Consider the following 115,343-nt stretch of genomic DNA (forward strand, 5'->3'; position numbering starts at 1 on the left):
ACCGACCGGTGCCCGGCTTGCTTTCACCTTGCCGGTCGGTTCGCTCAATGCTTGAGGGCGCGGCAGGGGATAGTAACCCTGCCACCCAGGCTGCTGGCCGACGGGTCAGATGCGCGCCGGAACGTCGGCGGCCAGTCTGACCGACAGGGCTGCGCAACGAATGGCGGGAGCCAGCGTACAGCCCGATGCGGCAAACTCTAGCCACTCATCGGCAGCGGCCAGCCGGCCGGTTACGATCAGCGCACAGATCGCTTGCTGATCGCATGACGGATCGCCCGCGAGGCCCGCGACAAGCGGGCGTCCCGCAGCATGTTCAACCAGCACCATCAAGCTGTCGAAACTGGCGGCCATCATCAAAAGGCCAAGCGGAGCGAAAAGGCGATGGAGCGGCGGGGCAGCTGGCAATGCCAGCCGCCGCGCACCGCACCAACGAAGGGTCGCCTGGACAATCAGCTCGACCGAAAGTTCGGATTGGCCGTCTCGTGCGATCCGGCGGGACGTCACTCGGCGGTCCAGCCGCCGTCGATGGACAGGTTGGCGCCAGTGACCTGCGCCGCTGCGTCCGAGCAGAGGAAAAGCGCCATCGCTGCGACATCGTCGGGCTGGACGAAGGCCTTGGTTGGCTGGGCCGCCAGGAGGACATTGTTCACCACTTCGTCGCGCGTCATCGCGCGCGCTTTCATCGTATCGGGTATCTGCTTTTCCACGAGCGGCGTCCACACATAGCCCGGACTGATGCAGTTTGCGGTGATGCCAGATGTCGCGAGTTCGAGCGCGACGGTCTTGGTGAGGCCGGCCAGCCCGTGCTTGGCGGCGACATAGGCGCTCTTGAACGGCGATGCGGTCATCGAATGCGCGGACGCGGTCGAGATGATCCGGCCCCATTTGCGCCGTTTCATGCCGGGTGCGACGGCGCGGATTGCATGAAATGCGGACGACAGGTTGATCGCGATGATCTGATCCCATTTCTCCACCGGGAATTCCTCGATGGGGGAGACGAACTGGACGCCGGCATTGTTGATGAGGATATCCACCCCGTCGAAGCTAGCTTCCGCTTCCGCGATCATCGCCGCAATCTCTTCGGGCCGTGTCATGTCGGCTTCGAGATACAGGACCGTTACGCCATGCTTCGCCGCAAGCGAGGCCCGCTCGGCTTCGATCGCGTCGGCGTCGCCGAGGCCGTTCAATATGATGTTGGCGCCTGCCGCAGCGAGGGTGCGCGCATAGGCCAGCCCTATGCCGCTCGTCGATCCGGTGATTACTGCTGTCTTGCCCTTCAGGGTCATCTCATTCTCCAAATTTCGGGTCGGAAAGTTTTGCGTTCACTCCGCTTCGTCGCGGTGGACGTCGTGGACGACGATACATTCGTCGGTAAGCAACGGCTCGAGCCATTGCCCGTGGTGCAGCGTCTTGCGCGTATCCTCGAATCCCGCGGCGATATGCTCGCGCATCGAGACCTCGGAAAATTCATAGTCCTTGGCCTGACTCTCATAGGTTTTCTGCTGATAGATCAGGTGGATGATATTGACCGATGCGGGCACGCTCGACCGCTGAAGCTGGATTTTTTCCAGCGCCGTCAGCTGATCGGGAGGAATGCGTTTCAGTGCTTCGCGCAGTTGCAGCTTGAGGTCGTGGATATGACGGTAGCTGTCGGTATTTTGCCGGGTGCGGCTGGAGTAGAGGATGTCCTTCTGACGCGTCAGCACATCGTCCATGTCACGCGGCAGCATACCGCGCGCCGAAAAAAGATCGACCTGGAAGACGAGCGACTTCATTTCCTGCTCTTGCGCGAGGAGGTGTTGGAGCGGCGTGTTCGAGACGAGACCGCCGTCCCAATAATCCTCGCCGTCGATCTTCACCGACGGAAGGCCGGGCGGGAGCGCCCCGCTGGCCATCACATGTTCGGGACCAAGGCGCATGTTAGCGCTATCGAAAAAGGTCAGGTTGCCGGTGCGAACCTTGACCGCGCCCAGGCTGATCCGTTTCTCGCCATTGTTCAAGATGTCGAAATCGACGAGCTTCTCGAGCGTCTCGCGCAGGGCATTGCTATCGTAAAAGCTGGTTGCGCCCGGCGCGCCGGGCGGCAGCATCCAGGGGTTGGGCTGGCGCGGCGCGAAAAACCCCGGAGCGCCGCCGGTCAGCGTCAGCATTGCGCTCATCCGGTTGCGGAACTGGCGAAACACGTCCCACTCCGGAAGATGATCGCTCCACAATGTTCTTCCCGAGACGGTCGACCAGAACTGCTCCAGCCGGTCGATCCGGTCCGCGGGCCGGTTGCCGGCGATGATCGCGGCATTGATCGCGCCGATCGAGACGCCGGAGATCCAGTCCGGTTCAGCTCCGGCCTCGCCGAGCGCCTTATATACCCCGACCTGATAGGCGCCCAGCGCCCCGCCGCCCTGGAGGATAAGGGCAACGCGGTCGTATTTTGCGGTTATCTCGTCAATCCGGGGTGTCGCATTGGGATCGAAATAGTTCGCGTCGCGTACCTGTGTCGGACCGGTCACGCCGCGTCTCCAGCCAGATAGTCGTGCACGACTTCACCGAGCCCTAGCGTGAGGTCGGCAATGAAATGCGTTGCGCCAAGGACTTCGAGCACGGGGAGGCGGGCGACGTCGGCGATGACATGGGGGAAGAGTGCCAGCGCCGCCGGACCGCTCCACGCGCCCTTGAGATCAATATCTTCGAGCGAATAGCGAACGAGCTCGCAGATGCGGGGCGTGCAATCGACGTGCGGGATGATCTTGAGCATGAAATTGGGCCGGCGCATGCTTTCGAGGACGGGGCCTGCGTCGAGTATCTCATGCTTGTAGCCGATCGATGCCGAGGCACAGAGCGCCGAGCCATAATGTAGCGTGCCCCGAATGACGTCGGATTCGTGGACGATGGCCGGCGCGGCGAGCTTCTTTGGAAAGCCCCAGATTTCGCGGCCGCCGGCAATCGGGGCTTCGTCGTCGAGATACATCGAGTGGACATAGCCGCCCGCTTCGCCGCGATAGCGAACCGGGATGACCTGGCCGGTCTCGGTGTAATCGCCGAAGCCGGTGGAATCGGGCATCCGGATGAATTCATAGCTCACCACCGGCTCGGCGATTTCGAGCGGTTCGGGCACCACGGCGCGCAGCGCATCGGGGTCGGTGCGATATTTGATGATGATATATTCGCGGTCGTAGAAACGATATGGCGGGCGCGGATAAGCCGGATTGGTGAGCGGCATGGCGAATGCCCGCGCTGCGACGTCTTCGGTCTTCATTGCATGGTTCCTTCGTAGATGGAGTCAATAGGCTGGCGCTTCGAGGCCGAGCGCCGCAGCGACGCTGGGGCATATGCTGGGTCGGCGCGGGAGCAGTTGGCGACGTGGCGCTCTTGCACCGCGCGCGATGCGCCGACGGGCTGCCGCGCGATGTTCGCGAACAGCGATGCGCGCTCGCTCGCGCTCATCTTGCGAAAGATGTTGCCCGTCTGCTCCCCATGATCCTTGTCAATCCGTTGGTCCCAGTGACCGGCGGCACCTTCGATCGGCAGCGGCGGTTCGGCGAATTCGGGCCGGTCTTTCCAGGCGTCACGGCTGTTCGGGAAATAGGTCGGGGCTGCGCCCAGATTGCCGTCGGAGTGCATTGCGCCGTCGCGGTGATAGCTGGTGGACGGACAGCACGGCGCGTTCACCGGGATATGAAGGTGGTTGACCCCGAGGCGGTAACGCTGGGCGTCGCCATAGCAGAAGAGCCGCGTATTGAGATTGTCGGCGACGGGCGTGCCATTGGCGTGATGAAGCGATGTCTTATGTGTCATGCGGCGTTCTCCTTGCCGGGGCTGCCGAACTAGACGCTGGCGGCATCGCCCCGCGACTGTGCCGCGGGGTTAGAGAACTATGCCGTTCGTACAGCGAATGGCGCGATCGGTCGGTCGCGACTGGGCCGCAGCTTAGATTGCGCGGTCGGGAAGGCGGATATTTCCCGTGCCAAGTGTGCGCGCCGCCTCGACCTTCGAATAGGTCGGCCCCGCCCCATGGACGGTCGTGACTCGCGCTAAATCCGCTATCTTGATAGAGTCAACTCCATCGACATCGGCAGTTACGGAGTAGGCCCAGTGCAAGGGATCGCAATATGTCGCTACTCGAAGAATTCATGATCGATCGCCGCGCGCTCATAGGCGCGGGGGCCGCCGCCGCGATTGTCGGCGCTGCCGAATGGCCCACCGCCGGCTTTGCCGCCACTCCCTTTCCCGGATCAGAAGGAGAAAATATGATGAACTTCGTAAAGACGACCGACGGCGTGCAGATATTTTACAAGGACTGGGGGCCGCGCGACGCACAGCCGCTTGTCTTCCATCACGGCTGGCCGCTCACGGCCGACGAGTGGGACAACCAAATGCTGTTCTTCCTTTCGAAGGGCTACCGTGTCATCGCGCACGATCGGCGGGGCCACGGCCATTCGACGCAGACCGACACCGGCAACGATATGGACACCTACGCAACCGACGTCGCCGCGCTGGTCGCGGCGCTCGATCTCAAGGGCGCGGTGCATATCGGCCATTCGACGGGCGGCGGCGAGGCGGCGCGTTATGCGGCGCGCGCGAAGCCCGGGACGCTTTCGAAACTGGTTCTCATCGCATCGGTGCCACCGGTGATGGTCAAGAAGCCAGGCAACACGGGTGGCCTGTCGATCGAGGTCTTTGACGGCTTTCGCACGGCGCTCGCCCAGGATCGCTCACAATTCTATCTCGATATCGCGTCGGGGCCTTTCTACGGCTTCAATCGCGATGGCGCGAAGATCAGCCAGGGGCTGATCCAGAACTGGTGGCGTCAGGGTATGATTGGCAGTGCAAAGGCCCACTACGACTGCATCAAGGCGTTCTCGGAGACCGACTTCACCGAGGATCTGAAGAAGATCCACGTTCCGACGCTGGTTATGCATGGCACCGACGATCAGGTCGTGCCGTTCGAATATGCGGGGCCGCTGTCGGCCAAGCTGCTCTCAAAGGGCGTGCTCAAGGCCTATGAAGGGTATCCGCACGGCATGGCCGCGGTCCATTCCGACATCATCAATCGCGACCTGCTCGAATTCCTTCGCAGTTGATCGCATCGGGTGCGCGGGGTGAGCCCATATGGGCTTCCCCGCACACCAGCGATGGTCTGTACGGCACATCTTTGATGCCCGCTGTGTCGGGCTCGACCCGCGCAGCCGATCCGAAAAAGGCACCCTATAGAAATTGACGGGAGCCTCCCGCTACTTGGCGCCCGCAGCGCTCGGCCTCGCGGACAAGCAGGACTTCCGATGATGCTCGACCTTGACGACGTGGACGGCACAATCCGGCGCCGGACCGAGATATGTGTGATTGGCGCCGGAGCGGCGGGGATCGCGCTGACGCGGCGTCTGCTCGCTGCGGGGCATGAGGTGCTGCTTCTCGAAAGCGGCGGCCGGGATTTCGAGGCGGCGACCGCCGACCTCAACGCCGGCTCCAACATCGGCGAAGACTATTATCCGCTCCACGACGCGCGAATGCGCTTCTTCGGCGGCACGACCGCGATATGGGGCGGGCGCTGCGCCGAACTCGATCCCATTGATTTCGAGCGCCGCGACTGGGTTCCCCATTCCGGCTGGCCGATCGGTCGGGATGATCTGGCGCCCTATTATGCGCAAGCGCGTCCGATGTTCGGCCTTTCGGATCGCCGTTTCGAGGTCGCGGACCTGCGCGCCGCGGGCGTGCCTGTCCCGCAATTCAGGGATCACCTTCTGCACACACCGATCTGGACCTTCGATCCGCGCTTCAACCGCTTTACCCTCGATGCCTGCGCCGACATGCAAGCACATCCCCGGTGCCACATCATTTGCCACGCGAGCGTCGTGGGCATCGCGCAGCGTGCGGGTTCCGTGCAGTGCCTTGAGGCACGGTCGCTGAAGGGTGGGCGGGTGATGGTGATCGCCGACATCGTCGTGCTGGCCGCGGGTGGCATAGAAAATGCGCGGCTTCTCCTCGCCTCGCACATTGGCAACGACAATGATCAGGTCGGCCGCTACTTCATGGAACACCCGCACGCGCGCGGCGGCCGCATCGTGGGCGGCGACAGCTGGAATCTGCTCAAATCCTTCGCACGGCGCCACCGCGTCGCCGGGCAGGATGTCGCGGCACTCGTAACGCCAGCCGCCGCACTCCAGCGGCGCGAGGGTATATTGAACAGCTCGCTGACGATCGTAGCCCGCCAACCGGCGCGCGCTGCACAATTTGTCGGCATGCGCGCTTACGGCAGCCTCAAGCACGATATCGCCCCGACGAGGCGGGGACGCGCGCTCTGGATGGCGACGAAAAAGGCCGCGAACTGGGCGCAGCAGCATATCGATCCGGCACGCCCCTGGTTACTGCACAAGGCGGGATTAGCCGATATCGCGCTCCTGGTTCGCGCTGAGCAGGCCCCGAACCCCGAAAGTCGCATTACGCTTGGGAGCGAGATCGATGCTCTGGGTGTCCGGCGGGTCAATCTCGATTGGCGGTTATCGGATCTCGACAAACGGAGCGTGACGGGATTGGTTCGGGCGCTGGATGAAGAAATAAGCCGGTTGGAAATAGGGCGGGTCGAGGCCGCGGACTGGCTCGCCGAAGATGGGCCGAACTGGCAAACCGATCCGCTGATCTCTTCGCACCCGATCGGCGGTTATCATCATATCGGGACAACTCGGATGTCGTACACTCCGCGCACGGGCGTGGTCGATGCGGATGGACGCGTTCACGGCGTCAGCAATCTCTATATTGTGGGTTCCTCGACCTTTCCAACCGCAGGTTGGGCAAATCCCACGCTGACGATCGTCGCGCTTGCCTTGCGAACGGCCGACCGCATATCGGCCATGCTGGCCAAGCGCCACCGAGGATCGGAAACGTCCCGGGTCACTCTGCCTATCCCGTTCTCGGTAATGAGGCGACCCCCGGCGTGCTTGGATGCGCCGGCTAACGACCCCCGATTCTGATGCCGAGGCTGACACGGCGGGGCGTTTGCGGGACAAAAAGATCTGATTCGGCCGGTTGGGCGAGCGACCCGAGCGCGAAGCGGTTTCCGGCGGCGTCGAAAAGATTGGAAACGCCGAGATGGAGTTTGGCGCTGCCCAATTTCAGCGACGCGTCGAGATCAACATCGGAAAAGCCGCCTTGCTCCCGCCCGAGTTCGGGGCCGATGCCCAGCCGCGACCGGCCGGTGTGGCGCAGCGTCGCCGATAATCGATAGGGATTTTTTGCTGAAGACGGACTATCGTATTGGACGGCCAGCCGGGCGTTCATGTCTGGAATATTGGGCAAGCGCCCCTCGGCGACGATGATGTGGCTCGGTTCCGCGGCGTTGACGATGGCCCGGTTCATCGTCACGGCGCCGTTCAGTGTCAGGCATTCGGACAAGCGCAATTGCGCATTCGTCTCGATCGTCAATGTCCTCGCATCGCCGATATTCGCGGCCGTCAGATAGCCGGCATGGTCGATGATATCGGCCTGCACGTTGCGCCAGCGGCCCGCCGATAAGCTCAAGGCCCCGGTCAGCGTCCGACCTTCGCCGTCGGGACGGCGCACCGCTGCCTCCCACGCGGAATAGTGATCGCCAGACAGCGCGATGAAACCGGCAGATGATGCCGCTGCGGTCGGCGGGCGATAGCTTTCGGCATAGCGAACAAGCAACTGTATGTCGCTGGGCAGCGTCAGCAAGGCCGATGCGCCGGGAAGTATCTTCCATCCCGCGTCGCTCCAGTCGAAAGGGGCCTCTGGGGAATTCGCGCCCGACATGTGCAGACCCCGGCCGCGCCATCGCGCCGCCCGTGCGCCGATCGAGAGGGCGAGGGGACCGATTGCCTCCGACGCTTCTCCGAACAGGATATATTCGCGTATCGAGGCTGCGGTGTTTGTTTCGAACGGTGCCTCGCTCCGGTAAAGCAACGACGAGGAAAAACGGGTCCGACTATCGACCATAGACCCGCCGACGAGCCAGCCGTTGCCCGCTGATCCCGAGCGGCTGACCCGAATTTCGGCCGAACTGACGTCCGACATCTCGCGTCGGGCGAGGGCCAGCGTGTTGGGAAGCGGCTCGCTTGCGTCGAAAATATCGCGCAGGCGCGCGTGCGAATGCGACAAGTTCGCCGCGATATCGACCCCTTCTTGCTCGCCGCGGAGCGTCGTCGATACCAGGCGGAAGCGGTTCGAGTAAGGCTGCGCAATGGCGGCCGCCCGCGCCAAAGGACCGACGCGGCGGTCGACATAGCCCGCATCGCGGCCCTCGATATCCTGCCAGACGCTGAGCATCTCGGCGCGCCAGGCACCGTCAGGCGCGACGGCCAGCGCGGCCCGGCCTCCGGATATGTCGAGCCGGTTGCTGTTGATGACGCCCCGCGCAACATCGTCGATATAGCCGCCTTCGCGCACCCGATAACCGACGAGGCGGACGGCGCCCTCGCTCCACCCGAGCGGGAGATTCACCATCGCGGCGGCTTCCGCCCCCAGCGCCCCGCCCTTGATGGCCGAGGTCGACAGGATAGCGTACAACTGCGTGTGGTCAGGGTCGGGCTGGTTGGGTTCGATCCGCATGATCCCGCCGAGCGAACCCGCGCCATAAAGTGTGCCCTGCGGTCCGAGCAGAATTTCGGTGCGGGCGATGTCATATAGGCGAAGATCGGGGTCGGGCCCCGAATAGTTGAGGCGCGCTTCGCCAAGATATTGCCCGACTATCGCCTGTGTATGTCCGCTGAAGCTGGAATCGCCGACCCCGCGCAGGAACAGCTTGTCGCGGCCGGGCCCCAGATGGGTCGAACTGAGCGATGTTCCGGCGCGTTCGATCGCTTCGGTGCCGCGGAATTCGGCTTGGGCAAGATCATCCGCCTCGATGGTCTGAACAATGCCCTGATATTGTGATCGGCTCGTCTGTCGCTTGCTTGCGGTGACGATGATCTCGGCCCTGGGTTGCATCTTTTGAATTTTGGGCGCGGGGAGGGCGGTCAGGTTCGCGCTTCGTCGCGGTCTTCGGCGGGGCGCGGGAACGAGGCGGAAACTGGAGGAATCGAGCACGACCACGTCGACCTCCAGGCCCCGAACCATCCTGCGCAGCGCCTGATCCGCTGTCATCCTGCCACGGATCTTGCCAATTTTCAGATCGGCCATCGACGGATCGGCCAGCGCGATGCTCGACCGGGTTTGTGCGCCGAGCGCCCGCAGACCGGCTTTTAACGTGCCGGCTTGAATCTCGATCCACGTCATGTCTCGGGCGTGCGCGGGACTCCCCAGCGCGAGGGCGGCGCCCGCAGCGGCGGCGATGCCGTAACCGCGCCTCATTTTCCGGGTGACAGCGTCCACCCATCGCCGTCGCGGCGCACATCGACACCAAGCAGCGGTCCAAATCGCACCATGCTGTGTTCGACGTCGATATCGAGCTGGATCGTCGCACTGATCCGCATATTCGCAGCGCCCGGTGAAACCGAAACAGGGGCTCCCAGTTCGCGCGAAAGATCGGCCGCGACGGTTTGGAGCGGCGCATTATCGTAATCGAGCCTTGGGGTGGCCCAGCGGCCGATCGCTTCCGTCGCGATCGAACCGCGAACCACGCGATTGCCAGTTGCAACAAGCTGCTCGCCCGGACGCAGTTCGGCCCGGATATTCCCGGCCTGAAACGCGACCGCGCCTTCGGCGACGGCGACCTCGGTGCTGTCGCCTTTTCGAGTGACGGTGAAGCGCGTTCCCAGATTCTGGACCATGCCGCCATCGAAAGTGACGCGAAACCGCGTGCGCGGATCGTGGACGACATCGAATAGTGCCCCGCCGGTGACAAGCTCCGCCGAGCGCGGCTTGTCGCTGTCGAGCCGCAACCGCGTCGCTTCGTTCAGGACGATCCGGCTGCCGTCGGCGAGCGATATATGCTTTCGCTGTCCCTCTCGTGTCGCGACTTCATACGTGCCGTCGGGTCGGAGCGTGAGGAAGGCGAGCATGGCAAATGCCGCCGCGGCGCCGGTCGCGAACAAGCCGGTCCGCCGCCATCGTTTCGGCGGGTCGCTGGCGGCATCGGCGCGGGAAATAAACGGCGGCGGGTCAGCCGCCAGGTCGTCGGCAATCGCGGCGTCGAGTGCCATGAGCCGCTGGTAATGGGCCGCGTGCGCGGCGTCGGCTTCGAGCCATATGGTAAACCCATCCCAGTCGTCGAACAGAGGGTCGCGCTGACGGGCGAGCCAGTCGATAGCGGCGTTTTGCGGATCGGGCCCATGTTCAGCCATTGTCTTCTTCCTTCAACGCCGCAATCGCGCGATAGGCGCGCTGAATGTCCTTTTCCACCGCGCTCAGGCTGAGGTGATAGCGTTCTGCAATGATGCGCTGGCTCAGCCCTTCGACGCGAAAGAGAAAGAAGATTTCCTGCACGCGCGTGCCACACGCGGCGAGACGGCTTCGGGCTCGCGCGATTTCCTCCTTTGCGGCCAGGCCAGCCTCCGCGGCGCTCGCCACGCCGACAAGATGTGCCTCTCCCCAGGCTGCTTCGCGCGCTATATTGCGGGCGTCCGTGCGATAGTCGTTGAGCATCAGATTGTTCGCCGCGCGATAAAGATAGCTGAGCGGATCGAAGATCGGCCCGGCCGGATTCGATGCGATCCGAACCCATAGCTCCTGAACAAGGTCTTCGGCACGGGCGCCCGCGCCGCGGGCGCGCAGGAAGCGCAGCAGCCGGTCGCGGTGCGTGAGGTAGACGGCTTCGAGACCAGTGGGAGGCGCGTCGGCGGCTTTGGTTTTCGCCCGCTCGGTCACGACTTGCCCGCGTGCCATCTCAGGCCATTTCGCCAAGCGCGCGAACGGCGAGGACGGGCAGCGAGTCGAAGGTGAGCATCCGGTCCGCCTCCGCGCTGCGCGGTGCCACCGCCGAGGGGCAGAGAATTTCCGGCATTGCGACGATGTCGAAAAGCTCGCTCTGTGGTCCGTGAAAACGCAGCCATTCTATAATGTTACCGCTCGCGAGTTCGACCACCATCACCCCGCACCATGGGGTGCCGCCGCCTATGCTGATCTGCTTGTCGATTGGCAAGCCCGCGAATGTTTCCTCGCGTGGTTTGGAAAGCGTCACGAGCGCGTGCCCGTTGTGGATCGAGAGGCCGCGCAGGAAGCCGGGGCAGAAGGCGACATCCCGGCGCTCGCTGGTATCGAGATTAAAACGGACGATCTGACCGCGTCCGCTTTCGAGGAAGAACAAATTGCGTCCGACCAGCCGCGGCGAGTGCGGCATCGACAGCCCGTCTGCCACGGTCGCCCCGGTCGCAACATCGATGATCAGCCCGCCGTCGCGGCGCTGATCGCGCCAGCCGCCCACGATGTCGCTGCGTCCCGCCGCGGTGACGAAAGCGGGCTCGCCATCGGCGCCGAAGGCCACGCCGTTGAGGTGGCAGCGATCCTCGGGGGTGAGGCGGCTGATGAAATCGGGCTTCCAGAGCGGGCGGAAACTGTGCCGGATGCTGGGGGTGGCGAGACAGGAATAGGCAGTGTTGACGAAGACGATCTGCCCGCCGCGCGTCACCCCCATTTCGTGGATATCGAGATCGCCCGTGATCTGCGCATTGCGGGGCACGAAGACCGCGTCATGGCCGGCATCGTCCTGTTCCCCCGGTGGCAGGATATTCTCGAGCCGCCATATCTCGCGCCGGCCCGCTAGATAGAGCCGCCCCGGCCGCCAAGCGAGCCCCATGGCACGGTCGAAGGCGCAGCGGCTGACCGCCACTGCGCCTTCGGGATGCGAGCCCACCAGGACCAGAAGCCCCGTCTGATAGGATGTGCAGGCGAAGCTGAGCCGGTTGTCGCGCAGCCAACCGGCCAGTCCGCGCGACGCGGATATGTCGTCCGTCAAATCCGCATCTCCGTTCGAATAGGGCGCTCCCGCATCGTCAGAAACCGATCCGGAAACCGACGCGGCCGGTCAGCCCGTCATAGCCGCTGCCGATTTCGCCCTGGCCTTCGGCGAAGGCTTCGAAGCCACCCGCGGCGCGATAGGACAGGCCGACGCGCCCTTCGCCGAAGGTTCCAAGCCGGTCGCCCTCGATGCGCTGGCTTTCGCCGGCGGTGACGGTCAGGCCATAGTCGTCGCCGAAGATCCGCACGGCGTTGCCGCTGGCATAGAGGGTAAGCGCTCCGCCGTTTGCGAAATGGCTCGTGCCGCCGAAGCGTGCGCCGATGCGTGCCTTGACCTGTTTGGATGTTTCGAACTCGAGCCGCTGGGTCGCGGTGCCAAGGCTGTCGACGTCGGTCGCCGACCAGGCCAGGCCGACGGCCGGTTCGACGAACATGCCCGTGCTGCCGAAGCGCATCCCGACCTCGCCGTCGGCGCCCCAGGTCGAGCCGTCGAGATCGTGCGCCGATGCGAACGCCGTGGTGTCCAGTTCGACGTCATGATGGTCATATTTGACGAGCAGGTTGGCGAAGAGCCGCTCACCGACATAGGCGGCATAGATGCCGACGTTGGCGGTCGACAGTTCGATCCGCTCGCCGCCGCCGCGATAGCGCAGCTTCGAGGTCGCATAGCCGCCGGTCAGGCCGACGCGCAGGGCACCCGTTTCGCCGCCGCTTCCGAACAGGTCATAGCCGATCTGGCCGCCCTGCTGTGTCTGACGATAGTCGAGGTCGATCGCATCGTCGCCGTCGGTTATGGTCCAGTCGCGCGTCGCGCGGCCGCCCTGCAGCGACCCCCAAAGGCGCGGAACCGTGCCGAGGTCGCCCATCAACGCATCGCGGCGCGACAGGCCCTGCGCGCGCCATATATCGGCGCTCGTATCCCACATATGGTCTGCGGCCTGGAGCGCGCCGAGCTGGCGAAATGTGCCCGCGCCCGCGCGGCCGACGAGGCTGTAGCTGCCGCTCGCCGCGTCATAGGTCAACGCATAGCGGACAAGGCCGATGTCGCGCGTCGCGTCGGCGAGCACAAAGGCATCGGCGGTCGATTGGCCTTCGACTTCGACGAGCAGGACGCCCTTGGCCGCGGTGATCTTCGCTTCGGTCGGATCGGTGGTCAGCGCGATCGCGGTCGATCCCGATGCCGAACCTTCGATGACGAGACGGTCCGACGCGCGGCCGGCGCCGTCGATGTCGAGGTACACGACCGCATCGCCTTGTCCGACATAGTCGCCGGAAATCGTCAGAACGTCGCCCGTCTTTTCGTTACGCAGGTCGATTGCGCCGCTGTTCTCGAAACGCTCAAGCCCGTTGAGCCGCACATCGCCCCCGGCGCGAAGCGTGCCACTGTTGCGCAGGACATCGGTGCCGCTGCCGAAATCGCTATCCTTGGTGACGACGAAAAGCCCGGCATTGTCGAACAGGTCGTCGCCCCCGGCAAACTGCAGTCCGCCGGTAATCGTACCGCTGTTTTCGAGTGCGATCGCGCCGCGGTCGACGCGAATGGCAAAGCCTTCGCCTGCTTCGATCGTGCCGCGATTGACGATTTTCGCATTGCCGGCGAAGGCGGGAAAATCGACTGGCGGCGCAACGGCGGCAACGCCGATTTGTCCGTCCTGCGTGTCTTTTCCGGGGTTGGGGCAGGGGTTGGGCGACCCGTCGCCGACGTCCGGCAGGACACAGCGCTGGCCGATCGCATCGATCACCAGCCCGTTCTGGCCGCCGACAATGCGCGCGTCTGCCCCGATTTCGATCGAGACATTCTCGCCTCTCGCCATGACCGCGTTGGCATCTTGCGAACGGATTTCGCCGCGCAGATCGAGTGTGACATTCTCGATCATGTCGGTGTCGATTGCCGCGCCCGATACCGCGCTGACATTGCCGGCAAGGATCGTGGCGCTGCCAAGACCGCGCGCGCTGATCCCCATCGAAGCCTCGCCGCTGACGGCGACATTCGCGGCGCGGATGTCGATATTCCCGGTAAAGGGCACGGGTTCGCCGGGAATATGACCGCTATAAAATTCCACGAACTGGGTTCGCGCGTGGATGCCATTTGCGCCGGCGCCTTCGGTCGTCACCTTTTGCGCTTCGATCGAAACCTGGCCGTCCTCACCAACGGCGCGGATACCTGCGGAATGATCGCCGATCGTCGAGATTTCGCCCGTCGCCAGGATGGTTGCGGACCCGTATCGGCCGACAACCCACAGCGCATCGGCGGATTCGCCTTGGGTGCTCACGCGGCCGTTCGTCAGCACGAAATTGTCGCCGCGTGTCGTCGCGCTCAGAATTCCGACCGATCGTTCGCCCTTCGTCTCCAACGAACCGAGGACGCGGACATCGTTGGTCCGGCCCATTGCAAAAATGCCGGTTGACGCATCGCCATTCGTAACGACCTTGCCGGCAATGATCGCCACCTCGCCGCGCGTCGCTTCGGCGCGGATGCCGGTTGCCAGCACGCCGTCGGTGGAAACATCCTGCACGCGCAGACTGGCGCTGCCGTATGTCGACGCTGCCTGGGCGCCGATCGCCTGATCGCCCTTCACATGGACCGATCCTGCATCGACGTCCGCTGCGCCGTCGAAGGACTGGGCGCCGATGCCGCCACCGTTTTCGGCGGTGAGCGTTCCGACACGCGCATAGGCGTTGCCCCAACCCGCCACGGCGAAAATGCCGCCGCTCTGCTCGCCCGTGAACGTTGCGTTCTCGACAGACACATAGGCGGTATCGAGGGCCGTCACCGCGACGCCCGCATTCCCGAAACCGTCGATGTTCAGATCGCCGACATTGACTATGGCGCTGCTCTCGCTGTCGACGAACACGCCGACGTTGTAATTTCCGGACAGATTGACGCGCCCGACCGAGATGGAGGTGACGCCCGCCAACATTTGCTCTTCCCACAAAACGCCGTTCGTCGCGTTGATGCCCCAGATATAGTCACCATTGCCTTCGATCGTGTCGACCACGATCTCGGTATCGCCGCCCGAAACCACTTTGATGCCGTCGGACGCGAAGCCATTGGTCGAGACCGATCCCGCGTGGATTGTGACGGTGCCCGGGCCGCCATGCTCGACGACCATCCCGCTCGAATAATCGCCGACTGTGCGCACCGATCCGACATTGATCGTCGTCGAGTCATTGGGGTTCGCTACCGTGATCCCGGCCGCGATCTCGCCAGGCGTAACCACCTCGGTCGACACGCTTGCCAGGTCGATCAGGATGTCGCCTTCTGCTTCGACGACCACGCCGGTGGCATCACGGGTGCTGATGGACGTGCCAGCGCCGTTGATGGCGACCGAACCTTTGCTTCCATATTCCGAAATGGCGATGATACCCGCGTCGCCCTTTTCAGGGTTCAGCGACAGCCCGTCCTGCAGATTGAGCGTGATGTTGCCGGGGGCGTCATAGCGGATGCCCTCGGGATAGTCGGCGCCGTCTGACGGGCAAAAAACCTCGCCGTCGACCAACGTTCCACAGGCGTCCTGCGCTTGCGCGGCGGCGGTGTTGGCCCAGAGCAGCGTGGCGAGCGCCCCCATGCTGACAGTCGCAAGGTTGCGGCGTGCGCGGCTTGAAATCATCTCTCTTCCCTTTCCATTCGTCAGCGCGAGCTGAGCGTTTTGAAAGGGAGACACCGCCGCTGACACGCACCCGCACAAATGTGACAAACTTTTTTTGTCGCGTTCGACGACACGCGCGCGAGTTGCCGGGAGCTCGCTCAGGGGAGCAGGCCATGCCGTAAAGGTCGCGCAGCGCGACGTCGGCCGACGAACGAAACCCACCGGGATCAAGCGCTGATGATGGGGATCGCCGTTCGCGATCGAATGGCGTCCAGATCGATTCCGTCGGCAATTTCCTGAACGGTCAGCCGGCCATTGTAGCGGTCGAGAAGGAAGCGGCCCAAATCCGACACGATCGCGTCCTCGACCGCTGTTCCGGTGAGGGGCAGGCTGCGAGGGAGACTTCATTGCGCTGACAATCCGCTCCACCACTTGGCGGGGCCGGTCAAACCGGTAAGGCGTCAGTCCTCAATCTTCCAGGACCGTGCAATATCAGTGGCATCAAAGGCAGTCGGCAAGTGCCAGCCTCGTTATTCGATCCGTGAACGGCTGGCGTCGGGAAGCAATATTGTCGCGAGACCGAGAAGTGGCAAATAAGCGCAGAATTTATATACCCACACGATGCCGTAAATGTCGGCGAGCTGGCCAAGGCCCGCGGCGCCGATCCCGCTGATGCCGAACATGAGGCCGAACATCAGTCCCGAAATGAGGCCAACGCGGCCCGGTACGAGTTCCTGTGCATAAACCACCAGCGCCGCGAAGGCCGAGGACATGATCAGGCCGATCGAAATCGAGAACACGGCTGTCCAAAACAAGTTCGCGTGCGGCAGGATCATGGCGAAGGGTGCGACGCCGAGGAATGACGCCCATATAACCGCCTTGCGTCCGATCCGGTCCCCCACCGGACCGCCGGCAAATGTGCCGGCAGCAATCGCCGCGAGGAAGCCGAAGAGGTAGAATTGTGACTGACGCACGCTCAGGTCGAAGCGTTCGATCAGGTAGAAGGTGAAGTAGTTGGTGAAGGCGCCGATATAGATGAACTTCGCGAACATCAGGACGCCGATCGCCGACAGGGCGCCGACGATTTCGCGACGGCTGTAGCGGGATCTCTGGGCAGGTCCCGTGGCGACTGGCAGGGCAGCGGCACAGTTTAGCCGCCAGCGGGTGATACCGAACAGCACCCATATGGCCGCGACCGCCGCAAAGGCGAGCCAGCCGACCGCGGCCTGCCCGAAGGGCAGGATGATGGCCGACGCAACGACTGGCCCCAGCGCGGAGCCCGTGTTGCCGCCGACCTGGAAGGCTGACTGCGCCGTGCCGAAACGTCCCCCCGAAGCCATGCGGGCAATGCGCGATGCTTCAGGATGAAATGTCGCCGACCCTACGCCTATCACGGCGGATGCGAGGATTAGCGATGAATAGCCGCCGGCTGCCGCAAGCCAACCCACGCCCGCAAGCGTCACGAACATCCCGGTTGGCAGCAGATAGGGCAGAGGCCGTTTATCGGTGTAGAGGCCGACCCACGGTTGCAGCAGCGAGGCCGTGATTTGGTAGACGAGTGCGATCCAGCCAATCTCCCCGAAGCTCAGATGATATTTATTCTTGAGCATGGGATAGATCGCAGGAAGCACAGCCTGGATCAGATCGTTGAGAAGATGCGCGAAGGCAACGGCGCCCACGATCTGCACAACCAGTTTTGGTCCATCCTGTCCGGGAGCGGCAGGGGAGGCGAGCTCGGGAGAATTTGGCGGGCCGGCGGTCGCGATGGTCATGGGGAGTACTTTCGAATTGTCAGGCGCACATATCGAGCCGCATCCTCGCCCGCATTGTTGTATGAGCCAATCTTTTCTGCGAATGGGACAGGATGGATTTTTATCCCGACGAGAATGACCATGTTGCCCGTCCACTGATCGCGATCGGGCACGACTATCCAGACTCATATGAGATGGCCGAACATCGCCATCGCCGCAGCCAGTTCCTTTATGCAGCCACCGGCGTCATGGCGGTGAACACGCCCAGCGGGTCATGGGTGGCTCCGCCCGAGCGCGCGGTGTGGATTCCTGCTGGCACGCCGCATTCGGTTCGCATGGTCGGCGCTGTGCAAACCCGCAGCGTTCTTGTTGAGCCCGGCGACTATGCAAGCCGAGGAGACGAATGCCAGGTCGTCGGCGTGACACCGCTCCTCCGCCAATTGCTCGGCGCGGCGGCCGACGTGCCGCCTGAATATGATATTTCGGGTCGCGACGGGCTGGTCATGCGACTGCTTCTCGCCGAGATCGAACGAGCGCCGTCGATCCCTCTCGCCGTTCCTTTTCCTACGCACGCGATCCTTGCTCGGCGGTGCCACGCGTTTCTTGAACGGCCGAATGCGGCGGCGACGATCGACGAATGGGCTGATGAAATGGCGATGAACCGGCGCAGCTTCACGCGGCTTTTCAGGCGCGAGACGGGAATGAGCTTTGCCGAATGGCGTCAGCAGGCCTGCCTGTCGGTGGCGCTACCGAAGCTTGCGGCGGGCGAGGCCATTACAACGATCGCCTATGACCTCGGTTATGACGGTCCCGGTAATTTCTCGACGATGTTCAAGCGCATGCTGGGAGTGGCCCCGAGCCGATATTTGAAGCCATAGAGAACGGCCGCATCGTCGGCTTTCGCCTGCTTCGCACTAAGAGCAGACCGTCCAACGTTTAGGGTTTCGGACGCGGGCAGGCGTCGGAAAGTCTTCGATGCCCGCACTGCGGGTGTCATAGGCTGAGCTATGTGTAAAGCGGTTTCGAGTCTGGCTTGGGGCTGAGGGTTGCTGCCCAAAAGCGGACGTGCGCGATAGCGGACCGTCTGGATTTAGATCGGCAGAGCGGACGCCGAAAAGCAGACGGGCCGATTTTGCGGTTCGGGCGTCTGTTTTTGGGCAGCGCCGGCGCAAGCTGGTCTGCTTTCAGGCGCGGGTCTGCCCTGGACGGTGGTGTTGATCGGCCGTTCCGGGTCACGGCGCCTGCATCCCGGATGAGAGCGCCGGCCGTGGCGGCGCGTGAGGCTGATGGGTGAGCGCAGAGCCCCATGTGTGAAGCACGGCGGTAATGCCGATCCGGGCGCCGAGATGCCTGGGGTCAGCGGCGATGGTCAGCATCGTATCGGCGGCGGCCTTGAACAGCGGGTCATAGACCAGCGGCTTGTTGTAATAGGCGATGGCTGCGACCTCCGCGCCATAGGCGACCGACAGTGCAGCCTGGTGTTTGAGGGAGCGTGTCGCATCGAGCAGGCGCTTCACGTCGGCCATGGTCAGTACCACTGGGATCTTGCGGGCGTGCTTGGTGCGGATCAGCTTACGCGCAAGATCGGGGCGATCGAGGGTATGCGTGAAGAAGAACCTCAGCGCGCCGACGATGCTGTTCATCGTTGGTGCGGGGACGCCCGCCTGTTGCTGCTCGATCTGGAACTGGCGCACATTCTCCGCGCTCGCGGTGTGCGGCGAGCGCCTCAGCCACGTCGCGAAGCGCCCGACTTCGCGCAGATAGTTACGTTGCGTCTCCTTGGAGCACCGACGCATTGTCATCTCGTCGATCAGGCGCTGGCGCAGCGGGCTGATCGGGTCAATCTGGATAAGCTCGTTCATCGTTCGAATCCTAGGCTGAAGGAGTCGAAAGGGTCTGCCTGCGGCTGCCCGCGTTCAATCAGGCGCGGCGCTCGCTGGCCGACTTTACATCGATACTAACGCCAATCTGCGCAGCGGTTCGTGCATCGGCCAAGAGTTCCCAAATTCGGCAACGGGGTTCAGTCGTCTTACGCGGCAGTACGCACGAAGCTGATCCGGATTAAGTGGACGGAGTTGCTCGAGAGGCGGGCCCGTTAGATACAGCTGTCAGAATCGCTTGCGCAGGCTTAGCTGGATCGTGCGGCCGAGCGGATCGGCTTCGTAGCGCTTATAGCCCGGCGCTGCAGTTCCATCGGCTAGCGTGACGCGCCGGTAACTGTCGAACAGGTTCTGGATATCGAGCGAGATGTTGAGGTTCGAAAGCCATACGGGCTTTTCCGCCACCCGCAGCAGGCGTTCGGGTTCGGCAAACAGCCGAAGATTCAGAGTCATCGCGGCCTTGTAGCGATAGTCGTGTGCACCACCGTCCACCGCGGAAGAGTAAAGTCGGAAAGCGCTTTGCCAGTTGCCGTCGAGCGTCGCTCCCATGCCCGGCCGGCCTGCAACGAGTTGAAAGCCGACACTGTGCCGCGACTGCGCCGCTCCGCCGCGCAGGCGATCGATCGGCGGAAGGCCGATCGCGGTCACCAGCTCGCTGCGCAGGCTCCATCCGTGGTTAAGCGTGAACGAAATATTCCACATACTGGCCGCGGCGATCGCGCTCGCGGTACCGTCCTTGTTTTTGGCGCGCAGCAGGGGCGACAGGGTCAGGCTGTTATTCAGCCGTTCGGTTGCGTCACGCACGAGCCGGATTGGCCGGGCGTCGACGCGAATCAGGCGCCCCGACGCATCTCGAACGAACCGATCGGGAATGGCTGCCTCGACCGCCAGCGTGAGCCCGGGAAATCCGCCGGCACCGCCCATCGACTGCTGCTTCTGATATTCGACCGAGAGCGAGAGCAACCGGGGGTCAAACGGACGCAGCGTGGCGCCCAGCGACCACGTGCGTCGCTGTCCCGATTCCAGATCGGGGTTGCCGCCGGTCACCCAGATCGGTTCGGCGATTTCCTGCCGCGCGAAATCATAAACGCGCCGTACCTCTTCCAGATAGGGCGCGGTCAATTGCTCGATCGATGGCGCGAGTTTGGCGAAGCTGAGTGAGCCGTTGATCCGCAGCGCGGGAACAGGGCTCCAGCTCGCTCCCAGTTCGAACCGCGGACGTGACGCCGCGCGCGCGTCAAAGGTCACGCCGCCGGCAAGGTCGAGCGACAGGTCGCCAAGCAGCGAATATGGATTTTCGCTCCGCCTGGCGATCGGCATCGCGAACGACAGTCGGCCATCGAATCGTTCCTGCTCAGCCCGGCCGATACGGTCGCCATCGATCACACTGCCGTCGAATCGGCTGGTCGTGCGGCTGCGGCTCATTCCAGCCGTCAGGGTCGCTGTTAGCGGTCCGGCGGGCAGATTGATGATCGATCTGTTGAAGGTCAGCCGCGTGCTCAAGCTTTCGCTCACCGACCGGTTGCGGCTGGTCCGAAACCCATCCGGGGGCACATTGTCGGCCTGGTCGATGCGCCCGTTTGCCCAGCCGCGCGCATAGTTGGCGCTGAAGATGGCACGCCCGCCCGCGAGGCGCCCCGAGAAGGTCGCGGACAGGCCGAGGTTTTGCGAACTCTGTCGGCCGAGCAGGATGGGCGTATCCGCCGAACCGGGATCGGCCGGTGCAAGGCCGAGCCATTGCCGACTGTCGCTCGTTCCCGCGTTGACGCTGAATGAACCGGTGAAACGCCCGATCGGACGCGTATGCCCCATCGAGACCGACAGCTGGTTCGTCGCGGGCAGCAGCGACAGATAGTCGTCGGGATCGACAGACGCACCGGCCTGTAGCAAAGACGGCGCGCGCGAACTTTTGAGTAACGCGCTCTCGCCAGAAAGCTGAACCTGCGCACTCCACCGCGCTTTGCCGTCTATGACGAAACGCCCCGCCGATCCATTGCCACCAACGCGCCCGCCCGCGCTGGGCAACTTCACGCCGGCCTGCGTCTCCCACGACACGAAATGCTTTTTGAGAACGAGGTTAACGACGCGCTGGTTTCCTGAATAACCGTATCGTCCGGCGGCTTCTGGGGGCAGGATGGCGAGGCGCTGAAGCGCGGCGGGCGGAAAGCGGGCCAAATCCTGAATCGAATCGACGCGCTCGCCGTTGATCAAGATGATCGGCCGTTCGTCCGGGCGCCCGGTCAGCGGGGTAATCCGGCGTATCAGCTCGCCGATTGAATAGGCGCCATAGGCATCGATCTGCTGCTCATCGAGCTCGGTTTCGGGTTCAACGAGCGCCTCGCCGTAGCGCGCGGTGACGACGATCTCCCGATCATCGCCAACCGCGATAGTTTCGCCATCGGAATGGGGCGGCGGTGGCGGGTTGCCCGCAGTCTGGCCCTGCGCCGTCGTGGGGGCAAACGGCCAAAGGCAGAGACAGCCAAGCAAGACTGCGAATTCCGGACTGCGGTGACCGAAGGGCAGGGGCGAATTGCGGCGGGCCGGCGGATCGGCCGTTATGTCCGTGCGCCCGATATCCGTTCCCCGCATCCCGCTTCGCGACTCCTCGGTATCCACTCTTGGCTGATCGTCGCCAAATCGCTCGCGGCAGGATGTCGGGCCTCTGGCCTTCGGACCAATGAATGCGGCAAGAAGGATGTGACGTCCCCACTGGAGGGCAAGGCCGCGAAACGATCAAATCGGCCGGGCATGCGTGGGGCGTGCCCGGCCGCCAAGCAAGCCGATATTAGGAGAGATCCAGATTGGGAATGGAAATCTGCGCATCGTGGATCGTGCAAATGTCGCCGGCCGGATCGATCGGCGGCAGCGTCTTGTTGGTGATCGTCAGAACCTTGGTGCTATTGTTCCAGTCGCCACGAACGGTGCCGTAGCAAGGGTCGTTGGCGATCGTGTTGGCGCCCATCGTGATGTCGACCTTGGTTGCGTCACCCGGCACCGTCGCGGCCGACCATGTACCCTGCGGGACGACGAATATGCAGCTGAAATCGCCCGGCGCGATGTCCGGCGACGAGATCGCAACGGTGGTGCTCGAAGTCACCGTTCCGTCGAACGTCACGTCGCACGTCACATTCAAGGATTGTTCCAGATTGGCATGGCCGTTGCTGCCGTTGGCGTTGCCGCTGAACGATTGCGCCTGGGCGGAGAAAGACATGGCGCTGCGACGGTTCCTATCAGGGCCGTAAATTTCTTCATGACACATCCTCTTCCATTTCAATATTGATTTGGGAAGGCGGGATGCCTCCCAGTAAATAAGACGCGGCAAATGCGGAACGGGGGGATCGGAAGCGATCTTTTCTGTGCGTTTGCAACATGACGGCCCGATCAATCGATGGGATGGGGTCGATGCTTCGAACCTCACTTCATCGCATACCCAGAAAAAACGGAGGCCGCCGTCCAACAAGGAGACGGCGGCCCCAGGGGAGAGGTTCGTGAAGCTCGCGCTGTCCGTTTGCACCAAGAAACCGAAGCCTCTCCAATCCCGTTCGCGTCGAGCCGGCGCAGCGCCGTTCCTCCCTTAAGAGGGGTTAAAATTTCATGGTCGCGTTGAGGCCGACGATGCGCGGGTCGAGTGTGAAGACATTGGTGCTGAGCCCGGTGTCGTCGCTGTTGGTGAAGGTGCCGGTGATCGGCGCCTTGTCGAACAGGTTCTTGACATACAGCTGGAGCGCGAAATCGCCTTCGCCGCGCGCGAGCGTGACTGCCAGATTGACATTATCCCACGCTTTCAACCGGTCATATTCGGTGTTGAACACACGCGCGTAACTCTTCCCCTGACGATAATAATCGCCACGGAAGGTCAGCACCCAGTCGCCGCCTTCGATAAAGGCGCTGTATTGCGCGCCGACGTTGAACGTATAGTGCGGCGCGTTGGGCAGTTCGTTGCCGCCAAGGTCGGCAAAAAAGCCTTTCCCGCCGTTCGGCGCATCGGTCAGCGGATTATAGGTGAAGCCCAGCAGCCGATCGAACTGAAACGCCGGACTGACGTTCGGAAGCTCCGGATTGAATGTACCGTAACGAGCAGACCCGGCGCATAGCGCCGACAGCATCAGCAGCTTCAGATCTTCGTTCGCACGATCATAATCCAATATCTGCCCGACGAGCGCCTTGGGCGCGATGCAGTTGGAGGGCACCTGAAGCCACGGCCGCAGCAGCATCCAGTCGGGGTTGCCCTGCGTGCGGTCCATCACGTCGATCGACTTGGCGCCCTTGTCGATCCGCGTGTCGAGCAAGCCCAGCGTCGCATCGAGCCGGAAGTTGCGCGAGGGTCGCCACGCCGTCTCAAGTTCCAGCCCCCAGGTCTTTGCGCTGAAATTCTCGTTGAGCGAGATGCGGTCGACGATCTGCGAAATCTGGTAATCCTGGTACATGTTGAAAAACGCCGCGGCGTTAAGCGTGAAGCGCCCGCCGTCGAAACTGTTCTTCGATCCGATTTCGAACGCGGTCACATATTCGGGTTTGAACGTTTCGGGCAGGGGCTGATACTGGATCACCGTCTGATCGATATCGGCGCGCGGCGGATTGGCGCCCCCGCCCTTATATCCGCGTGCAGCCGACGCATACACCAGCGTATCGTCGGTGAAGGAAAGGTCGGGCTTCCAGTCGACCACCAGCCGTCCCGTCACCGTATTCCATTTCTGCCGGATATCGGGAAATTCGCGGAAACCCCGGTTGATCGTGCCGCCGCTTACCGAGCCGCCCTGCGTCGGATCATTTTCAGATGAGCCCAGCAGCAATTGGCTGGGAACCGGAGTTGCGATTTTTTCATCGTGTGTATAGCGCAGCCCAAGCGTCAGCTTAAGATCCTCGGCTGCCTGCCAGTAAAGCTCGCCGAACACCGCTTGCGATTTGGTCCGAACCGGATTTTTGCTGCGGAAATAATTGTGACCGTCCTCGGGGCCTTCACCGATCGGATTGGGATCGACATAAACGCATTCGCGGGCCGTTAGCGTCCCTTCGCCGCAATTGCGCGTCACCCGGCCATTGTCCACGTTGCTGCCATTGAAGTTATACTGCGCAATCAGCGAGAACAGGTTGTTGTAGACGAAATAGTCATCCTGCGATTTGAAATCGAGATAATTGGCCCCGACGTTGAAGTTGACCGGGCCGTCGGAGGATGATTGCAGCCGCAGTTCCTGCGTCCATTGCCGATTGCGCGACCGGCTGAGATCGGCAGAAATGATACGGTCCGACGCGCCCAGTTGCGGATCGGTAAAGATGCCCCCTGGGGTCGGGCCCGGCACCGTCAACGGCGCGCCATTCGGTCGAACCAGCGTGGCCGAATCGTTGAACACCGGCGCCGAGACGAACCGATTATAATCCTGCGACGAATAATAACGATCGCGGGAATAGGCGCCTTGCGACACGAGCGTCAGATCGTCGCCGATTCCTATTTCCAGGTTAAGCTGGAACACATCATTCTTGGCGCGAAAGACGGGATCATAGCTGGTGGCAACCTCCCTCATGTCGCGCGATTGCACGACATCGCCATAGGGATCGAAATTGCGATCGATCGGAAAGACGAGCGGGCGGGGCGGCGGCGCGGTCGGATCCCTGCCTATGCCGATGTTGAATTGGGGAAACATGACATAGGCCAACGCCTTGGCATTGGGCGCGCCAAAGGCCGCGTCGTCGTATAGCGACGCCGACTGGCACCCCTGGCTGAAACGGCTTTGCAGGAATTCAGGCACCGCGATGTCGCCGACCTGCGCCACACCGGGGTCGGTGGTGCAAAGCTGTTTGCCGGTACGCGAGCGGTTGTCGTCCTCCTCAAAATGTTGCCAGATCGCATTGACCTTGAACCGGTCGCTCGGCTCCCACTGGATCGACGCGCGCGTCGACCACAAATCGCGGCCGTTGACCCGCTGCTGGGTGAATGTGTTGTAATCGAAGCCGTCGCGCTTCGTCATCGCGCCGGCGACGCGGACGGCCAGCGTATCGGTGATCGGCACGTTGAGCATCCCCGACAGGCGCCGCGTTTCGAAACTGCCGACCTCGCCCTTCAACTCGCCCCCAAAGCTGTCGTCGGGAAGCGCCGGGATGACGTTGACCACGCCCGCGGTCGCGTTGCGGCCATAGAGCGTACCCTGCGGCCCGCGCAGCACCTCGACCCGCTCCAGGTCAAAGAATTCGGCTTCGAACAGGCGGTTGCGGATCAGCGGGGTGTTGTTGAAGCTGACCGCGACGGCGGGGTCGTTCGACGCCGAAATCGCCTTGGTCCCGATGCCGCGGATCGTGAAGTCATAGCCACTGAAATTGCTTTTCGAAAAATTGACGTTCGGTACCGCGCGCACCAGTTCGGCGCCGCCTTCGATCTTGTGGTCGTCGAGCGCCTTGGGTGTGAAGGCGGTGACAGCAATCGGCACGTCGCTGATCTTTTCCTCGCGCTTTTGTGCCGTCACCACAATCTCGGAATCATCTTCGATTTCAGCGGCGGCGGGATTTACGTTTCCCTCCCGCGTCACCACGAATACGTTGCCGTCGCGGCGATAGCCAAGCCCGGTGCCGAGCAGCAACGTGCGCAGTGCCGTTTCGGGGTCGGACCGCTTGCTGTGGCCGGCCGTCTGCTTGCCGTTGACGATCGACGCATCGACGAGGATCGTCACACCGCTCTGCACACCGAAATCGCGTAGCGCGCGATCGAGCGACTGTGCCGGAATCCGATAGCTGGCCACCTGTTCGCGGGCCAATGCGGCATTGCCTGAAAGCGCCAGACAGCCGATCGCCGCGCCGCTCAGAAAAATCCTGCGCAAATTGCTCGCACGAAAATGCATGTGCCTCTCCCCTGTCCGGCGGGATTCATGTCCCGCTGTTTTGACGTTCGATGCGACGCCACTCAAATAGACGCGACATTTCCCGAAAAGGGGGGATGGTCGAATAAAATTTTCAACAATGTTAATATCTACGCCGGTGAACCGAGCGTTAGGAAAATTTGCGGGGTCGGGGCAATTCGATCCCCCCTCCTATGCTTTTCCTGCGTCTATCCTGTTAACTCCAGCGCAGAATGGGGCCGCAAAGACCGATTTGGGAATGATGCCGGGATGACAAATAGGGTTGGGAGCATCTCGCAATGCCTGTTCTATCAGGTTCCTTATTGACGATGGCCGTCCCGCAGCAGGATCGGGATCTGGCCGCATGGATGACGGCATATGGGCCGGGGCTGCGCCGCTATTTCCGTCGGCGCGCCGACGATGCCGATGTCGACGATCTGGTGCAGGAAGTCTTTCTGCGCCTGCAATCGGCGCAGCTGAGCGCCCCGATTGACAATGTCGAACGCTATCTTTTCACCGCCGCGCGCAATGCGCTGATTAGCCGCCATCGCCGACAGAAAGCGCGATCGACGCTGCTGCAAGCAGAACTGGAAGACGGCATCGAGATCGCCGAGCAACGCTCGCCCGAACGCATCGTCATCGGACAACAGGAATATCGCCGCGTGCTCGAGGCGATCCAGAAACTGCCGCCGCGCGCACGCGAGGCCTTTGAGTACCACCGGTTCGAGAACCTGACTTATCAGGCGATCGCACAGCGGATGGGGATTTCGAAGGAGGCGGTAAAGGAACTGATGCACCGCGCACTGGTGCGGATCGTTGCCGAGATGGAGGCGGACCTGTGAGCCGTGAAAACGCCCTCGCGCGCGCCGCTCTCCGCTCGGAGGCCGCGCAATGGTTCAACCTCGAACGGTCGGGCGACATGACCGTCGACGACGAACATCGCTTCCACGACTGGCTCGAACAATCCGACGCGCACCGCGACGCCTATCGGTTGGTCGAGCGCGCGTGGATAATCGCCGGAACGATCCCGCAGGAGCCCGAGATGCTGGCGGCCGCCGAAAATGACTTCGCGCATGGCGGTGAAAGGTCGCACTGGCGCCGGCATCTTGCGCTCGCAGCCTCGTTGCTGCTGATCTTCACGGTGAGCTGGGTGGTCCATCAGAACGGCTTTTTCGGCTTCGGTGCGGCGGAAGATCAACGCTTTCGGACGGGGATCGGCCAGACTTCAACAGTCACGCTTGCCGAAGGATCGGTCGTGACGCTCGACGCCGAAACTGAGATGAGGGTCAGCGAAACGCCGCGCGAGCGCCGGGTCGACCTGGTCGGGGGCCGCGCTTTTTTCCGCGTTGCGAAGGACGCCTCGCGGCCCTTCATCGTTAATGCAGGCGGCAAGAGCGTGCGCGCGATCGGGACTGCTTTTGAAGTCAGTTTCGAACATGGCAATATGGTGGTCACGCTGGCGGAGGGCAAAGTCCGGGTTGAAGAGGCCAGCGCGGGAACGGGGAGCGGCACCGACATGGTCCCCGGCGGCCAGCTCGTCATCGGCGCCGATCATAACTGGACCCTCCGCCGCGTCGATGTCGCCAAGGAGACGAGTTGGACCGAAGGGCGCCTGATTTTCATGCGCGATCCGCTGTCCGATGCCGTTGCCGAAATGAACCGCTATTCGCCGCGGAAGCTCGTCTTCAAGGACGGCCGAATCCCGGAAAAGGAGGTCGTCGGCGTGTTCGAAGCGGGCGACGTCGAAGGGTTTGTGAAGGCGATGGAGCTCAACGGCATCGCCCAACGCGTGTCGGCGACGGATGAAGAGATATTGCTGTCGGGAAGCGAATAGCGCGGCGCTAAGGGGTCGCAGGCGGGATTCCGGTCGGGATCAGGAACAACGGCAGAATGCGCGCGACCAGATCGCGCATGGCATCCTCTGGCTGATCGAGCATATCGCGCACATGCGGCCCGATCAGCGCGTCGCCGAATGCGCTGACCGCCATCATCAGTACCGCCGCGCGGACGCGGTCGGGCGCTGCATCGTCGGTCGACTGGCCGACGATCGCCTCGACCAGCCCGCGGACCGCTTCGCGCACGGGTTCGAGATGCTCTACATCGCCCGACAGGATGATCCACGCCGCGAGTTGGCCGGCGCCGCCTTTGTCGAATGCATCGAACACGCGGTCGGCGACGGTGCGCGGTGCTGTAGCATCGGTCTTGAGCAGTTCGACCACGTTATCGAGCGCGGTCGTCAGGTCGGTCACCATCGATCCCATCAGCGCCGACTGCAGACCCGCCGCCGATCCGAAATGGTGCAACACATTGGCGTGTGACATGCCGATTTCATGGCCGACGCTTGCCAGTGTCACCGCCGCGGGGCCGCCGTCGAGCAACAGACGTCGGGCCGCAATCAATCCCTCTTCACGCACTTCTACGCCGGAACGCTTGCGCCGCTTCTGGTGCGGTCGCGCTTGCTTGTACATGCGGTCGTCCCTTTTGCGGCCGCCGCGCCCCGCGAAGCCTTCTGCGGAAAAGCCTTACCGAAAAGCGGGCGATTGTCACCAAACTATCGCCCTTGCTTGCACCACTCTGCATATCGCTATATATACATTGATGTTAATGTAACTTGAGTCGCTGAAAGGCTGCACGATGTCCACTGACCTCCGCACACCCGACGATGTCCGCATTGAAAAGCGGGACTTGAAATTCGGTCGCGAGACGCCTCCGCCGCGATGGTGGCACAGCGGCGACCCCGGCCGCACCGCCTTTTTCAACGCGCTGTCCTCGACCTTTCCGGTCGGCGAGAAATTCTTCATGACCGCGGTACGCCATTATCGCGAGGGCACGCCGCAACCCTTGCGCGGGCAGATTGACGATTTTCTCTATCAGGAATCGATGCACACGCGCGAACATGTCGTGTTCAACCGCCAGGCGGAGGACGCCGGCTTTGATATCGCGTCGGCCGAGGATCGGGCGCGCCGGACGATCGCCTGGGCGAAGCGCCGGTCGCCGATCCAGCAGCTTGCCGCGACCTGCGCTCTCGAACATTTCACCGCGACGCTCGCACATGATGCTTTGGCGAACCCCGAGCATCTCGGCGGCGCGGCAGAGGAGGCGCGGCAGTTATGGCGCTGGCACGCGATCGAGGAAATCGAGCATAAGGCGGTGGCGTTCGACACCTATCTCCACGCCGCGCGGGCGATGACGCCGCTGCGCCGTTGGCTCAAGCGCAGCACGGTGATGTGCGTGACGACCATGCGTTTTCACTATGTCATCTTCCGCAACACCGCCGATCTGCTGCGCCAGGATGGACGCAACGACTGGGCGACATGGAAAATGTTGCTGGCGTGGCTTTACGGCCGCCACGGTCTGATGCGCGCGCTGGCGCGCGGTGTCTTTACCTATATGAGGCCCGGATTCCATCCGTGGGAAGTGGACGACCGCTCGCTACTCGAAGAGGCGCTGCGTCTGCTCGAAGCTGGCAGGGGGAAGGAGATGATGGCATGAAGAAGCCTGCTCTGGCCTTGCTCGCGACGGCGGCAATTTTCAACACGCCTGCTGTAGCCTCCACCGCCGATATCACGGGCGTCTGGGCGACGGGTTCTGAGGGCGGTCGAGTGGAAATCTATCGATGCGGCAAGGCGCTGTGCGGAAAGGTCGTCGACGCCAGCCGACTGCGGGCCAACCCCGACCTGCGCGACGTCCGCAATTCCGACCCCAAGCTGCGCCAGCGCAAGCTCAAGGGCCTCGTCGTGCTCAAGGGTTTCACCGGCGGCCCGCGCGAATGGAAGGGCGGCCCCGTCTATGATCCCGAAACGGGCGACGGCGCCGCAAAAGGCCACCTCAGGCTGCTTGACAGTGGCAAGCTGGAACTCAAGGGATGCGTTATTTTATTCTGCCGCTCCAAAATCTGGAGCAGAGCCAGCTGAAGCGCGAGGCCTAGCCTGTATCATGGAGCGGGAATATTTCCAGATATGAATACCTTGTAGGGCTACAAAAAGAGCTGCCGCCTACCAGGCCTGGGCCATTGACGTCCTCGCTGATCCTTGCGTTGCAGGAATAATCTCTGTCTGGCGCGAGGTGGCAGCTTTTTGCCATTCTGTGCCGAAGGCTGGGGGGCTTCTAACGGTCGAGGTTCCCGGTAGCCGGCGCCAGCTTGTCTCAGCCGATCTTTGACGTGAACCGACTGGAGCGCGGCGCCTAACATGCTAAGGGCATTCTATGCTTCACATGCACGGCCGCGGCGGCACCGTCCAAATCGATGGTGTCAAATATGACTGGGAACTCCTGAGCGAGCCTCAATTGTCCTCTTCCGATGGCTGGAGGGGCATGATGGTTTCCTTGCGCCAGAGAGATATGCCACGCGAAGCCGTGTTGGAATTTCCAACGCCAAAGCGCCTGTTAAAAGGATTGCCGAAAGGGCGTTCGCACATCAACGACGCTATAGCCTCGCGAGGGGTGCGAGCGGCATTGTCGGCAGGATGGGACCCGGCTTCTCGCGGCAAGCCGACGGTCTTCATGGTTGATGCCAACGGCGACTAAACGCCATCGCCCAACCAGTCGGCCCTTATCTCTCCCCTATGCCCCTCCGGCGCCAGCGCGGCGCGCAGGGCTTCCAGCAGAGGCGGCAGCGCCTGCGTGAAGGCGTAGGGCGGGTTGACGATGAAAAGGCCCGCGCCGTTATAAATGTCGGGCTGATCACGATCGTACAACCAATGCTCGACTACCAGAAACTTCGGTATGCCGAGCTTGCGCAACTGCTGCGTCCACCGCACATGCGTGGCGCGGTCCTTCAGCGGATACCAGATTGCCGTCACGCCATGCGCCCATTTGCGGTGCGCGGCCGCGAGGGTGGCGGTGATCCGTGCGCGCTCATCGGTCTGCTCGTAGGGCGGGTCGACCACCACCACGCCGCGCGCCGTGCGGGGCGGCAGCATCGCCAGCCAAAACTCGTAGGCGTCGCGCTGATGCACGGCGGCGGATGTGCCCCGCATCGCGCCGCGCAGGGCATTGACGTCCTCGGGATGCTTCTCGTTCAGGATCAGAAAATCCTGCGGACGCAGAAGCTGCGCCAGAAATCGCGGCGATCCGGGGTAGAAGCGAGGCTCCGCCCCGGCATTCACCGCCTGTACGGCGGCGCGGTAGTCGTCGAGCAAGGGGTTCGTGTCGGCGAAGGCCCGCAGCACGCCCTGTGTGGCCTCGCCGGTGCGCCTCGCCTCATCACCGCCGAGGTCGTACAGCCCGCAACCGGCATGGGTGTCGATCAAGGTTAGCGCGCCCGGTTTTTGCTGCAAGGCCCGCACGAGGGCGATCAGCAGACTGTGCTTTACGACATCGGCGCTGTTGCCAGCATGGAAGGAATGGCGATAATTCATCGTAATTCAAAATCCTGGCGATCTGACTTTATACGAGCGGCTGGAAGCGGAAGCCGAACGCGAGGCGATGGAAGCAACCAATCCGGTGCCCCGTACAGAGTCGGGCGGAAACCTTCAAAGCATTCCGCGCAAGGCCTGGGCCCCCCGTTAGCGATCGTCACCAGAGGCGGAGACAGGCCTCCAGGCCGCATGGGGGTGTTCGATCATCGAGGAGCCGCATGCGATTGGCATTGCCGCGAATCGTCCGGCAGCGGACCTGCACTCGCTTGATGCCGACGCTACTCGCGCAGCGAGACCCAGGCTCACCGGGTAGCGCTTCGGACTGGAGACCGCGCGATTGACGGCATTCGCGCGATGGTCGACCGCGTCGTCCGCGAAGCCAGCCAGCCTTGTCTAGGCGTGAATTCGGTCGCCGAACTCGGAACATCCTGGCCCGCGCTCAACGAAATCCGCTTGGCGGCCGATCATTGGCTCCGCGCCGCGATCGTAGAGCAGGTGAGGGCGGCGCAAGGCGACGGACACATCACAGCCGATCTGGACGCCGATATAGTCGCGACGTGGTTCGTGTCGAGCTTCGCGGGAATAAGGATCGCCGCGCGCGGCGGCGCGAGCGCCGAACATTTGGCCATTCTGGGAGAAATGATACTTCGCGCGCTTCGTTAACTCCCGTTTTTTTTGACTAATTTTGGAACGTTCATTCAATAAGGAGAATGATATGAAAGCCATTGCGCTGATATCGCCTGACGGCGGCCTGGACTTCGTCAACGTCCCCGAACCAGCGCCGGGTCCGGGGAATATCGTCGTCGAGATCGCTGCCGCAGGCGTCAATTTCATGGATATCGGGGTGCGCCGCGGCATGGCGTGGACCGATGTCGCTGACCCCAAGGTAATCGGCGTGGAGGGCGCGGGGCGGGTGGTCGCGCTGGGCCAGGGCGTCACCGGCTTTGCGATCGGTGATCGCGTCGCCTGGGTGTATGCGCCCGGAAGCTACGCCGAGCAGGTCGAGGTACCCGAGAACGCGCTGGTTCGGGTTCCCGATGCGATCGACGACCGCACGGCGGCAGCTATCATGATGCAGGGGCTGACCGCCAGCCACTTTGCGACCGACTTCTATCCTGTGCAGCCCTGGGATGTCGCGCTCGTGCATGCCGCGGCCGGCGGTCTCGGCATGCTGCTGACGCAGATCGTCAAGCTGCGCGGCGGCACGGTGATCGGGCGCGTGTCGAGCGTAGCGAAGGTCGAAGCAGCGCGCGGCGCCGGCGCAGACCACGTCATCGTCGATGAAGAGGGCCATTTTGCGGACCGCGTCCTAGCGCTAACTGGCGGCGAAGGCGTGAACGTCGTTTTTGACGGTTCGGGTCCGACGACATTCGCGGACTCGCTTGCTTCGCTCCGGAGGTCGGGCACCTTCTGCTGGTTTGGGCCGGTGCTCGGCGGACCGGGACCCATCGACATCATGAGCCTGCCGAAGAGCATCAAGCTCGGTTACGCGGTCTTTTCCGACCATATTCCGACGCCTGCGCTGTTGCGCGAACGCACGGCGCAATTATTCCAATGGATTATAGACGGAAAGCTGCGCGTCGAAATAGGCGGTGTCTATCCGCTTGCCGATGCGGCGCGCGCGCATGTGGACATGGAAAGCCGTCGGAGCACCGGCAAGCTGCTGCTCATTCCCTGATGAGACAAAGGAGACGATGATGACCCTGTTTCAAAACACCGATCGACGCGGCTTCCTGGCGCAGGCGCTGGCCGGGTCGGCTGCGACCATGGTTCTTGCGGTTCCGGAGTCCACGATTGCGGCCGCGCCTGCCGACTTCGGGCCGCTCAAGCATGTCCGTACGAGCTTGCTCGATATCGCCTATGCGGAAGTCGGCCCCGCGAGCGGCGCGCCGGTGCTGCTCATCCACGGCTGGCCATATGACATCCATACCTATGCCGATGTCGCGCAGATATTGGGGGCGCAGGGCTACCGCGTTCTTGTGCCCTATCTGCGCGGATATGGCGCGACGCGCTTTCTGTCCGATGGGACCCTGCGCAACGGGCAGCAGGCGGCTTTTTCTGTGGACGCGCTCGACTTTCTCGATGCGCTCGGGATCAGCCAAGCGATTGTCGGCGGGTGCGACTGGGGCGCGCGGACTGCGTGCATCCTGGCGGCACTGTATCCCGAACGCGTCCGCGCGCTTGTGTCGGTCAGCGGTTATCTGATCGGCAGCCAGGCAGCGGGCGCCAAGCCACTATCGCCCGAGGCCGAGCGACGCTGGTGGTATCAATATTATTTCGCGACCGAACGCGGGCGGCAGGGCTATGCCGCCAACACGCGCGAATTCGCGAGGCTGATCTGGGAGACGGCTTCGCCGCATTGGGCGTTCGACGATGCGGTGTTCGCGCGGTCGGCGGCGGCGCTCGCCAACCCCGATCATGTCGCGATCAGCATCCACAATTATCGCTGGCGGCTCGGGCTTGCCGAAGGCGAAGCACGCTATGACGCGATCGAAGCGAAGTTGGCAACTTTTCCAACGATCGCGGTGCCGACGATCACGCTCGAAGGCGACGACAACGGTGCGCCGCACCCGGTCCCGCAGGATTATCGCGCAAAATTCACCGGCCTTTATGAGCACCGCACGAGCGAGGGCGGCATCGGGCATAATCTGCCGCAGGAAGCACCGCAGGATTTCGCTCGCGCCGTCGTCGACGCCGACCGGATGGCCGGACGATGAGACGCCTCTGACCTGCGCTGTCACCGATCTATGGCGTCGCGATACCCGACGGCTATCGCGACGGGCAACTTATCGATCCGGCGCTCGCGGACGCGCCATTCAACGAATTGCGCGTCGTGCTCGGCAATCCCGTGGCCGTCGATGCGTTTCGCCGCGACATCCGACCCTTTCCCGACGGATCGACGCCTGTGAAGCTGGCGAGGAAACGCATGCGCTCGGCCGAAATCGTGTCCGCCACGGTGGCTGGCGCCGCGACGACGGTGCAAATCATGGAAGGACAGCAAACATTTCGCCAAAACCGGAGGCTGGAGGATGGAACGATTCATCAGCGGCCGACCGGTCGATGGGGTGCAGCATCGAGCCTGCTTTGCCTGTCACGATGCCAAGGTGTCCGACCGAGACTGGGTGTTTACTCGCCATACCGAATAGTTAGAGGATCGGTGTCAGTGTGGCTCCGGGCGGATCGGGCCCCCTGTGGCCGGTCACGCCTCCTCGAGCGCAGAGGTCCGCTTTTCGCGAAACCAGCCAGTCTCCAAACGGCCATTCTCAGCAAGCGCGGAGTTCACTGATCGTCTGGCCGGTCCAACGCCGGATTGCGCGGCGCAGGTTCGCACTGTCGCTGAAGCCCACTTTCCAGGCTACGTCATCCACACTCATGCGGGTCGTCTGCAGATATTCGATGGCAAGCTTGCGGCGCACGTCGTCGACGATTTCGCCATAGCTGGTGTCCTCGGCGGCGAGGCGGCGACGCAGCGTTCGCTCCTGCAACCCGAGTTGGTCCGCAATCCCCTTCATCGATGGAAAATGGTTCGGGGCGAGCAGCAGGAGTTGATAGACCTCGCCGGACAGTCCCGACGAAATCCGCGACTGACCAATCAGACGATCACATGTTTCTTCCAGCATCGTGCGTGTGAGCCGGTTGCCCAACTCCGGCGTCTGCTCGAGAATGCCGATCGGATAGTGGAGTTCGTTTGCCTCTTGGTCGTATAGGCATTGGCAGGACAGTTCGCGCTCATCATTCGCGCAATGAGCGTCCTTTGTCAGCGCGAATAGCGCGCGGAGCGGCAGATTGTCTGATCCGGCGGTGTCGCGAATATGAGTAAACGTCATTTTCATTTGCTGGCGGACGAGAAAGGTCCGCACTTCGCTGCTCATGACGTCGCGATAGATTTCGCTGAATTGCCAGATCGCGACCTCGCCCTCGGTCCGCCAGCCGAGGCGCACGGTGGGCGTGGCGAGTGGCTGGTATCGCACCGCGAAATCGAAAAAGTCGCGCATCGTCGGCGAGCACATCAGCGCATATCCGTACATGCCGTAAGCGGACAGGTGCAGACGCGATCCGATCTCGAAGGCATCGCTGAACTCGGCGCCGGCGGCGACGATATTTTCGCAGGCGATCAGATATTGCCCGATCGACGTCAGCGTGTGCGGATCGCGAACCTGGGCCAGCGTTAGTCCCGTACGCTCGAGGACCGTCTCCGGCGCAATCCCGCGGCTCGCCACCGCGTCGATGACGGTCGCCAGCTTGAACGGCGCAAAGATGCGTTGATTGAGCGAGGGGAAGCCGGCCCGGGCATTGCGGTTCGCCAGCCCCGTCGGAACGTCATCGCCATCCACACTCCATGTCCCTTCCAAGATATGTGTCCGCTAAAGACACAGTGATGTCCGCCGATGCTCTTACCAACGGGTCTGCCAAATCATAAGAGAGACATCAAGCCGGCAAAGTCCGGCAGCGGAGCTGTCCGCGGAAACGATAATCAAAGGCAGGGAAGAGGACCATCATGTCGATCAGAATCATTGGCGCGGGAAGCCGCGCACGCATGCTGTGCGGATCCGCAATCGTGGCGGCCTTGCTCGGCACGCCGGCCGCCGCTTATACCCAAAGCGCCGACACGAGCAGTCAGACCGAAGAAGGCTCGACCGAGTCCGACAGCGAAATCGTTGTCACTGGGACGAGCATCCGCGGCATTCCGCCGACCGGATCGGGCCTCATCAGCGTATCGCGCGACGATGCCAAGCTGATCGGCGCCGCCAGCACGCCCGAACTGCTGGCGACCGTACCGCAGCTCAACAGTTTCAACACCGCGCCGCGCACGAGTAATAACGGGCTCGGCTCCTTTGCCCCCGGCTTGCGCGGCCTGCCGGCGAGCGCGACCTTACCGCTGATGAACGGGCACCGGCTGATCTCGGGCAGCACCCAGCAGACCAACCCCGACTATCCGTTCCTTCCCGAACTCGCGATCGAGCGCGTCGAGATCGTCGCCGACGGCGCCTCGGCGATCTACGGGTCGGAGGCGGTCGCGGGCGTGGTCAACTTCATCACCCGCAAGCGCGTCTCGGGGTTCGAAGCCAATGTCCGATACGGCTTCGCCGACGACTATCACGCCTTCAACGCGGGCGGCATCTTCGGGCACGAATGGAGCAGCGGCTCGTTCGTCGCGGCGTATCAATATGCTGAAAACAGCAATATAACGGGCGCCGACCGCCGCTACCGCTCGCTCGATTTCCGGGCCGCCGGCGGTGTCGATACACGCTCGGCCGTGTGTCCGAACGCGAACGTCAATCTCTTCGCCGGGACGATTTATGCCGCGCCCAGCCTGACGCCGGGCCTCAATACCTGCGACCCGCGCGGCCCGGTCGATCTGGTGCCCGAAAACCGTACCCACAGTGTCTTCGTGTCGGCGCGCCAGGAATTGGCGTCGAACATCACCCTCTGGGGCGACCTCCTCTATTCGGATCGCAAGGATGTCGTTCAGGCCGCCCTGCCGGGGCAGACCTTCGTTTTGCTGACCGCCGCCAACCCTTTCTTCCGGGCGCCGCCGGGAACGGGGACGTTGTTCGAATATGTCGATTTCCGCCCGGACAATCTGGTCGGCGCCGATCATTTCGATCAGACCTTCCGGGTCCGGACCGGCAACGCCACCGCCGGGATCGACGTCAAATTGCCCGGTGATTTCAAGGCCAGCCTGTACGGCACCTATAATTGGTCGCGCAACGATACCTTCCAACCCGGGATCAACACGACGGCTTTGACCGCGGCGGCCGCAGGGACCACGGCGGCAACAGCCCTCGATCCCTTCGGCACGCGGACCAACCCTGCGGTTGTAGCGGCCATTCTCGACAATCCGACCGATTTCACCAACCGTCAGCGCACCCGGATCGGCGCCGTCAAGATCGATGGGCCGCTTGCAAAGCTGCCGGGCGGGGAGCTCAAGATTGCCGCCGGCGCCGAATATCGCCGCGAAACCTATCGGCAGCGCGGATCGAGCGGTGGCGTCGGATTTCCCGAGGATCTCGAACGCGACGTCAAATCACTATATGGCGAATTGTTCGTGCCGATTTTCGGCGAGGGCAATGCTGCTCCCATGGTCCGCAGCCTCGCGCTGTCGCTGTCGGGACGCTATGATCACTACAGCGATTTCGGTTCGACCACCAATCCGAAGGTCGGCATCACATGGGAGCCGGTGGAGGGGCTGAACCTGCGCGGCAGCTATGGCCGTTCCTTCCGGGCACCGGGGCTGCGCGATCTCGGCTCGACCGTCGGATCCTATTATGCGGCTGCGGCGCTGGTTGATGCCTTTGGCGCGCGTGACCCCCTGCGCGGGGCAACACAGGTCAACACGATCCTGCTCTTCGGCGGCAATCAGAATCTGAAACCCGAAAAGGCGCGCACTTTTTCGCTCGGCGCCGATTTCCGGCCCAGCTTCGCGCCCGGGTTCAGCGCCGGTGCGACCTTCTATGACATCAAATATAATGATGTCATCGGCACGCCGTCGGGGCTCGGCGCGCTCATCTTTACCGACCCCACCTTCGCGCCGCTCGTCACGCGTGACCCGACCGCGGCGCAGGTAAGCGGAGCGATCGCGAACACCGTTCCCTTTTTCTATACCTTCTCGGCAGTGCCGACGATCGGCAACATCCTCGACCTGCGCCAGGGCAACTTCGGCATTCGCAAGACCAACGGCGTCGATTTCGACGTGCGCTATCGGCATACGGCGGGCTTCGGCACGGTCTTCGGCGGTATCGCGGGCAATTATATCCTGAAATACCGGACGCAATTGTCGCCGACCTCGGCGGTCAGCAACTCGCTCGACGCCGGCATTCCGCGGACGACCCTTCGCACGACCTTGGGTGTCACGGCGGGACCGGTGACCTTCGTCAACTTCGTCAATCATCGCAGCGGCGTCACTGCGTCCTTCGCAACGCCGACCGGCACCAGCCTCTACAAGGCCAAGGGGTACACCACGATCGACCTGCGCCTGTCGCTGAGACTGCCGGATCTCGGCTTTGCCAAGGGCACCGAAGTCGGCATGCAGATCAACGATCTGTTCGATGCGACACCGCCTTTTTTCCCGGGCACCGACGGCGTTGGCGGATCCTACAATGCCATTGGCCGCTACGCCGCGATGAGCCTGCGCACATCGTTCTGATCCCGGGCGGCGGCCTCGGTGGAGGTCGCCGCTTACTGCTCCGGGGCTTTGGTCAAACCGCACGGTCGATGCGGCGACCGCCGCCGCCCACCTGATTGAGATAGGTTTGTCTTCCGATGAGTGATGCCGGTACCCGCGCGATCGTCTCCGGCCCCATCCCGCAGATTCGCCTGTTCTCCGATTGGCTGGATGCCAACCGAAACCTGCAATTCGGCAACTATGAGGAGCTGTGGGCATGGTCGGTCGCGGAGTTCGATGCCTTCTGGCGGAGTGTCTGGGACTATTTCGAACTCCAATCGCCGACCGCGTTTGATGCGGTCCTCGGCGAAGAGGTCATGCCGGGCGCCCGCTGGTTCGCGGGCGCAGAGGTCAATTATGCGCAGCAGGTCTTTCGCCACGCCGGTCTTGCGCAGGTGGCCGGACAGCCCGCGATCGTCGCGGAAAATGAACGCGGTGAAACGACCGAGCTCAGTTGGCCCGAGCTGCGCCGCCAGTCGGCGTCGCTGGCGCTCGAACTGCGCCGGCACGGGATCGGACCGGGCGACCGGGTCGCGGCCTATCTCCCCAACATCCCCGCCGCCGTTGTTGGCTTGCTGGCATGTGCGAGCCTCGGCGCGATCTGGACCCTATGCTCGCCCGATATGGGCACCAATGCCGTGCTCGACCGGCTGCGCCAGACCGAGCCCAAGGCGCTGATCGCGGTCGACGGCGTATTCTATGCCGGTAAGGCCATGGACCGCAGCGTGGCGGTGGCCGATATTCGGCGTCAGTTGCCGAGCATCGCGGCGTTGTTCCTCATCGCCAGTGGCTTCGGCGAAACGGGCGTGCCCGGAGGCATCGCTTTTGGTGAGGCGATCGGACGCGACGACGCCGAGGTCGCTGCGTTCGAACCCGAATGGCTGCCGTTCGACCATCCGCTGTGGATTCTCTACTCGAGCGGCACCACCGGGCTTCCCAAGCCGATCGTGCATGGCCACGGCGGTATCATTCTCGCGACCTGTGCCGGACAGCTCCATTTCGATCTCGGGGCGAGCTACAGCCCGAACAATTTCGGCGACCGCTTCCACTGGTATAGCGCCACGGGATGGGTGATGTGGAATGTTCAGATCGGGGGCTTGCTGAGCGGCACGACGATCTGCCTGTTCGACGGGTCTCCGAGTGGATCCAAAGCCGATCCCGACTGGTCCGGGCTATGGGCCTTCGCGGCGCGCAATGGGGTGACCTGGTTCGGCGCCGGCGCCGCCTTTTTCACCAGCTGCCAAAAGGGCGGCGTCGATCTCGGCCGGATCGGCAATCTCGACAAAATTCGCGCGCTCGGCAGCACCGGATCGCCGCTTCCTCCCGGTGTTCAACGCTGGGGCACCGCGCAATTTTCGGCTTTGGGCCGGCCGGATATCTGGTGGTGCAATGTCAGCGGCGGCACCGAAATCGCCGCCGCCTTCATGGCAGGCAATCCCGAGCTGGCCGACACGCCGGGCCGACTTCAGTGCCGCCATCTCGGGGCCGCGATCGAGGCCTGGGACGAGCAGGGGCGGCCCGTGATCGGCGAGGTCGGCGAACTGGTTTGCACGCGCCCCTTTCCGAGCATGCCGCTCTATTTCTGGGGCGATGACGACGGCAGTCGTTATCGGGCGTCCTATTTCGCCGAATGGCCCGGCATCTGGCGCCACGGCGATTGGCTGACGATCGGCACCGACGGCAGTTGTACGATTTCGGGTCGCAGCGACGCGACGATCAACCGGCATGGACTGCGCATGGGGACGGCCGAAATCTATTCGGCGGTTGAGGGCCTGCCGGGAGTCGCGGACAGCATGATGATCGATGTCGAGCGCGAAGCCGGCGACAGCGCGTTGCTTCTGTTCGTCGTCCCCGCCGAGGGGCACAGCGTCGACGCATCGATGGAAGCGGCGGTCGCGTCGGCCATAAGAGGCAGCCTGTCGCCACGCTTCGTGCCCGATCGGCTGATCGCGGCACCTGGCATTCCGTACACGCTGTCGGGCAAGAAACAGGAATTGCCGATCAAGCGGCTGTATGCCGGCTGGCCTGTGGCCAAGGTGATCAATGCCGACGCGATTGCCACGCCCGAATTGCTCCCTTGGTATATCGAGCAGGCGCGGCTGTGGCGATGCGACGCTGCAGCAGAGGCGACCCGAGAGTGACGCAGCGATGGCGGGATCGAGATGAACGCGTGTTTGGCAGGGAAGGGCAGAGTATATGGCGATCAACGGGGCTTCGGATCGACCGGCTGTTGCGGGCGGGGGGCGATCGAGCAGGCGCGGGCTGGTGCTTGGCATGCTGTGTTTCGTCTATGTGCTGAATTTTCTCGATCGGCAGCTCGTGTCGATCCTCGCCAAGCCGATTCAGGACAGCCTGCAGATCACCGATAGCGAACTCGGCCGGATTACCGGCTTCTATTTCGCTTTATTCTATTGTTTCATTGCCATTCCGGTCGGCTGGCTGGCCGATCGCACCAATCGGGTCAAGGTCCTGGCGATTGCCTGCGGCTTGTGGAGCGCCGCGACCGCGGCCTGCGGGATGGCGGCAAACTACGGTCAGCTGGTGGTTGCCCGCATGGCGGTCGGCGTCGGCGAAGCGGGCGGCGTCCCGCCATCTTATGCGATCATCTCCGACAGTTTTCCGCGCGAGCAGCGCGGCACCGCGATGGGTATCTTCAACCTCGGCCCGCCGATCGGTTCAGCGCTGGGCGTGGCCTTTGGGGCGTCGCTGGCGGCGGCCTATGACTGGCGCGTCCCATTCTATGTCGTCGGCGGCATCGGCATCATTACCGCCGTCCTTGTATATCTGTTCATTCCCGAACCGGAGCGCGGTCAGTTCGACCCGGCGCCTATTTCTTCTGATGCGGCCCAGCCCGTCGATAGTTTCGGACAGGCCATCCGCAGCTTTTTCGGCAACCGGATCCTCGTTGTTGCCGCGCTCGCCAGCGGGGCGGCCAATTTCATCACCTATGGCCTCAGCAATTTCGCGACTTTGTTCCTGATGCGCGAGAAGGGCATGGCGCTGGAGCAGGTCGCGATCTGGTACGCGCTGGCCGTCGGCCTTGGCATGGGGGCGGGTATCTTCGTTTCCGGGCGCCTCATCGATCGCTTCGGCGCCACGAACAAGACCGCCTATGCGACCATCCCGGCGCTCTCGCTGGTGCTTGCCTTGCCTTTCTTTCTCAGCTTCGCTGCCGCGGACCGGTGGGAACTGGCGCTCGCCCTGCTGTGCGTGCCGTTGTTCCTCAACTCCTTTTTCCTGCCGGCAACGGTCACTTTCGTCCAGGGTGAGGTCGCGCCGGGCGCGCGGGTCATTTCGGGCGCCCTGCTGCTCCTCGTGATGAACCTGATCGGCCTCGGACTGGGGCCGACATTCGTCGGCGCGGCCAGCGACTTCTTCCGTCCTGAATATGGCGAGCATGCCTTGCGAATGGCCTATTATGCGCTCGCGCCTATGTACCTCGTCGCCGCGCTTCTGTTCCTGTGGCTGGCTCTGCTGATCAAGCGATCATCCGGCGATGTGGCCGATGCGCGCGGCTGAAGCTGGGGGAAGAGGGCAGATGACAAGATTTGCGGAGACGATCATGAATCAGAGACACGCCTTTGCCGCGATAGCGGCCCTGACAGTGGGAACGATGGCGCCTACCGAAACGGCGGCTTTTATCCATACGGCCGCGCCGGATGGACCCGCCGCGCGGTGCAGCGCGCTCGGTGCTTTGCGCCTTCCCGGCACCCGTATCGTCAGCGCTGCGCTCGTTCCGGCCAAGGATGCCGAGACGAACGTCGGGGGCGCGACGCCCGGCTATCGCAGCTTCTGCCGTGTGGTTGCCCGCGTCCAGTCGGCGCCCGATTCCGATGTCGGCATCGAAATATGGTTGCCTGTTGAGGGCTGGGCGGGCGTCTTTCACGGCAATGGCAGCGGCGGGTTCGGGGGCACCTTTGCCACCGGCTATTCGGGCATGGTCGACGGGCTGCGGCGCGGATTTGCGACTGCGACCACGGATACCGGGACCGCCCCCGCGTCGCCGCTCGAAGGCGATGCGCTGATCGGCCAGCCGCGCAAATGGCGCGACTGGGGGCGGCTGTCGACGCATGTCATGACAACGACCGGAAAGGCGATCACCAAGGCCTTCTATGGCCGCAATGCCAAACGTTCCTATTACACCGGCTGTTCGACCGGCGGCCAGCAAGGTCTGATCGAATCGCTCTATTACCCCGCCGATTACGATGGCATCCTCGTTGGGGCGCCGGTCATCAACCGGACATGGGGCCATGCCGCGGTACTCTGGGACTATGCCGCGGCGCATCGAACGGCCGGCAGCCGCCTCTCCGACGCCAAGCTGAAATTGCTCAACAAGGCGGCGATCGCCACCTGCTGGCGACAGGGGCACGGCCTTGCCGGAGACCGGTTTATTTCGGATCCCATGAGCTGCAAATTCGATCCCGCGGTCCTGCAATGCACCGGCGCAGCATCGGACAGCTGTCTGACTCAAGGCGAGGTCGCGACGGCGCGCGCCTTTTATTCGGGGCCAGCGAACCGCGATGGCAAGGCGAGCTATTTCGGCTGGCTGCCGGGCAGCGAAATGCCCGACACGTTCGGCTGGTCCTTCCTGCAAACCCCGATTAACGATCAGCCGCCCTTCGGCGGTCTCTTCAAATGGGTGTTCGGCGCCGATTGGGACTGGAAGGGCTTTGATTTCGATCGCGACATGCCGGCGGTCCAGGCTCGCCTCGATCCGATCGTGAACGACGCCACGCGCGGCAGCCTCGATGCGTTTGCCGCGCGCGGCGGCAAGCTGATCATCTTTCACGGATTGGCCGATACGCTCGTCGCGCCCGCCCAGTCGGTTGCGTTTTACGAACGGCAGGCAGCGCAGCTTGGCGGCGGCCGCCGGATCGCGGATCATGCGCGCCTGTTCCTGGCGCCCGGCATGATGCACTGCGGCGGCGGCACCGGCCCCGATGCCTTCAACGGCACGCTCGGTATCCCTCCGCAGCCGCCGGCCTATGACGCGAAACATGATCTCTTCTCGGCGCTGATCGACTGGACCGACAAGGGCGACGCGCCCGATGAAGTCATCGCGACGAAGTTTTCAGCCGACGACAAAAGCGAAATGGACATGCAGCGGCCGATCTGTCCCTACCCCAAAAAGGCGGTATATCGCGGCACGGGCTCGACGCGGTCGGCCAGCAATTTCATCTGCTCCCGGCTGGATTCTGGCCGCGATAGATCGGGCTGGTAAAAGGGTGATATCGGAATGGGGCCGGGAATGACGAAAAGGGATAAAGACATGCGACAGTGGCCGGGACTTGCAGCCGTGGCAATCGCGTTCGCGCTGGTCGGATGTGCGCCCGTCGCGAGTGGCGGGGCGTCGCGCCCGACCGCGAGCGCGCGGGATGGCGCGATGCGGGACTTGCTCGATTATGCGCGTTATCAGAAAACTACGGGTTTTGTCGTCATGCGCGGCGGAAAGACGCTCGTCGAAGAAAACTGGCCTGCGCCAGCCGACCCGACATTTGCGATCTTTCTCTATGGCAAGACGGACAGCGGTGCGCTGCTTGAGGATGTGGCGTCACAGCAGAAAAGCTATATCGCGCTGTTGATGGCGGTGGCCGCCGACAAATCGCTGATCGATGTCGACAGGCCGGTCAGCGACTATATCGGCGCGGGCTGGTCGAAAGCGACACAAGAGCAGGAACAGCGGATCCGCGTGATCCATATTCTGCAGATGAATTCGGGGCTCGACGAAAAATTCGGCTATGTCGCTCCGGCGGGTACGAAATTCTTCTATAATACGCCGGTGTACGCGGTCTCGAAGTCTATCCTGACCGCTGCGAGCAAGCTGTCGCTCGAGCAGCTCACGCATGACTGGCTCACCGGACCCTCGGGCATGACCGAGACCGATTGGCGGCAGCGCCCCGCGGCGCTCGCAGGTGTCGGTAATAATACGGCGCTTGTCACATCGCCGCGGGACACCGCGCGATTCGGGCAAATGATCCTGAATGGCGGCGCGGCTTCCAATGGCAAGCGGATCGTTTCGGCCAGCCGGCTGAAGGCCTTGTTCGCGCCCTCGCCGAGCAATCTAGGCTATGGGCGGCTGTGGTGGCTCAATGGCGGCGAGGCTGTCGTGCGGGTCGATGGCCGGCGCAGCAAGGGCCCACTGATTCCGGCTGCTCCGGCCGACCTCGTCGCGGCTTTCGGCTTTCTCGATCGTCGTCTTTATGTCGTTCCCAGTCTGGACCTGGTCGTCGTGCGGACGGGCGCCGATGCACCCGATACCGATTTCGACCAGCAGCTGTGGCTGCGTCTCGTACGCGCGTTGGGCTGACAGGCGTCGCCAAAGAGAATCAAACGTTCCATCCAAAACATTCACACGCGCGATAGTGAATATTGACATTTGCTTCCGGCACGGCATAAATCACCCGCAAGTCGGCGACGAAGAGCGCCGATTTGGAGGGAGAGGTTTTATGAAGGCTCAGCTTTTTGCGTCCGCCTCGGTGGTCGCCTTGTTTGCGATACCCGTTTCCGCGCTTGCCCAGTCGACGAGCGCCCCGCCACCCGCCGATACGGACGCGCAGGACCAGAAACGCGACGCCAACGATATCATCGTCACCGCGACGCGGCGTACCGAGCGGCTTCAGGATGTGCCGCTCAGCGTTACCGCCTTCGATCAGGAGGAGCTCGATGATCTTGGCATCGTCGGTTTTGAGGGCATCGCGCAAAATACGCCCGGCATTGTCGTCAATCGCCCGACCCAGAATTTTAACAATTTCACTGCGCGCGGCATCAACACCAACGGCTATTCGGCCGGGCTGCAGAGCGCCGTCGCCATTTATGTCGATGAACTGCCGATCTCGGCAAACGGCAATTCGACGATCCTCGACCCCAATCTCTATGACGTCGAGCGCGTCGAATTCCTCCGCGGGCCGCAGGGCACGCTGTTTGGGTCGAACTCGCTCGCGGGTGCGATGCGGATTATCACGAAGAGCCCGGATCTTGACGATTTCGAAGCATCGGCGAGTGTCGATATTGGCCTCACCGGCTCGAACTCGGTGCGCCAGCGCTACAATGCGATGGTCAACGTCCCGATCATGAAGGATGAAATGGGTCTGCGCGTCACCGGATATTATCGCAACGAGGACGGTTGGATCGACAATATCGGCACCGGCGTCAAGGATGCCAACAGCCTCGAAGCCTATGGCGGCCGCGCGATCCTGCTACTCCAGCCGAGCGACCGGATGAAGGTGAAGCTGCTCGCCTCCTATGAAAACAGCAAGCCTGCGGACTCGGGGCTGACCAACCCGTTGCTCGGCAATTTCGTGCGCCGGTCGGACCGCCCCGATCTGTTTCAGGGCAAGCTGACCAACTATAATATCACCGTCAACTATGAGTTCGATTTCGCGGAATTGATCAGTTCGACGACGCTGTCGGACTATGATGCGTCCTTCTATGTCGATCTTGCGGGCACCTTCGCGCAGGCATTTCCCTTTGCGCTCGACGCCTATGGCTATGACGATCTGTTCGTTCAGGAAACGCGGCTTGTGTCGCGGCACGACGGGCCGTTCGAATGGGTCGCGGGCTTTTTCTATTACGACAAGCGCCGCACCGTCGATTTTGCTTATCGTTCGACCCCGGAATTCCTCGCGGCACGCGGCCTGACCGGACTACCCGACGAATATTATCAGCGTTTCAACAGCTACACCGACCAGACGGAAATGGCGGGCTTCGGCGAGGCGACCTTTCGTTTCAGCGACCGCTTCTGGATCACCGGCGGGCTGCGCTATGGCAATACCGAGGTGCAGAGCTTTACCCGTGGCGGAGGGTATAACAGCAATTACCTGACCGCGGCACTGTTCGGTTTTTCGAACACTCCGCTCACCGTTACGCCGGTCAACTACGCCGCGGGGCTGAAGGTCAAGGATGACCGGCTGTCGTGGAAGGGCAGCGTGTCGTTCAAGCCGACCGACAGCGTGACCACCTATGCGACGATCTCCACCGGCTTCCGCACGCCGGTTGTCAACGCGCGCGCGGGGCTGGCCAGCACGATCAATCCCAACGACATCATCATTCCGGATGGCGCGAAATCAGACAGCGTCACCAACTATGAAATTGGCCTCAAGGGCCGCTGGCTGGGCGGCGACCTGACTGCCAATATCGCCGCTTATTATATCGACTGGAAGGATATTCAGGTCCAGGCGAACCGCGTGTCGGACTCGATCCAGTTCGCGACCAACATCGGCGGCGCCGAGAGCTATGGCCTTGAATATGAACTGATCGCGCGGCCGGTGCAGGGGCTCAGCCTTTCGCTCAACGGTTCGTTCAACCGCGCCAAGGTAACCGATCTCTCCCCGGTCGAGGCGGCCATCTCGGGTGCCGAACCCGGCACCCGGCTGGCATCGCCGAAGTTCCAGGGATCGGGGACGCTCCGCTACGATTTCGGGATCGGCGACAGCGAGACGGCCTATGCAGCGGTTAACGTGTCGCACGCCGGTTCCTTCCCGAACCAGTTCCCCAATGTGCCGGGCAATCCGAATGCGGCCAGCCCGACCTATGATTTCACGGAGGCGTGGACCAATGTGAACCTCTATGCCGGGGCGAAGCTCGGCGCGCTCGATCTGGGAGCCTATGTCGAGAATGTCTTCGACGACAAGTCGGTCACCTATGTCCATCCCGAGGCGTTCCTCGACGGGCGCTATGCCCGGCTTCGTCCGCGCACGGTTGGCGTCCGCGCCAACTATCGCTTCTGATGCGCGGCATGGTTGAAGGGGCAGGACGATGATCCGGCGCTGGCGACACCTGGCTCTTGTTTTGGCGCTGGTCACGCCCGCCCCGGCGCTTGCGGCCGACGATGCGGTTGTCGAGGCGCCGGCCGGAAGCCTGCGTGGCAGCGAGGATCGCGGCATCCGGGTCTTCAAGGGCATTCCCTATGCGGCGGCCCCCGCCGGCGAGCGCCGTTGGCGTCCGCCGGCGGAGCCCGCGGCGTGGGACGGCGTGCGCGACGCCACGAAGTTCGGCGCGGCGTGCATGCAACCGAGGCCGCGCGCCGCCAATATCTACGCCGGTGACCTGCCAGCGATGAGCGAGGATTGCCTTTCGCTCAACATCTGGGCGCCCAAGGATGCGCGCGGCGCGCCGGTGTTTTTGTGGATCCACGGCGGGTCGCTGACGGCGGGATCGGGAGCGGAGCCGCTCTATGACGGGCGTGCGCTGGCGAAGCGCGGGCTGGTCGTCGTCTCGATCAACTATCGCCTCGGCGCGCTCGGCTATCTGGCGCACCCCGAGCTGAGTGCGGAATCGCCCGATCGCGTGTCGGGCAATTACGGGCTGCTCGACCAGATTGCGGCGCTCGAATGGGTCAATCGCAACATCGGTGCCTTTGGCGGCGATGGCGGTAATGTCACCATCGCCGGGGAATCGGCGGGCGCGCTCAGTGTCATGTATCTGATGGCAGCGCCCCAGGCGCGCGGCCTGTTTCACAAGGCGATCGCGCAGAGCGCCTATATGGTGTCGGCGCCGGGGTTGCGTACCGCGATCAACGGCATGGTCCCCGCCGAAGAGCAGGGCAAGGGTCTGGCCGCGAAGCTGGGCGCCACCGACCTCGCGGCATTGCGCGCGATGCCGGCGGAAGAGATTGCATCGGAGGCGCCTGCTAAGGGCTTTTTCCCTTTCCCGAGCGTCGATGGCCAGGTCGTGCCGCATCAGCTGGTCGAGACGTTCGACAAGGGCGAACAGGCGCCCGTCCCGATCCTTGCCGGATTCAACAGCGGCGAGATTCGCTCTCTGCGGTTCCTGCTCCCCAAGGCGCCCGCCGATGCGGCGGCCTATGAGGCGGCGATCCGTGCCGGTTATGGTGAACTCGCTGACCTGTTTCTCGCGCGTTATCCGGCCAAGGCAATCGACGAGAGCATGCTCGCAGCGACGCGCGATGCGATGTACGGCTGGACGTCGGAGCGGCTGGTGTCGAACCAGTCGGCGCTCGGGCAGCGGTCCTATTATTATCTGTTCGATCATGGCTATCCGGCGATGCAGGAATGGAATCTCCACGCCTTCCACGCTGCCGAGCTTCCCTATGTCTTCGGAACCGCGACGCGCACGCCGCCGCTCTGGCCGAAGATCCCCGACACGCTCGCCGAAAAGAAGCTGTCGGACGCGATGACCGATTATTGGGCGGGCTTCGCGGCGACGGGAACCCCGCGCGCCAAGGACCAACCTGACTGGCCCGACTATGCCGACCAACGCGGCTTCATGCATTTCTCCGATGCTCCCCGCGCAGGACATAATCTCTTCCCCGGCGTTTCGGCGCTGCACGAGGCCGTGGTCTGCCGTCGCCGGGCGGCGGGCGATATTCCATGGAACTGGAATGTCGGCATCGTTTCGCCGCCGTTGCCACCGAAAGTATCGGGGTGCCAATGATCGACGGATCGATGCAGACCTATGCGTTGACGCTCGACAAATTCCTCTCCCACGCCGCGAAATGGCATCCCGGCGCCGAAGTGGTGTCGGCGGGAGCGGATGGGGCGGTCCGGCGTATCGGCTATGCCGCCCTGCGCGACCGCGCGCTTCGCGTCTCGGGCGCCCTCGCGCGTCTCGGGATCGCGAAGGGTGACCGGGTCGCGACGCTGGCCTGGAATACGCAGGGGCATGTCGAGGCGTGGTACGGGATCATGGGCATGGGAGCGATCTGTCACACGCTCAACCCGCGCCTGACGCCCGCGCAGCTCGGTTCGATGCTGTCGCAGTCCGAAGCCGCGGTCCTGCTTGTCAGCCCCGACCTGTTGCCGCTGGCCGAGGACGCGGCGCGCAATCTTGCTTCGGTTCGCCACATCCTGTTGCTCGACGCCGATGGCGACGCGCGCGCACTCGAGCTGCTGATCGCGTCGTGTGACGCCGATGCCGTCTGGGGCGGGTTCGACGAGACGAGCCCGTCGGGCCTTTGCTTCACCTCGGGCAGCACGGGCGAGCCGAAAGGCGTCACCTATACCCATCGCGGGTGCTTCCTGCACACGATGCGTCAGCTTCAGGCCGATGTCCTCGGTATCACCGCGCGCGATGCGGTGATGCCCGTCGTGCCGATGTTTCACGCCAATGCGTGGGGTATCCCCTTCACCGCGCCCGCAGTGGGCGCGAAACTGGTACTCCCCGGTCGGCATAGCGACGGCGCGCATCTGGCGCGGTTGATCCGCGGCGAAGGCATCACCGCCGCGGTCGGCGTTCCGACAGTCTGGCTGGGCCTTGTCGAACATCTCGAGGCAGAGGGCGGCGAGGTGCCGTCGCTCGAGCGCATCCTCGTCGGCGGATCAGCGATGCCGCCGGCGCTGATGGACCGGATCGAGAAGCGGTTAGGGGTCGAGGTTCAGACAAGCTGGGGCATGACCGAATTGTCGCCGCTTGGCACCGCAGCATTGCCCGGCGATCGCGCGCGCAAGCCTTCGCTTTCCGGTCGTCCAGCGATGGGGATTGACCTGCTGCTGACCGACGCCGATGGCCGGGCCCTTGCCGAACAGCGCGGCGGGGAGGGGCATTTGCATGTGCGCGGGGGATCGGTGGTCGAACGCTATTTCGGGCAGACGGAGCCAGCGACCGATGCCGATGGCTGGTTCGATACGGGCGATCTCGCGCGCATCGACCGCGCGGGCAATCTAACGATCACGGGGCGCGCCAAGGATCTGATCAAATCGGGTGGCGAGTGGATCAATCCGGCCGAGATCGAGGCGATCGTCGGCGCGCTGCCGCAGGTGTCGCTCGCAGCCGTGATCGGACGATCGGATCCCAAATGGGGCGAGCGCCCGATCCTGCTCGTCGAAGCCTGCGATCCGTCGGTCAGCGACGCCGAATTGCTGGCGCCGCTGAGCGGCAGGGTGGCGTCTTGGTGGGTGCCTGATGCGATCGTTCGCCTCGACGTCATGCCGCTGGCGCCCACCGGCAAGATCGACAAATTGCAATTGCGGGCCGAATACGGACAGGTGTAGGCCAAATGCGGGTCGCGGCGGCAGAAACGATCGAGCAGAAGGAAGCAAATTTGGCGTCGAAGGCGAAGACTTTAGCGAAGCGGCCGACCAAGGCGGAACAGCGCGCCGAGATGATGGAGCAGATCCTCGACACGGCCGAGCTGCTTTTCTCGCAGCACGGCTTCCATGGTGTGACGTTGAAGGACGTCGCCAAGCAGGTCGGCGTCCATCACACGCTGCTCAACTATTATTTCGACGACAAGCGAACGCTGTTCGACGCGGTCTTTGCGCGGCGCGCAGCAGTGACGATCGACAAGCGCATGCAGGCGCTCGACGATTATGAGCGCGCGGCGGGCGACAATCCGACCGTCGAGGGCGCGCTGCACGCTTTCCTCGATACCGACCTCGATCTCTATATCCAAGGCGGCGAAGGCTGGAAAAATTATGGCGCGTTCGGCGCGCAGGCGTCGAACAGTCCCGAGGGTGCCGAATTCATGGACAAATATTTCGATCCCGTCGTGCTCCGCCTGATCGCGATATTGAAGAAGGCGCTGCCCGATGCCGCAGAGGAGGATATCTTCTGGGGCTATCATTTCGTCACCGGTGCGCTGATGCTGACTCTGGCGCGCACCGGGCGCATCGACAAATTGTCGCACGGGCTCTGCCGGTCGGACGATTATGAAGCCGTGAAGGCGCGCATGGCGCGCTTCATGGCCGCGGGCTTCCGCGACATTTGCAATCAGCGCCGCCAAGACCGCGAGAGCTGAAGTCGGCGCAACAAAGCAGCATCTGGGTATCATTTAATTCACTCACACGTGAGTTATTAGCACATGAAGCGAGGAGCCGACGGGCATGGATGTATCGGAACGGGTTGCGATCGTCACGGGGGCCGGCGGGGGTCTGGGCCGGTCGCACGCCTTGTTGCTGGCGCGCAATGGCGTGCGGGTGATGGTCAACGACATGCAGGGCGCGGCGGCCGAAGCCGTCGCTGAAGAGATTGTGGCGGCGGGCGGCAACGCGCTCGCCGCAGCGGCGTCTGTCACCGACGAGGCGGCGGTCGCGGATATGGTCGATGCCGCGACCCGCGCGTGGGGCGGGGTGGACATCCTGATCAACAACGCCGGCATCCTCCGCGACAAGAGCTTTGCGAAGATGGATCTTGCCGACTTCCGCCTCGTCGTCGATGTCCACCTGATCGGCGCGGCGGTATGCTCAAAAGCGGTGTGGGACCATATGCGCGCGCGGCGTTTCGGCCGGATCGTGATGACCACCTCGTCGTCGGGGCTCTACGGCAATTTCGGACAGGCCAATTATGGCGCGGCAAAGATGGCGCTCGTCGGGCTGATGCAGACGCTCGCGATCGAAGGTGAGAAGTATAATGTCCGCGTCAACTGCCTGGCCCCGACCGCGGCAACCGCAATGACCGAAGGCGTGCTCGCCCCGGATGCACTGGCGCAGCTCGCGCCCGACGCCGTAAGCCCCGGGCTGCTCGCGCTGGTCGGCGACGATGCGCCGACGCGCGCGATCCTTTGTGCCGGCGCCGGCCATTTCGCCGCCGCAAATATCACGCTCACCGAAGGCGCCTTCATCGGGCGCGGCGACGATGCAGGCGCGCGCGTCGCGGCCGAATGGGAGCGCGTGACCGACCGTCGCGACGAGATTGTCCCCGCCTATGGCTTCACGCAGGCCGAACGCGAACTGGCGAATGCGGGCTTCGCCGCACCGACGATGGCGGTCGCGCACTGAACTTCCCCGGGGGAGCGGTGGACGAGCCGGACAAGAGCTCGCCGTCGCTGCCGGGTCATAATGGGAGAGAGACATGGCAAGCGAAACAGATGCCCCGCCAACAGTCGCGGAGCAAAGAAAGACCGAACGGCGCGTCATCATCGGATCGTCGTTGGGCACCGTGTTCGAATGGTATGATTTCTACCTCTATGGCCTGCTCGCCAGCGCGCTGTCGCTTCATTTCTTTTCGGGGGTGAACGAGACCACCGGTTTTATCCTTGCGCTTATGGCCTTTGCCGCCGGGTTCGCCATCCGCCCGTTCGGGGCGCTGGTGTTCGGGCGGATCGGCGACATTGTCGGGCGCAAGAACACCTTTCTCGTCACCATGGCGATCATGGGCCTGTCGACCTTCGCCGTCGGTTTCCTGCCCGGATATGACAGCATCGGCATTGCGGCGCCGATCATCCTCATGGTCCTGCGCTTGTTGCAGGGGCTCGCTATCGGCGGCGAATATGGCGGCGCGGCGGTCTATGTCGCCGAACATGCCCCGCCCGGAAAACGCGGCTTCTATACCAGCTTTATCCAGACCACCGCTATGTTGGGCCTGATCCTCGCTTCGTCGCTTGTCGTCGGGCTGCGCGCGATCATGGATGCCGAAACCTTCCTTGCCTGGGGCTGGCGCATTCCCTTCATCTTCTCGATCGTGCTGCTCAGCGTCACGCTGTGGATCCGCTTCCAGCTGGAGGAAAGCCCGGTATTTCAGCGGATGAAGGCGCAGGGCGCCACGTCGAAGGCGCCGCTGACCGAAGCGTTTGGCAAGTGGAAAAATCTGAAGATCGTGCTGATCGCGCTCTTCGGCGCGGTGGCCGGGCAGGCGGTGATCGGCTTTTCCGCGCATCTCTATCCGCTCTTCTTTCTCGAACGCATCGCGCGGGTCGATGGGGCGACCGCAAACTTCCTTGTCGCCACCGCGCTGATGCTCATCATCCCCTGCTTTGTCTTCTTCGGCTGGCTCAGCGACAAGATAGGGCGCAAGCCGATCATGATGACCGCCTGCGTCATCGCGCTCTTCGTCTATTTCCCGCTCTACAAGGCACTGGTCGGAGCCGCGAACCCGGCGATGGCCGCTGCGGTCGAACGCGCGCCGGTCACGGTCGTCGCGCACGGCGGCGAATGTTCGTTCCAGTTCGATCCGATCGGCAAAAACACGTTCGACCGGACGAGCTGCGACATTGCCAAATCCTATCTGGCAAAAGCGGGCGTCAACTATGCCAACATCGAGGCGCCGGCGGGAACGGCGGCGTCGGTACGGATCGGCGATACCGTGTTACCAGTCCCTGATCCTTCGGGCCTGGATGCTGAAGGCCGCGCCGAAGCGGTCGCTTTCTTCGCGGCGGCGGCAAAGACCGAACTCGACGCGGCGGGTTATCCGGACAAGGCCGATCCGGCGCAGGTGAACAAGGTCAAGGTGATCATTATCCTCTGCGTCTTTGGCGTGCTGGCGACAATGGTTTATGGTCCGTTAGCGGCACTGCTCGTCGAGCTGTTCCCGGCGCGTATCCGTTACACCTCGCTGTCGCTGCCCTATCATATCGGCAATGGCTGGATCGGTGGTTTCATGCCGACGATCGGCTTTGCAATGGTCGCCGCGACCGGTAATATTTATCAGGGGCTCTGGTATGCGGTGGCTATTGCAGGCGTCACCGCCGTCGTCGGCATCCTCTTCCTGCCCGAAACCTATAAGCGGGATATCGAAGCCTAGCGCTGTGGTGACCGGCCGCCGTGCGCTGATCTGAATCTAGCGCGCAGCAGCGATCAGCAGTTCGCGGAACGCCGCCGTCGTCGTGGCGACGGCGGCGGTATCGACGCAGCGCGCATCGTCGCCCTCAACATGGTGGAAACGATGGACGCCGAAGATGCCCGCGACCGAAGAATAGCCGGCAGCGATGATCGCGGTCAGTTCGCCTGCGGACAATTTGTCGCTGGGGTAGGGCGTCTCGAGCCCCGCAACACCTGCAAACAGGCGGCGCGCGACCGGAAGCAAGGGCGGGCTGACGACCAGATAGCGTTGCGAATCGGTTCCACCGATTGGAGACAGCCCGAACAGCCCCTCATGCCAGTCGCGGGCCGCGAGATTGGCGCCGAGGTGGAGCCAGAAATGTGTATCGGCGGGCTTCGGCGCCGCCGCCTTCAATGCCTCTTCGGCGCCCAGATTCTCATATTCATGCCCGCTGTTGCACAGAAAAGCTAGGTCGTGGTCGGGAAACAGCGTCGGCGCTTCGCGCGCAAGGTGCAGCCAAGCCGCGATCCCGCCGCCGCGCTCTCCAGCACAGCCGAACCAGCCCGACCGCGGCGTCGAGACGACGAGCCAGCGACCTTTGCCGCGGTTCATACGGCCGACGACGTTGAATGCCGGACGGCACCCGCCTTCGCCCGCCAGGGTGACGGTCGCCATTCCGTGCGTCATCGCGGCTTTCAGAAATGGTCCGGCATCGATGGGCGCGATGAGTCCCACCGGCCCGGTGAACATGGGCGCGCGCCCGTCGGCATTGAGCGCGATAATCTTTCCGGTCGGGCCGTTGGTGATGACGACGGCCGCCTTTGCGCCCGCGCCAAGGGCATGGTCGATCGGGTTACGGATCGGCTTTGCCAGCGCTGAAGACCACCGGCCATAAGGGAGGTCGATCAGCGCAATTGCCCCGGCAAGCGGTGCGCTGGCCTGTCCTGCGCGATCGACGCGCACCAGCGGCCCCGATATACCCATGGGCGGCGTTGGCACCACAATCGGCTGGGGCCAGAGAATGGCACGGGCTTCGCCCGCTTGTATCGTGCAGTCTGCGGCTTCGAAAAACGGTACGGACAACTTCGGCATCTGGACCGCGAAGCCCGCCGCTTCGAGCTCTCCCGCAAGCCAGTGACCGCACGCCTGGTCGCCGGCACCACCCGACTGTTTACCGCCAAATCCAATATATGTTCGGAGATCGGCGGCGATCCGGTTGGTCGTGGTGGCACCGACTGCGGACGCCGCCGTCGTCACCGGCAACACACCTGCCGCAGCGAGAAATCTGCGCCGGGTTGGATCGTCCATGCCATCCTCACTTGGGTTTTATTAGCCCGTCGCTCTGCCAGAGGCCTTGAGCCGCATCGCCTCTGGGTCGTTCACGGGCGTGAGAGTAAGTGAGGCCGGTGAAGATGGCAAGATCGGCTGGGCTGGGCAGGATGGACGGCTGCGCCGTAGCTTTCCCCATCAGGTGATCGAAAAAAACCAGTCTAATGGGGTCGTTCCGTCTAACCTGCCGGGCCACTGTGCGTCTATGTCCGTGTGGGTAAGACCGTCCCACAACCCAATCGAAACCTCCTTAGGGGCAAGCCAAGCGACCCAATAAATTTGTGTTAAATCGATTTCTTGGCGGCGCCCTTCTCTTCCCTCCGTCTCCGCCACTTTCGCAATTTCTCATGCCGCCATCCGCCCAGCGGCGGCGGCGTCGGCCTTGCTTCCAGCGGAAGACGTTGCACAGGCGAATTCAGCCCGTCGCGGCCTTCTTGATTTCGTGAACAATGAGTTCATACTTGGCTGACCCGGCGAATGGGCCCGTTAAGATGCAGGGGTGATCTTAGCGGATCGTGCGGGCGATGACCGTGGGGGCTATGCTGTCAATTGGTGCGACATGCGCGTCCTGATCATAGAGGACAATAGCCGTTTGGCGGAGCTCATTTCGCACGGCATAGCCCAGCATGGTTTCAGTGGTGACGGGGTCGAGAGCATCGACGATGCCGAGGCGGCGCTTATCAGCGTGGCTTATGATGCGGTTATCCTGGATCTGGGGCTTCCCGATGGTGACGGGCTCGAATGGCTGCGCCGCGAACGGCCGGGGCAGCCGCTGCCGCCGATCCTGATCCTGACAGCGCGCGACGGTATGGGCGACCGCGTCGCCGGGCTCGATGCAGGGGCGGACGACTATCTCGTCAAGCCGGTCGAAATCGAAGAACTCGCCGCGCGCCTTCGCGCGCTCCTGCGCCGGCCTGGAGCGCGCAGTCTGCCGGTCATCCGGGCGGGCAAGCTGGCGTTCGACGTCGCGGCAAGAACCGCGCGGAGCGGCAACCATGCTATCGAACTGACCCGACGCGAAGCCGATTTGCTGGAGTTGCTGATCCGCCGCGCCGGGGCAGTCGTCCGCCGATCTAGCATAGAGGAAGCGCTGTATCGGTTCGACGAGCCGGTTACGCCCAACGCGGTGGAGGCCATTGTATCCCGGCTTCGGCACAAGCTTAGCGAGGCCGATTATCCCGACAGACTTATAACCGTTCGCGGGATGGGCTATTTGCTCAGGGATTACGAGGATTAGAGCGCCGCATTCCGTGTCCCGTCGCCTGACGCGAGGGCTGGCATGGACGGGAGCGTTCGGTGGTCTCGCGCTCATTATCTTTGTCAGCTTCGACGTCGAAATGATGCTCGAGCAACAATCAGCGGCCGACGGCTGGCGGGGCGAATGGCTCGAGATCGCCGAGCATGTCGTCCTGCCGCTCCTCCTGCTCATGGTGCCGATGTTTTTCGCTGCCCGGTGGGTTATTCGTACGTCTCTCGCTCCGCTTGGCGCCGCCGCCGCCCGGATGGATTCGGTCGTAGGCACCGAACGGGGCTTCCGCGTCGATCTGGAGGAATTCCCACTCGAAACGCAGCCTTTTGCACGCGCGCTCAACGACCTGCTGGCGCGTCTCGACGGAGTGGCGGGGCAGCGCGAAGCCTTCGCCGCCAATGTCGCCCACGAACTCCGCACGCCGCTGGCGATCCTGATGATCGAACTGGACCGGCTGGGGTCTCCCGATGCTCTCCGGCTCAAGAAGGATGTCGCCGCGATGAAGCGGCTTGTTGGTCAGATCATGATGATGGCGCAGGTGGAGGCCGATATGGCGTCACCGGTGGCGCGCGACCGGGTTTGCCTTTTGGACGTTGCGATGGATGTGGCCAACCGCTTCGCGCCGCTGGCGGCGGAACAGGGCAGGCATGTTGAGTTGGTTGTCGAAGGCGAACCCGCGGTTTCCGGAATCAGGGAAATGCTGACCGCAGCGGTTTCGAATCTGGCGGAAAATGCCCTCCGCGTTACGCCCGAGGGCGGAACGGTGGTGATCGCGGTCGGCCCCGATGTCCGCATTTGTGTCAGGGACGGCGGGGCGGGTTTATCGGCGGTCGAGCTTGCAGCACTCAGTCAGCGGTTTGTCCGCGCCGATCACGCCAGCGGGGCCGGGGCAGGGCTCGGCCTGGCGATAGTGGCGCGGATTGTCGAAATCCACCACGCCCAATTGGTTACAAACCCCCATAGGAAAGAAATTTGTCTGCTATTTCAAGATGCGGCGAAACATGTTGAACAATCGGATAGCGAGCGAAGTTAATCGTCAGGTTGGCGTCAGGTTAGGCTCATAAGCTGAACCCGACCGATTCGTTTCATAACTAAAAGGAGTGCCTTCCCGCTCGGGTCGCGGCGGCAGGAAGGGGGTCAGGCGGGAGTATTTTTGTCGGCGCGTGCCTAGGCAAGTACCCGTGGGGGGCAATTCCGTGACGGTAGCAGCAGGTGAAATTCTGGTTGCGGACAGCCATCCGCTTTGTCGCGAAGGGCTGACCACACTTTTCGCGCGAAATCTTGGTCTATCCAACCTGATCGAAGCTTGGGACTTTCCCACCGTGATGGCGAGATTGACGGCGCGGCGGTCAATCGACTTTGTGACGATTGATCTTGGCCTGCCAGGAATGCGCAAGCGCGAAGGATTGCGCGATCTACGCGTCAAATTTGCCGACGTGCGCGTGGTGGTCGTGACCGCGTCCCGGGATCGCGAGATGGTGCTCGACGCGCTTGGCGCCGGTGTTCACGGCTATATTCCAAAAGATCTTCCGGTCCATGAGATGGCCGACGCCTTGCGAAAGGTGCTGGCGGGCCAGATATACGTCCCTCCGTTCCTTTCCGATCTGAACTTGCGGATGGCGAGTCTCGCGGACGAGGACGGCGGCGTGCCTGGGACAGCTTTGACAGGGCGCCAATTCGAGGTGCTGAACCTCCTTGCCGCGGGGCGTTCGAACAAGGAAATCGCCCGGCTTCTTTGCATCGCAGAAGGCACGGTCAAGGTTCACATCGCCGCGGCATTTCGCATGCTGGGTGTCCACAACCGGGTCAGCGCCGTCGCGGTGATGCAGGCGCGGGCGTTTAATGACCGCCCGACCGAAACATATCTGCCCGGCCTTCTCGAAGAGACGCGCGGAAGGCCGATGTCGCACCGCAATTTCAGCGGATTGTCGCAGATCTCGTTCAGGCGCTGAGGCGGACTTCATTCGCTGTCTTCCGGCTGACCGGAAACAAACCTCCTTTTCCGTTTTTCCTGTGCCCGACTTGCGCGGGCCGTCAAGCGTCCCCCTCGCGCAGTCGATCTCTATGCAAAAAGGACTATATCGAATGTGACAAGGTTATACACCGCGTGAGTATAGAAAGGCGGTAACGTAATAGATCGCCAGTCCAACTCGACGACGTCGCTTTATGGGCCATAATTTACAATCACATAATCCGTATATCGGCTGCGTAATGCGAGTCGAAACCGAGCCGACCGTTGAGCGGTGAACGCGGATTTACTGCAGGGAGGTAAACATGGTCACGTATATCCGCAGCGATCTTGAGTTCATTCTGGACCAGATCAAGATTGCCGAAGCCCATGCCGCCGGTCAGCCGCTCTACGGCCCGGGTGGGCTTGTCCCCGCGTATAATCTTTCATTCGGCCTGCGCACCGTCGACGGCAGTTACAACCATTTGCTCCCAGGCCAGGAACAATGGGGCGCGGCGAACCAGCCTTTCCCGACGCTGCTCGATCCCGTCTACCGGCCGGCCGATGGCACGCCGTTCGACCCCGATGGCCCGGGTCCGGCTCCGGCGATGCCGACATCGCCCAACTATAATCCGTCCGATGATCCGAACTCGCTCGTTTTCGACAGCAGCCTGCGGACCATCTCCAACCTGCTGGTCGATCAGACGCTGGGCAACCCTGCCGCGATTTTGGAAGGCCTTGCCCGCGCGGGCAGCGATGATGCCTTGGCCGATCTTCCGCTCGTCACGGCAATCTATCAAGCCTTCAAACCCGCTTCGGACGCGGAATATCAGGCGCGCGTCGTGTTGCAGAACGCGCAGACTGCCGCAACCGTAGCCAATGACGGATTGCCCGGCGATACGCCGGCCGAGTTGGCCGCGCAGGCCGCGCTGGCTGCCGCGACGGCCGCGCATGATGTTACCGTGGCCGATCTGGAAGCCGCGCGCGTCGTCCGAGACGCGGCACTCGTGCCCTTTGGCCTCGAGATGGACGGCGACAATGTCCATTTGCCCAATATTTCGCCCGACGGGGGCTTGTCGGCCTCGTTCAACTCGTGGTTCACCCTGTTCGGTCAGTTCTTCGACCACGGTCTCGATCTCATCAACAAGGGCGGCAGCGGCACGGTCTTCATTCCGCTCCAGCCCGACGATCCGCTCTATGTCGAGGGAAGTCACACCAACTTCATGGTGCTGACCCGCGCGACGGTTTCGGCCGGCACGGACGGCATCATGGGCACCGCCGACGATGTCCGGCCGATCAATACGACGTCTCCCTATGTCGATCAGAATCAGACCTATACGTCGCACGCCTCGCATCAGGTGTTTCTACGTCAATATGCGCTGAACGCTGACGGGCACCCGGTTGCTACGGGCAAGCTGATCGAGGGCGCGGGCGGATCGCCCGGCGGCATGGCGACATGGGGCGAGGTCAAGGCGCAGGCGCTGATGCTGGGCATCCAGCTGACCGATCAGGACGTGGGTAAAGTGCCGTTGCTACGGACCGATGCCTATGGCAATTTCATTCCCAACGCCGCGGGCTATGCACAGGTCATCACCGGCGTTGGCCTCGACGGGATTCCCAACACGGCCGACGACGTCGTGATTTCGGGCACGCCGGACGCGCCGGTTGGCCTGGCCACCGCGATTCGGACGAACAGCGCGTTCCTGGCCGACATCGCCCACAACGCGGTGCCGAACGGCATCGAGGATGGCGATATTACGATCGGGCTCGACAACCCGGGCAACAATCCGCTGGTTTACGACAACGAGCTGCTCGACGCGCATTTCATGGCGGGCGACGGCCGCGTGAACGAGAATATCGGTCTGACCGCGGTTCACCATGTGTTTCATGCGGAGCATAACCGCCTGGTCGAACATACCAAGGAGGTCGTCCTGGCCTCGGGCGACCTGGCGTTCCTGAACGAATGGCTCGTCGACGACGTCGCATCGCTCCCGACCCCGGCAGAGGTCGAGGATCTTGTGTGGGACGGCGAGCGCCTGTTCCAGGCTGCCAAATTCGGCACCGAAATGCAGTATCAGCACCTGGTGTTCGAGGAATTCGCGCGCAAGATCCAGCCGCAGGTCGACATCTTCATCGTGCCCGACGGGTTCGATACGACGATCAATCCGGACATCGTCGCCGAATTCGCGCACGTCGTTTATCGCTTCGGCCACTCGATGCTGACCGAAGATATATCGCGGTTCGGGCCGACCTTCACGCCCGACGATATCAGCCTGATCGATGGCTTCCTGAACCCGACGGCGTTCAACGGGGCTGGCGGTGTGATCGAAGACGGCCTTGCAGCAGGCGACATCGTCCGCGGCATGACGCGTCAGGTCGGCAACGAGATCGACGAATTCGTCACCAGCGCGCTGCGCAACAATCTGCTCGGCCTGCCGCTCGATCTGGCGACGATCAACCTCGCCCGCGGCCGCGACACCGGCGTTCCTTCGCTGAATGCCGCGCGCCGCGAATTCTATGAAGTGACGAACAATGACGCGCGGCTGAAACCCTATGAAAGCTGGGTCGATTTTGCCGGCAACCTCAAAAACGAGGCGTCGATCATCAATTTCATCGCGGCTTATGGCACGCATGAGCTTATTACGGGCGAAACGACCGTAGAGGGCAAGCGTGCCGCGGCGATGGCGATCATCTTCGGCGTCGACCAAAGCATTCTCGACGATCCCAATACGCCTGCGAACGAAGCCCGCACGATTGTCGCGCCGGCGGATGCCACCGCCTTCCTCAACGGCGAGCTCTTCATTGGCGATCCCGATGATCCGCTGGATAATGTCGACTGGAGCAGCGGTCCGAACGGCGTGACCACGACCGGCCTCGACGATATCGACCTTTGGATCGGCGGCCTTGCCGAAAAGATACTGCCCTTCGGCGGCATGCTCGGCTCGACCTTCAACTTTGTCTTCGAAGTGCAGATGGAACAGCTTCAGAACGCCGATCGCTTCTACTATCTCCAGCGTCTCGACGGCTTGCACCTGTTCAGCGAGATGGAGGGCAATTCGTTCGCCAGCATGATCATGCGGCATACCAACGCGACGCATCTGCCTTCGGACGTCTTCTCGACCCCCGGCCTGCTGCTAGAGGTCGATCGCACTAAGCAGTTCAATGACCTGGATGGCGACGGCGACCTTGAGAGCGACGACCCTACGGGCGGCGGCATCCTGACTCCGCTCGTTGTCCGCAATAACCCCGGCACAGTCGGTCCCGACACAAATTATCTCCGCTACACCGGCGGCGATCATGTGGTTCTTGGCGGCACCGACGGCGCCGACATTATCATCGCAAGCGAGGGCGACGACACGATCTTCGGCGATGGCGGCAACGATACGCTCGAAGGCGGCGCCGGCAACGACATCATCAATGCCGGTGCGGGCGACGACGTCGTTCGCGACCTGGGCGGCGACGACAATATCAAGCTCGAAGACGGGCATGATGTGGTCAATACCGGCCCCGGCCTCGATCTCGTGATGGGCGGCCGCGGCCAGGACTTCATCGTTCTGGGCAATGACGCGGGCACCGAAGTGTTCGCGGGCGAAGGCAATGACTTCATCCTCGGCAACATCACCGCCGAACGCATCCTCGGCAACGAGGGTGACGACTGGATCGAGCATGGCACGTTCGACGGCGCCCCCGGCGACAATTTCGACGAAATTTTCGCGCAGGACGGTGTCGTCGGCCATGACGTGTTCTTCGGCCTCGGCGGCTTCGACGAGTTCATCGGCGAAGGCGGCGACGACATCATGGTCGGCAGCCCCGGTCGCGCCAAAATGGCTGGCATGTCGGGTTGGGACTGGGCGATCTACAAGGATAATAACGCGGCCACCGACGCCGACCTAACTCGCGGGATCGTATTCGACGAGAATCCCACGCCTCCGCAAAATGCGACGCTAGACGCGTATGAAAGCATCGAGGGGCTGTCGGGGTCGCGGTTCAACGATATCCTGTCGGGATCGAATGTCATCGCGGCAGAGCGCGCGCCCTTCGACCAAGGGGGAAGCGAAGGCTATACTGGCAGCAGACTCGACGCCGCTGGCATCGCCCGCATCGCCGGGCTCCAGGACGTGCTCGGGACAGGCGTTACCTTGTATGACGCCGGCGACATCATTCTTGGCGGCGACGGCAGCGACGTGATCCGGGGCAATGCCGGCGACGACATCATCGACGGCGACAAATGGCTGAACGTGCGGATCAGCGTTCGCGAAAACGTCGGTCCCAACGGCGGTACTGGTGCGGAAATCGCGACCGCCGACAGCATGACGCAATTGGTGACGCAGATGTTCAACCGGACATATAATCCGGGTCAACTTGTGATCGTCCGCGAAATCCTGACTGACTTGACGGCGGGCGACACGGATATCGCGGTGTTCTCCGACCTTCGGGCCAATTACGATATCACCTATAATGCCAATGGGACGATCAGCGTGGCGCATGCGCGCGGCACGCAGGTCGACGGCACCGACAATCTGCGCAACATCGAACGCATGCGGTTCTCGGATATCGAGATCGGCGTCAATCAGCCGGTGACGGGCCAAGCCGTCATCAGCGATCTGACGCCGACCGAAGGCCAGTTGCTGACGGTGAATACCGCGACAATCGCTGACGGAAATGGGCTCGGAACATTCGGCTATCAGTGGCAACAGTCGGCCAATGGCGTGGCCTGGGCCAATATTGCCGGCGCGACCAACGCGACCTTCACGCCCAACAATCCAGGCGGCACGACGTTTGGCGCCCAGGCCGGGCTTCAGTTGCGCGTCGTGGTGAGCTTCACCGATGGCGGCGGTACGGCCGAACAGGTCATATCCGCCGCGACCGGACCGACCGGGGTCGACTGGGACGGCAATGGCAATAACAACACGCTCGCGGGCACCGCGGGCGACGATATCGGCGACGGTGGCGGCGGCAACGACACGCTGAACGGCAACGACGGTAACGACCTGCTGAACGGCGAAGGCGGCAATGACACCGTCAACGGCGGTCAGGGCAACGACGTGCTGAACGGCGGCGGCGGTAATGACACCGTCACCGGCGGTCAGGGTGTCGACACGATGAGTGGCGGGGCTGGCAACGACACGCTGACCGGCGGCGCGGGCAATGACACGATCGACGGTAATGGCGGCGACGACGTCGCGGTCTTTGCCGGAGCGGTCGGAAACTACAGCATCACGACCAGCGGAACGTCTTTTGTCGTCACCGACAACGTCGGCGCCGAGGGTGTCGATACCGTGAGCAATGTCGAAACACTCCGGTTCAATGGCGCCAACTATGCGGTTGTCACCGGAGGCGCCGGCAACAACAACAACGTCAACGGCGCTAACGGTGCCGCAGGTTCGCAGGCGGTGTTCGGCTTTGGCGGCAACGACACGATCAACGGCGGCGCCGGAAACGACATCATCAATGGTGGCGACGGGAACGATACGATAACCCAGACCGGATCCACCGGTGGCAGGGATCTGGTCGATGGCGGCGCCGGTAACGACACCTATGTGCTGGTTGGCGTGGGGGGCGCGGAAACCTTTCGCATCTATGCCCGCGCCGCGGCCGAGGCGGCAGGCATCACTGGTCTCAATGCGACCACCGAGATCGTCATCACCCGCAACGGCACCAACAATGCCGCGATCGTTGCTGAACTCGACAACATCGAAGAGATCAATATCAACGCGGTCAACGTGACGTCGCCGGGAGGCGTCCTGCCGGGCGGTACGGGAGGGCTTGGAGGTGGCGATACGGTCTCCGTGATCGGCGATTTCAATCCGACGAGCCTCAATTTCAATACCATCACCGTCAATGGTGGCCGGGGCGCCGACACCGTCGATATATCCGGACTGACCTCCGACCATCGGCTCGTATTCAATACGGGCGGCGGCGCGGATCAGTTTGTCGGTGGCGCCCGGCCCCAGGACGTCATCAATTCCTCCAACGGGAATGGCAACGGCGGTTCCGCCCATCAGCAGGACAATCCATTCCAGATGATCCGGGCGCTGATCGACGACTGGATGGAAGTGAACGGGCGCCACGTCCGCCACTATTTCGACGGGGACTATCCGTTTGCATAACGAGCTTGGCGCCGGGACCTCCCCCCCGGCCCGGCGCCACTTTTTCGACAATCAGGGAGGATTTGCATGCGCCTGTTCTGGATGACCGTTCCACCGGCATTGTCAGAAGCCGTCCGCGCCTGTCGGACCCACTTCATCCTCGCAGCAACATTCAGTGCGCTGATCAACATTCTCTATCTCGCACCAACCATCTACATGATGCAGGTCTACGACCGGGTTGTGCCGACCAATGGCGTACTGACGCTGATCTTCATCACCGTCGTCGTCGGCGTCGCGATCGCGACGCTGTCGGCGCTCGATGCGATCCGTGTCCGGCTAATGACCCGCGCATCGCTACGCCTCGACCGGTTGCTTTCGGGTGAGATACTGGACCGGCTGCTTGCTCGATCCCGCGCACGGCCCGGCGACCCTTCGACCCAACAGGCGATGCGGGAATTCGATCTGCTGCGGCAGTCGCTTGCGGGACAGGCGGCCACGGCCTTGTTCGACGTCCCGTGGACGCCGCTGTATCTTTTGGTGGCCTTCCTCATTCACCCGATTTTGGGATTGCTGGTGCTGGCGGCGGGGAGCGTGCTGGTCACGCTCGCGATCGCCAATGAAAGGCGCAGCAAGGCCAAGGCCGAGGAGGCGCATCAGGCCAACGCGGCAGCTTATGAATCGCATGAGGCGATGCTACGCAAGGCAGAGATTGTGCGGGCGCTCGGGATGCGGCGCGCGCTGGTCTCACGCCATATACAGCAGCGTAGCGTCGGACTGAACGCCGTCGCCGATCTTCAGTTCTCGGGCAGCCGGTATAATGGGCTCGTCAAATTCGTACGAATGTTCATGCAATCCTTCGCGCTGGGCGTCGGTGCCTGGCTCGCCATCAACGGCCAGATTTCAGTCGGTGCGATCATCGCCGCTTCGGTCTTGCTGAGCCGCGCTCTTCAGCCGATCGAGCAACTCGTCGGTCTCTGGCCCAACATCGTCCAGTCGCGTCAGGCGCTTCGCACACTCGGTACGTTGTTCGAGCAAGCATCGGGTCCGGTTGTGCGCACGACTTTGCCCGACCCGCAGGGGCAGGTGGACCTCCAGGGGGTTGTCGTCCGCAATGCCGAAGGCAGCGCGATCCTGCTCAAGAATATATTCTTGAAGCTTGCACCCGGCGAGGTGCTGGGCGTTGTCGGCCCGTCCGGAGCAGGCAAGACGACGCTCGCGCGCGTCGTCGCGGGCGCGCTGACGCCCGACCTCGGCGAAATCCGGGTCGATGGCGCCAGCATGGCCGATTGGGATCCCGAAGAGCTTGCGCGGCATATCGGCTATCTCCCTCAGGATTGCGGCCTGCTGCCTGGAACGATCAGCGAAAATGTTTCGCGTTTCGGGGCCGCTCGCGGCGTTCCGCAGGCGGAGGTTGACGAGCAGGTCGTGATCGCCGCGCGCCTGGCGGGGGTCCATGAACTGATCCTGCATCTGCCCGGCGGATACGACACCTGTATCGAAGGCAATGGCCACAAATTGTCGGCAGGGCAGGCACAACGCGTCGCGCTTGCGCGGGCGCTCTATGGCAGCCCGCGCATCCTGGTTCTCGACGAGCCGAACTCGGCGCTCGACAGCGATGGCGAGGAGGCTTTGTCGAGGGCCATAGGTGCCGCGAAACTGCAAGGCGCGGCGATCATGATCGTCGCGCATCGTGCGGCGGTGCTGGCGAGCGCCGACAAGCTGGCGATTCTTGCCGACGGCGCGATCGTGGGGGTGGGGCCACGCGACGAAATCCTCCAGGCGCTGCAAAATTCTGCGGCAAAGAAGAATGTCGTTCCCATCCATGAAGGAGCGCGGCCATGACCGATATGACCTGGAAACCGCCGATCGGCGGCGATCGTCCTTCGGGCCACGATTCCGTGGACCGTCCGCATCGCGAACTGCGCATTGGGGGGCTCATCGTGGCCTTCTTTTTCGTGGGCATGCTCGGATGGGCGTCACTGACGCCACTTGATGCCGGGGCCTATGCGCCGGGGGTGATCGCTGTGTCGGGTAGCCGTCAGGCGGTCCAGCACCGCGAAGGGGGCATCGTTACCGAACTCCATGTTGTCGAAGGACAAACGGTCAAGAAGGGGGAGCAGCTGCTCACGATCTCGGCATCGGAACTGGTTGCGGCCGAACGCGGACTGACCGGCGAAGTCATTGCTCTGCTGGCGCAGCGCGCGCGTCTGGTCGCCGAACTTGGCGGCCTGCGAAGCGTCGCCGAGCCGGCGGAATTTACATTGCTGGCGCCCGAAAACCGGGAGTTGGCCGTTGAAGCCTTGCGCGGCCAGCGCCAGCTGTTCGAAGCGCGGCGTAATTCCGTGCACACGCAGCGCAACGTGTTGCGCCAGCGAATGCGCCAGCATTCCGAACAGATCAACGGATACAGCTATCAGATGAATTCCAACAAGGTGCAGCAGCAGTTGATCGGAGACGAGCTGCAGGGACTTCGCACGCTGCTTCCGAAAGGCTTCGTATCGATCAACCGGGTCCGCAGCATGGAGCGGTCCGCGGCGGAACTCGACGGCTCCTACGGTGCGTATCGCGCCGACATCGCAAGGTCTTCCGAAGCGATCGGCGAGGCGCAGATGCAAATGGTCGGCATCGACAAGCAGATGCTCGAGGAGGTGGCGGCGCAGAAGCAGGAGGCGCAAGTTCGTCTCGATGAGCTTCAGCCCAAGCTGATTGCCGTGCGCGAACAGCTTGCCCGATCGACGGTACGTGCGCCGGCCGAGGGTCGGGTGGTCGGGCTGAAGGTTTTCACGGTCGGCGGCGTCGTTGCGGCGGGCGACACGCTGATGGAGATCGTTCCGCAAGACCGTGCCCTGGTCATCGATGGCAAGGCCTCGCCAACCGACGCAGACGATCTGGCGCCGGGGATGAAGACCCAGATTCGCTTTACCGCGTTGCAGGAACGCAACCTGCCGATCCTCGTCGGTCAAATTTCCAAGATTTCGGCAGATAGTTTCGAGGACGAGCGTTCGGGGATACGCTATTTCAAGATCGAGTTGGTCGTGCCGCCCAGCGAACTCGCAAAGCTCAAGCAGGTTCGTCAGGACGGCGGGCTTCGCGCTGGTCTGCCCGTCGATATCATGATCCCGCTGCGAAAGCGGACGGCGCTTTCATATCTTATCGAACCCCTCACTCAAACGTTGTGGATGGCGGGGCGCGAAAACTGAGGGTTCGTCCGGCCGGGGGCAGGGGCTCCACCGCTTCACCGGCCAGAAGTCGAATCATATTGTAATTGCGAATCACTCTCGATAATGGCCGTGCATCCTTTAGGTAGAATTCCCGGATGCATGCACCGACACCCCCGCGACCGGCGACAAAGAGCCGGAAAGCCTTTTGGCTGAAACAGCTCCATATGTGGCACTGGATGAGTTCGGCTATCAGCCTGATTGGTCTGCTGTTGTTCGCGATCACCGGCTTCACGCTCAACCACGCCGCCGATATCGAGGGGTCGCCAGTCGTCGCCGAAAAGGCGGCGCAAATGCCGCCCGCGCTGCTTACGCGGCTGAAATCGGCAACGCCCGCCGCCGAAAAGGCGCCGCTACCCGCCGACGTCGCCCGATGGGTCGAGGACAGCTTTCCGGTCAAGGCATCGGGCGAAGCCGAGTGGTCGGCGGGCGAGGTCTATCTGCCCGCGCCCCGTCCCGGCGGCGACGCGTGGGTCGCGATCGATCTCGCGACCGGCGAAGCGTCTAGCGAGGTCACCAGCCGCGGCTGGATCTCCTACCTCAACGATCTTCATAAAGGGCGCAATTCGGGCACCGAGTGGAGCCTGTTCATCGACATCTTCGCCTTCGCCTGTCTGATCTTCGCCATCACCGGCCTGGTCCTGCTCTGGCTGCATTCGGCGAAGCGGAAAAGCACCTGGCCGCTCGTTGGTATGGGGCTCGCGTTTCCCGCCGCCATCGCCGTCATTTTCATTCATTAGGGAGACCCGTCAATGCAGCTTTCCACCACGGCATGCGTTATTGGGACGATTGGCCTCGGCGCGACCTTCGCCGTCCCTGCGTTCGCCGCCGATCCGGGCACGATGGACGTGACGATCAATATCCCGCGGCTTAAGGTCGCCGAATATCACAAGCCTTATGTCGCGATCTGGGTCGAGAAGGCAGGAGCGAAGGCAAAAACCGTCGCGGTCTGGTACGATTATGACATGAAGGCGAATGAGGGCACGAAGTGGCTCCGCGACGTCCGCCAGTGGTGGCGCGCCGCGGGCCGCTCGATGGCCTTCCCGGCGAACGGCGTCACCGGCGCCACCCGCGCTCCGGGCGCGCACAAAATCTCCTTCTCGCGCGCGCAACTCGGCGCGGCCGCACCCGGCCAATATACGCTGGTGATCGAGGCGGCGCGCGAGGTCGGCGGCCGCGAACTTCTGCGCATCCCCTTCACCTGGCCCGCAAAGGCCGGGGCGGGCGGCCGCGCTGCCGGAACGACTGAACTGGGCGCCGTTTCGGTCGCCTTCCGCTGAAGATTGAGAGGAACAGAGATATGAAGAAGCGAATTTGGGGTTTCGCCGCGACGGCCGCGCTTGCGGCGCTGGTTGCCGTTCCGGCCTCCGCGCATCGCCAGTGGATGATGCCGTCGGCGACCGTGCTGTCGGGCGACGATGTGTGGGTCACGGTCGACGCGGCGGTATCGAACGATCTTTTCTATTTCGAACATCAGCCGCTGCGCCTCGACGCGATGAAGGCGTGGGCGCCCGACGGCAGCGAAGCGGCGATCGAGAATAAGTCGACCGGGCGCTACCGCAGTACGTTCGACGTCCATTTGACGCAGAAGGGCACATGGCGGATCGCCTCGGTCGCCGACATGCTGATGGGCAGCTATGATCTGAACGGCAAGACCGAGCGCCTGCCGCGCGGCACCACCGCCGCCAACCTCGCCGAGCGCGTGCCCACCGGTGCCACCAATGTGAAGACCGCCGAGGCGAACAACCGCAACGAGATTTTCGTGACGGTCGGCGAACCAACGACAACCTTGTTCAAGCCGACGGGGAAGGGTATCGAAATCGTGCCAGTGACGCACCCCAACGATTTGATTTCGGGCGAAACTGCGACCTTCCAGTTTCTTCTCGACGGCAAACCCGCCGCGGGCCTGCCAGTCACGCTGATCCCCGGCGGCATCCGCTATCGCGACCAGTTGGGCCAGGTCGACCTCAAGACCGGCGCCGACGGCAAGGTCGAGCTGACATGGCCCGGACCCGGCCTTTACTGGCTGAACGTCACGACGCCGCAGGCCGAGCAGCCCGAAGGCGCTCCGACGGTCATCGCGCGCCGCGCCAGCTATGTCACGACGCTCGAGGTGCTGGCGCCCTGACCGATCGCATCCTCATCCCCCGCGCCTTGACGCCCGCGGCTTTCGCCGGGCGCGACGCGGGGGCTGCAACCGAAATTTTCGCGGGCGAAACGATGGGGACAAGCTGGTCGCTGCAGGCGGTCGCGCCGCCCGTGGCGACCTTGCACGGCGTGCAGGCGGCGCTCGACCTTGTCGTCGCACAGATGAGCCAGTGGAAGAGGGAATCCGACCTTGCGCGCTTCAACCATGCCGCGCCCGGCACATGGTGCGACGTCCCGGCCGAATTTGCACATGTGATAGAGGCCGCGCTCGACATCGCGCGCGCCAGCGGCGGGGCCTTTGACCCCGGTCTCGGCAACTTCACCGAAGCCTGGGGTTTCGGCAGCGCCGGTCGCGCCGGGCAGGCGCCGGACGCTGCCGGGCTTTGCGCCGACCGCACCATTGATTTCGATTCGGCAACGCGGCGCATCCGGCGCAGCGAGGGCGCGGCGCTGGATTTATCGGGTATTGCCAAAGGCTATGGCGTCGATCTTGCGGCCGAATGGCTGCTCGACATCGGCGTGCGGCACTTTCTGCTCGAAGTTGGCGGCGAGCTTCGCGGCGAGGGGATTCGGCCCGACGGCCAGCCTTGGTGGGTCGATGTCGAGATGCCGCCGACATCGTCGATTCCGCCATGGCGGATCGCGCTGCACGATCTGTCCGCGGCGACATCGGGCAATTATCGCCGCGGAGTCACCGTCGACGATCGTTATTATTCGCACAGCTTCGATCCGCAAACCGGCCAGCCGATCGTCAACAATGTTTCTTCGGTCACCGTGCTTCATCGCAGTTGCATGATGGCCGATGGCTGGGCGACCGCGCTTACCGTCCTCGGTCCGCAAGCGGGCATCGCAATAGCCGATGAGCAGAATTTGGTCGCGTGCGTGATCGCGGGCGACCGCGAATATCTCTCACGCGCCTGGCGCGCGATGCAGGATTAGCTGTCGGCCCAGCGCCGCAGCAGATTGTGATACACGCCGGTCAGGCGCACGACCGTCGCGTCGCCCTGGCCCAGCGCCGTCGCCGCGCCCTGTACCCCCATATCGAGGTCGAACAGCAGGTTGCGCTGGCCCTGGTCGCGGACCATCGACTGAATCCAGAAGAAGCTCGCGACGCGCGTGCCCGACGTGACCGGCTCGACGCGGTGGACGGTGGTCGCGGGGTAGAGGACCATATGGCCCGCAGGTAATTTGATCCCCGGCGCGTCGGAAAAACCTTCGACGACCAGCCCGCCACCCTCATAGCTATCGGGATCGGCGAGGAAAAGTGTCGCGGACAAGTCGCTCCGCATCCGGAACTCGCTGCCGCGGCGCATGCGGATCGCATTGTCGATATGGTCGCCGAAACTCTCGCCGCCGGCATAGCGGTTGAAATAGGGCGGATATATTTTGAGCGGCAGCGCCGCAGCGATGAACAGCGGGCTGCGGCCGAGCGCATCGAGAACGAAACGGCCCGCCTCCGCGGCGGCTTCGCCCAATTCGGGAAGCTGCTGGTTGCGCTTTGCGAGCGCGGCCTGCGGACCCGATGTTTCGTTGCCGTCGACCCAGTCGGCGGCGTCGAGGATCGAGCGGAGCTTGGCGACGCCATCGGCGTCGAGCACGTCGGGAATGATGCGGATCATGGCGTTGCTTCTAGTCCGAAAAGGGCGGACGCAGCAATCGCCGCGCCCGCCCACCGGGATCAGAAGTTGTAGAAGAGGCTGAACACGGCCGAGCGGGAGTCGCCCGGGTTCGCCCAGCCGCCCGATGCGGCGCCGCCGGTGATCGCGCCGGGCGTTGGGCTACCATTCGGCGCAACGACGCCCGCTCCGACATTGTTGCGGACGCCGGTGTAATAATCCTCGTTCGTGAAGTTGCTGACGTTGAGCTGCGCCACCAGACCGTTCTTGAAGTCATACGACACAAAGGCGCGGTGGATCAGGTAATCGTCGACCATGAACTGCGTCCGCTGCGCGACATTGCGCTGGTTGGTCGCAAATCTGCCCTGATAGGTCAGGCCATAACCGATCTGCAGCCCGAACGGGAAGACATAGGTGGTGAACAGGCTGCCCGAATGCTTCGGCGTCTGGATCAGGCGGTCGCCAGCCTGCGGATCGCGGAGCGCGGCCGTGTTGGCGCAAGCCGGACGCGCCGGAACCGTGAGCGGCTGCGGATCGGGGTTGGCGAGACAATAGTCCGAAACACTCTGCCGCACTTCGCTGTCGAGATAAGTGTAGTTCGCAAAGATCGCCCATTCGGGGGTCACATTGCCGCTGACGCCGAGGGCCACACCATCGACGCGCGACTGGCCATCGAGCACCTGTAACGAGTTGGGCTGCGCCGGATCGTTCGACGGCGTACGGAAATTGGTGCGTTCGTTGCGGAACAGGGCGGCGGTCAGCAGCATCTTCTTGTCGAACAGCTCGGCCTTGGCCCCGATTTCATAGGTGCGCGCCTTCTCGGGCGCGACCGCACACGGATCGGCGGCGCCCGGCGCCGCCGGCAGGCCGCAGCCCGCGCGAACGGTCGCCGAGGTCGGGGTCTTGGCATTGCCATAGGCGGCATAGAGGCTGACATTCTCGATCGGGTGGAACACCGCGCCAAGGCGATAGGAGAAGAGATTTTCGTCGCTGATCTGTTCGGCGCCGCGGACGTACACCGCGCCCGTCGCAGGCGTCGTCACCGTGTCGGCGCGGAAGACGGTCCGCACGCTTTCATAACGAACCCCCGCGTTCAGTTCGAACATCGGCGAGATTTCGAGCGTGTCGAAGGCATAGACCGCGAGGTTACGCGTGTCGCCATAGCTGTTCCCCGTGCGGACATAATTGACCGGACCGTTCCACACCGTGTTCGGGTTCGACAGGCTGATCGGCGGCTGCACCGGGTTGGGCAGCGTGCCGCCTGCATTGCGCAGCAGCTGCGCATTCTCGATCGAATAATCTTCCTGCGTGTACGATGCGCCGATCACCAGCGTGTTGAACAGGCCGCCTTTGGCGCCGCTGGCGACGGTAAGGTCGGTCTGGTTGTGGATCAGGTCGTTGACCTGATCGCGGACCAGCCCGCGCGGGCCGGCGGGATAATAGAAGCCGGGGGCGTTCTGGCCAGCCGGGCAGGCGCTGCCCACGGTCGCATTGGCACTGCCTCCGATCGGCTGGAGGCCGCTGGCGAGGCAGAAGACGCCCTGCGGCGCGCTCGTCTGGCTATACTGGTGGACGCGCTGCCAGCGGGTCAGGTTGCGGATCGAGACATTGTCGCTGAACGCGTGGCGGAAGGTCGCGGTCAGGCGGTCGACCTTCGTCTTCTGTTCGTCGAGATTGACGATGCCGAAATAGTCGCTGTCGTCGACGCCCGCGAGCGGACCATTGTTCACCCCGCTCAGGAAAAAGGGCACGCCATAGATTGGCGTGTTGTCGTCGTCCTGATGGATATAGGCGAGCGTCAGGCTGGTGTCGCTTTCGACGCCGATCGTGATCGACGGCGCGACGCCCCAGCGCTGATAGGATTCGACGTCGCGGCCCGGTACGTCATTCTCATGATACATGGCGTTGATGCGCACCGCGATCAGGTCGCTGACGCGCCAATTGCTGTCGACGGCGGCGCGGTAATAATTATCGGTGCCGACCGCAGCCTGCACCGTCGTCGCGTCGCGCGCAAAGGGGATCTTGCTGACGAGGTTGATCGTGCCGCCGACGCTGCCCGATCCGTTGAACACCGAGTTGGCGCCATTATAGACTTCGATCTGCTGCAGGTTGAAGGGGTCGGTGCGGCTGTATTGCGCGCTGTCGCGGACACCGTCGACCGTCAGGTCATTGTTCGCCGAGTAACCGCGCAGGTTGATCGAGTCGCCATAACCGCCGCCGCCTTCGCCCGCGCCGAACGTGATGCCGGGGATAGTCGTGAGCGCGTCGCGCAGCGTGAGCAGATTCTGCTGACGGATTTGTTCCTGCGACACGACCGTTACGGTTTGCGGCGTGTCGACGATGGGTGCGGTCGACTTGGGCGATTCCACCTCGGTCGCGAGCGTGCCGCTGACGATGATGTCGTTGCGGCCGCCGGGTGCGTCCTGTGCCGCATCTGCCTCGGTGGCGAGCGCCGGCGCGCTGATCAGGCTGCCGACGCAGGAGAGTGCGAGGAACGAGGCGGATGTCGATGGCTTCACGGTAAACCCCCTGTTTTATGATTGGTTCGGGGCGCCGCTATTGAGAGTCGATTGCAAAGTCAACGTCTATTGAGAATTAGTCGCATGTTTGTCGCGGTTGGTACTTGCTTTGTGAAGCGGACGAAACTCGCTAGCGCCGCCGTTCGAACCACCAGCTTTGCCGCCAGCCATATTGGCTGGGGATATCGTCTCCGGCGGCGTTGGTTGCGGGCTTGAAGCGGAAGCGTTCCTCGATCAGGCGGCACGTCGTCTCGTCGAGCGAGGTGTCACCGCTCGATCGCGTCACGCGGCATCCGCTGGCGCGGCCGCTCGCCTCGATGGTGAAGCGGACCTCGACTTCACCGCCTGCCTTGGCGCGGCTCGCTTCGCGGGGATAGTCGCGGTCGTGGATCGTGCCGCTGCGCCACACGGCCTTGCTGCCGCCACCGGTGCCGCGTCCCGATCCGCCCGCGCCCGTGCCATCGCCGCGGCCACCCGCCCCTGAACCGGCGCCGCGGGTCGGCGTCGCACCTGCCGATGCGTCGTTGCCGGCGCCCGGACGCGGCGCGGCGACGATTGGCGCCACAACCGGGGGCAGCTTCGCTTTCGGTGCGAAGACCGGCGCCGCCTTGGCGTGCTTGTTCGCTGCCGAGGCGCTGCCGCTGGCCCTTTCGCTCGGCGCGTTGGGTGGGACAACCGGTTCGCGCGGCGGCGGGGGTGCGGGAATAGCGATCGCGGTGATCGCTTCGCTCGCCTTGCGGACGACCTCGAGATCGAGACCACTGGCGAGGCCAAGCCCGACCGCAAGGACCGCGATCAGCGCCCCGCCTCCGGATATCGCGCGCTGTCGCCCCGAAACCTGCCCCGTATAGGCCATTGTGCCGCCTCTTATCGCGCGCCGCTGCGCGCCGGCCACCCGTTTAGAGGAATTCGTCTAGCGTGGACATGAACCGGTCGAACTGGTCATGGTGCAGCCAGTGACCGGCATTTTCGAATTCGATCACGTTGGCGGTGTTGAAATGTTCGAGCCGGCCATCCTTCTCGGGATTCGATGCCCAGCTGTTCGCGCCATAGAGAAGCAAAGTGGGGCAGGTGATCGCGCCCCATAAGGCCGCGATATCGTCCTGCGGCATATCGAAGGCGGGCCAGACGTTGAGGTAATTGTCGAACTTCCAGCTCCACGTGCCATCCTCGTTCCGGCTGATGCCGTTGATCGTGAGGTGACGCGCCTGGTGTTCGGTCAGATAGCTGTTCTCGCCCATCATGCGCGCCAGCGCATCGTCGAGCGTCGCATAGCGGCGCGGCGTGCGCCCGGCCGCCTGGCGCTTGTCGTCGATCCATTTGCGGAAGCGTTCGGCATAACCCGTCTGCGCGCGCTCGGCGATCACCTTGGGCGAGGGGCCTAGCCCCTCGATCGCGACGAGCTTGCGCACATTGTCGGGATAGAGGCCGGTATAGCGGAGCGCGATATTGCCGCCCATCGAATGCGCGACGATCGTGACGGGCCCCAAGTCGATCTGATGAATCAACTGCGCGAGATCGTACACGAAGGCATCCATCGCGTAATTGCCGTCGGGCGACCATGCACTGTCGCCATGGCCGCGCAGATCGGGCGCGATGATGTGAAAACGGTCGCGCAGCTTTTCGGCGACCCAGTCCCAGTTGCGACAATGGTCGCGGCCGCCGTGGACGAGCAGCAAAGGCGGAGCGCCGCGATTGCCCCAGTCGACATAATGCAGCTTCAGCCGCTGCGAGATGAAGCTGTTCGAGGTGGGGCCGGCACTTGCCATCGGATCATCCTTGCTGTCTGTTCCAGTTTCAAAAGGCGACTGGTTTCGATCCGTCAACCCCGGATCGCTGTCAGTGTGGAGCAAGGGAGATGAGGCATGACGACATTCCGCGATAATCTGCTGGCCGGGAAGACGGCCTTCGTCGCCGGCGGTACGAGCGGTATCAACCTGGGCATCGCCAAGCGTTTCGCCGAACTGGGCGCGAAGGTCGCGGTGGCGGGCCGCGATCCCGATAAGGCAGCGCGTGCGGCGGCGGAGATCGGTCGTGGCGCGCTCGGCCTGTCGGGCGATGTCCGCGACTATGCGGCGATCCGCGGCGTGATGGAGCAGGTGGCGAGCCAGCTGGGGCCGATGGATATCGTCATTTCGGGTGCGGCCGGTAATTTCCTCGCCCCGGCGCTCGGCATGTCGGCCAACGCGTTTCGCACCGTCGTCGATATCGACCTCAACGGCACCTTCAACGTCTTCCGCGGCTGTCACGACCTGCTGGGCCGTCCGGGCGCGTCGCTGATCGCGATCACCGCTGGGCAGGCGGTCAATGCGTCGGCGCTGCAAGCGCACGCCTGCGCCGCCAAGGCGGGGATCAACCAGTTAATTCGCGTGCTGGCGCTCGAATGGGGTCCCGAAGTGCGGGTGAACGGCATTTCGCCGGGGCCGATCGCCGGGACCGAAGGCATGGCACGCCTCGCGCCCGACGCCGAAACCCGCCAATCGCATTTCGACCGCATCGCGATGAAGCGCTGGGGCGAGGTCGAGGAGGTCGCCGAATCGGCGGTGTTCCTCTGCTCGCCGGCCGCGGGCTACATTACCGGCACGATCCTCGACTGCGATGGCGGAAGCCAGGTCGGCGACGCCTCGCGCGGCGATCTCCAGAAGGGAATGGCCTGAAAGCAAAAACGCCGCCAACCCGTTGGGGAGGCGGCGTTTTTAATGGTGGGCGTGGCAAGGATTGAACTTGCGACCCCTGCGATGTCAACACAGTGCTCTACCACTGAGCTACACGCCCATCCCTTGGGGTGACGCGCCCCCTAATAGGCCCTGCAGCGCTTGGCAAGCCCTTCGCGCAAGGCGACGTCGTTATTGTTGGCTCGACCGGTCGCTGCGACCGAACATATTGTCGACTTCGCGCACCAGATCCTTGAGGTGAAAGGGTTTCGACAGCAGCTTTGCCTGCGGTACATTTTCCTCGGCGCGGAGGGACACCGCGGCGAAACCGGTGATGAACATCACCTGCGTCTGCGGCGCGACCTTCGCGGTATGCTGGGCGAGTTCGATCCCGTCCATTTCGGGCATAACGATATCGGACAGCAAAAGGTCGAAGGTTCCCGAATCAATATAGGGGACGGCGGCGGTGCCGCGATCGACCGCGGTGACGTGATAACCTGCGCTGGTCAGCGCCCGCGCCAGATACTCGCGCATCACGTCGTCATCTTCCGCGAGCAAAATACGAATCATGCTGAAATCTGTTCCCTGGTCGTCGGTGCGGCCGGTTCCGGTCGGCTGCACCCTCTTCGAACCCCTGCATAGCGTCAGAGATTTAACAAATTGACGCGCGGCGCTGGATTCGTCGCGCCTTTTTTGCCAACCATCGCTTATGCCGTCCCGCACCATCCCGCCTGCTGCCATCGCTGTCAACCGGCCCGCGGCGAGTGGGCCCGTCGTCGTGTCGGTGCCGCACGCGGGGCGCATCTACCCGCCCGAGATATTGGCAGCAGCGCGGGTCAACCGCCAGAACCTCGAACGACTCGAAGACAGTTGGTGCGACCTGATTGCGGCCGGCGCCGCCGACGCGGGCGCAACGGTCGTTCATGCGCTGTGGGCGCGCGCCGTTGCCGACCTCAATCGCGGCGAAGGGCAGATGGCGCCGGGCGAGGTGGCGATGCCGCTCCGGGCGCAATTTTCTGCGCCGGGACGGAAGGAACGGGCGGGGCTTGGCGTGGTGCCGACGCGGCTTGCCGACTGCGGGCCGCTTTGGAAGCGTCCGATCGACAGGGAGGGGCTGGAGTGGCGCCTCGAATCCTTCCATCGGCCGTATCACGCGGCCCTCGCGAATGCGTTGACCGCGGTGCGCCATCGATTTGGCCATGCGATTTTAATCGATCTTCATTCGATGCCGTCGATTCCGCCGGGCCAGCCGGGGTATGGCGCGCGAATCATCGTCGGCGATCGTTTTGGCGAAACCGCGGGCGATTGGCTGGTCGATCGGGCTATGGCATCTTCGGTTCGCTTAGGTGAAGTCGTGACGCGCAATCAGCCTTACGCCGGTGGGCACATCATCCGTACGCACGGCCGTCCCGGTGAGGGCATCCATGCCGTTCAGATCGAAATCGACCGCAGCCTCTATCTGACTCCCGACCGATCGCCGGATTCGGCGCGTGTTGCTTGGCTGGCGCGCTGGTTTTCTGAACTTGTCAGCGATTTGGGGCAGATGCGGCCCGAAGCCGAAATATTCCCGCAAGCCGCTGAATAAAAAACCACCTCGTACCGAAGTACGAGGTGGCCAGGGTCCAGGGAGGACGCGTCCGCGTCGATGAAGACGGGACACTCGCCGCGATGGAAAGGGGGAAAACCATGGCGGCGTAAGATGGATTTAGGATGTTGTGCGCCGACTTACAAGAAGCGACGGTACAGAATCTGCAATATGCAGGAAATTGGTCGGGGAGAGAGGATTCGAACCTCCGGCCCCTGCCTCCCGAAGACAGTGCTCTACCAGGCTGAGCTACTCCCCGACCGATCTGCGCGCCGACCGGGGTCGCCGCGAAGGCAGGGCGGTCCTCTAGACGCGCAATCTGTGAACTTCAAGCGCCAATCGGCACATTGAAGATGATTGCCCACCCTACAGCATTTCGGCAGTTCGAAAACTGAAATGGCCGTCCGCAACGAAAATCAGATGATCGACGAGATCGATGCCCAAGGCGCGCAGCAACAGCGCGGCTTGATGCGTCGCGTCGATGTCGGCGTCGCTCGGCCAGGCGGCACCGGACGGGTGGTTGTGCGCCATAACGACGGTCGCAATTCCGCGGTCGAGCAAGGCGCGCCAGCATCGCGGCGGGATAATGCAGCGGCCGGTGGAATCGCCGTCGATGCGTTCCAGCCGGACGAGGCGATCGAACGCATCGAATCCGGCGATGAGCATGGTTTCGCAGTCGGCGTCGAACAGCGGGCGCAGCAATTGCTGCGCCACCGCATTCTCCGAGTGCGACGGCACGAATCCAGCCGAGGCTTCCGGCTCCGGCATTTTGCCGACAGGTTCGTACAGGGTCATCAGCGTCCTCATGCGCTAGGCACGCGTGATTCCCAATGCCCGACTGCCCCGCATCGGAGGCATTGTGACGTCACACCTGTTGGTCCCTTGTCCGCTCGCGACGCGGGGCCTAGCACGAAGAGACAAAGCCGGGAGCCGAGTCTTGCCTGATTTCATCCATTATGAACTTCAATATCTCGACCTGATGCGCCGCATTTGGGTCGAGGGTGACGAGCGTGTCGATCGCACCGGCGTGGGGACGCGGTCGCTGTTCGGCGAGACGATGCGATTCTCGCTGAAGGACGATGCGATCCCGCTGCTCACCACCAAGCGCGTCTATTGGAAAACGGGGCTGCGCGAATTGCTGTGGTTCTTGACCGGCGACACCAATATCCGGTCGCTCGTTTCGCAGGGCGTGAAGATTTGGACCGACTGGCCGCTCGACAAATATCGCCGTGAGACTGGAGACCAGATCAGCGCCGAGGATTTCGAGGCGCGGATCGTCGCGGATGATGATTTCGCCGCTAAATGGGGTGATCTTGGTCCTGTCTACGGCCATCAATGGGTGAACTGGCCGCGGTATGAGGCGGCAGGCGAGGGGCTCTTCCGCCGCGCAAGCCAAGGGCACAACCAGATTGCGGCGCTGATCGATTCGCTGAAGAATAATCCCGGTTCGCGGCGGCACATCTTTACCGGCTGGAATGTCGCCGATCTCGACCGCATGGCGCTGCCGCCGTGCCACATGACCTATCAATTCCATGTCCGCAGCGATGGCGGCCTGTCGTGCCTGCTGTTCCAGCGGTCGTGTGATCTGGGCCTGGGCTTCGCCTTCAACGTCTTCGAAGCGGCGTTGCTGACGCGAATGGTCGCAGAGCAGGCGGGGCTGCATGCCCATGAGCTCGTGTGGACCGGCGGCGACGTACATCTTTATCTGAACCATCAAGAGCTGGTCGAGCAGCAGCTTGCGCGCGTTCCGGGCGGGGCGCCGAAGCTGCGCATCCTTCGCCGCCCTTCGAGCATTTTTGACTATCGGTTCGAGGATTTCGCAGTCGAGGAATATGCGCCGCAAGCGCATATTTCGGCGCCTGTCGCGGTGTGAGCGCCGCCGTTGCATTCGTATGGCGACCGTAATAATATGTCGCCACGTTGAAATATAACTAGGCGCCGATTCGCGCCTGCAAAGGGAAGAAGATATGCCTGAGACGACCCCCCAAAAGGAGGCGGGGCGCCCAGCGAGCAATTTGCCGCCGCTGTCGCTTCATATCCCCGAACCGCGCTATCGCCCCGGCGATACCCCGGACTTTGGCGATATCGACGTTCCCGCGGTCGAAGCGACCCTGCGCCCGAGCGAAGCGACCAAGCCCGATGCGATGCGCGAGCTGAGCTATGGTCTCGTTCGCGTGCTCGATTTCGACGGGGTGGCGAAGGGGCAGTGGGATCCGAAACTGACGCCCGAGCGGCTACGCGTCATGCTCCGCTATATGATGCTCGTCCGCGCGTTCGACGATCGCATGTTTCGCGCTCAGCGGCAGGGCAAGACCAGCTTCTATATGAAGTGCACGGGCGAAGAAGCCACGTCGGTCGCCTCGACCATGGCGCTCGACCGCGGCGACATGTGTTTCCCAAGCTATCGCCAGCAGGGCATCCTGATCGCGCGCGACTATCCGCTGATCCAGATGATGAACCAGATTTACTCGAACCGCGGCGATCACCTGATGGGTCGCCAGCTGCCGATCATGTATTCGGCGCCCGAGCATGGGTTTTTCAGCGTGTCGGGCAATCTCGCGACGCAATATCCGCAGGCGGTGGGCTGGGCGATGGCCTCGGCTTCGAAGGGCGACAGCCGCATCGCAACCGTCTGGTGCGGCGAGGGATCGTCGGCCGAGGGCGACTTCCACTCGGCGCTGACCTTTGCGACCGTTTACAACGCGCCGGTAATCTTCAACGTCGTGAACAACCAGTGGGCGATCTCCAGCTTCTCGGGCTTTGCCGGTGGCGAGCGCACGACCTTCGCGGCGCGCGCGGTGGGTTACGGCATCGCCGGTCTGCGCATCGACGGCAACGACCCGCTCGCGGTGTATGCCGCGACGCAGTGGGCCGCTGATCGCGCGCGGACGAACAATGGCCCGACGCTGATCGAGCATTTCACCTATCGCAGCGAAGGGCACAGTACCTCGGATGACCCGAGCGCTTACCGGCCCGCCGATGAGGCGACCGCCTGGCCGCTCGGCGACCCGATCGCGCGCCTGCGCCAGCATCTCGAAACGCTCGGTGAATGGGATGCCGAACGTCACGAGGCGCAGACCAAGGAACTCGACGAGCTGGTCAAGACGACCCAGAAACAGTCCGAAAAGCTCGGCATTTTGGGTCATGGCATGCACCAGCCGTTCGAGACGATGTTCGACGATGTGTTCGAAGAGCTGCCGTGGCACCTCAAGGAACAATGCGCGCAAATGCTCGCCGAGCAAGAGGCCAAGTTTGGCCCTAATTGGAAGCCCGAATGATGAGCGCCGATCCGCAAACCGGTACCAAGACCATGAACATGATCGAGGCGATCAACAGCGCCATGGACGTCATGCTCGAACGCGATCCCAACACCGTCGTGATGGGCGAAGATGTCGGCTTTTTCGGTGGCGTATTCCGCGCAACGGCGGGCCTCCAGAAAAAGCATGGCAAGACGCGCGTGTTCGACACGCCGATCAACGAATGCGGCATCATCGGTGTCGCGGTCGGCATGGGTGCCTATGGCCTGCGCCCGGTCCCCGAAATCCAGTTCGCCGACTATATCTATCCGGGGCTCGACCAACTCGTCAGCGAAGCGGCGCGCCTGCGCTATCGTTCGGCGGCTGACTTCATTTGCCCGATGACGGTGCGCACGCCCTTCGGTGGCGGCATTTTCGGCGGCCAGACGCACAGCCAGTCGCCCGAAAGCATCATGACGCACATCTGCGGCGTGAAGACGGTGATCCCGTCCAACCCCTATGATGCCAAGGGCCTGCTGATTGCGGCGATCGAGGATAATGATCCCGTCGTCTTTCTCGAGCCCAAGCGCATCTACAACGGCCCTTTCAGCGGCTATTACGACCGCCCGGTCGAACCCTGGTCGAAGCATGACGCGAGCGCGGTGCCCGAAGGTCACTACCGCATCGAACTCGGCAAGGCCGCGACGGTGCGGTCTGGCGAGGCGCTCACGATCCTCGCCTATGGCACCATGGTGCATGTCACCAAGACGATCGTCGAGGAAATGGGCATCGACGCCGAGATCATCGACCTGCGCACTTTGCTGCCGCTCGACATCGAGGCGATCGAGACGTCGGTGAAAAAGACCGGCCGCTGCCTGATCATCCACGAAGCGACGCGCACATCGGGCTTCGGCGCCGAACTCGCGGCGCTGGTGCAGGAACGCTGCTTCTATCATCTCGAGGCTCCGGTCGAACGCGTCACCGGCTTCGACACGCCTTATCCGCATAGCCTCGAATGGGCCTATTTCCCCGGCCCGGTGCGCATCGCGACCGCGCTGACCAAGATTTTGAAGGACTGACGCCATGGCCCGTTATTCATTCCGTCTGCCCGACATCGGCGAAGGCATTGCCGAGGCCGAAATCGTCGCTTGGCATGTCAAGATCGGCGAGCGCGTCGAGGAAGACGCGCAGCTTGCCGACATGATGACCGACAAGGCGACCGTCGAAATGGAATCGCCCGTGTCGGGGATCGTCGTCGAACTGGCGGGCGAGGTCGGCGACCTGATCCCGATCGGATCGACGCTCGCGGTGATCGAGACCGATGGCGACGGGGACGGCGAAGTCGAAGCCCCGCCTGTCGACACGCCGGTCGAAGAAGAAATTGTGGCGGAAACGCCAGGCGCCGAGGAGGTCTCGGTCGCCGAGGTCGCGCCGGCTCCCGCACCTGTTGCGGCACCCGCACCGGCTCCCGCTCCAGCCTCGGTGGCCGCGCCCGCGCATGACCGTCAGGTCCTCGCGTCGCCCGCCGTCCGCGGCCGCGCCAAGGATCTCGGCGTCGACCTTTCGCAGGTGCAGGCCGAGGGCGACCGCATCCGTCACGCCGACCTCGACGCCTTCCTGCGCTACAGCGGCGGGCAGGGTTATCACGCGCCCGGCGCCAGCCGCGCCCGCGCCGACGAGCCGATCAAGGTCATCGGCATGCGCCGCAAGATCGCCGAGAATATGGCGGCGTCGAAGCGCGCGATCCCGCACTTCACCTATGTCGAGGAAATGGACGTCACCGCGCTCGAAGAGATGCGCGCCGACCTCAACGCCAATCGTGGCGGCCGTCCGAAGCTGACGATGCTGCCCTTCCTGATCGTCGCGATCTGCCGGACAATCCCGCAGTTCCCGATGATCAACGCCCGCTACGACGACGAGGGCGGCGTGGTGACGCGCTACGGTTCAGTGCATCTCGGCATGGCGACGCAGACCGATGCAGGGCTGATGGTGCCCGTGATCCGCGATGCGCAGGACAAGAATGTGTGGCAGTTGGCCAGCGAGATCACGCGTCTTGCCGAAGCCGCGCGCACCGGCAAGGCAAAGGTCGAAGAACTGACCGGCGGCACGCTGACCGTCACCTCATTGGGCCCGCTCGGCGGCATTGCGACCACCCCGGTGATCAACCGTCCCGAGGTCGCGATCATCGGTCCGAACAAGATCGTCGAACGTCCGGTCTTCGACGGCGACGAGATTCGCCGCGCGAAGCTGATGAACCTGTCGATCAGCTGCGACCATCGCGTCGTCGATGGCTTTGATGCCGCAAGCTATGTGCAGGCGCTGAAAAAACTGGTGGAGACGCCAGTGCTGTTGTTTGCTGATTGAAGCTGACCTAACATCCGTTTGTGTCGAGCGAAGTCGAGACACGTGAAGGTACGCGCGAACTCGGCGTGTCTCGACTTCGCTCGACACGAACGGAAATCTAGGTCGGCTTACAGGCCCAGCCCCGCGAAACTGGTCTGGTCGAACTTCAGCCTGAAGGTCACATAGGCGCCGGAGCGCGAGAAGCGGGCATCTTCGAAATCGCGGTCGTGGAAGCCCGCGAAATTGTAGCCGAAAGTGATGTTCGCGTTTTTCATCGGCGCCAGCGTCACCGTCGGGCCGCCCGCCCAGCTTACGGTATCGGCGTCGGTCCCGACGCGCACAGTGCCCGACGCGCCGACATCGACATGCTCGCCAAGGTTGAAGCGGACATCGGCGCCGATCAGGTTTGACCAGCCCTTCACATCATCGGCGCCGAAGCGATCGAAATTGTAGCGCGTTCCCCAGAAGATGCCGATCTCGGCGCGTTCGTACCATCCCTCACCGAAGTCGCGCTCGCCGAGCGGCGTCCAGTTGACCGACAGGCTGTTGAGCAGGCGGCGGCTCGTCGCATCGCCGTCGATCGTCAGCGCGCCGCCGATCGGGCCAGCCTGACCGGCGACCGCGTCCCGGACCTTATCCGAACGGAACTCGCTCTTGTTCAGCCACGAAATCTGCGAATCCGCAGGGCGATGCGCCCAGCTCATTTCGAACTGGATCACCTCCGTTGTCGGCGTCGTGCCGGCGCCGCTCGCATTGGCGTAAGTGAAGAGCGCGCCGAGTGCGCGGCCTTCGCCGAGTTGGCGAAGACCGCCGAGCGTCAAGCCATAGCGATTGGCGATTTCGCCATCGCGATATTCGGCGCGGCCCGTGAGCGTCCAGCGGTCGGCGCGATAGGTCGCGCCGGTGCTGATCGCGAGGAAATCTTCGGTGAGCGTGCCATTGCCGCCGAGGAAACCGCTCGAGGCGACCGGGTGGTCGACATTGAGTATGTCGCGGGCGCTGATGCCGCCGATTGTGCGATTGCCATCGACCGACACGTCGGCCGACCAGCGTTCGCCGAGCTTCAGCGATTGCGACAGGCCATAAGCGGCAAAGCTGCGCGGGCCGTACTCGCCGATTTCCTGCTGGTTCGCGGTCGCGAGCAGGCGGGCGCCCGACCAGGGCGTCAGGTCGAAACCCAGCCGCGCGGTGCGCGCCTTGATCGTATCGCCGTCGGCGATCTCGTAGCTGCCGACCAGATTGACGTCGCGATTGATCGCATAGCGCGCGCCGAGGCGATGGCGCGTCGGGAAATCGATGCTGGCGTCCTTGCCCCCGAGCGCGAACTCGGTCTGCGCGTCGATTTCGAGGCGTTTGTTGAAGAGTCGTTGCGTCGCGCCCAGCTGGACGATGTTCGAGCGATTGCGCGTCCCATCGGTCAGGCGATCGTCGGCGTGGGTCAGCCCGGCGCGCGCGACGCTGGTGCCATTGTCATACTCCACAAGGGCGCGTGCGGCACGGCGGCGAGCATTGGTGTCGAGATAATCTTCCTGCCACGCGCTACCCGTCACCGAGAGGTTGCGGCTGGCCTTCACGCGCGCGTCGAAGCCGAATTTGCGCTTGCCATTCTCGCTGCTGTTGAGCTGGCCGGTGCCGAAACCCGCTTCGCGCTCGCGAACATAGGCGAGGAAGTCGGCGTTGCTGCTGTGATGCTCGGCCTCGATCAGCCATGCCTTGGCGGTGCCGTCGGCAGTCGTGCCGCCGTTCGTCGCCTTGGCATCGCTGACCGCGAGTTCGGCGCGAACCTCGGTCTCGATTGTCGGGCGATAGCGCGCATCGACCCCGCCGAGGTTGGTCTTGGCATTGCCGTCCTCGTCGTGAATGAAGGTCGCACCGACGCGCAGTTTCTCGTCATTCGACTGATAGCTGACGCGGCCGCCGGCGTTGAGCACGCGCTGGCCGACGCCGTCGACCTCATATTCGGCGACGATGAATTGCGGATCTAGGTTCGACGAGCGACTGAGCACCGGCTCGCGGAAGCGGATTGTTCCCGACAGATAGTCGATGTCGTAGTCGACATGGCGCGACAGGCTGACGCTGTCGACAAGGCGTTCGCTGTGCAGCCGGTCGCGCGTCTCGATGGCGATCCGCTCGCTGTTCGGCAATATGTCCGTGGCGCCGAGCTGGTACGGACCCGTCAGGCCGTTGCCCTGAATCTCGTCCCGGCGGAAACGGTACGGCGTGTCGGCAACGAAGGCGGTCGCGGCGACGTTACGGCCGCGATACTCGGCCTTGCCGCCGTTGAGCGCGCGCTGATAGCGGGCGAGTTCGGGTTCCGAAATCCCGGTCTCGATATCGCCGAACATCGCATAGAATTGCGGGCGTTCGAGGCGGAGGTAGAGCTTGCGCACCGAGGCAGCGTCGTAGCGCGTCTCGTTGCGGTCCGCATAGATAGTGTAATAGGCGCGCGGATCGATCACGCCGCCGAACCGCGTGTCGTCTTTGTCCTTGTCGCTGTCATACGCCAGCGTCATCAGCCATTTTCCGCGCACGCGGCCTTTGGCATAGAGCGCGAGACGCGCATCGGCGTTGAGATCGTCGAGCGTTTCCGCCACCGGCTCCATCCGGTCGCCCAGCGTATTGTAGCCGAGCGTCCCCGCTGCAAAGCCGATGACGGTCCAAGGACGGTTGCCCGGGTCGAGCCAGGTCTCGATCGTCTGCTTGCGCGTCACCTTATCGTCGCGGAAGGTGAAATCCATCGCGAGCGTGCCCGACGCGGTCGTCGGTTCGAGTTCGATATAGGCGATGCCGTCGTCGCCATCGATCTTCCACACCGGCTGCGCGCGTTCGAGGCCCGCGAGCTGGCGCGCCTGCTGCGCATCGGCTTCGACCGCGGGATAATAAGGCGCGGGAACGCTGAAATCGCCCGTCAGCCCGGCGCGGATCGGCTTGCCGTCGCGATCGGTTAGCCGCACCGCGATCACCGGACGCGTGACGCCATCGGCGACAAGTACCGACTTTTCGCGGATCAGCGACGCGCGCATCGGGGTGATCGAATAATGAACGTTGCGTTCGAGCGTTTCGAGAATAGCCCCGTTCGCATCCCTCACCTCGGCGACCAGGCTGTTTTCGCCCTCGCGAATTTCGAGCCCGCGCCACAGGCTGACCGCAACGCTGCCGTCGGCCGACTTGCTCACGCCCTCGAAGGTCAGCGCGTCGGCGGGCTTGCCGTTGACGCGGAGCGACACCGTCTGTCCCGCGGCGTGCTTCACCGCAGCGCGGATCGCCTTGGCGCGCGGGTTGTGATCGGTCTCGGGGAAGAGCCAGCCGATGCCGGACGCCTGTCCCGCGAGCCAGTCGCGACCGGAGCCGGCGGCTTCTGGGTCGCTGAGCACCTTGGCCGCTTCGATGGTCGCCTTGTTCGGCGCGGCGCGCGGGGCGCTCGCGACGGCGCGGAAGTCGGCGCGCTTCAGGGCGCCGCCGCGGCCTTCAACGAAGCGCGAGATCGCGCTGCCGGCACTCTGCGTCGAGCGCGCGCAATCGATCGCCTCGCGGTCGAGCGGAAAGGTCGACGGGTCGATTTGCACGACATGCAGACCGGGGCGAACGCCCTCGAAATGATAGCGGCCCTCCCCGTCGGTGACGGTGTAGCTACCGTCCTGAAGCATGACGCGGACGCCCATGATTCCGTCAGCCCTGCCCGGATCGACGCTGCAACCGCCGTCGGCGATCCGGCCGATGATCGTCATCCGGTCTCCGAGCTGGTCGCGTTTGATTGCAATTGTCGCTTCGGCGATATTGCTCGTCGATCCGCGATTGTCGGTGGCGGTTGCCCGGTTGAGCGCATTGCCCGGCTGCGCCGATACGATGACCTCGGCCAGATAGGTGAGCAGGACCGAACGCGACGCGGCGATGGTAGGTAGCGTGACGGCGAACTCGCGGCCATTGGCCAAGACGACGGCGTCGACGCGCACGCCATCGACGCGCACGGTATCGGCGCGCAAGCGCATGCCGGTGGGCAGTATGTCGCGGACGGTCACCGCGCCCGTGTTGCGGCGCGCGTCGCGGTTCGCGACCTCGATCCGATACTGAATGACGTCGCCGGGTACCGCGACCTGCGTCGACGTCGTCTTGCGCAGGATCAGCGGCAGGCCCGGCTGGTCGACCGGAATATCGACGCGGACGGGCGCGGGGCTGTTCAGCGTGAAGGCGTTGCCATAGCTGGCGCTGATGATCGTGAACGGCAGGCCGTCGTCGGGGCGGCGCAGGCCCGCGAGATCGGCGGCATTCGATTTCGACGGCGCGGTGTAGGGCGCGGGTGGCGCGACGATCAGGCGATAGGTCCCCGGGGCGACAAAGGGAAAACGATAGTCGCCCGGCGGGAAGTTGTACGTCGTGCCGCCGGCATCGGTGACGGGCTGGCCGGTGACGACGCTCGACGGGTACGCCGAGACGCCGTCGTCGCCGAACACCTGCGCGGGCTGCCCGGTAGCGGCGTCGACGATCGTGACGCGGCTTCCGGCGACGGGGGCGCCATCGCCGCTGTCGAACACGATCCCGAACGGATCGACGAGGAAATTGATCGTTGCGAGGGCGACGAGGCTGGCGTCCGCCTGGTCGGTGACGCGGAGCGCCAGCGGCGCGCCCGGATTGACCGACAGGCGGCAGTCGCCCGCGATGACGGCAGGCGGAACGCCGACCGTGTTGATGATGCCGACGAATTCGCCGCTGTTGTTGGCGGTCTCGGTCAGGACGATCGCTTCACGATCGCCGTTTTCGAGTTCGAGGACGACGGCAAGGGTGTCACGTGCCTGCGGATCGGCATTGGCCGATGCAAGCGTGGCCCCGACGACCAACACTTCGCCGGCGCGGAAATTGTCGGTGTTTTGCAGCGAGGCCGGGGAGGTCGAGATGCCTTCATAAACACCGCCCAGGCCGATCGTGCTCGTCGCGCTGCGCGCATTGGCCTGCGTGCATTGCGTCGGAGCGAGCGCCACCGATTTGTCGCCGCCCCCGTCGGTTAGCCGATAGGTCGTGATCGTCGGTCGCTCGGGCGGGCGCGTGGTCACGGTCACGTCGACGCGGTTCGACAGCGCCTGACCGGGCCGTCCATCATGCGTCCACTGCGCCGAAGCCGTGTTCGTGATCACCTGTGCATTCGCCGTCGTTGCCGCGGGCAGCAGTACTGCCGCGACCAAAGCGGTCACAAGGCCGGTAAATTTCGTGCGGAGTGCCATGATAGCCCCGAAGAGAGCAGCGGGAGACGGTTTTTGGGCCGCACCCGCTGCTCCATCGGTTATCCGATCAGTTGACGGTCGCGCGGAAGACGAGCGTGCTGATGGCGCCCGCCGCGATCGACGCGATCGTCCCCGACACGTTGGGCGCCGTATAGCTGCCGCCCGCGGTGCCGTTGAAATCGCATGTGCCGCTGGGCACGGTGCCCGTGTAGGTGCCGCCGAGCAGGATCGAACCCGGCACGAAGGTCAACTGGCCGGGAACCGCGTCGTTGATCGCCACCGAGGTCGCTGCCGCGCCGCCGCTGTTGCCGACAGCGATGCAATATTCGACCACTGCGCCGGGGATCAGTTTCGGATTCGTCGTGTTGTTGAACGGATCCGAGATGACGCGGCTACTTTTGGCAACCGCAAGCGTCGCCGTCTGCACCGTATAATCGTCATTGTCGCTGTGCGAACCGTCGCGCGCGATGTCGCCGGCGACGCCCGCGATATCGGCAAAGACGGTATCCTTGCCCCCGGTGTTCGCGCCGGTGGTTTCGGTGATCGCCGCACCCTGGGTGCCGGCAAGCCCGCCCTCGCGCGCTGTTGCCCGCAAAGTCACGCCCGCAACGGCGCCGTTGACCACGGCGGGGACGGCGGCGGTCGTCGGAATATCCGCGACGACGAACAGGCGGATCGCCGTATCGACGACAAGTTCATCGACATAGCCGGTGAGCAGCGTGTCGCCGACATCCCAACTACCGATGGTGCCCGTGACGGTATTGTCGCGATAGATACGGATATTATTCGCATTGAACGCGTCGGTGCCGCCGTGCGCGGCGGTGCCACCCGTGATCTGCGTTGCGACGAGTGCGAAGTCCAGCACTTCGTTCGAGCTGTTGGTCAGCTGGAACGTCGTCACGGCATTCGCTTGACCGGGCACGACGCTGGTCGTGACGGTCCCCACCTCTTCGACAAGCAGGTTGATCTTGCGGTCGACGGTGAAATTGTTCGACGCCGACTGTTGTCCCTGCGCGACGCCACCGACCTGATAGTCGACGGTCGCGGTATTCGTGATCGTGGTGCCTGCGGTCGTTCCGGCGGCAAAAGCCGGCGTGGCGGCGGCGCTCGAAAGCGCCGCCAAACCGATGACACCCATATACGTCAGCTTGCTGGTCATAGCTGAGCTCCTGGGCTTTATGCTGGTTGCCGTTTCCCCACCGCTGGCAACCGTTAAGCGGTTTTATTCATTCGCTATTTGACGACTCCCCGAAAGATGAGCTTGCCCGTGCCGCCGACCGGGATCGGTTTCTGGAAAGCCCAGCGGACGTGCGTGACGTCGGCGGGCTGCGCCGCGCGGCGCGTTCCATCGGTCATCGGAACCGAAAGGTCGGAAAGCAGTCCCCACTGCTTGCCGCCATCGACCGAAACGAGCGGGCTGGTGTCGCCGGCGTCCGCGAAACGGACCGCGGCGGGCATCGGGTTGGTGATCACGAACTTATCGGCAGGCTGCGCGCCGGCGTTACGATAGTTGAGCACGAAGACCAGCCGGTCGCCGGGAACGACAACCTTCGGTTCTTCGAGCAGGATCTTCTGCTTGCCTTGCGCGTCGGTCGACACGCGCTCGACGAACACATTGTTGTCGAGTGCGACCTGGTTCGCCGCGAGCGCCTGACCCGGCATCGACGCGGCAAGAAGAAGGAAAAGGGCGGTGCGCATGCGCATCTCCATCATTGGATCGTGGTTCGGAAGGTGACGGTGCGGGTCTGGCCGCCGGCGACGGTGCCTAGCGCGACGTTGATCCGCGTGCCGTTGTAATCGCCGGCGTCGGCGTCTGCCGCGTCGGACAGCGCGCTGCCGCCGAGCGTGATCGAGCCGGGGACATAGCTGGTGTCCGCGGGGATATTATCGGTGATAGCAAGACCGCTGACCGAGCCGCTGCCCGCGACGGTGGCAACGATCGTGTAAGAGATCGTCGCACCCGGGATCGGGTCCGCAGTGCCGAGCGAATTGGTCACCACAGCCGATTTGACAAGCGTCACGGTCGCTGCCGAGACGATAAAAGCACCCGCATCGGTGCCATCGGCACCGGTCGAGCCGACGACGGCATCGCCGCCGCCTTCGCCTTGGCCCGCAAAGCTGGTGCCCGGCACACCGGTACCCGTCCTGGCCGCCGCGCCAAGACTCACGATACCGCGATTGCCGTCGACCACCGTTCCCGGCGTCGTCGCGAGAACGAAGACGGTGATGCTTTGGTCCGGGTTGAGCGAGGGATCGTTCGCGCCCGCGGTATAGAGCGTGTCGGTGCTCGCGTCGAAAACGCCGTCGCCATTATCGAGATAGATTTGCGTGACGACGGGGTCGTAATTGTCGCCGCCCGCGTTCGCGACCGTCGTAAGGCCAAAAGCTTCGACGCCATTGCCGTTATTGGTGACCGAGAAGGTCAGCACCTGACCCGTCGCGCCCGGCGTTGTCGGAACGTCGGCGGGGTTGCTCGAATCGACCGTGACATCGAGCAATTCATCGACGAGCAGGTCGACGCGGTTCGAATCGATCGTCGTCGGGCCGCCGCCCGTGTCATAGCTGGCGCTAGCGGTGTTGCTGATGGTCGAGCCGGCGCGGGTGCCGGCAGCCTCGGCCTGCGTCGGCAGCGCGAACGCGGCCAGCAGCGCGAGAATGGAACAAGAGGGTAGAAGCTGATGCTTCGCGCCCCCCACAGGCGCTTTCATCATCACTTTGACTCCGGATAGGTTGGTCCTTGGAGCCCTCAGTCGCCGATAAAGGGTAATTTCTGGTTAAAAAGCAGGAAGAAAGACGCATTTTGATCCAGATAGAGACACTATGGGCTCGCCATCCGTCGCAAAACGGGGCGGCTGGCGCGAAAAGATAAGCGCGCGTAAGGTGATGCGGTTAACGAGGAGAGCAGGGGTGGCGGACGACATGGGGAGCAGGGACACGCGTCCGCCGCGCGTCAATCCGCTCCACCAGATCGAGATCGATGATTTTCGGCGCGACCGGCTGCTTGCCGCGCTCGCGCTGCTCTTTGGTGCGAGCTTCTGTCTTGGTCTGCCTTTCGCGTTACAGGCGGGAGCCGAATTCTTTCTACCGCTCACCGCAGCGATCGTCATTGCCATCGCGCTCGTTCCGCTGCTCGAATGGCTCGAACGGCGCGGCCTTCCGTCGGCGCTCTCGGCTTTCCTGGCGCTGGCTACCTTTCTAGCGATCATCAACGCCGCTCTGGCGATCATCGTCGTCCCCGCCACGGGCTGGTTCGCCCGGCTTCCCGATTCGATCCCGCGCATCCAGAGCAATCTGGCGCCGCTGATCGATTTTTATTCGACGCTGCAACGCTTCGTCGACCGCACATTGATGTCGGTTGCGAGCGGGACCGAGGCGACGGCGCAGGCGGTGGCCGCGACCGCACCGACGTCGGTCGTCGACTATTTCATTTCGTCGGCGCCCGCCGCCGCAATCCAGCTCTTTTTTGCGGTGCTTGTGATCTTCTTCTTCCTGTCGGGCTGGACGCGGCTGCGCAAAGGGACGATCCGGCGGCGCGGCAGCTTTGACGGGGCGATGCAGACCGCGCGGGTGATCCAGAATGTCGTCGATGCAACCGCCGACTATCTGGCGACGATCACGATGATCAACGCGATTCTCGGCCTGACCGTCTCGCTCCTGCTGTGGGCATTGGGGATGCCGTCGCCTTTCATGTGGGGCGGGATCGTCAGCATCTGCAATTTCGTGCCCTATCTGGGACCGATCGTCGCCGCGGTGCTGCTCGGGCTGGGCGGGTTGATGACCTTCGATGCCGTGGGGCTCGCCTTGCTACCCGCGACGATCTTCATCGGCGTGCATATGGTCGAGGCGAATCTGATCACCCCGCTAGTGCTCGGGAAGCGGCTGACGATCAATCCGCTGCTGATTCTTGTGTCGCTGAGCTTCTGGGGTTGGGTGTGGGGGACGCCTGGCGCGTTGCTGGCGGTGCCGTTGCTGCTCATCCTCCAAACGGTGCTCGCGTCGACCGGAACGCCCGATCTGGCGGGTTTCCTATTCGAACATGGTACTTTGACGACGACCGACGAGGTGCGTGATCGATTAAATCGCACGCATGAGGAAAGCGACGGTTGACAGGTCGAGGCGAGCGCCATATTGGCGCGGCTCCCAAGCACACGCGGGTGTAGCTCAGTTGGTTAGAGTGCCGGCCTGTCACGCCGGAGGTCGCGGGTTCGAGCCCCGTCACTCGCGCCATTCCTTCCATTTTCGGACGGAATGGCCACCGCAGCTTGGGACCTTTCCATCACTGGAAATCGGGAAAAATGGCGCGGCGTTTCAGCCGCGCCATTTCCCCAATTCCATCCAGCGCAGCAGCGGTTTCAATGGCAGGATCCAGACGATCCCTGCGGCAAGATAAAAGACCGCCTGCACCAGCACGGGCCATGTACCGACCCATGGTGACACACTGACGACAATGCCCGTCCACACCGCGATCAGTGCGAGGATCAGGAACATGCCGGCGGGTTTACGCCAACTCGGTTGGGGATCGGCGGGTGGCTGGCTCACAAACGGTCTCCACAAAGGATGAATTCTTGTTCGGTCAGGATCGCGTCGAGCGCGATGTCGGTCGATTCGCGCGGAGCGGCGTCGATTTCCTGTACCGACCAGCCGATTCCGATCCGCAGCGCTTCAGGGTGCGTGGCGAAATAGCGATCATAATGCCCGCCACCCTGACCGATCCGGCCGCCTTGGCGATCGAACCCGACGAGGGGGCAAAAAATAATGTCAGGTGTTGCCAAGGGAGCATCGTCGGCGGGCTGCCGCGTGCCCCAGGGGCCCTTCAGCAGCGGCTCGTCAGGCTTCCAATGGCGAAAGGTCATATCGGCGATCCGCGCGGCGTGATGGGGCAGGGCGAGCGCGCCCGCTTCCGCAAGGCCAGCGAACATCGGCAGGATATCGGGCTCGTCGCCCCACGCGGCATAGGCGCCCACAACGGCATGATCGGCGAGTAGGTCGGAAAGCGGCGCGGGCAGCGCGCGAAAGGCCGCCATCTGCGCCATCCCGTCGAGATTTGCGGCGAAATGCTTACGGCGAAAGCGCAGCTTTTCGCGCAACCTCTGCTTTTGCTGGACCAGATCGGCGGACAAGTCGGTCATCGCCTCCTCTGGGACTTGGGTTGGATAGTTGGCGGGACCGCCGAGGTCGTTTGCTGGAAAGTCCTCTGACGCCAGTAACGTCAGGTGGGGACCATATACGTCGGACCAGGGTCCGGGCAGGGACAGCCCCCTAGGATGATGTATCGCCTCAGGGATTTTCGCAAAAGCTCGTGCCGGGCAGTACCCGCCGTGTCCTATGTAGGGTGACGGGCTTGTCCGCTCAAGGGGTTTGCGCGAGCGCGGGCCGCTCGCTCAGGGGATTTGTTCGACTTTCGCGGCGAGCGCCTCGATGCGGTCGGCGATTTGCAGCAAGGCCCGGTTATTCGATGGGGTCGCAGATGCCGCCGTCGTCGGCGCGCTGTGGCGCGCCGCCTCAAGTTCCTTGAGCGCCGCTTGCTCGCGTGCGACCGCGGCGCGCAATTCATCGCGTGCCGCAGCTTCGCGGCTCTCGGCGAGTGCAATCGCGGCGCGGAGCGAATCGGACTGCGGTTCGGACTTTTCGACCTTGCCGCGGGCTTCCTGGACTTCGTCGGCGAGCATCAGCGCAGCGAACAGCATCTGACGGATTTCGGTGCCGCCCGGCATCGTGCGCACCTTTTCATCGACGACCGACGCAAGCTGGATCAGTTGTGCTTCCTCGCCGTCGGCGCAGTGGACGTCATAGGGGCGCCCTGCGATCGTGAGTTTTACATCAGCCACGGTCAGCCTCCGCGATCAGCCGGTCGAGTTCGCCAATAACTGCAGCGACTTCGGCCTTGAGTGCCGACTGGTCGGCAGTGGGCGCGGTGCCGGCCGATTCGGGCCGGTCCGCGCGATCGGCAAGCGCCTTTTCGATTCGGCTGAGCGCGCGTTCGATACGGCCGATGGCCAGGCTGGATTCGTCGAGATCGAGTTCCATGCCGATGGGTTAGCAGTGCCGGGGAGGGGGTGCAATTGCCCTCTCGGTCCAAAATGCGAGGATTTTCCGTGACGGGCGGTTGACTCCTGCCCCCTGCGCCGCAAAGGGCTGTCCGCATCAAACCGGGCGATGCGTCCGGTTCCAGCCCAGCCATTTCCCGGGGGACCAATGACACTGCCCGAACGTCAGCTCGCCAACGCAATCCGCGCGCTTGCGATGGATGCCGTACAGGCCGCAAACAGCGGCCATCCGGGGATGCCGATGGGCATGGCCGATGTCGCAACGGTTCTCTATTCAGACTATCTGAAGTTCGACCCCACCGACCCGAAATGGGTCGACCGCGACCGATTCGTCCTGTCGGCGGGTCATGGCTCGATGCTCGCTTATGCGACGTTGCACCTTGCCGGCTATGCGCGCCCGACGATCGGCGACATTCGCAATTTCCGCCAGTTGCACAGCCCATGCGCCGGGCACCCGGAGAATTTCGAGCTCGAAGGCGTCGAGACGACGACCGGACCGCTCGGGCAGGGTCTTGCGACGTCGGTCGGCATGGCGATCGCCGAGCGGCATTTAAATGCGCTCTATGGTGACGATCTTGTCGATCATCGCACCTGGGTGATCGCGGGCGACGGCTGCCTGATGGAAGGCATCAACCACGAAGCGATCGGTCTTGCGGGGCACCTCGGGCTCGGTCGACTGACGGTGCTGTGGGACGACAACAAGATCACCATCGACGGATCGACCGACCTGTCGACGAGCGAGGATATCGCGGCGCGCTATACGGCGACCGGCTGGCATGTCGAAAGCTGCGACGGCCACGATCCCGCCGATATCCGCCGCGCGATCGATGCCGCGCTCGCCGATCCGCGTCCGTCGCTGATCGCGTGCCGCACCGTCATCGGTTTCGGCGCGCCGAACAAGCAGGGCACGTCGGCAACGCACGGGGCTCCGCTCGGCGCCGACGAGATTGCGGCGGCACGCAAGGAGCTGGGTTGGACCGCCGAACCTTTCGTCATTCCCGCCGATATCGCGTCGGCGTGGGCCGCGTTCGGTGCGAAGGGCAAAAAACTTCACGCCGAGTGGAACGATCGACTGTCAAATAGCGATAAGAAAAAAGAATTTTTTGATCGCCTGAGCGGCAAGATCGTTCCGGGCGATGCCTTCAAAGTCTATCTCGAAGGCCTCGTCGCCGAACCGCCGAAGGTTGCGACGCGCAAGGCTTCGGAGAACACGCTCGGCGCACTGACCGCCGATATCGCGGCGCTTGTCGGCGGCAGCGCCGACCTGACCGGTTCGAACAATACCAAAACTTCGTCGACCAAGCCGCTGACGAAGAATGATTATTCGGGCCGTTACATCTATTACGGCATCCGCGAATTCGGCATGGCCGCCGCGATGAACGGCATGGCGCTGCACGGCGGCGTGGTGCCTTACGGCGGCACGTTCCTGGTGTTCGCCGATTATTGCCGCGCTGCGATCCGCCTGTCGGCGCTTCAGCAGCAGCGCGTCGTCTATGTGATGACGCATGACAGCATCGGGCTTGGCGAAGACGGCCCGACGCACCAGCCGATCGAACATCTGCAATCGCTGCGCGCGATGCCCAACCTGCTCGTCCTGCGTCCCGCCGATGCGGTCGAAACCGCCGAATGCTGGGCGCTTGCGCTCGCGCAGGAAAGCCGGCCGTCGCTGCTCGCGCTGACGCGTCAGAACCTCCCGCCGCTGCGCCATGACGTCAGCGAAAATCTTTGCCTGAAAGGCGGTTACCGTCTTCGCGATGCATCGGCGGCGCGCAAGGTCGTGCTGGTCGCGACGGGTTCGGAAGTGTCGCTTGCGATCGAAATCGCCGAGAAGCTCGAGGCCGCGGGCCACGGCGCCGACGTTGTCTCGATGGTGTCGACCGAACTCTTCGACGAACAGACGGCCGCTTATCAGGCCGATATCCTGCCCGACGACGCGCTGATCGTGTCGATCGAGGCGGGCACGACGTTCGGCTGGGAACGCTACACCGGCCGCCATGGTCTGCGCTTCGGCATCGACAGCTTCGGCGCCTCGGCGCCGATCGAAGACCTATTCAAGCATTTCGGCCTTACCGCCGATGCTATCACCCCCCAGATACTGACAAAGCTCGGCAACTAAGCACCGGCTTATCCCACGCAGAAAGGATTTTTCGACATGGCAGTGAAGGTTGCAATCAACGGTTTCGGACGCATCGGCCGCAATGTGGCGCGCGCGATTCTGGAGCGTAGCGATCACGATCTCGAGCTGGTGTCGATCAACGATCTGGGCGATGCCAAGGCGAATGCCCGCCTGCTCCGCCATGACTCGGTCCACGGCGCCTTCAACGGCTCCGTCGAAGTCGACGGCAACGACCTGATCATCAACGGCAAGCGCATTCAGGTGACCGCCGAGCGCGACCCCGCCGCGCTGCCGCATGCCGCCAACGGCGTCGACATCGTGATGGAATGCACCGGCTTCTTCACCAACAAGGCCGGCGGCCAGAAGCATCTCGATGCGGGCGCCAAGCGTGTGCTGATCTCGGCCCCCGCCAAGGAAGTCGACCTGACGGTCGTTTATGGCGTCAACGACGACAAGATCACCGCCGATCACCTGATCATCTCGAACGCCTCGTGCACCACCAACTGCCTCGCGCCCTTTGCCAAGGTGCTGCATGAGGCGATCGGTATCGAGCGCGGTCTGATGACAACCATCCATGCTTACACCAACGACCAGAAGATCCTCGACCAGATCCACGACGATCCGCGCCGCGCCCGCGCCGCAGCGATGTCGATGATCCCGACCTCGACCGGTGCAGCCGTTGCAGTCGGCCTGGTTTTGCCCGAACTCAAGGGCAAGCTCGACGGTTCGTCGATCCGTGTGCCGACCCCGAATGTATCGGTCGTCGACCTGACCTTCACGCCGCTCCGCGACACAACCAAAGAAGAAGTCAACGCGGTGCTCAAGGCGGCCGCTGAAGGCCCGCTGAAGGGCGTTCTCGGCTATACCGAGGAGCCGCTGGTTTCGATCGACTTCAATCATAATGCGGCGAGCTCGACGATTGACAGCCTCGAAACCTCGGTGATCGATGGCAAGCTGGTGCGTGTGCTCAGCTGGTACGACAATGAGTGGGGCTTCTCGAACCGCATGATCGACACCGCGGGCGTAATCGCCAAATTCCTCTGATCCAAAAAGGACACGTCGATGACCGCGTTCAAGACCCTCGACGATATCGGTGACGTCACCGGCAAGCGCGTTCTCGTACGCGTCGACCTCAACGTCCCGTTGTTTGAAGGCGCGGTCAGCGACGCGACGCGGATCCAGGCAGCAATGCCGACGGTCCGCGAACTGTCGGACAAGGGCGCGATCGTCCTGCTCCTCGCGCATTTCGGGCGTCCGAAGGGTGCGAAGAACCCGACCCAGTCGCTCAGCCTCGTGATGGGCGGCGTCGAAGACGTCCTCGGCCATTCGGTGATGTTCATCCCCGAAGCCGTGGGCGAGGGCGCGAAGGCGGGCATCGCGGTGCTCGCCGCGGGTGACGTCGCGGTGATGGAAAACACGCGCTTCTATCCCGGCGAGGAAACGAACGATCCGGCCTTTGCCGACGCGCTCGCCGAGATCGGAGACATTTACGTCAACGACGCCTTCTCGGCGGCGCACCGCGCGCATGGTTCGACCGAGGGCATTGCCCATCGCCTGCCGGCTTATGCAGGCCGCGCGATGGAAGCCGAACTCAAGGCGCTCGACGCCGCGCTCGGCAATCCGGCGCATCCGGTGGCCGCGGTCGTCGGCGGCGCCAAGGTATCGAGCAAGATCGACGTGCTGCGCCATCTGGTGAGCAAGGTCGATCATCTGATCATCGGCGGCGGCATGGCGAACACCTTTCTTGCCGCGCGCGGGGTCGATGTCGGCAAGTCGCTGTGCGAGCATGACCTGGTCGATACCGCCAACGCAATTTTCGACGCGGCCGACGCCGCAGGCTGCACGATCCATCTGCCCTATGACGTCGTGGTGTCGAAAGAGTTCGCGCCGAACCCGCCGACGCGTACCGTCAATGTCCATGAAGTCGCGGCGGACGAAATGATCCTCGACGTCGGCCCTGCCGCCGTAGAGGCGCTCGCCGATGTGCTCAAGAATTGCCGCACACTCGTCTGGAACGGCCCGCTCGGCGCGTTCGAGACGCCGCCGTTCGACACCGCGACTGTCGCGCTCGCGAAGACCGCTGCGGCGCTGACCCGCGAGGGCTCGCTGGTCTCGGTCGCGGGCGGCGGCGATACCGTTGCGGCGCTCAACCATGCCGGCGTCGCCGGCGATTTTACCTTCGTTTCGACCGCCGGCGGTGCCTTCCTCGAATGGATGGAAGGCAAAGCGTTGCCGGGCGTCGACGCGCTGAAGGCTTAAGCTTTTCCACCGCATTGCATCGCGACGGCGGGGCAGCTATGCGCAGCGCCACATACGTATGCAAACAACCGGAGATCCCATGACCACCGTCCATGCCGCCATGCTCGACCAGATCAAATCGGGGCAGGGCTTCATCGCCGCCCTCGATCAGAGCGGCGGTTCGACGCCCAAGGCGTTGAAGGGCTATGGTATTGAAGCGGACGCTTTCTCTAACGACGAGGAAATGTTCGCGCTGATCCACGACATGCGAAGCCGCATCGTCACCGCGCCTTGTTTTAATGGTGACAAGGTGATCGGCGCGATCCTGTTCGAGCGAACGATGGACGGTGACGCGGGCGGCAAGCCCGTTCCGGCGCTGCTCTGGGAGCGCGGCGTGGTGCCGTTCCTAAAGGTCGACAAGGGGCTTGAGGATGAGATCGATGGCGTTCAGCTGATGAAGGCAAATCCGGGCCTCGACGACCTCTGCGAACGCGCGGTCGCCAAGGGCGTATTCGGCACCAAGATGCGCAGCGTAGTCAATCTCGCCAATCCGGTGGGCGTGAATGCGATCGTCGAGCAGCAGTTTGCCGAAGCCAAGCGCATCGCGGCGCATGGTTTGATGCCGATCATCGAGCCCGAAGTGAATATCAAGAGCGCCGAGCGCGACGGCGCCGACCGGTTGCTGCTTCAGGAAATCACCACGGCGCTGGATAGCTGGGAGGGTGCGCCCGTCATGCTCAAGCTGTCGTTGCCGGCCGAAGCCGGGCTGTTCCAGTCGCTCGTCGATCATCCCAAGGTGCTGCGGGTCGTTGCGCTGTCAGGCGGCTTCGCGCGCCCGGAAGCCTGCACCGAACTGGCAAAGAACCCGGGCATCATCGCGAGCTTCAGCCGCGCTTTGCTCGAGGACCTGCGCCACCAGATGAGCGACGAGGAATTCAACGCGTCGCTCGGCGGCGCGATCAAGGAAATTCACGCGGCCTCCGTGGCCTGAAGTGATGGGAGAGCGGTGGCAAGCCGTCGACGATTATATCGCCGCCAAATTGCTTGGCGACGATGACGCGCTTGCCACCACCCTCGCCAACAATGCCGCACAAGGCCTGCCGCCAATCGACGTGTCGGCGGCGCAGGGCAAGATGCTGTTCCTGCTCGCGCAGATGGCCGGGGCGAAGCGCATCCTCGAGATCGGAACGCTCGGCGGTTATTCGACGATCTGGCTTGCGCGCGCACTGCCCGACGGTGGCGAGTTGGTGACGCTTGAGCTTGAGGCGCATCATGCCCGCGTGGCGCGGGAAAATCTTGAGCGCGCCGGTGTATCGAACACGGTCGATATTCGCGTCGGTCCGGCCGTGGACAGCCTGGCGGCGATGACCGACGAGGCGCCGTTCGACTTCGTCTTCATCGACGCCGACAAGCAGAGTAACGCCCATTATGTCGACGAAGCGATCCGGCTCGGCCACCCCGGCACCACGATCATCGTCGACAATGTCGTGCGCGAAGGCGGGGTGCTCGACGCGGACAGCGACGACGAGCGCATCGTCGGCACGCGCGCGCTGTTCGATATGCTCAGCGCCGACCCCCGCCTCGATTCGACTGCGGTCCAGACCGTCGGCGCGAAGAAATGGGATGGGTTCGTTCTCGCGCGCGTGCGCTGAGCCCTCTTTCTCTCGTCATTGCGAGCGAAGCGAAGCAATCCAGAGCGGTTTACGTGACTCTGGATTGCCGCGCGGCTGCGCCGCTCGCGATGACAAAGAAATTAAAGCCCGCCCGCGAAGCGGAACGAGAAGCGATAGTCCGACGGCTTGATCGTCAGATTGGTCATCTTTTCGGGACGCACCGATTCGAGCGTAATGGCGCCGTCGGCGATCGGCGTCGATTCGCCCAGCGTGACTTCGAACGGCTGCTTCTCGCCATTGCCGCGAATCCAGACCATCTTCACCCGCACGCGGCCCGCCCACACGCAGCGCGCGTTCATCGGGCAGCGGCTGTCTTCGAGCACTTCGACCGGTTGGACGAGCGGACCGTCGACATAGGCTTTCTGACCGATCGCGACGTCGCTGCCGTCGGGAAGCGGCGCGCCGCGCGTCGTGGCACAGGCGGAAAGGGCGAGGGCGGCGGGGAGGGCGACGATCGCGAGGCGGTATATGTTCTGCATTTGCCCGTCTGTGACCTCGCCGCTATGAACGCGCCATGAAAGCACCGACCTGCCAACTCTATCTCATTTCGCCGCTCGACGTCGGCGGAGATTTTCCCGACCGTCTAACCGAAGCGCTGGGCGCCGGGCCGGTTGCGGCGTTTCAGTTTCGCGTCAAGAATATCGATCAGCATGAGGCGGCCCGGCTTGCAGAGCCGCTGCAGGCGATTTGCGCGGCGCACGACGTGGCGTTTATCGTCAATGACGATGTCGCACTGACCAAGCGGCTCGACGCCGACGGCGTCCATCTCGGGCAGGACGATGGCGATCCCAGGGAAGCGCGCAAGATATTGGGTCCGCAGGCGCAGATCGGGGTGACCTGTCATGCGAGCCGCCACCTCGCGATGGAAGCGGGCGAGGCGGGCGCCGACTATGTCGCCTTCGGAGCGTTCTTCCCGACGACGACCAAGACGGTCGAGCATCACGCCGATCCCGAAATCCTCGAATGGTGGCAGGGCATGTTCGAACTACCGTGCGTCGCGATCGGTGGGATCACGGTCGACAATGCGCAGGTGTTGATCGAGGCTGGGGCCGACTTCCTTGCGGTGTCGGGAGGCGTTTGGGCGCATACCGAAGGACCGGGGGCGGCGGTGCGCGCATTTGGCGCGCTCCTCGGCGATCAGCCCGCAGGCTAATCGCGAGCCGGCGTTTTCGGATCCGATTTGGGAGCAGACTGCGGCGCCGCATCCTTGCGCCAGCCAAAAAGGCCGGCGCAAGGAGCCCCGCGCGACGAAGTTGCTGCGTTGCCGCGAGGGGGCGGCGGGGTAAGGTCCGAAAGATCGATACTCATCATGCGGTCGATATGGCATTGATGTCGCGTCGCATATTGGATCGATGCGTCAAATCGGCTTCGGTTCGTCGCCTTTTGGCTTGCATCCCTTTTCGACTTGCGCTGGGCCCGGCGTGCCGCGACATGGCGAGCCGGGAGACGCTTATGACCGAAATCACGACACCGGCTGCACGCGGGCGCGAACTAACGATCCGCGCGATCCTGCTCGGCGGCATTTTGACGCTGATGTTCACCGCGGCGAACGTCTATCTGGGGCTGAAGGTCGGGCTGACCTTTGCGACCTCGATCCCCGCGGCGGTGATTTCGATGGCGCTGCTGCGCTATATGGCCGGGTCGACGATCCTCGAGAATAATATCGTCCAGACGATCGCGAGCGCCGCGGGCACGCTGGCGGCGATTATCTTCGTGCTACCGGGGCTCGTCATGGTCGGTTACTGGCAGGGCTTCCCGATGCTCGAGACCACCGCGATCACGATGCTCGGCGGGATCTTGGGCGTTCTCTTCTCGGTGCCGCTGCGCCGCGCGCTGGTGGTCGATTCGGATCTTCCCTATCCCGAGGGCCGCGCAGCCGCCGAAGTGTTGCAGGTCGGCGCCGCGAGCGCCGAGGGCGCCGAGGAAAATCGCGCCGGGCTGTCGGCCTTGCTGTGGAACAGCATCGTCGCTGCGGTCTTTACCCTGATGACCCAGATGAAACTCGCGGGCGCCGAGGTCGCGCGCTGGTTCGCGGTCGGTAGCGGTGCGACCGGGATCGCGGGCGGGCTCGCCTTTGCGCTGTTCGGCGTCGGGCATCTCGTCGGCTTGTCGGTCGGCATGGCGCAGCTTGTCGGCATGGTCACCGGCTGGTGGGTGTTGCTGCCGATCCTGACCCAAGGCGGACTGGGGGGCGGGACCGGCGATGCCGAGACGCTGGCGAACACCGTATTCCGAGCCGACGTGCGCTTCTTTGGCGCGGGCGTGATTGCGGTCGCCGCGATCTGGACGCTGATCAAGATCGCCCGCCCGGTGCTCGGCGGCATCCGCTCGGCGATGGCCGCGAGTCGCGCGCGGCAGGGCGGGGAGGTGCTCGCGATCGAGGAACAGGATATCTCGATCAAATGGGTGTTCGGCGGATCGCTGGCACTGATGCTGCCGATCGGCTGGCTGCTCTGGACCGTGCTCGCGGGCGGACCGCTCGCGGGATCGGCGATAATCCTCATCGCGGGTGCGCTACTATTCATCATCGTCATCGGGCTGATGATCGCGTCGGTTACGGGCTATATGGCGGGGCTTATCGGCGCGTCGAACTCGCCGGTGTCGGGCATCGGTATCCTCGCAATCATCGCATCGTCGATGCTGCTGCTCGGCCTGCTCGGCCGCGGCGGCGGTGAGGAAGAAATCGCCGCGATGGTCGCCTATGCGCTTATCGTCACCGGACTCGTGTTCGGTATCGCGACGATTTCAAATGACAACCTCCAAGACCTCAAGACCGGCCAGCTCGTCGGCGCAACGCCGTGGAAGCAGCAGGTTGCGCTGATCATCGGTGTGATCTTCGGCTCGCTCGTCGTCCCGCCGGTGCTCAATGTGCTCAACGAGACAGTCGGCTTTGTCGGCGTTCCGGGTGCGGGGCCCGAGGCCTTGGCGGCACCGCAGGCGGGGCTGATTTCGTCGCTCGCCAAGGGCGTGCTCGGCGGCGATCTCAATTGGACGATGCTCGGTTACGGCGTGCTCGCGGGGATCGGTTTTATCATCATCGATGCGTTGCTCGGCCGCGCGGGCAAGCTGCGGTTGCCGCCGCTCGCAATCGGCATCGGCATTTACCTGCCGATGGCGGTAATCCTGCCGGTCGTGATCGGTGCGATCGGCGGCTGGTTCTACGATCGCTGGGCATCGAAGCGTCCGAACGCGAGCTTCGCGCACCGCATGGGTGTGCTGACCGCGACGGGGATGATCGTCGGCGAAAGCCTGCTCGGCGTATTCTATGCCGGCACCGTCTATGTGACCGACAATGACGCGCCGCTCGCGGTCACCGGCGATAGTTATGCGCCCTATGCGCCGTGGGTTGGACTCGTCCTGTTCGTCGTGCTTGTCTGGGCCAGCTATCGGCGCACGCGCCAGCTGGTCGTCGCGACGCCCTAACGCTGCGGCTTGCCCTTCGGCGCTGTCGCGGCTAAAGGCGCGCACCTGATAGCTGTGCCCGGCGGGCGCCGCTTTGCTCTTTCCATCCTTGAACTGTGAGTGTGCGCGATGAAAATCACCGGCGTTGAAATCCGTCCCGGCAATATTATCGAATTTGAAAAGGGGATCTGGAAGGTCACCAAGATCCAGCACACCCAGCCGGGCAAGGGCGGCGCCTATATGCAGGTCGAAGCCAAGAATCTGATCGACGGCCGCAAGCTCAACAACCGCTTCCGCAGCGCCGACACGGTCGAAAAGGTCCGCCTCGACACCAAGGATTTTCAGTTCCTTTACGCCGAGGGCGACGACCTGGTGTTCATGGACAAAGACACGTTCGAACAGATCAACATCTCCAAGGATGTCGTCGGCGAAGCGCATGAATTTTTGCAGGACGGCATGGATGTCGTGCTCGAGCTTTGGGAAGAGCGTCCGATCTCGGTCGAACTGCCCGAAACGATCGAAGCGACGATCGTCGAGGCCGACGCGGTGGTGAAGGGGCAGACCGCCTCGTCGTCTTACAAGCCCGCGATCCTGGACAATGGCGTGCGCGTGATGGTGCCGCCACACATCACCAGCGGAACCAAGATCGTCGTGCATGTGTACGACCGCGAATATGTTCGCCGCGCTGACTAACTGATTCCCCTCCCGCGTACGGGAGGGGGGAGAAAAAACTATGGCCGTATCAGGCATCATTACCGTCATGGAACGCGCCGCGCGCAAGGCCGGCACGAAGCTGCGCCGCGACTTTGGCGAAATCGAGCATCTGCAGGTTTCGCAAAAGGGCCCCGCCGACTTCGTGTCGAAGGCCGATCAGGCCGCCGAGCGTACCCTTTATGACGAACTCGGCCGCGATCGCCCCGGCTGGGGCTTTGTGCTCGAAGAAGGCGGGATCATCGAAGGCGATCCGGGAAAGCCGCGCTTCATCATCGATCCGCTCGACGGCACCTCGAACTTCCTTCACGCGATTCCGCATTTCGCGATTTCGATCGCGGTGCAGGAGCCGAAGCCCGGCGGCGGTTGGGGCGACGTCACGGCGGCGCTGGTCTATCAGCCGATAACCGACGAAAGCTATTGGGCCGAACGCGGCCGTGGCGCGTGGCTGCACGATCGCCGCCTGCGCGTGGCGTCGCGCCGCCACCTCAACGAATGCCTGATCTCAACCGGCATCCCGTACATGGGCCATGGCAATATGGCGCAGTGGAGCCGCATTTTCGGTGCGGTGGCACCCGAAGTCGCCGGCATCCGCCGCTTCGGCGCCGCCAGTCTTGACCTCGCATGGGTCGCGGCGGGCCGTTACGACGGTTTCTGGGAAAGCGACCTTCAGGTCTGGGACGTCGCCGCGGGAATGCTGCTCGTGCGCGAAGCCGGCGGCTTCGTCAGCGATTTCCGCGGCGGCGATCGTGCGATCGAACGCAGCGAGTTCATCGCCGGCAGCGCCGCGGTCCATTCGAAGCTGCAGAAACTCGTCGCGGGCGCATTGCGCAACGCGTGAACCTAAAACGGTTATCCCGGCGAAGGCCGGGATCTCAATGTTGCGTCATCTCGCGACGTCGAGATCCCGGCCTTCGTCGGGATGACGACGAGAGCTATTTCTTGAAGACATATTCGCGAAAGCTGTCCATAAGCGACGCCCAGGTATTGAACGTCTCGCCGACATTTTCGCGCGGAATTCCTTGGAAATCCAGGTCGACGTCCATTTCGAGCACCGGATCGCCCTCGTCATCTTTGTATGCGCGGGCGAAGCGCTTGTCCTTGTTCCACTGATTGAGTCGTTCGAGCGATACGTCCTTCGCATCGCTGAACCCCATATAATATTGTAGCGTCTTGCACTTCTGGCCCTCGTCGCAATTCATGAACAGGACGAGGAATTTCAGGCCGCCGCGATTGCTCTCGATATAGGGATCGTCGCCCGGCTTCGACACGATCGTCGCGGGCCAGCCCTGCGACTCGACGATCGCCTTGATCGTCGCTGGGTTCATGGCGTTGATCAGTTCGGCGTGGGCCGGAGTCGCCGAAAAAAGTGCGGCCGCTCCCAAGGCGAGTGCGGCGCGAGCGGTAATCGGTCCCATGAAATCTCCCTTTATCGAAGTTGCGCCCGAAAAGCGCAGCACAGCGACCCTTTTTGACGGCGTATCACAGCGGTAGGGCCGGTTGCCAGCCTCGTTTATGCTTTTGGTCACGGGGGGTGCGAAATTCGTACCCGCAACGCTTGCGACACGCGGCGCGCTGGCCTAAAGCGCCCCCGATAAACGGGTGCCAAGCATCCCAAAATATGAACAACAGAACTGCGAGCTCCCATGGTCGATCTGACGCAATATTTGCCGATCCTGATCTTTCTGGTCGTCGCCATCGGTCTGTCTTCCGCCTTCGTCTTTCTGCCGATGGGCGTTGCGCGGCTGACCGGGGCGCACAAGCCCGATCCGGCGAAGCTGACCGAATATGAATGCGGTTTTCCCGCTTTTGAAGATGCGCGCAGCCAGTTCGACGTGCGTTTCTACCTCGTCGCCATCCTTTTCATCATCTTCGACCTCGAAGCGGCCTTCCTCTTTCCCTGGGCGGTGAGCCTCGAGGAAATCGGCTGGGCCGGCTGGGCGACGATGATGGTGTTTCTTGCCGAACTGACGCTCGGCCTTGTCTATGCATGGAAGAAAGGGGCGTTGGACTGGGAATGAGCAATTCGATCATCCTGCCGCCCGGCCAGATGCCGGTTGCTCCCGGCACGAACCCGGACATGTCGTTTTTCGACGACCTCAACAGCGAGGTCGGCGACAAGGGCTTTCTCGTCACCTCGACCGAGGATCTGTTCAACTGGGCGCGCACCGGCTCGCTCTGGTGGATGACCTTTGGCCTCGCATGCTGCGCGGTCGAGATGATCCACGTCAACATGCCGCGCTATGACATGGAACGTTTCGGCGCCGCGCCGCGCGCATCGCCGCGTCAGTCGGACGTGATGATCGTCGCGGGGACGCTGTGCAACAAGATGGCTCCGGCGCTGCGCCGGGTTTACGATCAGATGTCGAACCCGAAATATGTCATCTCGATGGGCAGCTGCGCCAATGGCGGCGGCTATTATCACTACAGCTATTCGGTGGTGCGCGGCTGCGACCGTATCGTGCCCGTGGACATCTATGTTCCCGGTTGCCCGCCGACCGCCGAAGCCTTGCTCTATGGCGTGATGCAGTTGCAGCGGAAGATCCGCCGTACCGGAACGATCGAACGCTGATGGCTCATCCTGCACCCCTCGTTGCGCCGCGCGCCACCTTGGCGGCCGAGCTCAAGAAGCTGCTCGGCGCCGATCTGCTCGCGCATGACTTCGCCGCGGACGAAGACAGCATCACCGTTGATCGCGACGCGATCGCCGCGGTGATGATCGCGCTGCGCGACAATCTCGAATATCAGCAGATGATGGAGATTGCCGGGGTCGATTACCCCGACCGCGCCGAACGGTTCGAAGTCGTCTATCATTTGCTCAGCGTCACGCGGAATCATCGTCTGCGTGTCCGCGTGTCGACCGACGAGGCGACGCCGGTGCCGACGATCGTGCCCGTGTGGCCGAATGCTGGCTGGCTCGAACGCGAAGTGTTCGACATGTATGGCGTGCTGTTCGCGGGCAATCCCGACCTGCGCCGCATCCTGACCGACTATGGGTTCCAGGGCCATCCGCAGCGCAAGGACTTCCCGCTGACCGGCTATATCGAGCTGCGTTATAGCGAAGAGGACAAGCGCGTTGTGTACGAGCCGGTGAAGCTGGCGCAGGATTTCCGCAATTTCGACTTCCTCAGTCCCTGGGAAGGCGCCGATTATGTGCTTCCGGGCGATGAAAAGGCCGGCGGTACGGGCGAAGCGCCGGGCAAGGGCGCGCCGACCCCGATGACGGCCAAGGAAGTGAAGGCGTCCGACGACAAGGCGAAAGCCGCGCCGCCGCCGACCCCGAAGACGACCGAAAGCACGACGCAGACGGGCGCGGGCGCGAAGGCCAACATCAAGGCGGCGAAGACGAGCCGCGACGGCGCGAAGGCGACCACGGCCGCCAAGGCAAAGACGCCCGCGACCGAGAAGGCCGAAACGGCGCCCGCCAAACCGCGCGCGCCGCGCAAGCCCAAAACAGGAGGTGACGCATGACCGACTCTCCTCAGGTTAAGCACCACGGCAGCGACATGTTCGAAGGCTATCCGGTCGACACCGCGAACACCGCGGGCGATCAAGTCGTTACGAACTACACGATCAACTTCGGCCCGCAGCACCCCGCGGCGCACGGCGTGTTGCGCATGGTGATGGAGCTCGACGGCGAGATCATCGAGCGCGTCGATCCGCACGTCGGGCTGCTCCACCGCGGCACCGAAAAGCTGATCGAATATAAGACCTATCTACAGGCTTTGCCCTATTTCGACCGGCTCGACTATTGCTCGCCGCTCGGCATGGAGCATAGCTATGTGCTCGCGATCGAAAAGCTGCTCGACCTCGAAGTCCCGGCGCGCGCGCAATATCTGCGCGTGCTGTTCGCCGAGCTGACGCGCATCTGCAATCACATGCTCAACATCGGATCGCACGTCATGGACGTCGGCGCGATGACCCCAAACCTGTGGGTGTTCGAACTGCGCGAGGATTGCCTGAACTTCTTTGAGCGCGCGTCGGGTGCGCGCATGCACAGCGCTTATTTCCGTCCGGGCGGCGTCCATCAGGATGTTCCCGAAAAGCTACTGGTCGATATCGGCGAATGGGTCGAAACGCGCCTGCCGAAGCTGTTCGGCGACGCAATGAGCCTGGTCATCGACAACCGCATCTTCAAACAGCGCAACGTCGACATCGCGACGGTCAGCAAGGAAGATGCGCTGGCATGGGGCTTCTCGGGTCCAATGATCCGCGGCAGCGGCATCGCATGGGATCTGCGCAAGTCGCAGCCCTATGACGCTTACGCCCAGATGGAATTCGACATTCCCGTCGGCACCCGCGGCGACTGCTACGACCGCTTCATGGTCCGCGTCGAGGAAGTCTATCAGTCGGCGAAGATCATCAAGCAGTGCCTGCGCGACATGCCCACCGGCCCGATCGCCAGCCTCGACCGCAAGGTCGTGCCGCCGAAGCGCGGCGAGATGAAGCAGTCGATGGAATCGCTGATCCATCACTTCAAACTCTACACCGAGGGCTTCCACGTCCCCGCGGGCGAAGTCTATGTGGCGACTGAAAGCCCGAAGGGCGAATTCGGCGTCTATCTGGTCAGCGACGGCACCAACAAGCCGTACCGTTGCAAGATCCGCCCGACGGCGTTCTCGCATTTGCAGGCGATGGATATGATGTCGAAGGGGCATATGCTCGCGGATACCACCGCGATCATCGGCGCGATCGACGTGGTGTTCGGGGAGTGTGACCGGTGACGAGGCTATTGGATGTCGTTCATACTATGGGCCTCGGTGCTGCGCTTGCGCTCAGCTTCTTGCATTTCGCTCGGGGATTAGACGTGGGCGGCGAACTCGCGGCTGCGAATTTGGTCTGGGTGGGCGCGTATTTCGCGAAGCTCGCCGTTGAAAAAAGCTCGAAGGTTTCTGCGCATGGCTGACGCACCCCAAATCCCCGACGAAGCCGAAACCCGCGCGCGCTGGGGCGCCTTTGCGTGGACGGCGGAAAATGCCGAGAAGGCGAAGGCGGTCATCGCGCGCTATCCTGCGGGGCGGCAGCGCTCGGCGGTGATGCCGCTGCTCGACCTCGCACAGCGGCAGGTCGGCGCCGAGACGCAGACGCAAGGCTGGCTGCCCGTGCCGGTTATCGAGTTCGTCGCGGCGCAGCTCGATATGCCGTTCATGCGCGCCTATGAGGTCGCGACCTTCTATACGATGTACAATCTCGTGCCGGTCGGCCGCTATCATGTGCAGGTCTGCGGTACGACGCCGTGCCTGCTGCGCGGGTCGGACGATGTCATGGCCGCGTGCAAGAACCGCGGCATGACCAAGGGCAAGACGACGCCCGACGGCCTGTTCACGCTGACAGAGGTCGAATGCATGGGCACCTGCACCAACGCGCCGATGGTCCAGATCAACGACGATAATTACGAAGACCTCGATTACGACAGCACGGTCCGCATCCTCGATGCGCTCGCTGCGGGCGAGCAGCCGAAGGCGGGGACGCAGCTTGCGAACCGTCACACGAGCGAACCCGACGGCGGACCCACGACGCTGAAGGAAATGGTGTCTTCGAACCACGACTATCGGAAGGAATGGTAAGCCATGCTGGCCGATAAGGATCGCATCTTCACCAATCTCTACGGCTTCCAGCCGTGGAACCTCAAAAGCGCGCAGGCGCGCGGCGATTGGGACAACACCAAGGATCTGATGAAGCGCGGCCAGGACGCGATCATTGAGGAAATCAAGGCGTCGGGCCTGCGCGGCCGCGGCGGTGCGGGCTTTCCGACCGGGCTCAAATGGTCCTTCATGCCGAAGGAGCCGCGCCCCGACCGCCCGAGCTTCCTCGTCATCAACGCCGACGAATCCGAACCCGGTTCGTGCAAGGACCGCGAAATCATCCGCCACGATCCGCACAAGCTGATCGAAGGCGCGCTGATCGCGGGCTTCGCGATGCGCGCGCGCGCGGCGTACATCTATATCCGCGGCGAGTTCATCCGCGAGGCCGAGACGCTCTTCGCCGCGGTGCAGGAGGCGTATGACGCTGGCCTGCTCGGCAAGAATGCGGCGAAGTCGGGTTATGATTTCGACGTCTTCGTCCACCGCGGCGCCGGCGCGTACATCTGCGGCGAAGAAACCGCGATGATCGAAAGCCTGGAGGGCAAGAAGGGCCAGCCGCGCCTGAAACCGCCGTTCCCGGCGGGCGCGGGCCTTTATGGCTGCCCGACGACGGTCAACAATGTCGAGAGCATCGCGGTCGTCCCGACGATCCTGCGCCGCGGCGCGCCGTGGTTCGCGAGCTTTGGGCGCGAGAATAACAAGGGCACCAAGCTTTTCCAGATCAGCGGCCATGTGAACAAGCCGTGCGTCGTCGAGGAAGAGATGGGCATCACCTTCCGCGAACTGATCGACACGCATTGTGGCGGTATTCGCGGCGGCTGGGACAATCTGCTCGCGGTGATCCCCGGTGGCTCGTCGGTCCCGCTCGTCCCCGCGGCCGAGATCATGGACGCGCCGATGGACTTCGACGGCCTCAAGGCCGTCGGATCGGGCCTCGGCACCGCCGCCGCGATCGTGATGGACAAGTCGACCGACGTCGTTCAGGCGATCAGCCGCATCAGCTATTTCTACAAGCATGAAAGCTGCGGCCAGTGCACCCCGTGCCGCGAAGGCACCGGCTGGATGTGGCGCGTGATGGAACGCCTGCGCACCGGCGACGCCGACATCAGCGAAATCGATACGCTGTTCGACGTGACCAAGCAGGTCGAAGGCCACACCATCTGCGCATTGGGCGACGCCGCCGCGTGGCCGATCCAGGGCCTGATCAAGCATTTCCGACCCGAAATCGAGCGCCGTATCCGCGAAAATGGCGGCGCGCTGGAGGCAGCGGAATGATTGGCCGCAGCCTTCTTGTTGTCGGAATAGTCGTTGGGGGCATGGCAATGGCCGCGCCAGCAACAGCAACGGGCAAGATGGACTCGCTCGTCGAGTGCATGTGGCAAGAAGCGCCAACGTCTACTGCACGTTACATCGATAATCAGGATAAGGCGAAAGAGGCTGCTCTGTTCATGAGAGCGGTTATGCCCTGCCAAGGTTCGATGAATATTGATCTGAAGCAGTTGAAGAAGCGTCTGGCGGCAGCACGTCCCTCGGAAATCCGTCCCGACAAAGAAACCGATGCTTCGGCCTTTATGTGCACTAAAGACGCGTCCGGCGAAGATCATTGCGCTCCGGTTGAGGAGTGAGGAAAACCGATGCCTAAAGTAACCGTAGATGGCGTAGAACTTGACGTCCCGCAGGGTGCGACCGTCCTGCAGGCGTGCGAGATGGCGGGGAAGGAAATTCCGCGCTTCTGCTACCATGAACGCCTGTCGATCGCCGGGAATTGCCGCATGTGCCTCGTTGAGGTCGCGCCCGGTCCGCCGAAGCCGCAGGCGTCATGCGCGCTGCCGACCGCCGAGGGGCAGGTGATCAAGACCGATAGCCCGATGGTGAAGAAGGCGCGCGAGGGGGTGATGGAGTTCCTGCTCATCAACCACCCGCTCGATTGCCCGATCTGCGATCAGGGCGGCGAATGCGATTTGCAGGACCAGTCGGTCGCTTATGGCCGCGGCGCGACGCGTTATGACGAGAATAAGCGCGCCGTCACCGAAAAATATATGGGTCCGATCGTCAAGACGGTGATGACCCGCTGCATCCAGTGCACGCGCTGCGTCCGCTTTGCGGAGGAAGTCGCGGGCGTCGAAGACATCGGCGCGATCGGGCGCGGCGAGAATATGCAGATCACCAGCTATCTGGAACATGCGGTCGCGAGCGAGCTGTCGGGCAATATCGTCGACCTGTGCCCGGTCGGCGCGCTGACCAGCAAGCCCTATGCGTTCGAAGCGCGGCCGTGGGAGCTGACCAAGACGCTGGGCATCGACATGATGGACGCGGTCGGCACCAATGTGCGCATCGACGCGCGCGGCCGTCAGGTGCTGCGCGTGCTGCCGCGGATCAACGACGATGTGAACGAGGAATGGGCGAGCGACAAGACGCGCCACCATGTCGACGGCCTTGTGCGCCGCCGCCTCGACCAGCCCTATGTTCGCGTGAATGGCACGCTTCAGCCCGCCAGCTGGGCCGAAGCCTTTGCCGCGATCAAGGCGGTCAACGCCGGTTCGTCGGTTGCCGCAATCGCGGGCGACCTGGCCGATTGCGAAACGATGTTCGCGGCCAAGTCGCTGGTGAATGCGCTTGGCGGCAACCTGCTTGAGGGGCGGCAGACGGGGCTCGACTATGACGTCACCAGCCTGTCGGCGGTCAATTTCAACACGACGATCGCCGAGGCCGAGAATGCCGACGTGATCTTGCTCGTCGGCACGAACCTGCGCTGGGAAGCGCCGCTGATCAACACGCGCATCCGCAAGGCGGCGTGGAAGAAGGGCGCGAAGGTCTTTGCGATCGGCCCTGAAACCGACCTGACGTACAAGACCGAATGGCTCGGCGACGATGCCTCGCTCGTCGCGAAGCTGCCCGCGCATGTGCTCGACACGCTAAAGGGCGCCGAGCGGCCGATGCTGATCTTCGGCGGCGGCGCGCTGTCGGTGCCCGGCGTCCACGGCGCGGGCCTCGCGCTCGCCAAGTCGGTGAACGCGGTCAAAGAGGGCTGGAACGGCTTCAACGTCGTGCATTTCTCGGCCGCGCGCATGGGCTCGCTGATGCTCGGCTATGGCCTGCCCGGCGGCATCAAGGATGTGATCGCAGCAAAGCCGAAGCTCGCCTTCTTCCTCGGCGCCGACGAGGTCGATTTCGCGGCGCTGCCCGACACGTTCAAAGTCTATGTCGGCCATCATGGCGACAAGGGCGCGCATGCCGCCGATGTCATCCTGCCGGCCGCCGCGTGGACCGAAAAAGACTTCACCACGGTCAACACCGAAGGCCGCGTCCAGCGCAGCGAAAAGGCCGTGTTCGCGCCCGGCGACGCGCGCGAGGACTGGAGCATCTTCCGCGCGCTCGCCGATACGCTCGGCGTATCGCTCGGCTTCGACAGCTTCGACCAGTGCCGCGCGGCGATGATCGCAGCGGTGCCGTCGCTCGGCGTCGAAGGCCTTGCCGATTACGGCTGGTCGGTGCCGAAGCTGGCTGCCAAGCCCGAGGCGCGCGCGATCCCGTCGCCGATCAAGGATTTCTACCTCACCAACGCCATCTGCCGCGCGTCGCCGACGATGCAGCGCTGCTCGGAAGAGCTGATCCATGGCGCAGATTTTGCGGAGGCCGCGGAATGAATCCGGTGCATGCGATTGCCAGCGTGTTGCTGGTCGGGATGGGCTATTCGGTCTGGCGCGGGTTCAATCCCAGGACCAAGTCCGACAGGCCTGGCCCGCATAACGGCTGGCGCAACCAGGATGGGGCGCGGAAATGACCGAGACCTTCATCTCGTGGGGCATGGACCCGAATTGGGCGTGGGGTGTCGCGACGATCGCGGGGATCCTGCTGATCGCGCTGCCGCTGATGCTCAGCGTCGCGATGATCATTTATGCCGACCGCAAGATCTGGGCGGCGATCGCGCTGCGCCGTGGTCCGAACGTCGTCGGTCCCTTCGGCCTGTTGCAGAGCTTTGCCGACGGCCTGAAAGTGTTCCTGCAGGAAACGATCATTCCGACCTCGGCGAACCGCGGGCTGTTCCTGATCGCGCCGATCATCACCTTCACCGTCGCGCTGATGGCGTGGGCGGTGATCCCGTTCAATTCGGGCGCGGTGCTCGCCGACATCAACGTCGGATTGCTCTACATCCTCGCGATTTCGTCGCTCGGCGTTTACGGCGTGATCCTGTCGGGCTGGGCATCGAACTCGAAATATCCCTTCTTTTCGGCGATGCGCGCCTCGGCGCAGATGATCAGCTATGAAGTCTCGATCGGCTTCATCCTGATCGGCGTCGTGCTCTTCGCCGACAGCTTCAACATGAACGAGATTGTTAAGGCGCAGCAAGGCCACGGGCTCGGCATCGTCAACGCTTTCGGCTTCAACCTGCTGCTCTTCCCCCTCGCGGTGATGTTCCTGATCTCGTCGCTCGCCGAAACCGCGCGCGCGCCGTTCGATTTGACCGAAGCGGAAAGCGAGCTCGTCGCGGGCTATCAGACCGAATATTCGTCGATGAGCTTCGCGCTCTTCTGGCTCGGCGAATATGCCAACGTCCTGCTGATGTGCACGCTC

The 115,343-nt window shown here is 63.4% G+C and carries 93 protein-coding genes, 3 tRNA genes and 2 pseudogenes (2 of these 98 running past the window's edge); 60 read left to right on the top strand and 38 right to left on the bottom strand.

What is annotated here, in order from left to right; all coding sequences use genetic code 11:
- A protein-coding gene (locus SKP52_RS07885; protein WP_228383863.1) for a PAS domain-containing sensor histidine kinase crosses the window boundary here: on the top strand, positions 1–55 show its end. Its footprint begins 2,084 nt before the window's first position; 55 of the gene's 2,139 nt are visible here — the last part of the coding sequence; its start codon lies beyond the left edge, outside the window; its stop codon occupies positions 53–55.
- A gap of 50 nt (positions 56–105) precedes the next feature.
- Here the strand turns inward: SKP52_RS07885 and SKP52_RS26920 are convergent, their stop codons facing one another.
- The 5 genes from SKP52_RS26920 to SKP52_RS07910 all read right to left on the bottom strand — a co-directional run bounded on the left by SKP52_RS26920 (position 106) and on the right by SKP52_RS07910 (position 3,792).
- The gene (locus SKP52_RS26920; RefSeq protein WP_039573646.1) at positions 106–354 is read right to left on the bottom strand and encodes a hypothetical protein; all 249 of its coding nucleotides are present in this window, start codon (positions 352–354) and stop codon (positions 106–108) included.
- A 146-nt stretch (positions 355–500) separates the two neighbouring features.
- The gene (locus tag SKP52_RS07895; protein WP_039573649.1) at positions 501–1,286 is read right to left on the bottom strand and encodes a 3-hydroxybutyrate dehydrogenase; all 786 of its coding nucleotides are present in this window, start codon (positions 1,284–1,286) and stop codon (positions 501–503) included.
- 36 nt (positions 1,287–1,322) lie between these two features.
- Positions 1,323–2,507 (bottom strand): patatin-like phospholipase family protein, encoded by a 1,185-nt coding sequence (locus SKP52_RS07900; protein WP_148309059.1) that lies wholly within the window; start codon positions 2,505–2,507, stop codon positions 1,323–1,325.
- On the bottom strand, positions 2,504–3,253 hold the full coding sequence (locus SKP52_RS07905; RefSeq protein ID WP_039573652.1) for an acetoacetate decarboxylase: 750 nt from the start codon (positions 3,251–3,253) through the stop codon (positions 2,504–2,506). The genes SKP52_RS07900 and SKP52_RS07905 overlap by 4 nt, the downstream gene beginning before the upstream one ends.
- On the bottom strand, positions 3,250–3,792 hold the full coding sequence (locus SKP52_RS07910) for a catalase (RefSeq protein ID WP_039573654.1): 543 nt from the start codon (positions 3,790–3,792) through the stop codon (positions 3,250–3,252). The genes SKP52_RS07905 and SKP52_RS07910 overlap by 4 nt, the downstream gene beginning before the upstream one ends.
- 455 nt (positions 3,793–4,247) lie before the next feature.
- On the opposite strand from SKP52_RS07910, the gene SKP52_RS07915 reads away from it, so the two are divergent.
- Both SKP52_RS07915 and SKP52_RS07920 read left to right on the top strand, forming a co-directional pair.
- On the top strand, positions 4,248–5,078 hold the full coding sequence (locus SKP52_RS07915; protein ID WP_039580272.1) for an alpha/beta fold hydrolase: 831 nt from the start codon (positions 4,248–4,250) through the stop codon (positions 5,076–5,078).
- 198 nt (positions 5,079–5,276) lie between these two features.
- Complete coding sequence (locus SKP52_RS07920; RefSeq protein ID WP_081997258.1) at positions 5,277–6,962, top strand: FAD-dependent oxidoreductase; 1,686 nt, start codon at positions 5,277–5,279, stop codon at positions 6,960–6,962.
- Here the strand turns inward: SKP52_RS07920 and SKP52_RS07925 are convergent.
- The 7 genes from SKP52_RS07925 to SKP52_RS07950 form a co-directional block, all read right to left on the bottom strand.
- Positions 6,943–9,297, bottom strand: a complete 2,355-nt coding sequence (locus SKP52_RS07925) for a TonB-dependent receptor (RefSeq protein WP_039573658.1) — start codon at positions 9,295–9,297, stop codon at positions 6,943–6,945. The genes SKP52_RS07920 and SKP52_RS07925 overlap by 20 nt on opposite strands.
- Positions 9,294–10,229 (bottom strand): FecR family protein, encoded by a 936-nt coding sequence (locus tag SKP52_RS07930; protein WP_039573660.1) that lies wholly within the window; start codon positions 10,227–10,229, stop codon positions 9,294–9,296. Before SKP52_RS07930 ends, SKP52_RS07925 begins: the two co-directional genes overlap by 4 nt.
- Positions 10,222–10,770: an RNA polymerase sigma factor gene (locus tag SKP52_RS07935; protein WP_039573662.1), complete on the bottom strand. Its 549-nt coding sequence runs from the start codon at positions 10,768–10,770 to the stop codon at positions 10,222–10,224. The genes SKP52_RS07930 and SKP52_RS07935 overlap by 8 nt, the downstream gene beginning before the upstream one ends.
- Position 10,771: 1 nt before the next feature.
- Entirely contained in the window at positions 10,772–11,839 is a 1,068-nt protein-coding gene (locus SKP52_RS07940) for a TIGR03032 family protein (protein WP_052207966.1), read from the bottom strand.
- A 37-nt stretch (positions 11,840–11,876) separates the two neighbouring features.
- Positions 11,877–15,452, bottom strand: coding sequence for an autotransporter outer membrane beta-barrel domain-containing protein (locus SKP52_RS07945; RefSeq protein WP_081997259.1), 3,576 nt, complete (start codon positions 15,450–15,452; stop codon positions 11,877–11,879).
- Positions 15,453–15,658: 206 nt separating this feature from the next.
- Positions 15,659–15,784, bottom strand: coding sequence for a hypothetical protein (locus SKP52_RS27200; RefSeq protein WP_267128044.1), 126 nt, complete (start codon positions 15,782–15,784; stop codon positions 15,659–15,661).
- A gap of 177 nt (positions 15,785–15,961) precedes the next feature.
- Positions 15,962–17,203, bottom strand: coding sequence for an MFS transporter (locus SKP52_RS07950; RefSeq protein WP_039573669.1), 1,242 nt, complete (start codon positions 17,201–17,203; stop codon positions 15,962–15,964).
- Between the two features lie 92 nt (positions 17,204–17,295).
- Between SKP52_RS07950 and SKP52_RS07955 the strand changes: the two genes are divergently transcribed.
- Complete coding sequence (locus tag SKP52_RS07955; RefSeq protein ID WP_039573672.1) at positions 17,296–18,060, top strand: AraC family transcriptional regulator; 765 nt, start codon at positions 17,296–17,298, stop codon at positions 18,058–18,060.
- Between the two features lie 399 nt (positions 18,061–18,459).
- On the opposite strand, the pseudogene SKP52_RS07960 reads toward SKP52_RS07955, so the two are convergent.
- The 4 genes and pseudogenes from SKP52_RS07960 to SKP52_RS07975 form a co-directional block, all read right to left on the bottom strand.
- Positions 18,460–19,044, bottom strand: a pseudogene (locus tag SKP52_RS07960) (phage integrase N-terminal SAM-like domain-containing protein); the annotation flags it as partial.
- A 246-nt stretch (positions 19,045–19,290) separates the two neighbouring features.
- Complete coding sequence (locus SKP52_RS07965; protein ID WP_148309060.1) at positions 19,291–21,651, bottom strand: porin family protein; 2,361 nt, start codon at positions 21,649–21,651, stop codon at positions 19,291–19,293.
- A gap of 196 nt (positions 21,652–21,847) precedes the next feature.
- Positions 21,848–22,273, bottom strand: a complete 426-nt coding sequence (locus SKP52_RS07970; protein WP_039573678.1) for a hypothetical protein — start codon at positions 22,271–22,273, stop codon at positions 21,848–21,850.
- Between the two features lie 373 nt (positions 22,274–22,646).
- On the bottom strand, positions 22,647–25,892 hold the full coding sequence (locus tag SKP52_RS07975) for a TonB-dependent receptor (protein ID WP_081997260.1): 3,246 nt from the start codon (positions 25,890–25,892) through the stop codon (positions 22,647–22,649).
- Positions 25,893–26,218: 326 nt separating this feature from the next.
- Here SKP52_RS07975 and SKP52_RS07980 point away from each other — a divergent pair, with 326 nt between their 5' ends.
- A complete protein-coding gene (locus SKP52_RS07980) occupies positions 26,219–26,731 on the top strand; it encodes an RNA polymerase sigma factor (RefSeq protein ID WP_052207968.1) in 513 nt (170 codons plus the stop codon).
- Positions 26,728–27,723 carry a FecR family protein gene (locus tag SKP52_RS07985; RefSeq protein WP_052207970.1) on the top strand — a complete coding sequence of 332 codons (996 nt, stop codon included), beginning with the start codon at positions 26,728–26,730 and terminating at the stop codon, positions 27,721–27,723. Before SKP52_RS07980 ends, SKP52_RS07985 begins: the two co-directional genes overlap by 4 nt.
- Before the next feature lie 7 nt (positions 27,724–27,730).
- On the opposite strand, the gene SKP52_RS07990 is transcribed toward SKP52_RS07985, so the two are convergent.
- Complete coding sequence (locus SKP52_RS07990; protein ID WP_039573679.1) at positions 27,731–28,357, bottom strand: TetR/AcrR family transcriptional regulator; 627 nt, start codon at positions 28,355–28,357, stop codon at positions 27,731–27,733.
- A gap of 166 nt (positions 28,358–28,523) precedes the next feature.
- On the opposite strand from SKP52_RS07990, the gene SKP52_RS07995 reads away from it, so the two are divergent.
- From SKP52_RS07995 to SKP52_RS08005, 3 genes are all read left to right on the top strand, one after another.
- Positions 28,524–29,381: a metal-dependent hydrolase gene (locus SKP52_RS07995; protein WP_039573682.1), complete on the top strand. Its 858-nt coding sequence runs from the start codon at positions 28,524–28,526 to the stop codon at positions 29,379–29,381.
- Positions 29,378–29,803, top strand: a complete 426-nt coding sequence (locus SKP52_RS08000; RefSeq protein WP_039573685.1) for a DUF2147 domain-containing protein — start codon at positions 29,378–29,380, stop codon at positions 29,801–29,803. Before SKP52_RS07995 ends, SKP52_RS08000 begins: the two co-directional genes overlap by 4 nt.
- 292 nt (positions 29,804–30,095) lie before the next feature.
- On the top strand, positions 30,096–30,416 hold the full coding sequence (locus SKP52_RS08005) for a hypothetical protein (protein ID WP_039573687.1): 321 nt from the start codon (positions 30,096–30,098) through the stop codon (positions 30,414–30,416).
- On the opposite strand, the gene SKP52_RS08010 is transcribed toward SKP52_RS08005, so the two are convergent.
- The gene (locus tag SKP52_RS08010) at positions 30,413–31,249 is read right to left on the bottom strand and encodes a 23S rRNA (adenine(2030)-N(6))-methyltransferase RlmJ (RefSeq protein ID WP_039573690.1); all 837 of its coding nucleotides are present in this window, start codon (positions 31,247–31,249) and stop codon (positions 30,413–30,415) included. The two genes, SKP52_RS08005 and SKP52_RS08010, sit on opposite strands and share 4 nt — an antisense overlap.
- Before the next feature lie 354 nt (positions 31,250–31,603).
- Here SKP52_RS08010 and SKP52_RS08015 point away from each other — a divergent pair, with 354 nt between their 5' ends.
- The 4 genes and pseudogenes from SKP52_RS08015 to SKP52_RS27455 all read left to right on the top strand — a co-directional run bounded on the left by SKP52_RS08015 (position 31,604) and on the right by SKP52_RS27455 (position 34,395).
- Complete coding sequence (locus SKP52_RS08015; protein WP_052207972.1) at positions 31,604–31,912, top strand: TetR family transcriptional regulator C-terminal domain-containing protein; 309 nt, start codon at positions 31,604–31,606, stop codon at positions 31,910–31,912.
- A 52-nt stretch (positions 31,913–31,964) separates the two neighbouring features.
- Positions 31,965–32,927 carry a quinone oxidoreductase family protein gene (locus tag SKP52_RS08020; RefSeq protein WP_039573693.1) on the top strand — a complete coding sequence of 321 codons (963 nt, stop codon included), beginning with the start codon at positions 31,965–31,967 and terminating at the stop codon, positions 32,925–32,927.
- A gap of 19 nt (positions 32,928–32,946) precedes the next feature.
- Positions 32,947–33,966 (top strand): alpha/beta fold hydrolase, encoded by a 1,020-nt coding sequence (locus SKP52_RS08025; RefSeq protein ID WP_081997538.1) that lies wholly within the window; start codon positions 32,947–32,949, stop codon positions 33,964–33,966.
- Positions 33,967–34,037: 71 nt separating this feature from the next.
- Positions 34,038–34,395: pseudogene (locus SKP52_RS27455) on the top strand (cytochrome P460 family protein).
- A gap of 117 nt (positions 34,396–34,512) precedes the next feature.
- On the opposite strand, the gene SKP52_RS08035 reads toward SKP52_RS27455, so the two are convergent.
- On the bottom strand, positions 34,513–35,583 hold the full coding sequence (locus SKP52_RS08035; protein WP_228383865.1) for an AraC family transcriptional regulator: 1,071 nt from the start codon (positions 35,581–35,583) through the stop codon (positions 34,513–34,515).
- Positions 35,584–35,747: 164 nt separating this feature from the next.
- Here SKP52_RS08035 and SKP52_RS08040 point away from each other — a divergent pair, with 164 nt between their 5' ends.
- The 11 genes from SKP52_RS08040 (at position 35,748) to SKP52_RS08090 (ending at position 53,828) form a co-directional block, all read left to right on the top strand.
- Positions 35,748–38,396: a TonB-dependent receptor plug domain-containing protein gene (locus tag SKP52_RS08040; protein ID WP_039573702.1), complete on the top strand. Its 2,649-nt coding sequence runs from the start codon at positions 35,748–35,750 to the stop codon at positions 38,394–38,396.
- Between the two features lie 116 nt (positions 38,397–38,512).
- Positions 38,513–40,555, top strand: coding sequence for an acetoacetate--CoA ligase (locus SKP52_RS08045; RefSeq protein ID WP_052207974.1), 2,043 nt, complete (start codon positions 38,513–38,515; stop codon positions 40,553–40,555).
- Between the two features lie 133 nt (positions 40,556–40,688).
- Positions 40,689–41,933: a spinster family MFS transporter gene (locus tag SKP52_RS08050; RefSeq protein WP_228383913.1), complete on the top strand. Its 1,245-nt coding sequence runs from the start codon at positions 40,689–40,691 to the stop codon at positions 41,931–41,933.
- Positions 41,934–41,976: 43 nt separating this feature from the next.
- Entirely contained in the window at positions 41,977–43,635 is a 1,659-nt protein-coding gene (locus tag SKP52_RS08055; RefSeq protein WP_052207977.1) for a tannase/feruloyl esterase family alpha/beta hydrolase, read from the top strand.
- A 48-nt stretch (positions 43,636–43,683) separates the two neighbouring features.
- Complete coding sequence (locus SKP52_RS08060) at positions 43,684–44,721, top strand: serine hydrolase domain-containing protein (protein ID WP_039580312.1); 1,038 nt, start codon at positions 43,684–43,686, stop codon at positions 44,719–44,721.
- A 139-nt stretch (positions 44,722–44,860) separates the two neighbouring features.
- Positions 44,861–47,140 carry a TonB-dependent receptor gene (locus SKP52_RS08065; RefSeq protein WP_039573707.1) on the top strand — a complete coding sequence of 760 codons (2,280 nt, stop codon included), beginning with the start codon at positions 44,861–44,863 and terminating at the stop codon, positions 47,138–47,140.
- A gap of 28 nt (positions 47,141–47,168) precedes the next feature.
- On the top strand, positions 47,169–48,806 hold the full coding sequence (locus SKP52_RS08070; RefSeq protein ID WP_039573708.1) for a carboxylesterase/lipase family protein: 1,638 nt from the start codon (positions 47,169–47,171) through the stop codon (positions 48,804–48,806).
- Positions 48,803–50,362: an AMP-binding protein gene (locus SKP52_RS08075; protein ID WP_039573709.1), complete on the top strand. Its 1,560-nt coding sequence runs from the start codon at positions 48,803–48,805 to the stop codon at positions 50,360–50,362. Before SKP52_RS08070 ends, SKP52_RS08075 begins: the two co-directional genes overlap by 4 nt.
- Before the next feature lie 5 nt (positions 50,363–50,367).
- Entirely contained in the window at positions 50,368–51,108 is a 741-nt protein-coding gene (locus SKP52_RS08080; protein WP_228383866.1) for a TetR/AcrR family transcriptional regulator, read from the top strand.
- Positions 51,109–51,193: 85 nt separating this feature from the next.
- Positions 51,194–52,087 (top strand): SDR family NAD(P)-dependent oxidoreductase, encoded by an 894-nt coding sequence (locus SKP52_RS08085; protein WP_039573711.1) that lies wholly within the window; start codon positions 51,194–51,196, stop codon positions 52,085–52,087.
- 73 nt (positions 52,088–52,160) lie between these two features.
- The gene (locus tag SKP52_RS08090; protein WP_039573713.1) at positions 52,161–53,828 is read left to right on the top strand and encodes an MFS transporter; all 1,668 of its coding nucleotides are present in this window, start codon (positions 52,161–52,163) and stop codon (positions 53,826–53,828) included.
- A gap of 36 nt (positions 53,829–53,864) precedes the next feature.
- Here the strand turns inward: SKP52_RS08090 and SKP52_RS08095 are convergent, their stop codons facing one another.
- Positions 53,865–55,154, bottom strand: coding sequence for a hypothetical protein (locus SKP52_RS08095; RefSeq protein WP_039573716.1), 1,290 nt, complete (start codon positions 55,152–55,154; stop codon positions 53,865–53,867).
- Positions 55,155–55,734: 580 nt separating this feature from the next.
- Here SKP52_RS08095 and SKP52_RS08100 point away from each other — a divergent pair.
- The 10 genes from SKP52_RS08100 (at position 55,735) to SKP52_RS08145 (ending at position 70,766) form a co-directional block, all read left to right on the top strand.
- Entirely contained in the window at positions 55,735–56,412 is a 678-nt protein-coding gene (locus SKP52_RS08100) for a response regulator transcription factor (protein ID WP_039573718.1), read from the top strand.
- Positions 56,413–56,425: 13 nt separating this feature from the next.
- Complete coding sequence (locus SKP52_RS08105) at positions 56,426–57,457, top strand: sensor histidine kinase (RefSeq protein ID WP_052207980.1); 1,032 nt, start codon at positions 56,426–56,428, stop codon at positions 57,455–57,457.
- Positions 57,458–57,620: 163 nt separating this feature from the next.
- Positions 57,621–58,376 carry a LuxR C-terminal-related transcriptional regulator gene (locus SKP52_RS08110; protein ID WP_160292377.1) on the top strand — a complete coding sequence of 252 codons (756 nt, stop codon included), beginning with the start codon at positions 57,621–57,623 and terminating at the stop codon, positions 58,374–58,376.
- A 322-nt stretch (positions 58,377–58,698) separates the two neighbouring features.
- Positions 58,699–64,482 carry a peroxidase family protein gene (locus SKP52_RS08115; protein ID WP_052207984.1) on the top strand — a complete coding sequence of 1,928 codons (5,784 nt, stop codon included), beginning with the start codon at positions 58,699–58,701 and terminating at the stop codon, positions 64,480–64,482.
- A gap of 66 nt (positions 64,483–64,548) precedes the next feature.
- Positions 64,549–66,303, top strand: coding sequence for a type I secretion system permease/ATPase (locus tag SKP52_RS08120; RefSeq protein ID WP_052207986.1), 1,755 nt, complete (start codon positions 64,549–64,551; stop codon positions 66,301–66,303).
- Positions 66,300–67,661, top strand: a complete 1,362-nt coding sequence (locus SKP52_RS08125) for an HlyD family type I secretion periplasmic adaptor subunit (protein WP_228383867.1) — start codon at positions 66,300–66,302, stop codon at positions 67,659–67,661. Before SKP52_RS08120 ends, SKP52_RS08125 begins: the two co-directional genes overlap by 4 nt.
- Before the next feature lie 116 nt (positions 67,662–67,777).
- Complete coding sequence (locus SKP52_RS08130; RefSeq protein ID WP_039573721.1) at positions 67,778–68,419, top strand: PepSY-associated TM helix domain-containing protein; 642 nt, start codon at positions 67,778–67,780, stop codon at positions 68,417–68,419.
- 12 nt (positions 68,420–68,431) lie between these two features.
- Positions 68,432–68,959: a DUF2271 domain-containing protein gene (locus SKP52_RS08135; RefSeq protein ID WP_039573723.1), complete on the top strand. Its 528-nt coding sequence runs from the start codon at positions 68,432–68,434 to the stop codon at positions 68,957–68,959.
- Between the two features lie 20 nt (positions 68,960–68,979).
- Positions 68,980–69,807 (top strand): DUF4198 domain-containing protein, encoded by an 828-nt coding sequence (locus SKP52_RS08140; protein WP_039573726.1) that lies wholly within the window; start codon positions 68,980–68,982, stop codon positions 69,805–69,807.
- A 26-nt stretch (positions 69,808–69,833) separates the two neighbouring features.
- A complete protein-coding gene (locus tag SKP52_RS08145; RefSeq protein WP_228383868.1) occupies positions 69,834–70,766 on the top strand; it encodes an FAD:protein FMN transferase in 933 nt (310 codons plus the stop codon).
- On the opposite strand, the gene SKP52_RS08150 is transcribed toward SKP52_RS08145, so the two are convergent.
- The 4 genes from SKP52_RS08150 to SKP52_RS08165 all read right to left on the bottom strand — a co-directional run bounded on the left by SKP52_RS08150 (position 70,763) and on the right by SKP52_RS08165 (position 75,731).
- Complete coding sequence (locus tag SKP52_RS08150; RefSeq protein WP_039573729.1) at positions 70,763–71,446, bottom strand: Fe2+-dependent dioxygenase; 684 nt, start codon at positions 71,444–71,446, stop codon at positions 70,763–70,765. The genes SKP52_RS08145 and SKP52_RS08150 overlap by 4 nt on opposite strands.
- 59 nt (positions 71,447–71,505) lie before the next feature.
- Positions 71,506–73,962, bottom strand: a complete 2,457-nt coding sequence (locus tag SKP52_RS08155; RefSeq protein ID WP_039573732.1) for a TonB-dependent receptor — start codon at positions 73,960–73,962, stop codon at positions 71,506–71,508.
- A gap of 130 nt (positions 73,963–74,092) precedes the next feature.
- Positions 74,093–74,818: an energy transducer TonB gene (locus SKP52_RS08160; RefSeq protein ID WP_039573735.1), complete on the bottom strand. Its 726-nt coding sequence runs from the start codon at positions 74,816–74,818 to the stop codon at positions 74,093–74,095.
- A 43-nt stretch (positions 74,819–74,861) separates the two neighbouring features.
- Positions 74,862–75,731 (bottom strand): alpha/beta fold hydrolase, encoded by an 870-nt coding sequence (locus SKP52_RS08165; RefSeq protein ID WP_039573737.1) that lies wholly within the window; start codon positions 75,729–75,731, stop codon positions 74,862–74,864.
- A gap of 96 nt (positions 75,732–75,827) precedes the next feature.
- On the opposite strand from SKP52_RS08165, the gene SKP52_RS08170 reads away from it, so the two are divergent.
- On the top strand, positions 75,828–76,619 hold the full coding sequence (locus SKP52_RS08170; protein ID WP_039573739.1) for an SDR family oxidoreductase: 792 nt from the start codon (positions 75,828–75,830) through the stop codon (positions 76,617–76,619).
- 43 nt (positions 76,620–76,662) lie between these two features.
- On the opposite strand, the gene SKP52_RS08175 is transcribed toward SKP52_RS08170, so the two are convergent.
- A tRNA-Val gene (locus SKP52_RS08175) sits at positions 76,663–76,737 on the bottom strand.
- A gap of 71 nt (positions 76,738–76,808) precedes the next feature.
- Entirely contained in the window at positions 76,809–77,186 is a 378-nt protein-coding gene (gene cpdR, locus SKP52_RS08180; RefSeq protein WP_039580339.1) for a cell cycle two-component system response regulator CpdR, read from the bottom strand.
- Positions 77,187–77,325: 139 nt separating this feature from the next.
- On the opposite strand from cpdR, the gene SKP52_RS08185 reads away from it, so the two are divergent.
- The gene (locus SKP52_RS08185; RefSeq protein WP_039573742.1) at positions 77,326–78,201 is read left to right on the top strand and encodes an N-formylglutamate amidohydrolase; all 876 of its coding nucleotides are present in this window, start codon (positions 77,326–77,328) and stop codon (positions 78,199–78,201) included.
- A 182-nt stretch (positions 78,202–78,383) separates the two neighbouring features.
- On the opposite strand, the gene SKP52_RS08190 is transcribed toward SKP52_RS08185, so the two are convergent.
- Both SKP52_RS08190 and SKP52_RS08195 read right to left on the bottom strand, forming a co-directional pair.
- Positions 78,384–78,460 (bottom strand) — tRNA-Pro (locus SKP52_RS08190).
- A gap of 107 nt (positions 78,461–78,567) precedes the next feature.
- A complete protein-coding gene (locus SKP52_RS08195) occupies positions 78,568–78,996 on the bottom strand; it encodes a JAB domain-containing protein (protein ID WP_039580343.1) in 429 nt (142 codons plus the stop codon).
- A 184-nt stretch (positions 78,997–79,180) separates the two neighbouring features.
- Between SKP52_RS08195 and thyA the strand changes: the two genes are divergently transcribed.
- From thyA to SKP52_RS08215, 4 genes are all read left to right on the top strand, one after another.
- On the top strand, positions 79,181–80,074 hold the full coding sequence (gene thyA / locus SKP52_RS08200; RefSeq protein WP_052208910.1) for a thymidylate synthase: 894 nt from the start codon (positions 79,181–79,183) through the stop codon (positions 80,072–80,074).
- 94 nt (positions 80,075–80,168) lie between these two features.
- The gene (locus SKP52_RS08205; protein ID WP_052207988.1) at positions 80,169–81,479 is read left to right on the top strand and encodes a thiamine pyrophosphate-dependent enzyme; all 1,311 of its coding nucleotides are present in this window, start codon (positions 80,169–80,171) and stop codon (positions 81,477–81,479) included.
- Entirely contained in the window at positions 81,476–82,516 is a 1,041-nt protein-coding gene (locus tag SKP52_RS08210; protein WP_407695080.1) for an alpha-ketoacid dehydrogenase subunit beta, read from the top strand. The genes SKP52_RS08205 and SKP52_RS08210 overlap by 4 nt, the downstream gene beginning before the upstream one ends.
- A gap of 4 nt (positions 82,517–82,520) precedes the next feature.
- Positions 82,521–83,801, top strand: coding sequence for a dihydrolipoamide acetyltransferase family protein (locus tag SKP52_RS08215; RefSeq protein WP_039573749.1), 1,281 nt, complete (start codon positions 82,521–82,523; stop codon positions 83,799–83,801).
- A gap of 107 nt (positions 83,802–83,908) precedes the next feature.
- Here SKP52_RS08215 and SKP52_RS08220 read toward each other — a convergent pair whose 3' ends face one another.
- The 4 genes from SKP52_RS08220 to SKP52_RS08235 form a co-directional block, all read right to left on the bottom strand.
- On the bottom strand, positions 83,909–88,996 hold the full coding sequence (locus tag SKP52_RS08220) for a DUF11 domain-containing protein (protein ID WP_039573752.1): 5,088 nt from the start codon (positions 88,994–88,996) through the stop codon (positions 83,909–83,911).
- A gap of 67 nt (positions 88,997–89,063) precedes the next feature.
- Complete coding sequence (locus SKP52_RS08225) at positions 89,064–90,155, bottom strand: DUF11 domain-containing protein (protein ID WP_052207990.1); 1,092 nt, start codon at positions 90,153–90,155, stop codon at positions 89,064–89,066.
- A 74-nt stretch (positions 90,156–90,229) separates the two neighbouring features.
- The gene (locus SKP52_RS08230) at positions 90,230–90,694 is read right to left on the bottom strand and encodes a hypothetical protein (protein ID WP_228383869.1); all 465 of its coding nucleotides are present in this window, start codon (positions 90,692–90,694) and stop codon (positions 90,230–90,232) included.
- An 11-nt stretch (positions 90,695–90,705) separates the two neighbouring features.
- The gene (locus SKP52_RS08235) at positions 90,706–91,707 is read right to left on the bottom strand and encodes a DUF11 domain-containing protein (protein ID WP_052207994.1); all 1,002 of its coding nucleotides are present in this window, start codon (positions 91,705–91,707) and stop codon (positions 90,706–90,708) included.
- 208 nt (positions 91,708–91,915) lie between these two features.
- Between SKP52_RS08235 and SKP52_RS08240 the strand changes: the two genes are divergently transcribed.
- Complete coding sequence (locus SKP52_RS08240; protein WP_052207996.1) at positions 91,916–93,103, top strand: AI-2E family transporter; 1,188 nt, start codon at positions 91,916–91,918, stop codon at positions 93,101–93,103.
- 43 nt (positions 93,104–93,146) lie between these two features.
- A tRNA-Asp gene (locus SKP52_RS08245) sits at positions 93,147–93,223 on the top strand.
- Between the two features lie 81 nt (positions 93,224–93,304).
- On the opposite strand, the gene SKP52_RS08250 is transcribed toward SKP52_RS08245, so the two are convergent.
- From SKP52_RS08250 to SKP52_RS08265, 4 genes are all read right to left on the bottom strand, one after another.
- A complete protein-coding gene (locus SKP52_RS08250) occupies positions 93,305–93,535 on the bottom strand; it encodes a DUF2842 domain-containing protein (protein WP_039573760.1) in 231 nt (76 codons plus the stop codon).
- Entirely contained in the window at positions 93,532–94,125 is a 594-nt protein-coding gene (locus tag SKP52_RS08255; protein ID WP_081997264.1) for a 5-formyltetrahydrofolate cyclo-ligase, read from the bottom strand. The genes SKP52_RS08250 and SKP52_RS08255 overlap by 4 nt, the downstream gene beginning before the upstream one ends.
- Positions 94,126–94,377: 252 nt before the next feature.
- Positions 94,378–94,824, bottom strand: a complete 447-nt coding sequence (locus SKP52_RS08260; RefSeq protein WP_039573762.1) for a cell division protein ZapA — start codon at positions 94,822–94,824, stop codon at positions 94,378–94,380.
- Entirely contained in the window at positions 94,817–95,023 is a 207-nt protein-coding gene (locus SKP52_RS08265; protein WP_039573765.1) for a hypothetical protein, read from the bottom strand. The genes SKP52_RS08260 and SKP52_RS08265 overlap by 8 nt, the downstream gene beginning before the upstream one ends.
- Before the next feature lie 168 nt (positions 95,024–95,191).
- Here SKP52_RS08265 and tkt point away from each other — a divergent pair, with 168 nt between their 5' ends.
- The 5 genes from tkt to SKP52_RS08290 all read left to right on the top strand — a co-directional run bounded on the left by tkt (position 95,192) and on the right by SKP52_RS08290 (position 101,049).
- Positions 95,192–97,159: a transketolase gene (tkt, locus tag SKP52_RS08270; RefSeq protein WP_039573767.1), complete on the top strand. Its 1,968-nt coding sequence runs from the start codon at positions 95,192–95,194 to the stop codon at positions 97,157–97,159.
- A 36-nt stretch (positions 97,160–97,195) separates the two neighbouring features.
- The gene (gene gap, locus SKP52_RS08275) at positions 97,196–98,203 is read left to right on the top strand and encodes a type I glyceraldehyde-3-phosphate dehydrogenase (RefSeq protein WP_039573770.1); all 1,008 of its coding nucleotides are present in this window, start codon (positions 97,196–97,198) and stop codon (positions 98,201–98,203) included.
- Between the two features lie 18 nt (positions 98,204–98,221).
- Entirely contained in the window at positions 98,222–99,418 is a 1,197-nt protein-coding gene (locus SKP52_RS08280; RefSeq protein ID WP_039573773.1) for a phosphoglycerate kinase, read from the top strand.
- Positions 99,419–99,518: 100 nt separating this feature from the next.
- Entirely contained in the window at positions 99,519–100,388 is an 870-nt protein-coding gene (locus tag SKP52_RS08285; protein ID WP_039580360.1) for a fructose bisphosphate aldolase, read from the top strand.
- Between the two features lie 4 nt (positions 100,389–100,392).
- Positions 100,393–101,049, top strand: coding sequence for an O-methyltransferase (locus SKP52_RS08290; protein ID WP_039573775.1), 657 nt, complete (start codon positions 100,393–100,395; stop codon positions 101,047–101,049).
- A 101-nt stretch (positions 101,050–101,150) separates the two neighbouring features.
- On the opposite strand, the gene SKP52_RS08295 is transcribed toward SKP52_RS08290, so the two are convergent.
- The gene (locus SKP52_RS08295) at positions 101,151–101,549 is read right to left on the bottom strand and encodes a hypothetical protein (protein ID WP_039573777.1); all 399 of its coding nucleotides are present in this window, start codon (positions 101,547–101,549) and stop codon (positions 101,151–101,153) included.
- A 35-nt stretch (positions 101,550–101,584) separates the two neighbouring features.
- Between SKP52_RS08295 and thiE the strand changes: the two genes are divergently transcribed.
- The 4 genes from thiE to SKP52_RS08315 all read left to right on the top strand — a co-directional run bounded on the left by thiE (position 101,585) and on the right by SKP52_RS08315 (position 106,024).
- Positions 101,585–102,223: a thiamine phosphate synthase gene (gene thiE / locus SKP52_RS08300; RefSeq protein WP_039573779.1), complete on the top strand. Its 639-nt coding sequence runs from the start codon at positions 101,585–101,587 to the stop codon at positions 102,221–102,223.
- Positions 102,224–102,522: 299 nt separating this feature from the next.
- The gene (locus SKP52_RS08305; RefSeq protein ID WP_228383870.1) at positions 102,523–104,493 is read left to right on the top strand and encodes an OPT family oligopeptide transporter; all 1,971 of its coding nucleotides are present in this window, start codon (positions 102,523–102,525) and stop codon (positions 104,491–104,493) included.
- A 108-nt stretch (positions 104,494–104,601) separates the two neighbouring features.
- Positions 104,602–105,165 carry an elongation factor P gene (gene efp, locus SKP52_RS08310; RefSeq protein ID WP_039573784.1) on the top strand — a complete coding sequence of 188 codons (564 nt, stop codon included), beginning with the start codon at positions 104,602–104,604 and terminating at the stop codon, positions 105,163–105,165.
- A 40-nt stretch (positions 105,166–105,205) separates the two neighbouring features.
- A complete protein-coding gene (locus SKP52_RS08315; protein ID WP_039573788.1) occupies positions 105,206–106,024 on the top strand; it encodes an inositol monophosphatase family protein in 819 nt (272 codons plus the stop codon).
- A gap of 94 nt (positions 106,025–106,118) precedes the next feature.
- Here SKP52_RS08315 and SKP52_RS08320 read toward each other — a convergent pair whose 3' ends face one another.
- Complete coding sequence (locus SKP52_RS08320) at positions 106,119–106,601, bottom strand: YbjN domain-containing protein (protein WP_039573791.1); 483 nt, start codon at positions 106,599–106,601, stop codon at positions 106,119–106,121.
- A gap of 228 nt (positions 106,602–106,829) precedes the next feature.
- Here SKP52_RS08320 and SKP52_RS08325 point away from each other — a divergent pair, with 228 nt between their 5' ends.
- From SKP52_RS08325 to nuoH, 9 genes are all read left to right on the top strand, one after another.
- Positions 106,830–107,204 (top strand): NADH-quinone oxidoreductase subunit A, encoded by a 375-nt coding sequence (locus SKP52_RS08325; protein WP_039573794.1) that lies wholly within the window; start codon positions 106,830–106,832, stop codon positions 107,202–107,204.
- Positions 107,201–107,755, top strand: a complete 555-nt coding sequence (locus tag SKP52_RS08330) for a NuoB/complex I 20 kDa subunit family protein (RefSeq protein WP_052208000.1) — start codon at positions 107,201–107,203, stop codon at positions 107,753–107,755. Before SKP52_RS08325 ends, SKP52_RS08330 begins: the two co-directional genes overlap by 4 nt.
- Complete coding sequence (locus SKP52_RS08335; RefSeq protein ID WP_039573796.1) at positions 107,755–108,654, top strand: NADH-quinone oxidoreductase subunit C; 900 nt, start codon at positions 107,755–107,757, stop codon at positions 108,652–108,654. Before SKP52_RS08330 ends, SKP52_RS08335 begins: the two co-directional genes overlap by 1 nt.
- Positions 108,655–108,689: 35 nt before the next feature.
- Complete coding sequence (locus SKP52_RS08340) at positions 108,690–109,907, top strand: NADH-quinone oxidoreductase subunit D (protein ID WP_187337298.1); 1,218 nt, start codon at positions 108,690–108,692, stop codon at positions 109,905–109,907.
- Positions 109,908–110,081: 174 nt separating this feature from the next.
- A complete protein-coding gene (locus SKP52_RS08345; protein WP_039573802.1) occupies positions 110,082–110,750 on the top strand; it encodes a complex I 24 kDa subunit family protein in 669 nt (222 codons plus the stop codon).
- Between the two features lie 3 nt (positions 110,751–110,753).
- Positions 110,754–112,043: an NADH-quinone oxidoreductase subunit NuoF gene (gene nuoF, locus SKP52_RS08350; RefSeq protein WP_039573805.1), complete on the top strand. Its 1,290-nt coding sequence runs from the start codon at positions 110,754–110,756 to the stop codon at positions 112,041–112,043.
- Entirely contained in the window at positions 112,040–112,393 is a 354-nt protein-coding gene (locus SKP52_RS08355) for a hypothetical protein (RefSeq protein WP_039573808.1), read from the top strand. Before nuoF ends, SKP52_RS08355 begins: the two co-directional genes overlap by 4 nt.
- A gap of 9 nt (positions 112,394–112,402) precedes the next feature.
- Positions 112,403–114,415: an NADH-quinone oxidoreductase subunit NuoG gene (gene nuoG, locus SKP52_RS08360; protein WP_039573810.1), complete on the top strand. Its 2,013-nt coding sequence runs from the start codon at positions 112,403–112,405 to the stop codon at positions 114,413–114,415.
- A gap of 133 nt (positions 114,416–114,548) precedes the next feature.
- Positions 114,549–115,343, top strand: partial view of an NADH-quinone oxidoreductase subunit NuoH gene (gene nuoH, locus SKP52_RS08365; protein WP_039573813.1) — the 5' portion only. The gene runs 249 nt beyond the window's last position; the window shows 795 of its 1,044 coding nt (coding positions 1–795); its start codon is at positions 114,549–114,551; its stop codon lies off the right edge, out of view.

Origin of the sequence: Sphingopyxis fribergensis (assembly GCF_000803645.1) — a bacterium.
In the GTDB taxonomy this organism is placed as follows: Bacteria; Pseudomonadota; Alphaproteobacteria; order Sphingomonadales; family Sphingomonadaceae; genus Sphingopyxis; species Sphingopyxis fribergensis.

Coding starts and splice junctions, on each gene's coding strand:
- SKP52_RS08160 (WP_039573735.1), bottom strand. CDS start 74,818: ATGGCCTATACGGGGCAGGTTTCGGGGCGACAGCGCGCGATATCCGGA.
- SKP52_RS08230 (WP_228383869.1), bottom strand. CDS start 90,694: ATGCGCACCGCCCTTTTCCTTCTTCTTGCCGCGTCGATGCCGGGTCAG.
- SKP52_RS08055 (WP_052207977.1), top strand. CDS start 41,977: ATGAATCAGAGACACGCCTTTGCCGCGATAGCGGCCCTGACAGTGGGA.
- SKP52_RS08060 (WP_039580312.1), top strand. CDS start 43,684: ATGCGACAGTGGCCGGGACTTGCAGCCGTGGCAATCGCGTTCGCGCTG.
- SKP52_RS08215 (WP_039573749.1), top strand. CDS start 82,521: ATGGCCCGTTATTCATTCCGTCTGCCCGACATCGGCGAAGGCATTGCC.
- SKP52_RS08305 (WP_228383870.1), top strand. CDS start 102,523: ATGACCGAAATCACGACACCGGCTGCACGCGGGCGCGAACTAACGATC.
- SKP52_RS08125 (WP_228383867.1), top strand. CDS start 66,300: ATGACCGATATGACCTGGAAACCGCCGATCGGCGGCGATCGTCCTTCG.
- SKP52_RS08095 (WP_039573716.1), bottom strand. CDS start 55,154: ATGGACGATCCAACCCGGCGCAGATTTCTCGCTGCGGCAGGTGTGTTG.
- SKP52_RS08065 (WP_039573707.1), top strand. CDS start 44,861: ATGAAGGCTCAGCTTTTTGCGTCCGCCTCGGTGGTCGCCTTGTTTGCG.
- SKP52_RS26920 (WP_039573646.1), bottom strand. CDS start 354: ATGATGGCCGCCAGTTTCGACAGCTTGATGGTGCTGGTTGAACATGCT.
- SKP52_RS08045 (WP_052207974.1), top strand. CDS start 38,513: ATGAGTGATGCCGGTACCCGCGCGATCGTCTCCGGCCCCATCCCGCAG.
- SKP52_RS08170 (WP_039573739.1), top strand. CDS start 75,828: ATGACGACATTCCGCGATAATCTGCTGGCCGGGAAGACGGCCTTCGTC.
- gap (WP_039573770.1), top strand. CDS start 97,196: ATGGCAGTGAAGGTTGCAATCAACGGTTTCGGACGCATCGGCCGCAAT.
- SKP52_RS08295 (WP_039573777.1), bottom strand. CDS start 101,549: ATGCAGAACATATACCGCCTCGCGATCGTCGCCCTCCCCGCCGCCCTC.
- SKP52_RS08210 (WP_407695080.1), top strand. CDS start 81,476: ATGATGAGCGCCGATCCGCAAACCGGTACCAAGACCATGAACATGATC.
- SKP52_RS08240 (WP_052207996.1), top strand. CDS start 91,916: ATGGGGAGCAGGGACACGCGTCCGCCGCGCGTCAATCCGCTCCACCAG.
- SKP52_RS07995 (WP_039573682.1), top strand. CDS start 28,524: ATGTCCACTGACCTCCGCACACCCGACGATGTCCGCATTGAAAAGCGG.
- SKP52_RS08150 (WP_039573729.1), bottom strand. CDS start 71,446: ATGATCCGCATCATTCCCGACGTGCTCGACGCCGATGGCGTCGCCAAG.
- SKP52_RS08080 (WP_228383866.1), top strand. CDS start 50,368: ATGCGGGTCGCGGCGGCAGAAACGATCGAGCAGAAGGAAGCAAATTTG.
- SKP52_RS07990 (WP_039573679.1), bottom strand. CDS start 28,357: ATGTACAAGCAAGCGCGACCGCACCAGAAGCGGCGCAAGCGTTCCGGC.
- SKP52_RS08005 (WP_039573687.1), top strand. CDS start 30,096: ATGCTTCACATGCACGGCCGCGGCGGCACCGTCCAAATCGATGGTGTC.
- SKP52_RS08355 (WP_039573808.1), top strand. CDS start 112,040: ATGATTGGCCGCAGCCTTCTTGTTGTCGGAATAGTCGTTGGGGGCATG.
- SKP52_RS08040 (WP_039573702.1), top strand. CDS start 35,748: ATGTCGATCAGAATCATTGGCGCGGGAAGCCGCGCACGCATGCTGTGC.
- nuoG (WP_039573810.1), top strand. CDS start 112,403: ATGCCTAAAGTAACCGTAGATGGCGTAGAACTTGACGTCCCGCAGGGT.
- SKP52_RS08130 (WP_039573721.1), top strand. CDS start 67,778: ATGCATGCACCGACACCCCCGCGACCGGCGACAAAGAGCCGGAAAGCC.
- SKP52_RS08020 (WP_039573693.1), top strand. CDS start 31,965: ATGAAAGCCATTGCGCTGATATCGCCTGACGGCGGCCTGGACTTCGTC.
- SKP52_RS08345 (WP_039573802.1), top strand. CDS start 110,082: ATGGCTGACGCACCCCAAATCCCCGACGAAGCCGAAACCCGCGCGCGC.
- tkt (WP_039573767.1), top strand. CDS start 95,192: ATGACACTGCCCGAACGTCAGCTCGCCAACGCAATCCGCGCGCTTGCG.
- SKP52_RS07970 (WP_039573678.1), bottom strand. CDS start 22,273: ATGTCTTTCTCCGCCCAGGCGCAATCGTTCAGCGGCAACGCCAACGGC.
- SKP52_RS08255 (WP_081997264.1), bottom strand. CDS start 94,125: ATGACCGACTTGTCCGCCGATCTGGTCCAGCAAAAGCAGAGGTTGCGC.
- SKP52_RS08330 (WP_052208000.1), top strand. CDS start 107,201: ATGAGCAATTCGATCATCCTGCCGCCCGGCCAGATGCCGGTTGCTCCC.
- SKP52_RS08185 (WP_039573742.1), top strand. CDS start 77,326: ATGCCGTCCCGCACCATCCCGCCTGCTGCCATCGCTGTCAACCGGCCC.
- SKP52_RS07895 (WP_039573649.1), bottom strand. CDS start 1,286: ATGACCCTGAAGGGCAAGACAGCAGTAATCACCGGATCGACGAGCGGC.
- SKP52_RS08220 (WP_039573752.1), bottom strand. CDS start 88,996: ATGGCACTCCGCACGAAATTTACCGGCCTTGTGACCGCTTTGGTCGCG.
- SKP52_RS07980 (WP_052207968.1), top strand. CDS start 26,219: ATGGCCGTCCCGCAGCAGGATCGGGATCTGGCCGCATGGATGACGGCA.
- SKP52_RS08335 (WP_039573796.1), top strand. CDS start 107,755: ATGGCTCATCCTGCACCCCTCGTTGCGCCGCGCGCCACCTTGGCGGCC.
- SKP52_RS08340 (WP_187337298.1), top strand. CDS start 108,690: ATGTTCGAAGGCTATCCGGTCGACACCGCGAACACCGCGGGCGATCAA.
- SKP52_RS08235 (WP_052207994.1), bottom strand. CDS start 91,707: ATGATGAAAGCGCCTGTGGGGGGCGCGAAGCATCAGCTTCTACCCTCT.
- SKP52_RS08090 (WP_039573713.1), top strand. CDS start 52,161: ATGGCAAGCGAAACAGATGCCCCGCCAACAGTCGCGGAGCAAAGAAAG.
- cpdR (WP_039580339.1), bottom strand. CDS start 77,186: ATGATTCGTATTTTGCTCGCGGAAGATGACGACGTGATGCGCGAGTAT.
- nuoF (WP_039573805.1), top strand. CDS start 110,754: ATGCTGGCCGATAAGGATCGCATCTTCACCAATCTCTACGGCTTCCAG.
- SKP52_RS08195 (WP_039580343.1), bottom strand. CDS start 78,996: ATGACCCTGTACGAACCTGTCGGCAAAATGCCGGAGCCGGAAGCCTCG.
- SKP52_RS07925 (WP_039573658.1), bottom strand. CDS start 9,297: ATGAGGCGCGGTTACGGCATCGCCGCCGCTGCGGGCGCCGCCCTCGCG.
- efp (WP_039573784.1), top strand. CDS start 104,602: ATGAAAATCACCGGCGTTGAAATCCGTCCCGGCAATATTATCGAATTT.
- SKP52_RS07930 (WP_039573660.1), bottom strand. CDS start 10,229: ATGGCTGAACATGGGCCCGATCCGCAAAACGCCGCTATCGACTGGCTC.
- SKP52_RS07955 (WP_039573672.1), top strand. CDS start 17,296: ATGGATTTTTATCCCGACGAGAATGACCATGTTGCCCGTCCACTGATC.
- SKP52_RS08325 (WP_039573794.1), top strand. CDS start 106,830: ATGGTCGATCTGACGCAATATTTGCCGATCCTGATCTTTCTGGTCGTC.
- SKP52_RS08135 (WP_039573723.1), top strand. CDS start 68,432: ATGCAGCTTTCCACCACGGCATGCGTTATTGGGACGATTGGCCTCGGC.
- SKP52_RS07945 (WP_081997259.1), bottom strand. CDS start 15,452: ATGATTTCAAGCCGCGCACGCCGCAACCTTGCGACTGTCAGCATGGGG.
- SKP52_RS08085 (WP_039573711.1), top strand. CDS start 51,194: ATGGATGTATCGGAACGGGTTGCGATCGTCACGGGGGCCGGCGGGGGT.
- thiE (WP_039573779.1), top strand. CDS start 101,585: ATGAAAGCACCGACCTGCCAACTCTATCTCATTTCGCCGCTCGACGTC.
- SKP52_RS08205 (WP_052207988.1), top strand. CDS start 80,169: ATGCCTGAGACGACCCCCCAAAAGGAGGCGGGGCGCCCAGCGAGCAAT.
- SKP52_RS08225 (WP_052207990.1), bottom strand. CDS start 90,155: ATGACCAGCAAGCTGACGTATATGGGTGTCATCGGTTTGGCGGCGCTT.
- SKP52_RS08010 (WP_039573690.1), bottom strand. CDS start 31,249: ATGAATTATCGCCATTCCTTCCATGCTGGCAACAGCGCCGATGTCGTA.
- SKP52_RS07935 (WP_039573662.1), bottom strand. CDS start 10,770: ATGGCACGCGGGCAAGTCGTGACCGAGCGGGCGAAAACCAAAGCCGCC.
- SKP52_RS08280 (WP_039573773.1), top strand. CDS start 98,222: ATGACCGCGTTCAAGACCCTCGACGATATCGGTGACGTCACCGGCAAG.
- SKP52_RS07975 (WP_081997260.1), bottom strand. CDS start 25,892: ATGCATTTTCGTGCGAGCAATTTGCGCAGGATTTTTCTGAGCGGCGCG.
- SKP52_RS08000 (WP_039573685.1), top strand. CDS start 29,378: ATGAAGAAGCCTGCTCTGGCCTTGCTCGCGACGGCGGCAATTTTCAAC.
- SKP52_RS08265 (WP_039573765.1), bottom strand. CDS start 95,023: ATGGAACTCGATCTCGACGAATCCAGCCTGGCCATCGGCCGTATCGAA.
- SKP52_RS08050 (WP_228383913.1), top strand. CDS start 40,689: ATGCTGTGTTTCGTCTATGTGCTGAATTTTCTCGATCGGCAGCTCGTG.
- SKP52_RS07920 (WP_081997258.1), top strand. CDS start 5,277: ATGATGCTCGACCTTGACGACGTGGACGGCACAATCCGGCGCCGGACC.
- SKP52_RS08115 (WP_052207984.1), top strand. CDS start 58,699: ATGGTCACGTATATCCGCAGCGATCTTGAGTTCATTCTGGACCAGATC.
- SKP52_RS07905 (WP_039573652.1), bottom strand. CDS start 3,253: ATGAAGACCGAAGACGTCGCAGCGCGGGCATTCGCCATGCCGCTCACC.
- SKP52_RS07965 (WP_148309060.1), bottom strand. CDS start 21,651: ATGCGGGGAACGGATATCGGGCGCACGGACATAACGGCCGATCCGCCG.
- thyA (WP_052208910.1), top strand. CDS start 79,181: ATGCGCCGCATTTGGGTCGAGGGTGACGAGCGTGTCGATCGCACCGGC.
- SKP52_RS08070 (WP_039573708.1), top strand. CDS start 47,169: ATGATCCGGCGCTGGCGACACCTGGCTCTTGTTTTGGCGCTGGTCACG.
- SKP52_RS07950 (WP_039573669.1), bottom strand. CDS start 17,203: ATGACCATCGCGACCGCCGGCCCGCCAAATTCTCCCGAGCTCGCCTCC.
- SKP52_RS08100 (WP_039573718.1), top strand. CDS start 55,735: ATGCGCGTCCTGATCATAGAGGACAATAGCCGTTTGGCGGAGCTCATT.
- SKP52_RS08320 (WP_039573791.1), bottom strand. CDS start 106,601: ATGGGACCGATTACCGCTCGCGCCGCACTCGCCTTGGGAGCGGCCGCA.
- SKP52_RS07915 (WP_039580272.1), top strand. CDS start 4,248: ATGAACTTCGTAAAGACGACCGACGGCGTGCAGATATTTTACAAGGAC.
- SKP52_RS07910 (WP_039573654.1), bottom strand. CDS start 3,792: ATGACACATAAGACATCGCTTCATCACGCCAATGGCACGCCCGTCGCC.
- SKP52_RS08140 (WP_039573726.1), top strand. CDS start 68,980: ATGAAGAAGCGAATTTGGGGTTTCGCCGCGACGGCCGCGCTTGCGGCG.
- SKP52_RS08015 (WP_052207972.1), top strand. CDS start 31,604: ATGGTCGACCGCGTCGTCCGCGAAGCCAGCCAGCCTTGTCTAGGCGTG.
- SKP52_RS08075 (WP_039573709.1), top strand. CDS start 48,803: ATGATCGACGGATCGATGCAGACCTATGCGTTGACGCTCGACAAATTC.
- SKP52_RS08120 (WP_052207986.1), top strand. CDS start 64,549: ATGCGCCTGTTCTGGATGACCGTTCCACCGGCATTGTCAGAAGCCGTC.
- SKP52_RS08285 (WP_039580360.1), top strand. CDS start 99,519: ATGCTCGACCAGATCAAATCGGGGCAGGGCTTCATCGCCGCCCTCGAT.
- SKP52_RS08165 (WP_039573737.1), bottom strand. CDS start 75,731: ATGGCAAGTGCCGGCCCCACCTCGAACAGCTTCATCTCGCAGCGGCTG.
- SKP52_RS08025 (WP_081997538.1), top strand. CDS start 32,947: ATGACCCTGTTTCAAAACACCGATCGACGCGGCTTCCTGGCGCAGGCG.
- SKP52_RS08290 (WP_039573775.1), top strand. CDS start 100,393: ATGGGAGAGCGGTGGCAAGCCGTCGACGATTATATCGCCGCCAAATTG.
- SKP52_RS08315 (WP_039573788.1), top strand. CDS start 105,206: ATGGCCGTATCAGGCATCATTACCGTCATGGAACGCGCCGCGCGCAAG.